Source organism: Sulfitobacter dubius (assembly GCF_900113435.1).
Classification (GTDB): Bacteria; Pseudomonadota; Alphaproteobacteria; order Rhodobacterales; family Rhodobacteraceae; genus Sulfitobacter; species Sulfitobacter dubius.
The window spans coordinates 1014615-1127577 of the sequence record NZ_FOPG01000001.1 but is presented as its reverse complement, the minus strand read 5'-3'; the positions used below and the strand labels follow the sequence as shown (position 1 = coordinate 1127577).

The window sequence follows — 112963 nt, the reverse complement described above, 5'->3', positions numbered from 1 at the left end:
CGCCGCCAGCCGCCGTCTTCATGGGCGACACGGGCTCATTGGCGCTCGGCGGCGCTTTGGGTGCGATTGCCGTGGCGACGAAACACGAGCTGGTGTTGGCGGTCGTCGGCGGGCTTTTCGTGGTCGAGGCGCTGTCGGTCATCGTGCAGGTGCTCTACTTCAAACGCACCGGCAAACGGGTCTTCCTGATGGCGCCGATCCACCACCACTATGAGAAGAAGGGCTGGGCCGAGCCGCAGATCGTGATCCGCTTCTGGATCATCTCGCTGATCCTCGCCCTGCTGGGGCTGGCGACGCTCAAGGTGCGCTAAGCGCCTAGAAGATCGACCAATCCATGTGACGTGCCAAAAGGGCCAGTGCTTCGGTGCCCTTTTGGCTGTTGCCATAACGGTTCAACCCCGGCGACCAGACCGCAATGCTGGCGCGGCCCGGCACGATGGCCAAGATCCCCCCACCCACACCGGATTTGCCCGGCAGGCCGACACGGTAGGCGAAATCGCCTGAGCCATCGTAGTGCCCGCAGGTCAGCATCAGCGCATTGAGCCGTCGGATGCGGCTGGGGGCCACCAGTCGCAGCACATCGGGGGCTTCGATCAGAAAACGGCCCGCCATCGCCAGTTGCTCCACCGTCATCTCCATCGCGCAGTGGTGGAAATAGGTGCCGAGCGTCCGCTCCGGCGCGTTGATGAGATTGCCATAGGATTTTAGGAAATGCGCCAGCGCGAAATTGCGGTGGCCAAAGTCGGTCTCTGACGCGGCGACGGTGTCGTTGATGTGAATGTCGTCCGTGCCCGCAGCCTCGCGCACGAAGCGCATGATCTCGGCCAGCGCCTCGCGCGGCTCGCGGTTGCCCAAGACTTCATCCGTGGTGACAATCGCGCCTGCGTTGATGAAGGGATTGCGCGGGCGGCCCTGTTCCTGCTCCAACTGCACGATGGAATTGAACGCCCGCCCCGAAGGTTCGCGCCCCACACGGTGCCACAGTTGGTCGCCCGACCGGCCAAGAGCGATGGCAAGTGTGAAGACCTTGGTGATCGACTGCACCGAGAACGGCACCTGCGTATCGCCGGCCACATGGCACTGGCCGTCTGCCGTCACCACCGCGATGCCGAACTGTGCCGGGTCCACCTTCGCCAGTTGCGGAATATAGGCCGCCACATCCCCCCAATGGTCGTCTTCGCGCATCATGTCATTGAGACGCGGCAACACATCGGAAAGGTCTGGTTTGGCGGGGCTGGACATCTATGGCGGCCTCTGGCTTGTGATAGGCGCATCATGCCCCCATTCTGGGGTCAACGGGTAGCAGGGGATTGCAGATGATTCCAGTACAGGGCTTGGAAGGCGCGCGCGTGGCGGTGCTGGGGTTGGGCCGCTCTGGCCTGAGCGCGGCACGCGCATTGCAGGCGGGCGGGGCCAAGGTTAGCTGTTGGGACGATGATCCGGCAGCACGCGCACGGGCCGAGCGGGAGGGGTTTTCCTGTGTTGACCTCAACAGCCCCGGCGCGCTCGACAAGATCACCCGGCTGATCGTCAGCCCCGGCATTCCGCACCTCTACCCCGCGCCGAACCCGGTGGTTGCCGCAGCTCTCGACGCAGGCGTGCCGGTGGACAATGACATCGGCCTGTTTTTCCAAAGCTTCGCCACGCTGGCATGGGATCACTACGATGTCGCGCCGCGCGTCGTGGCCGTGACCGGGTCGAACGGCAAATCCACCACTTCGGCGCTGATCCATCATATTCTGGAGCATGTCGGGCGGCCCTGCCAACTGGCAGGCAATATCGGGCGCGGGGTCTTGGACCTCGACCCTGCCGTGGACGGCGAGGTCGTGGTGCTGGAACTCAGCAGCTATCAGACCGAATTGGCGCGGGCGCTGACGCCCGATGTGGCGGTCTTTACCAATCTCAGCCCCGATCATCTGGACCGCCACGCGGGCATGGGGGGCTACTACGCGGCGAAACGTCGGCTGTTCTCCGAAGGCGGGCCAGACCGCGCAGTGATCGGTGTGGACGAAGCCGAGGGCCGTTTCCTTGCCGGGCAAATGAGCGAGGGACCAAGCGATGACCGGGTGATCCGCATCAGTGCGGAGACCAAACTCTCTGGCCCCGGCTGGCAGGTCTTTGCCAAAAAAGGGTTTTTGAGTGAATACCGCCGTGGCAAACAGGTCGGTTCAATTGACCTGCGCAGCATCCAAGGTTTGCCGGGTGCGCATAACCACCAGAATGCCTGTGCGGCCTATGCCGCCTGCCGCGCGCTTGGCCTCGCCCCGCGCGTGATTGAGGCGGCGTTTCACAGTTTCGGCGGCTTGCCGCACCGCAGCCAGACCGTGGCCGAAGCGCATGGCGTGCGCTACGTCAACGACAGCAAAGCCACCAATGTCGACAGCGCGGCCAAGGCGCTGGCGGCTTTCCGCAACATCCGCTGGATCTGCGGCGGGTTGGAGAAAGAGGGCGGGCTGAAAGGGCTGGCGGAGGCCCAAGGCGCGGTACGCAAGGCCTATGTCATTGGCCGCGAGGCCGCGCATTTCGCCATGCAATTGACGACCGAAGCCGAAGTCTGCGGCACGATGGAGAAAGCCGTGGCGCGGGCTGCGGCGGAGGCGGAAGAGGGCGATGTCGTCCTGCTGGCCCCGGCAGCGGCAAGTTTCGATCAATATGACAATTTCGAACGGCGCGGTGAGGATTTCGTGGCGCAGGTGCAGAAGGTTTTGGCGGAGTAGGGCGGGGCCTAGCTGCCAATCGCCCGCGCCGCTGCCATGCCCGACGACCACGCCCACTGGAAGTTATACCCGCCGAGCCAGCCGGTCACGTCCACCGCTTCGCCGATGAAATAGAGACCGGGCACGTCCTTCGCCGCCATGGTTTTGGACGAGAGCGCATCGGTGTCCACACCGCCTAGGGTCACTTCCGCCGTGCGGTAGCCTTCGGTACCGCCGGGGTGCAGTTGCCAGTTCTGCAGCGCCTCCACAAAGGCGATGAGCCGCGCGTCGGACCAATCCGCCAAGTTGCCCGAGAGGTCAAACTCTTGGCCTAAAAAGTCCACCAATCGCGAGGGCAGGTGCTGCGCGAGGATGGTGGTAAAGTTGCGCCGCCCCGCAAGTTGCCTCTGCTCGCGCAGGGCGTCCAACAGAGTGCCCTCGGGGGCAAGGTTGACCGTGATCGCTTCGCCCTCTTGCCAGTAGGACGACGCCTGCAAAACCGCGGGGCCAGAGAGGCCACGGTGAGTGAACAGCAGCGCCTCGTCAAAGCCATCGGTCCCAGCGGTGATACGGGCAGGGGTCGCCACACCGGCCAGCGGCGCAAAGCGGCCTTCGGCAAAGGTGAAAGGCACCAGACCGGCGCGCGTATCGGTCACCTTCAGGCCGAACAGACGCGCGATGTCATAGGCGATGCCGGTCGCGCCCATCTTGGGGATGGACTTCCCGCCGGTGGCGATCACAAGGTTACGTGCGGTAACTTTCGCTGTCTTATCCGGTGTTTGCAAATCAAAGGTAAAGTGCCCATCGACCTTCGCAAAATTGCTGGCGCTGCTCTGCAATTGCAGATCGACCCCGGCCTTTTGCATCAGCCCGCGCAGCATGGCGATGATCTCCTTCGCGCTGGTGTCGCAGAAGAGTTGGCCCAGCGTTTTCTCATGCCACGCGATGCCGTGGCGATCGACCAGTTCGATGAAATCCCATTGTGTGTAGCGTGCCAGCGCGGATTTTGCGAAATGCGGGTTCTGACTGAGAAACGCCTGCGGCTCGCAATACATATTGGTGAAATTGCACCGCCCGCCGCCCGAGATGCGGATTTTCTCGCCCGGCGCATTGGCATGGTCCACCACCAACACGCGCCCGCCCGCGTGGGCCGCGCACATCATGCCGGCGGCTCCGGCTCCGATGATGGCTGTATCAACTTGCATGGGCGCGCTCTGCCCGAATGCGCAGGCCCGGTCAAGAAGACGTGACAGCGGTTGCCCGATCACTGATGCGTCATAGTTGGGGAGCAGACGCAAATGTAACAGGAGCAGAGAATGACCAAATTGACCGCAGAACAAGATTTCCCGAAGATGGATGTGGCCAAACTCGGCGGCGGCACGCTGACTTTGGGCCAACCGCAAGAGGGGCGCGACTGGCAATTGGTGGTGGTCTATCGTGGCCTGCACTGCCCGATCTGCAAAAAGTACCTCGCCCAGTTGGAAAAGCTGCAAAGCCAGTTCCATGAGATCGGTGTGGATGTGATCGCCGTTTCGGGCGACCCCGAGGAAAAGGCAAAATCCATGGCCGAGGAAGACAACCTGACCCTGCCCATCGGCTATGATCTGAGCCTCGAACAAATGGCCGAACTTGGCCTTTACATCTCTGACCCGCGCAGCCCGCAGGAGACCGACCGGCCCTTCGCCGAACCAGCCACCTTTGTCATCAACGGCGAAGGAAAGCTGCAAATCATTGACATCTCGAACGCGCCCTTCGCCCGTCCCGAGTTGGAAGGCCTGCTAAACGGTCTCAAATTCGTTCGCGACAAAGGCTACCCGGTGCGCGGCACCCACAAGGCGGCCTGATGAGCAGCCTGATACGGTGATCTGATCGCCTAGCGGCGGGGCCCTGCACGGCCCCGCCGACCCCAGCCACTGCCATGGGGTGAAATGCACTAGCTTCATGTCGCAATTCGGGCTATTCTGCCCGGATGAGACCCCGCAAAGGGGCCGTTGAGGCAGTTAAGGCAGATACCCATGACAGAGATGGTCTATGGCGCGGTCCCGGTACGGGATGGTGAACCGATCCTTCCAAAATGGTGGCGTACGGTGGACCGCTGGGCATTGTCCTGCGTGTTGATCCTGTTTGCCGTTGGCATGTTGCTGGGGCTGGCTGCGTCGCCGCCCTTGGCCTCCAAAAACGGATTTGATGCCTTTCACTATGTGCAGCGACAGGCGTTCTTCGGCGGATTGGCCCTGGTGGCGATGCTGCTGACGTCGATGATGTCGCCCACGCTGGTGCGGCGTTTGGCTGTGCTGGGGTTTGTGCTTTCTTTCGTAGCGCTGGCGCTGTTGCCGTTCTTTGGCACCGATTTTGGCAAGGGCGCCACGCGTTGGTACTCGCTGGGGTTTGCATCGCTTCAGCCGTCGGAATTTCTGAAGCCGGGTTTCATGGTCGCCGCCGCGTGGATGATGGCCGCCGCGACCGAGATTAACGGACCTCCGGGGAAAACTTGGTCTTTTGCGCTGTGCATTTCCATTGTGCTGATGCTGGCGATGCAGCCTGACTTTGGCCAAGCCTGCCTTGTGCTCTTTGGTTGGGGCGTGATGTATTTCGTGGCCGGCGCGCCGATGGTGCTGCTGGTCGGCATGGCAGGGCTCGTTGTTCTGGCGGGCACCTTCGCCTACTCCAACTCCGAACACTTCGCGCGGCGTATCGACGGGTTTCTCAGCGTTGATGTCGATCCGACGACGCAGCTTGGCTATGCCACCAATGCCATCCGCGAGGGCGGATTGTTTGGCGTGGGCGTGGGTGAGGGCGAGGTGAAGTGGTCACTGCCCGATGCACATACCGACTTTATCATCGCCGTCGCCGCCGAGGAATATGGCCTTATTCTGGTCGTCTGCATCATTGCCCTATATACTGTTGTGGTCGTCCGTTCGCTGCTGCGTTTGGTGCGCGAGCGTGACCCCTTCATCCGGCTGGCCGGAACCGGGCTGGCCTGCACATTCGGAGTACAGGCGATGATTAACATGGGTGTGGCAGTGCGGCTTTTGCCTGCGAAAGGCATGACCTTGCCTTTCGTCAGCTACGGTGGGTCTTCAGTCATCGCCAGCGGCATTGCCGTGGGCATGCTCCTTGCCTTTACCCGCTCGCGCCCGCAGGGTGAGATCAGCGACATTCTGGGCCGGGGCCGCCGCTGATGGCCGCGCCATTGCTGATCATCGCCGCCGGGGGGACCGGCGGGCATATGTTTCCGGCGCAGGCCTTGGCCGAGGTGATGCTCAAGCGCGGCTGGCGGGTCAAGCTCAGCACCGATGCACGCGGTGCGCGCTATACCGGTGGCTTCCCCGAAGCAGTCGAGATCACCCAGATCAGCAGTGCTACCTTTGCGCGTGGTGGGGCCGCCGCCAAGGCGCTGGTGCCGTTTCGTATTGCTGCCGGTGTGCTGCGTGCGGGGCTGAACATGCTGCGAGACCGGCCTTCGGTCGTTGTCGGTTTTGGCGGCTATCCGTCGATCCCCGCCCTTGGGGCGGCTTGGGCGCTGCGGATGCCGCGCATGATCCACGAGCAGAACGGCATTCTAGGTCGCGTGAACGAGATTTTTGCCAAACGGGTACATGCAGTGGCCTGCGGCATCTGGCCCACCAAACTGCCCGAGGGCGTGCAGGGCTGGCATGTCGGTAATCCGGTGCGTTCGGCTGTGCTTGACCGCGCAGGGGCCGCCTATATCCCGCCCGGTGACTACCCGATGGAAGTGCTGGTGATGGGCGGCAGTCAAGGTGCGCGTATCCTTAGTGACGTGGTGCCCCCCGCGCTCGCCGCTTTGCCGATGAACATGATCCGCAATATCCGCGTCAGCCATCAGGCCCGCGACGAAGACGGCCAGCGGGTGGCGGATTACTATGCCGAGTCTGGCATCAGCGCCGATGTGCGCCCCTTCTTTGATGACGTGCCGCGCCGCATGTCCGAAGCGCAGCTGGTGATCAGCCGCTCTGGTGCGTCCAGCGTGGCGGACCTGTCGGTGATCGGGCGGCCTTCGATCCTGATCCCCTTTGCCGCTGCCGCAGGGGACCATCAAACCGCCAATGCCCGTGGTCTGGTTGAGGCCGGTGCCGCGATTATGGTGCCCGAAAGCAAGGCCAATCCTGAAATCATGACCGACCAAATTCTCGCGGTGTTGGAGATGCCCCAAGGGGCGTTGCAGATGGCGCGAGCCGCCCTTTCGGTCGGCAAACCCGACGCGGCTGAAACACTGGCTGATATGGTTGAACATCTTGGCGCCCAAGGCACGCTGACCCCCGCAGAAGAGGAACATCCCAAATGAACGCCGCCGCCACCAAATTGCCGACCGATGTCGGCCCGATCCATTTTGTCGGCATTGGCGGTATCGGCATGTCGGGCATCGCTGAAGTCTTGTTGAACCACGGCTACCGGGTGCAGGGGTCTGATCTCAAAGCGACCAAAATCACCGTGCGACTGGCCGAACTTGGGGCAAAGATTTTCGAAGGCCAAGCGGCCGAGAATATCGAGGGGGCCGCGGTGGTCGTGATCTCTTCGGCGATCAAACCGGGCAATGCAGAGCTTGACGCCGCGCGGCGCGCGGGTCTTCCAGTGGTACGTCGGGCCGAAATGCTGGCCGAGTTGATGCGTCTGAAGTCCAATATCGCCGTGGCAGGCACCCACGGCAAAACCACCACGACCACGCTGGTGGCCGAACTGCTGGTCGCGGGCGGCATCGACCCCACAGTGGTAAACGGCGGCATCATCCATGCCTATGGCTCCAACGCGCGAATGGGGCAGGGCGAATGGATGGTGGTTGAGGCCGACGAAAGCGACGGCACCTTCAACCGGCTGCCCGCAACCATCGCCATCGTCACCAATATCGACCCCGAGCATATGGAGCATTGGGGAGATTTTGACACGCTGCGGCAGGGTTTTTTGAACTTCGTCTCAAACATCCCCTTCTATGGTCTGGCGGTTTGTTGCACCGACCACCCGGAAGTGCAGGCTTTGGTGGGCAAGCTCACAGATCGCCGCGTTATGACCTATGGCTTTAACGCGCAGGCGGATGTGCGTGCTGTGGGTTTGCATTACAAAGACGGGGTCGCGCATTTTGATGTGCATCTGCAATCCGAAGACATGGTGATTGAGAACTGCGCCCTGCCAATGCCGGGGGATCACAACGTCTCTAACGCGCTGGCGGCGGTGACCGTGGCGCGACACCTTGGCATGAAGTTGGAATTAATCCGTACCGCTTTGGGCAGCTTTGGTGGGGTGAATCGTCGCTTTACCCGTGTGGGCGAGGTGGATGGCGTTACGATCATTGACGACTATGGCCACCACCCAGTTGAGATTAATGCCGTCCTCAAGGCCGCGCGGCAGGCCAGCGAGGGGCGCGTGATCGCGGTTCATCAGCCGCACCGCTACTCGCGCCTAAGCCATCACTTCGACGAATTCTGCGCCTGTTTCAACGATGCCGATGTGGTGGGCATCGCCGATGTCTATGCCGCCGGCGAAGAGCCCATTCCCGGTGCCGACCGCGACGGGCTGGTCGCCGGGCTGATCCAGCACGGGCATCGGCACGCCTATGCGGTCGAGGATGCCGAGGCACTGACGCGATTGGTTCTGCGCGAGGCGCGACCCGGTGATATGGTCGTCTGTCTTGGCGCAGGCACGATCAGCGCATGGGCCAATGATCTGCCGGAGGCGCTGCGCGCCGCCAAGGGGGCCGGGGCATGACTTTGGTTTGGCTGTCGATCCTTTGGGTCTTCGCCGCCGTGACCGTGGCTATGCTGCCTCTGCGCTCCCAGTACCTGCCGGGGGTGATCTTGCTGATCGCGGCCCCGGCTTTGATCATCGCCATCGGGGTAACTCATTCGTGGGCGTTTGCGCTGCTGGCGCTTTTGGCGTTCCTTTCAATGTTCCGTAATCCGCTACGCTACCTTTGGGCGCGTCTGCGCGGCCAAAAGTCGGAGCTGCCGAAATGAGCCTATCCCTTATCCTGGCCTGTTTGTGGTTTGTGGTTGCCAATGTGCTGGCCATGACACCCAGCAAAGATTTCCATTGGCGGAGCGCCTATTTACTGATCGTTGTGGGGATCCCCATCGTTGGCTTTGTTACCGCGCAACATGGCCCTTGGCTGGGCCTGTTGGTTTTGGCGGGAGGCTGTTCGGTTCTGCGATGGCCCGTGATCTATTTCGCGCGCTGGTTGCGCCGTGGGGCAGGGCGGGTCAAAGGGCCGGCAGAGTGACCCTGACGCCTACACTCGTGGCGTTGCTGGCTGTTTTTGCGCTGTGGCTGATCGCGTGCATCTGGGCTGGCTTTCGCGCTCGGGTGCTGTGGTTTGTTATCGTGCTGGTGATTGGTCTGTCGCTCAACGCCCTTTGGATGGTGTTTGGGCTGAATGCGCGGGTGTTTGAGCCGCATGCGCTATTGGCGCAGCTGTCGGTCGTGCTGTACGCAGTGGGCGGTTTCGGGCTGGGCTGGCTGCTGGGCCGCTTGGTAACGCGGTGGCGCGAAAGCCGCGTTGATCCCCCGCGCTCTTGATACTTTGCTCTGTCGTGCAAATGGGCTAAGTCCGGCGCCATGAATACGCTGAATATCCCCGACCTGCGCGGCAGGCTGACCCCCGACCGCGCCTTGAGCGAACTGACATGGCTGCGCGTTGGCGGGCCTGCAGATTATCTTTTTCAACCCGCTGACATAGAGGATCTGTGTACCTTTATGCGCCGACTGCCACAAAAGGTGGCGGTATTTCCGATGGGCGTGGGCAGTAACCTGATCGTACGCGATGGCGGGCTGCGGGCAGTGGTGATCCGTCTTGGGCGCGGCTTTAACGGGATCGAGATTGACGGCGACCAAGTGACCGCCGGGGCGGCAGCGCTGGATGCGCATGTGGCGCGCAAGGCGGCGGACGCGGGGCTGGATCTTACCTTTCTACGCACCATCCCCGGCAGCATCGGCGGAGCCTTGCGCATGAATGCAGGCTGCTATGGCACCTACACGGCAGACCACTTCGTCTCTGCCCAAGCTGTGACCCGCGCGGGGGAGGTGGTGACCCTCACCGCTGATGACCTCAACTTCCGCTACCGCCAGTCCGACCTTTCGCCCGGCTCGGTGCTGATCAGCGCGACCTTTGCGCCGCCCAAAGCGGAGCCGGAGGCGCTTCACGCGCGGATAGAGGAGCAGCTTGCCAAACGCGATGAAACGCAACCGACCAAGGACCGGAGCGCCGGATCGACCTTTCGCAACCCGGCGGGGTTTTCCTCAACGGGGAAGGCAGATGATGTGCATGACCTCAAGGCGTGGAAAGTGATTGATGATGCCGGGATGCGCGGTGCCACCATCGGCGGGGCGCAGATGAGCCCGAAACATTCAAACTTCCTGATTAATACCGGGGCGGCCACGGCAGATGATCTCGAAACCTTAGGCGAAGAGGTGCGAAAAAAGGTTTACGCTTCAAGCGGTATAAGGCTAGAATGGGAAATTATGCGCGTCGGTGAAAAATTGGGTGATCCGGTGTCGCAGGGCTGAGCCTTTGGGCGGTGGCTAAGTGACGGAAAAACAAAGATAACAACGATAGGGGCCGCAAACGGCCCGAGGCAAAGAGGCACTTTGGTGGGTAAGTCGAGCGGACAGACCCCGACAGTGGCGGTATTGATGGGCGGCCCCTCGGCTGAGCGTGAGGTGTCTTTGTCCAGCGGGCGTGCATGCGCCGCTGCCTTGCGGGAACATGGCGGATATAACGTGGTCGAGGTCGATGCAGGCCGCGATCTCGCTGCCGTACTTGCCGATCTGAAACCCTTTGCCGTATTGAATTGCCTGCATGGCCGTTGGGGCGAAGATGGCTGTGTGCAGGGCCTGCTTGAGTGGCTGCATATTCCTTATACGCATTCTGGCGTGCTGGCCTCGGCGCTGGCGATGGACAAGCAGCGGTCTAAAGACGTGTTCCGCCACGCGGGGCTGCCGGTGCTGGAAAGCGTCATCGCGCCCAAAGCCGATGTGATGGCCTCTCATGTCATGGCGCCGCCCTATGTGGTCAAACCCAACAACGAAGGCTCCTCTGTCGGCGTTTACCTCGTGGCCGAGGAAAACAACGGCCCGCCGCAACTGTCGGACGACATGCCCGCCGAGGTGATGGTCGAGACCTTTGCCCCGGGGCGTGAGCTGACCACTACCGTGATGGGCGACCGGGCGTTGGCGGTGACGGATATCATCACCACCGGCTGGTATGATTACGACGCGAAATACAAGCCCGGCGGCTCGCGCCATGTGGTGCCTGCCGATCTGCCGCAAGAGATTACCGATCTGTGTTTCGACTATGCCCGCCGCGCCCATGCGGCGCTTGGCTGCAAGGGCATCAGCCGTACCGATTTCCGTTGGGATGAGGCACGCGGAGTTGACGGGTTGATCTTGCTTGAGACCAACACCCAGCCCGGCATGACCGCCACTTCGCTCTCGCCCGAGCAGGCTGCGGCCTGCGGCATTTCATTCCCTGAGCTTTGCGCTTGGATGGTGGAGGACGCCTCATGCGATCGCTGATCCGCCGCCGCCCTGAAACAGGCAAGGCCGATCCCGCCCCCTCGCGGTGGTCATGGCGTATGCAGCGGTTGATGCTGACACCGGGCTTTCGCTTTGCCCTGCGCGTGGGGCTGCCTTTCACGTTAAGCCTGCTGGCCGGCACGATCTATATGGCGGATGACGAGCGGCGCGGCACCGTGGTGCAGGCCATCGCCGATGTCCGCGCTAGCATCGAAGAGCGGCCCGAGTTCATGGTCAAGCTCATGGCCATCGACGGGGCGAGTGACATGCTCTCGACCGAAATCCGCACTGCGCTGCCGCTGGAGTTTCCGCTGTCCTCCTTCGATCTCGATCTGCCGCAGATCCGCGAGAAAATCACCGATATTGACGGGGTCAAGCAGGCCAATGTTCGCATCCGCCCCGGTGGCGTGTTGCAAATTGACGTGACCCCGCGCGTGCCCATCGCCGTCTGGCGCAATGAAACTGGGCTGGCTCTGGTGGACAATACCGGCGCGCATGTGGCACGGATCGAGGCGCGGCGCGACCATGCCGATCTGCCCCTGATCGCCGGGGCAGGGGCTGCCAAGGCGGTGCCAGAGGCGCTCAAGCTAATCGCAGCGGCGAACGTACTGGGTGACCGTCTGCGCGGCTTGGTCCGCGTCGGAGGGCGCCGCTGGGACGTGGTGCTGGACCGCGATCAGACGATCATGTTGCCCGAAGAAAATGCGCTGCAAGCGCTGGAACGGGTGATCGCGCTGGAAGGCGCACAAGAAGTTCTCACGCGGGATGTGGCGCGTGTGGATATGCGGTTGGCGGCAAGACCAACCCTAAGAATGAACGAAGATGCCACCCGCGAATGGTGGCACATCAGGCAGCTTTCCGGCCAGTAAGATGGCCATTGGAATCGGGACAGTAACGAAATGATGGACCTATACGACAGTCAGCGTTCGATGCGGCACATGCGCAAATTGGCGATCCAACGCGGGGTGGTGGCCATTTTGGATGTGGGCAGTTCCAAGATCGCCTGTCTGGTGCTGCGGTTTGACGGCATTACCCATGACGGAGAGAATGGCGACATCGGCTCATTGGCCGGGCAATCGGGGTTCCGGGTCATCGGGGCTGCGACCACCCGCTCGCGCGGGGTACGCTTTGGTGAGATTTGCGCCATGGGCGAGACCGAGCGCGCGATCCGCACCGCACTTCAGGCCGCGCAGAAGATGGCCGGTATCCGGGTTGACCACGTTATTGCCTGTTTCTCGGGCGGGGAGCCGCGCAGCTATGGCCTCGACGCTTCGGTGGAACTGGAGGGGCAATCGGTCTCGGAGCAAGACGTGGCGCGCGTACTGGCGGGCTGTGACGTGCCGGAATACGGCGAGGGCCGCGAGGTGCTGCACGCCCAGCCGGTGAACTTTGCGCTGGATCACCGCAGCGGTCTGGCCGATCCGCGTGGACAGTTGGGCAATAGTCTGTCGGTGGATATGCATATGCTGACCGTCGATGCCGACACGGTTCAGCATCTCGCGCATTGTATCAAACGCTGTGATCTGGAACTGGCCGGGATCGCGTCGTCCTCCTATGCCTCGGGCATCTCGGCGCTGGTTGAGGACGAGCAGGAACTCGGCGCAGCCTGTATCGACTTCGGCGGCGGCACCACCGGCGTGTCGATCTTTATCAAGAAACACATGATCTATGCCGACACCGTGCGTATGGGCGGGGATCACGTTACCTCTGACATCTCCATGGGCCTGCAAGTGCCGATGGCCAATGCCGAACGGATCAAGACCTTCTATGGCGGCGTGCATGCCACCGGCATGGACGACCGTGACATGATCGAAATCGGCGGCGAAACGGGCGATTACGAACACGACCGCCGCACCGCCAGTCGGGCCGAATTGATCGGCATCATGCGTCCGCGCGTTGAAGAGATCCTCGAAGAGGTCCGCGTTCGGCTGGATGCTGCCGGTTTCGACCATCTGCCAAGCCAACAGATTGTACTTACCGGGGCAGGCAGCCAGATACCGGGCCTTGATGGGCTTGCCAGCAAGATCCTTGGCCAGCAGGTCCGTCTGGGGCGTCCGCTGCGTGTGCACGGCCTGCCACAGGCGGCAACCGGGCCGGGTTTTGCATCTGCCGTGGGCCTCGCGCTCTTTGCGGCGCATCCTCAGGACGAGTGGTGGGATTTCGACATCCCTGCCGATCGCTACCCGTCACGCTCGCTCAAGCGGGCGGTGAAATGGTTTAGAGACAACTGGTGACCCCAATATCGGGTGCCAAGCCCGAGATAAGGCGGAAACAGGCAAGATTTTGCCCATATTTAGCGTCAAAATGACGTTTTTTAGGTGACGATCCGGCCCTAGGCCGGTAGGGTCGGGTAAATTTGGTCGAAAAAACCCCCGCGGGATGCGGGCAACTGGACAGGCGGACAGCACATGACACTCAACCTTTCAATGCCAGGACAAGATGATCTGAAACCCCGTATCACCGTCTTTGGTGTTGGTGGGGCGGGCGGCAACGCGGTCAATAACATGATCGAAAAAGAGTTGGACGGCGTTGACTTCGTTGTGGCGAACACCGACGCACAGGCGCTCCAGCAGGCCCGGGCCGACAACCGCGTTCAGCTTGGCATCAAGGTCACCGAAGGTCTGGGCGCGGGCGCCCGTGCTAGCGTCGGCGCTGCCGCTGCCGAAGAGAGCATCGAGCAGATCGTTGACCACCTTGCCGGCGCGCATATGTGCTTCATCACCGCAGGCATGGGCGGCGGCACCGGGACAGGTGCGGCCCCGATCATCGCCCAAGCGGCCCGCGAGCTGGGTGTGCTGACCGTTGGTGTCGTGACCAAGCCCTTCCAGTTTGAGGGTGCCAAGCGCATGCGTCAGGCCGAAGACGGTGTTGAGACGCTGCAAAAGGTCGTCGACACGCTGATTATCATTCCCAACCAGAACCTGTTCCGTCTGGCCAACGAAAAGACCACCTTCACCGAAGCCTTCTCGCTCGCCGATGACGTGCTGTACCAAGGTGTGAAGGGCGTGACCGACCTGATGGTCCGTCCTGGCTTGATCAACCTCGACTTTGCCGACGTTCGCGCCGTGATGGACGAAATGGGCAAGGCGATGATGGGAACAGGCGAGGCCGAGGGCGAAGATCGCGCCATCCAAGCCGCCGAAAAGGCGATCGCCAACCCGCTGCTGGACGAAATCAGCCTGCGCGGTGCCAAGGGTGTTCTTATCAACATCACCGGCGGTCACGACCTTACCCTCTTCGAACTCGACGAAGCGGCGAACCGTATTCGCGAAGAAGTGGACCCCGAGGCGAACATCATCGTCGGCTCCACGCTGGACGAGAGCCTTGGTGGCCTGATGCGCGTCAGCGTTGTTGCCACCGGTATCGACGCCACCGATGTGAACACTGAAATGCCGGTCCCGCGCCGCTCCATGAGCCAGCCGCTGCGTCAGAACGTATCGGTTGACGATGTGGCGCAGGTTTCTGCCGCGCAGGCACCCGTTGCAGCACCTATCGCCGCAGAAACAACACAGGAAGTAGAGCAGGCCGCCCTGTTCCAAGACCTTCAGCCGACACAGCGCGACCAAGACCGCTATGAAGAAGAGAACGTCGTCGAAGATGACGATGGTCTGCCCGCACCAGCGTATCAGCCAGAGGTCGCCGCATTTGAGCCTCGTCAAGAAGAAGCGATTGAGGCCGAGCCCGAAGCATTCGTCGCGCCCCGCGCGCCGACGCCCGGCACGCCATCCCCCGAGGCACTGGCCCGGCTGCGCGCCGCTGCGCAAAAAGCAGCGCCCGAACAGCACCGTCAGGCCCAGCAGCAGCAGGGTGAGCAGGGCGACAAAGGTCGCTTTGGCATCAACTCTCTGATCAACCGGATGACCGGCCACGCCGAAGGCGAGGCGCAGCCACGCCCTGCACGTCAGCAGCCTCCGGTGCAGACTCGTGCCTCTGCTGCGGCACCGCAGCCGCAAGAAAGCAATGATCCCGATCAAGAACGCATCGAAATTCCCGCGTTCCTGCGCCGTCAGGCCAACTGAACCGATCACGATAGATGAAGAGAGGGTCGCCTTGGGGCGGCCCTTTTTCGTTTTAGATCAGGCTTTTGCAAACAGCTCGGCACGCTAGCGCCCAAATGTTGCAGTCATGTTTCAGACCGTTGCAAAGATTGAGTTGAGCAAAATGAACCAGCGCCTTAATCCAGAGTTCAACACACAAGAAGATGTTCGAAGCGTGAGGATTACCCGGTGCAGACAACAATTAAATCAGCATTAAGCTTTTCTGGCACAGGCCTGCACTCTGGTCTGCCTGCGACTGTAACACTGCGTCCGGCCTCTGCCCATCATGGTATCTGGTTCTCGCGCAGCGATGTCGCTGTTGGTGACCGTTTGATCCCCGCCCGTTGGGACGCGGTGAACCGTTCGCCCCTCTGCACCAAGCTGGAAAACCGCACCGGCCTGTCGATCTCTACAGTAGAGCATCTGATGGCCGCTGTTTCGGGCTGTGGCATCCATAACCTGCTGATCGAAATCGACGGCCCCGAAGTGCCGATCCTTGATGGGTCTTCCGTGCCTTTCGTGCGGGGCATCATGCAGCGGGGCTTGCGTCAGCTTGCCGCGCCTGTGATGGCGTTTGAAGTGCTTAAGACCGTAACCGTGCAGGATAGTGATGCGACCGCGAGTATTTCGCCAGCCGATACGCTGCGGATCGACTTTGAGATCGATTTCGCCGATGCCGCCATTGGCCATCAGCGCAAATCGCTGACTATGAACAACGGCTCATTTGCACGCGAACTTTGTGACAGCCGCACCTTCTGCCGTCAGGCGGATGTTGAGGCTATGCAGGCCAATGGGCTGGCACTCGGCGGCGAAGCCGGTGAAAACGCGGTGGTTTTCGATGGCGATGCAGTTGTCAGCCCCGGTGGGCTGCGCCATGCGGATGAGCCAGTGCGTCACAAAATGCTCGACGCACTTGGTGATTTGGCACTGGCCGGTGCACCGCTTTTGGGCCATTACGAAGGCAAGCGGGCAGGCCATTCTCTGACCAACACATTGCTGCGCGCGCTTTTCGCGACACCAGACGCCGTGCGTTTGATCACCTGTGATGCGGCTCAGGCGGCACGGCTTCCGGGCTTTGGGCTGGTCTGGGATGAAATCCCGCAGGTTGCCTGATCGAGGGGCGGGTTCACGCGCAGGTTAAGTGATGCCAAACCTCAGGTCGCCCGCACGCCGAAGTGCCATTGAACGCCTCGCCAATGCCTTGTATTCACTAAACTGAAGTGACAAGCCTGCCCCGGTAACACGCCGTTGCGTGACCGCCGATGGGTGGGGGTGGAATGGGCGTTTTGCAACGCAGATTATTGTGCTAGTCACATGCGCAAGAGGGTCAATGACCATGGGTTGGACGATGCAAGGGGTGCGGGCATGACGGTAGCAGGATCGCGCAAGCGGACGATCAGTGCGGTGCTTCTGGTCGCAACATTGGCGGCCTGCGGCGGTGGCGACGGACGATCAGACGGGAGTTTCCTCAACCCAAAGGAAATCCCGCTCGAAACCTACTCGGCCGAGCAGATTTTTGAGCGTGGCGAATATGAGATCACCAACAACAACCCCGGTGAGGCGGCGTTTTACTTCGCTGAGATCGAGCGCCTCTACCCCTATTCCGAATGGGCCAAACGCGCCCTGATCATGCAGGCTTTCGCCTATCACAAGGATCAGGACTACCCCAACAGCCGCTCGGCTGCGCAGCGGTTCATCGATTTCTATCCCGCCGAAGATGATGCCGCCTATGCGCAGTATCTCTTGGCGCTGAGCTATTATGACCAGATCGACGAAGTGGGCCGCGATCAGGGGCTGACTTTCCAAGCGCTGCAATCGCTGCGCGCTGTGATCGAAGATTATCCTGATAGCGAATATGCCCGTTCCGCGATCCTGAAATTTGACCTCGCCTTTGACCATTTGGCAGGCAAAGAAATGGAGATCGGCCGCTACTATCTGCGCCGCGATCACTATACTGCCGCGATTAACCGGTTCCGCGTGGTTGTAGAGGATTTCCAGACAACGACCCACACAGCCGAAGCGCTGCACCGTCTGGTGGAATCCTATCTCTCGCTGGGTCTGAACCAAGAGGCACAGACAGCGGCAGCGGTTCTGGGGCACAACTACCGTGGCTCGGAATGGTACGAAGACAGCTATAAACTGCTGACGGGACGGGGCCTTGCGCCGACCTTCTACAAAGACAATTGGCTGGGTGCCGCCTATCGTCAGACCATCAAAGGCGAGTGGCTATAAAGGGGGTGGGGCAAACCCACCCGACGGTTATTTCCGATGCTGCGCGGACTTGATATTTCGGACATGCTGATCATCGACCGGCTGGAGCTTGGCTTCCAACCGGGGCTGAATGTGTTGACGGGTGAAACCGGCGCGGGCAAGTCTATCTTGTTGGATTCCCTTGGTTTTGTTCTCGGCTGGCGGGGCCGTGCCGATCTGGTACGGCAAGGGGCCGAGCAGGGCGAGGTAACGGCGTGGTTTGATCTGCCGCCAGCCCATCCAGCCCATGCGCTGCTCGAAGAAGCCGGGTTGCCGGGCGGGGACGAATTGATTCTGCGCCGCATTAATACCTCTGACGGGCGCAAGACGGCTTGGGTGAATGACCGGCGCTGCTCGGGCGAGGTGCTGCGGCGACTTTCTGAGACATTGGTGGAATTGCATGGCCAGCACGATGACCGTGGCCTGCTCAACCCGCGCGGCCACCGTGCGATCCTTGATGACTATGCCGGAAATGCCCACGCAATCGCTGGGGTACGGGAGGCTTGGACCGCCCTCGGCGCAGCCCGTAAGGCCGCCGCCGCCGCAGCCGCCGAACGTGACGCCATCGCCGCCGAAGAGGAATTTCTACGCCACGCGGTAGCCGAACTCGACAAACTCGCCCCCGAAGAGGGAGAAGAAGCCACGCTCGACACCCGCCGCCGCCAAATGCAAGGTGCCGAAAAGATCCGCCGCGATGTGGTTAACGCCTATGAGTTAATGGGTCAGGGCGGCGCTGAAACGGCGATGGGCGATGCGCTGCGCTGGCTCGACGGTGTGGCCGACAAGGCCGAAGGCGCGTTAGAAGGCCCGCTTGCCGCGCTGAACCGCGCCATGGTGGAATTGGATGAGGCGATGTCCGGCGTGGCCGATGCGATCGACGGCATGTCATTCGACCCCTACGAATTGGAAGCCTGCGAAGAGCGGCTTTTCGCAATCCGGGGACTGGCGCGGAAACATGACGTGCAACCCGATGAATTGGCTGGGTTCGCCGACACACTGCGTACCAAACTCAACGTGCTTGACGCAGGCGAGGCCGCGCAGGCCGAATTGGAAAAGGCCGTGCACAATGCTCAGGCGCTGTATGACGAACGCGCCGCTGCCTTGACCGAAAAGCGGCGCAAGTCTGCGGCCAAGCTCGACAAAGCCGTGGCGGCCGAACTAGCGCCGCTCAAAATGGAACGCGCCGTTTTTGAAACACAGCTCACCCAAGACGCTCCGGGCCCCGAAGGCCGCGATGCGGTGTCGTTCACCGTGGCAACCAACCCCGGCGCGCCTGCTGGGCCATTGGGCAAGATCGCATCGGGCGGGGAGCTCAGCCGGTTTCTATTGGCGCTTAAGGTCTGTCTGACGCAAAGCCAAGCAGGCCTAACATTGATTTTCGATGAGATTGACCGTGGGGTGGGGGGCGCCACCGCAGACGCCGTAGGCCGCCGTCTGAAGGCGTTGGCGGCTGAGGGGCAGGTGCTGGTCGTCACCCACTCGCCTCAGGTCGCGGCATTGGGCGCGCATCACTGGCGCGTGGCCAAATCGGTTGCCAAGGGCATGACCACCTCAACGGTCACGGCACTCGCCCCCGAAGAACGGGTGGACGAAGTCGCGCGGATGCTCGCGGGCGATACGATCACCGATGCCGCCCGCGCGGCAGCGCAGGCATTGCTTAACGGGCAACAGGGCGCGACGACTTCTTAAATGGCGGTTTTACCCAAGGTCAGCTTGCCCTAGACAGAAAGGGTCCAACTGGTCCAAGTCCCATGCCTCCGCAAGATAACGCATTCTTTTCCCAACAACTGCATCAGGCGCTCGGCGGCTGCAAACAGGGCTGGACGGTGCTGCGCACCCGGGGGCCGGGCAAGATCACCTTTTGGTTCATCGCGTTGTTGGTGGGCATTGCGGCGGGCTTCGCGGCCTTGTTCTTTCGCAAAGGGATCAACTGGTTACAGGCCACGCTTTACGGTACGGACGACGTGCAATTCTTGCACAGCTTTCTCGCCGGGTTGCCGTGGTATTGGGTGGTGCTGATCCCGACGTTGGGCGGGCTGCTTGTTGGGTTGATCCTGCACCGCTTTACCCGCGACGGGCGTGCCCGCAGCGTCGGCGATGTGATCCTCGGGGCCGCCTTGCACGACGGTCGGGTCGAAACACGCGCCGGGGTGGCCTCGGCACTGGCCTCGCTCATCACCCTCTCGACGGGCGGCTCATCAGGCCGCGAAGGGCCGGTGGTGCATCTGGCCGCTGTAATCTCGACCAAGGTCAGCCGCTTTATCAAGGCCGATGGAATCACCGGTCGTGATCTGTTGGGCTGCGCGGTGGCGGCGGCGGTTTCCGCGAGCTTCAACGCCCCCATCGCCGGGGCGCTTTTTGCGCTTGAAGTCGTGCTGCGGCACTTCGCAGTCCATGCCTTCGCGCCCATCGTGATCGCTTCGGCGGCAGGCACGGTAATCAACCGGCTAGAGTTCGGCGGGCTGACCGAGTTCGTCTTGCCCAGCCTTGGGGATGTGCAATTCTACGTCGAACTGCCTGCTTTCCTGCTGCTGGGGCTGACCTGCGGCTTGGTCTCTGTCGTGCTCATGCGCTCGATCTTTTGGGCCGAAGATTTCGGCAACTATCTACAGGCCCGCACCGGTCTGGCGCGTTGGCTACGCCCAGCGGTGGCGGGCGCGATTCTTGGGATTATTGCGCTTTGGTTCCCGCATATTATCGGCGTCGGTTATGAGACGACGTCCCGTGCACTGGTGGGCGAATTGGTCCTGCATGAGGTGATTATCTTTGCTGTGCTCAAGGTCGCTGCCGTGGCGATCACGTTGGGCGGGCGCATGGGGGGCGGCGTCTTTTCGCCCTCGCTGATGGTGGGCGCGCTCACCGGGCTGGCCTTTGGCTTGATCGCGACTGGCGTGTTCCCCGAGATCTCCGGCTCTTCCTCGCTTTACGCGCTGGCGGGCATGGGGGCCGTTGCCGCCGCCGTGCTTGGCGCACCGATATCGACCACGCTCATCGTCTTTGAAATGACCGGAGACTGGCAGACCGGCCTCGCCGTGATGGTCGCCGTCAGCATGTCGACCGCACTGGCGTCAAAGCTGGTGGATCGCTCGTTTTTCCTTACCCAGATGGAACGTCGCGGCATCCATCTGGCGGCGGGGCCACAGGCCTATCTGCTGTCGATGTTTATGGTGGGTCGGATCATGCGCCGCCCGGATGACGAGGACGCCGCCTCAGAAGACGCCTGTTGGGATTTGATTGACAAGGGCACCTATATCGACGGCAGCGCCACGCTTGAGGCCGCTCTGCCGCTGTTCGACCAGACGCATTCCAATTTCATCCCGGTGGTTACCCTCAGCGCCGATGCGCCGCCCGAACTGCTGGGCGCTCTGTTCCACGTCGATGCGCTGAAGGCCTATAACCGCGCCCTCGCCGCCACCGCGGCAGAGGAGCATTCCTGAGCCGCGCTCAGATACGTTCGATGGCGATTTCTTCCATTGGGGTGAAAGCCAGATAGCCCTTGATCGCCGCCACATCCTCTTTGGGGTCTTCGTAAGACCAGACGGCATCTTCCAAGGTGCGGCTTTTAGTCACGACCGAGAAATAGCTGGCCTCGCCCTTATGGGGGCAATGGGTGGTCTTATCTGTACCATCAAGGAAGGCCATTGCGATATCACCACGCGGGAAATAGATCACCGGGGGATAGTCCCCCTCGCGCAGTTCCAGCGCGCCTGTGCTCTCACCCAGCACTGCCCCGCCAGCGCGGACAACCCATGTGCCTTGGGCCGGAGTGATCGTAATATGGTCGGACATGCCGTACCCCCCTTTTTACTGAAATCGGACGCTCATAGCGGCGCCGTTGCCGCATCCAACCACAGTTTTGTAACAGGTGATACCCGCGGCCCGATCTTTTCCGCAACGTCGCGGTGATAGGCGTTCAACCAATCGCGTGCCTCGGGGCTCAGCGCCTTGATATCGATTAAGCGCCGATCAATCGGCACAAGCGTCAACGTGCGCCAATCCAGCATTTTGCGATGCGCGTCACCGCCGGGCAGGGCGGGCGCCTCCTGCACCACCAGCAGGTTCTCGATGCGAATGCCAAAAGCTCCCTCCCGGTAATAGCCCGGTTCATTGCTAAGGATCATACCGGGCTCCAGCGGCACATGGCTCATCCGGCTCAGCCGCTGCGGCCCCTCATGCACCGACAGGTAAGCGCCAACGCCATGCCCCAGACCATGATCAAAATCCTGCCCCGCCATCCAAAGCGGCAGACGCCCGAGCATCTCGATATCCCGCCCGGCCAGCCCGCGCGGCCACCGCAGACGGCTCATGGCGATCATGCCCGACAGCACTCGCGTAAAGGCGCTGCGCGCGTCCTGATCGGGGCTGCCGATGGCAATGGTCCGGGTGATATCCGTGGTCCCGTCAAGGTACTGACCGCCACTGTCGAGCACCAAAAGATGTCCGTCCTGCAGCAGGCTGTCGGTTTCCTCATTCACCCGGTAATGGATGATCGCCCCGTTTGGCCCGGTGCCAGAGATCGTCTCAAAACTGATATCGCGCAAGGAAGGATCTCGGCGGCGCAGCTCTTCCAACTGGCGCACCACCTCGGTCTCCGTGACGGTTCCCGGTTCTTGCGCATCCAGCCACGCCAGCAACTCCACCACTGCTGCCCCGTCACGCAGATGCGCCTCAGCGGCTCCGGTAATCTCGGCCTCATTTTTGCAGGCCTTGGGCAAAGCGCATGGGTCTTCTCCTGCCTCAGCACGGCCCCCCAGCAGCTCGGCAAACAATACCGGAGCCGACTGTCGATCAAGCCGCACCGGGCCCTCCAGCTCGCGCAGATAATCGGACAAATCAGCAGGATCACGCTGCATTACGTGCGGCCCCAGATGATCGGTCAAGACGGTCAGTTTTTCCGCCGCCATAAACAGATCAACGCGCGCATCGTCATGCAGCACAGCAAACCCATGTGCCACCGGATTGCGCGGAATGTCCTGCCCGCGAATGTTAAGCAACCAGTTGTGGCTGTCGGGCAGCGTGATCAGTGCCGCTTTCTGCCCCGCTTCACGCAATTGCACCGCCAAGCGCTGACGCTTAGCCTCATGGCTCTCCCCGGCAAACTCCATAGGATGCGCCGCCGCTACTGCCATCGGTGCGTCGGGCTGATCGTCCCAAATGCGATCCACCATATTGTCCACGCGCCGCATCTCGATACCCGAGCCCGCCAGCGTCTCTTCCAGCCCAGCGATCTGGGCGGGCGTATGCAGCCACGGATCAAAACCAATCACACCGCCCTCAGGCAGCTGGTCCTTCAACCAATCGGCCAAAGACACCTCGGGCCAAGGCACAGGCGTAAAAACCTCCGCCACCTGCGCCTTGACCTGCGTGCGATAGCGCCCGTCGATAAAGACCCCCGCAACGTCCCGCAGTGCTGCACAAAACCCGGCAGAGCCCGTAAACCCCGTCAGCCACGCCAAACGGTCATCACGCGGGGCGACATATTCCCCTTGATGCGCGTCGGCACGCGGGACCAAGAACCCGTCCAAGCCTGCCCGGACCAATTCTGCACGCAGCGCCGCCAAACGCAGGGGACCCTGTTCCGGACGCGCGGTGACCTCGAAACTCTGGAACACACGCCCCTCCTTCATCCTTTTCAAATACCGTCCGACGGCTCAGCCCACGCGACGCATGCCCATGACACGCGCCCGTTTCCGCGGATCACTGTCAAAAAGCGCGGCAAGCTGCTCGGTCATCGCTCCGGCAAGCTGATCCACATCCGTAATCGTCACCGCGCGGTCGTAATATCGCGTCACATCATGGCCGATGCCAATCGCCAGCAGTTCCACCGCGCGGCGTTTTTCGACCATCGCGATCACGTCCCGCAGGTGCTTTTCCAGATAGTTGGCCGGGTTCACCGACAGCGTGCTGTCATCCACCGGCGCACCGTCTGAAATCACCATCAGGATCTTGCGCGCCTCATGCCGTGCCAACATGCGACGGTGCGCCCATTCCAGCGCCTCGCCGTCGATATTCTCTTTCAGCAGACCCTCTTTCATCATCAGACCAAGGTGGTCGCGGGTCCGCCGCCAAGGGGCATCGGCGGATTTATAGATAATGTGCCGCAGATCATTCAGTCGTCCGGGCTGCGCGGGGCGTCCGTCATTTAGCCACGCTTCGCGGGCCTGACCGCCCTTCCACGCACGGGTGGTAAAGCCGAGGATCTCGACCTTCACATTGCAGCGCTCCAAGGTCCGCGCCAAGACGTCGGCGCAGATCGCAGCGATGGAGATGGGCCGCCCGCGCATAGAGCCGGAGTTGTCCAGCAGCAGCGTCACCACGGTGTCGCGGAATTCGGTGTCCTTCTCAACCTTGAAGCTGAGCGGCGTGGTGGGGTTGGCCACGACCCGCGCCAGACGGCCCGCGTCCAGCGTGCCTTCTTCTAGGTCGAACTCCCACGAACGGTTCTGCTGCGCTTGCAGACGGCGTTGTAACTTGTTGGCCAGCCGGCCCACCGCACCCTTCAGCGGCTCCAACTGCTGATCCAGATAGGCACGCAGGCGTTCCAATTCGATCGGCTCGGCCAGTTCCTCGGCCCCGATCACCTCATCATGCTCGCCCAGATAGACGCGGTACTCCGGGTCGGCATCGGATACAGGCGGTGGGGGTGGCGGGTCCATGGGCGCGTCGCCCTCGGGCATATCGGCCTCGTCGCCCAATTCCTGATCCGCCTCGTCATCCATCGAGACCTGCGCCTGACTTTCGTCCTGCTGCTGCTCTTGGCTGTTTTCGGGCGTGCCTTCGGCCTCTTCCTCGTCCTGATCGTCTTGACCGGTGCTGTCGGGGTCTTGCTCCTCCTCTGCACCTTCCTCGGCTTGATCCTCTTGCTCATCGTCTTGGCTGTCCGGGTCGTCGCCCAATTGGTCGCCATAGCCAAGATCGGAAATCATTTTACGTGCCAGCCGTGCAAAATCGGCCTGATCGGCGAGGCTGCCGTCGAGCCCCTCCAAGGTGCCTCCGGCCTGATCCTCAATAAAGCCGCGCCAAAGCTCCATGGCATTCTCGGCCCCGGGGGGCAGCGGTCGCCCGGTGGCGAGATGGCGCACCATATAGCCCGCGGCGACCGAAAGCGGCACGTCGCTGGCTTGTTTGGCCTGATCGTAGCCCTTGCGCAGCGCGTCATGTTTGATCTTTACGTCGATATTGCCCGCTGTGCCGGGCATGTCGCGCGCGCCCATCGCCTCGCAACGCGCGGTTTCCATCGCCTCATACAGCTCGCGCGCCATGTCGCCTTGGGGCGCATAGCGGGCATGGGTTGCTTCATCATGATAGCGGCGGTTCAGCGCCAGCGCATCGGCGGTGCCGCGGGCCAGCAAAACCTCTTCGCGGGTCATCCGGCGGCTGACCTGTGGCAGGCGCATCGCGTCACCGGAAAGCCCTGACGGATCAACGGAATAGCTGACGTTCAGCTCGGCGTCATCGGCCATGACCTTGGTCGCCTCAGCGAGGGCCTTTTTGAACGCGTCAGCGGGGTTGTCGGATTTCTTCATGAGCCCATGCCTCTGTCAGCTATGGCATGAGGTTTGGCAGGTTTTCGCAGGAGGGTCAAAGGGGCAGGACGCCCTGTCCATGCGCCAATTCCCGCCCATAGTTCACGCTAGGCGGGAACCCCCATGCCTGTTTGGGCATTTCCCAATCACATCGACGCAATGATGCCTCTCTGAGATCGGGCACCGCCGCGTCTTGTTTATTAGGAGGAAGAACAATGACCAATCTTATGCAACATGCCAGCCGCCTCGCGCTGGTCACCGTTTTAAGTGCGACCCCGCTGGCCCTTGCCGCGCAGGACACGGCGACGGAGCCGATGACAGAGCCCGCGCAAGAAGAGAGCACCGAGCAAGCGCCGATGACTGATACCGATGCTGCAAGCGATACGGCAACGGATGACACAGCCGCAGAAGAGATGAACGATACGGCAGAGGCACCGGCGACTGATATGGCCCCAGAAGGCGATACCGAAGCCGCTGAAGGCTCTGACGCGACATCGATGACTGATACCGCAGAAACGCCGATGGCTGACGACACTGCGCCCGACGCGATGGCCGAAGCCCCCGCCGATGCAGCCCCTGCCGAAGAGCCGGTGAAGCCTGTCGAAGGCCAGATCACCATGCAGAGTGAGAACACTATCCTTGCCGATGATCTCATCGGCAGCAGTGTATACTCTGACGCGGGCGAGTCGATTGGTGATGTTGACGACCTGATTGTCAATCTTGATGGCACCGTCGAAGGTGTCGTGATCGGTGTCGGCGGATTCCTCGGCATGGGCGAGAAATGGGTCGCGGTTGAGATGGACAGCCTGTCCACCATGACTGACGAATCCGGCACTTTGCGACTTGTGTCCTCGGCCACGAAGGCTGATCTGGAAGCTGCCGAAGCCTTCGTGACAGCTCAGGATATGGAGGCCGCAAGCCAAGCGACTGAAGATCCCGCAGTGGTCCCAGAAGCTGGCACCGCCGAGCCGGTGAATTAAGCCAAGACTACAGTATAGATATGCAAAGGGGCGCTGAAATCAGCGCCCCTATTTATGTTGTAATGTAAGGTTACCTTAACCCAAGCTAAGGCTCGCCGCGCTTTCTGGCAGTTCTTCGTCAAACAGACGCTGGTAGAACTCCGCGACGGTCTGGCGCTCCAACTCATCACATTTGTTGAGGAAGGACAGGCGGAAGGCATAGCCGACGTTACGGAAGATTTCCGCGTTCTGCGCCCATGCGATGACAGTACGCGGGCTCATTACCGTCGACAGTTCACCATTCATAAAGGCGGTCCGGGTTAGATCGGCCACGGTGACCATCTGCTTGAGGGTCTTGCGGCCCTTCTCGGTATTGTAATGCGGGTTCTTGGACAACACGATCGCGGTTTCAGCGTCGATGCTGAGGTAGTTCAGTGTAGCGACAAGCGACCAACGGTCCATCTGCGCTTGGTTAATCTGTTGGGTGCCGTGGTAAAGGCCGGTGGTATCGCCCAAACCTACGGTGTTGGCCGTGGCGAAGAGGCGGAAATAGGGGTGCGGGGTGATGATCTCGTTCTGATCCATCAGCGTCAGCTTGCCGTCATGCTCCAGCACCCGCTGGATCACGAACATCACATCGGCGCGGCCCGCGTCATATTCGTCAAAGACAATCGCGGTCGGGTTGCGCAGCGCCCAAGGCAGGATGCCTTCGTGGAATTCAGTGACCTGTTTGCCGTCGCGCAGTTTGATCGCGTCTTTGCCGATCAGGTCGATCCGGCTGATGTGGCTGTCGAGGTTGACGCGCACAGTGGGCCAGTTCAGCAGGGCGGCGACCTGTTCAATATGGGTCGATTTGCCGGTGCCGTGGTAGCCTTGGATCATGACGCGTCGGTTGTGGGTGAAACCCGCAAGGATCGCCAGCGTGGTGTCAGGATCAAACTTATAGGTGCTGTCGATGTCCGGCACGCGGCTGGTGCGCTGCGGGAACCCTTTGACGACCATATCGGTGTCGATGCCAAAGACATCGCGCACCGAGAGTTCTTCGGTGGGTTTCATGTCATGTTCCAGTGCACCGTCGGCCATCGCTCGTCATCCTTTTCCTTAGGCGCGCGGTCGGGGCCGCGCGCGTATCTGGTGCAACATATCGTGCATATCCGCAAGGGGAAGGGGGCAACTGGTATTATCCGCACCCGGCCGCTGGTCCGGTGGCGGGATCAGTCCTTGAAGTTGCGGCTGCCTTTGATCTGGTCCCATGCCCAGACGACCAGTTGCAACTGCTCTTCCTGACTGCGGTCGCCGCCATTCATATCGGGGTGCAGCACTTTGATCAGCGCTTTGTAGGCTTTGCGCACCTCGGGTTTGGTCCAAGTGTCCTTGGCTTCGAGAATCTCGATCGCGCGGCGCTCGGTCGGGGGCAGGCGGCGGCCCGCTTGCTGGCCCTTGCCGGGGTTCTGGGTCGCGTTCTTGCCCAAAACCTGATGCGGGTCTTCGATGCCAAGGCGTGCCCATGCACGCTGCTCGGGATCACCCAGCGGTTTGGTGGCGCGTTCCCAGACCTTGTCCTTGGACATTTGCGCGTTCAACTCAGCCTCGGTGGTGCCGTCGAAAAAGCTCCACTTCGCGTTGTATTCGCGGACGTGTTGCTGGCAGAACCAGAAGTAATCATCGAGCACATCGGGGGCCTTGGGCGCGCGGAACTTGCCCGGCTCATCGCAGCCTTCATGGTCGCAGATGCGCGTCGATGTCTCTGACGCACCGGACATGCCGCGGCGGCCGCGGGGGTTTTTCTTTTTGGAGGACGACACGGACATGTCGAATCCGAAGGGATCAGCTTTTGGCATGTGGATAGACCTTTCCGACTCAGGCCGGTCACCATATACCCTGCGTCGCAGGATTGAAGGGGGCCGAGGTAAAAAACATGTCGACAACACAAGAGATTTCAGACCGGCTGGAAGCCGCTTTTGCGCCGCGAGAATTGGATGTGGTGGATGACAGCGAAAGCCATCGCGGTCATGCCGGGTTTCAAGAGGGGGGCGAAAGCCACTTTAACGTGCGCATCCGCTCAGAGCGTTTCAAGGGTCAGAACCGGCTGGCGCGGCACCGTGCGGTGCACAGTGCCTTGGGGCCGGATCTGATGGGGCGCATTCATGCGCTGGCGCTGGATCTGGACGAATAAGGCCCGCGTTTAGGGCTTTGATTTGTCCTCATCTTCGTCGGTTTTCTCCGGCGAAGATGCTTCCGACCCTTCCTTTGCCGGGGTGCCGGAAAGAAAGGCAGGAGGTGTCGCCACTTCGGCGGGTTCCTCTTTCACCGGTGCGCCATCCTCAGGCGTGATGGAGGCGGGTGCATCGGCCTGAAGCGCCGTGTCGTCGCCTTCAATCGTGGCGGCCAGTGCAGGTGTTGCAGCAACGGCGGGGGACGGCAGCGGATCAGTATCGTCCGGCTGGCTGGCCGCGTTTGCCAAGCGGCGGAACACCAGCACATTGCGCCATTCTGTCGTCGTTGAGGTCAGGCCAGACCGTTCTTGCGAGGGCAAAGTCTCAGCTCGTTGGTACTCCCAGCCCTCGGCGGCCTGTTCGTTCAGACACTCTTCCAACGTATTGGCAAAGCGCGCTTCGGGGGCTTTCAGACCTTTGGCTTTCTGCCCTTTGGTGGGGGCGGGAAGGATCTTGTATTCGTAGCGCATAGGGGCCTCGGCTGGGTTGGCGACATGAGCCGCGTCAGGTGAGTTTCAGACGGATTTGCGGCGGATGCCGATGCGGCGACCGGCCTGCGCCGGTCTGGGCAATTTGGCATGGCTGCGGCGCATCGCGTCAAGATGGGTCAAGATATGGTCCGGCATGGGGGCCACACGCGGGCCGGACTGGTCCACATGCAGCGTCAGCCCCTCGGCGGTGGCAGCGAGCCAACCGTCGACATGCCACAGCTCCTGAAAGCTGTGAAACCGCTTCTCGTCATGGTCGAGCAATTGGAAGGTGGTGTAGACGCGGTCAGCCTCATGCAACTCGCGCAGGTAGCAGACGTGGAATTCGGCCACATAGGTGGTGCAGCCCGTGCGCTGGTATTCTGGCCCCAGACCGATTTCGGCATAGGCTTGGTCAACGCCCTGATCGAACAGGACGTTGTAATAGGCCATGTTCAAATGACCATTGAAATCAATCCATTCGGGGAGAACCTTCATCTCGCTCGAACGGAAGGGGGCCGCGGTCTCGCTCATTGCTGGGCGAGCTTGCGCGACACGATTTCGTTGACCGCCTTGGGGTTGGCCTTGCCGCCCGTGGCTTTCATCACCTGACCGACGAACCAACCCGCGAGTTTTGGGTTCTGCTGCGCCTTGGCGACCTGATCGGGATTGGCGGCGATGATTTCATCCACTGCGGTCTCGATCGCGCCCGTGTCTGTGACCTGCTTAAGGCCTTCGGTCTCGACAATCTCAGCTGGGTCGCGGCCAGTTGTATAGGTGATCTCAAAGACTTCTTTGGCGATCTTGCCGGAAATTACTTCGGCTTTGATCAACGTTACAAGGCTAGCGAGGCTAGCGGGAGCGACAGGACTATCCTTGATGGCCGTCTCTTCTTTTTTCAATCGCCCAAATAATTCGTTGATGACCCAGTTTGCTGATAGCTTGCCCAAGTCCCTCGAGACGAGAACGTCAAACGGAATCGGCTCCTTAGAATTGGTTGTAAAGTTCTTGTGGCCATCATGTTTATCTAAGTTATTTGCAACTTCCGCCACAACCATCTCAAAATAGCCCGCGCTGTCGAGGTCAGCGGTCAGAACGGAAGCGTCATAGTCGCTCAGCCCGAAGTCACCGATAAACCGCGCTTTTTTCTGGTCCGGCAGTTCCGGCAGGTTGGCGGCGATCTCATCCACCCAGGCCTGCTCGATCTCCAGCGGCAGCAGATCGGGGTCGGGGAAGTAGCGGTAGTCATGCGCTTCTTCTTTGGAACGCATGGAGCGTGTCTCTTGCTTGTCGGGGTCGAAAAGGCGCGTTTCCTGCACCACTTCGCCGCCAGCTTCGACAATCGCAATCTGGCGCTTGGCTTCGACTTCGATGGCCTGCTGGATAAAGCGCATGGAGTTCATGTTCTTGATCTCGCAGCGGGTGCCCAGATGCGAGAAATCCTGTGTCTCTTGGTACTTCTCGTACTGGCCCACGCGGCAGATCGACACGTTCACATCTGCACGCATCGCGCCGGACTGCATGTCGCCGTTGCAGGTGCCCAGATAGCGCAGGATCTGCCGCAGTTTGCCAAGGTAGGCGGCGGCCTCTTCGGGGCCGCGAATGTCGGGGCGCGAGACGATCTCCATCAGGCAGACGCCGGTGCGGTTCAGGTCCACGAAGGACATATTCGGGTCCATGTCGTGGATCGATTTGCCCGCGTCCTGTTCCATATGGATGCGCTCGATCCGCACGAGCCGCGCGGTGCCGTCGCCCAGTTCCACCAGTACTTCGCCTTCGCCCACGATGGGCTCGTAAAGCTGGCTGATCTGGTAGCCCTGTGGCAGGTCGGGGTAAAAGTAGTTCTTGCGGTCGAAAGCGGACTTCAGGTTGATTTCGGCCTTGAGACCTAGCCCGGTGCGCACCGCCTGTTCGACGCAATATTCGTTGATCACCGGCAGCATGCCGGGCATCGCGGCATCGACGAAGGCGACATTGCTGTTCGGCTCGGCGCCGAATTGGGTCGACGCGCCCGAGAACAGCTTGGCGTTTGACGCGACCTGCGCGTGAACCTCCATCCCGATGACCAGTTCCCAGTCATGTTTGGCACCGGCAATCACGCGCGGTTTCGGGGTGTCGTAACTCAGATCAAGCATCGCGGCCGCCTTCGGTCAATTGGAACTTGGCCGGTCATACTGGAGCGCACCACGCGCTTCAAGAGGCAGGCTTAGCCCGGCAGGGCAATCTGGCGGCGACCTTCGGTGAAAATGACCCTTTTGCCTGCCTCAATCTCGCGCTGAAACAGGCCGGTAATGATGCGAATTGCCTCTTCACGGCCCGATGCGGCAAAGCGGCTGGGGGAGCGGACGCGGAGATTGTTGTCAAAGCCGCGTGCAGCATGGGCCCAGAGCAGCGGGTGCAGTTCCGTCATATGGTCCCGTACGATCCAGCGCGCGCAATCGGCGATCTCTGCGCGTACTTCACCGGCGGCATCCTCTGATGGGGCGGCTTGGCCAATGGCGCTGGCACAATAGGACGCCAGTAGATTGGCGGTGTGTGGGTCGGGTCGACGTTCAAGGATGTCGCGCAAGCCTTCGATAAAGAACGGCAGATCAAGGTTGGCACAGGCCCCCGCATCGCAGCTGATCGCGTCGAATTGCACCCAAGTATAGCCGCCCGCGCCCCATGTTTCTTCGGTCCGCGCAGCGGTGCGGCGGGCCTCGAGTTCCAATTGGTCATATGAGCCATGCCACCGCGGCAGGAGGTGGTTGCCCATGGCCCGCATAGGGCGCGGGTTTTCCGGGTTCAGGTCGATGAGCCGTTCATAGCGGTCAGCAACCATGCGGGCGTCAGCGCCTGATCCCCCAAGCAAGGCACAGCGCGTCGCCGCGAGCAGGGGCGAGCCCGCCGTGTCCTCTTCGAATGGCACGAGGATTTCCTCAGCGCGGTCAAAATGTGCCTCAAAGGCTGTGCGGTTGCGGGCGGGCACATCGCCGTCCCACCCCGTGCCGCGCCATGCCCAACCGATGTCCATATGCGCTTGGGCCACAATTGCGGCGATCACGTGGCTTTTGGAATGGTCGGCCAGTACATGTTCCAAGGCCTCGATCCCGGCCATCAGCGGCGCATCACTGGCGGGTTTGCCATCGAACAGCGCGTGTTCAGCGGCAAGAATCACATCCGCCCGCGCGCCAAAGGCCATGAGTTCGGCCACCGGCATCCCGCCGGGTGTCATTTCGCGGTTTTCGTCGGCGTCATGCAAGAGAGCGGCCATTTCCTCCCAACGTTCCTGACGCACCAGCCACTGCGCGCGGTACTGATGACGGTCGCGGTGCATCTCTTCGGTGGTGGGGTCAGGGCAGGCGATCCGAAGCAAGGCACCGCGCGGCGCACGGCGGCGTAACAGCGGCATTTCCAGCGGCTCAACTTCGGAATTGCAGGGGACGGGTTTCGCAAAGAACCCCTGCAAAGCGGACGGGATCATATTAGAGAGTTTCTTCATCTGGGGCCGGTCCTGCCTGATATTTGTCGATGGTTAATGTGTGGCGGGGCAATGGGGCGGAACCGTGTCCGGCATGCGGAGCTTTCGGGAAATTTCTGCAGCGGGTTGGGGCAGGGCGGACGCAGCCGAAGGCGACAATCGCAAAGCCGGGCGGGGCGTTGTTTCCTGATCAGAGGAAATCTGCCGAGTTGAACAGCCCGCTGCGCTTGCCAAGCGTCCTTTGGGGCGGTCTTATGCGCGGCATGAGACCTGCCATGATTGCCCTGCTGCTCTGCGCGAGCCCTTCGTCGCTTTTGGCCGAGCTTCCCAAACAGCCCGCCCCGGTGGTGGCGGTGGATGACGTGGTGCAGACCGCCGCGACATCGTTGTCCTTCCCCGACGCGGTGGAGTCTGAGGAAAAACCGACCGCGCTTGAGACCGCGCCCTTCACCACGTCCTTGCGCCCACCCGCGCGTCCGGGGGATCTGCCGCGCACCCGTTGGCAGCATATGCGGGGCCATTCGCTTTGGACCCGTGCGGCGATCTCGGCGCTCAAGTCTCATGGCAAGCCCTTGGTGGATATGGTGCCCGCCGATGTGGCGGAATGGTGCCCGGCCTATCCGACGGCACCCGAGAGCCAGCGGCGCGCCTTTTGGGTCGGCTTTATGTCGACGCTGGCGAAACATGAAAGCACCTATCGGTCTTGGGCCGTGGGTGGCGGCGGTCGGTGGTATGGGCTGCTGCAAATCCTGCCGGGCACGGCGCGCGGCTATAAGTGTAACGTCGGCAGCGGCGATGGGCTCAAGAATGGGGCCGCGAACCTCAGCTGTGCTGTGCGGATCATGGCGACGACCGTACCGCGCGATGGGGTGATTGCCGGAAACGGCAGACGCGGTGTTGGGGCGGATTGGGGGCCAATGCGCAGCGCCTCCAAACGCGAGGATATGGCCCGCTGGCTGCGGCAGCAGTCCTATTGCAAGCCATTGAACGCGACACGGCCCCGCAGCCGTCCATAGATCATTGGATCAGCGTGAAGTGATGCCGCTCTGTGGTGATGCCGCGCGCATGTAGCGCGGCTTCCAATGCGCGGTGCGGTGGGGTGGCCTCAAAAGGCAGTTTGATCTTGCGGCCCGTCTTTAGAATGACTGTGGCCCGGACCGACATATCAAGCCGCGTATCAAGCCGAACGTGGTCGATCTGCACCAGCGCAATTTTCGCGTCGCGCTTGCCGGTGACCCATGACAGATTGTCGTGGTCGAGCGTCAAGCCGCTGGTCGGATTGGTGAAAAGCTCCCAAAGCGCAGGCAGGGTGAAGAGCCCCAGCAGCCCCACAAGCCAGCCCGAAGCATCAAGCCAGAGCCACCCCGCGCCGAGGGCCGTCCAGATCGCGGGCAACACCAGCAATGCGGTTCGGCTGCGAGCATGGCGGCGGTAGGTATAGGCCGCCATGCTTTCTGTCTGGGGTGCCGCGTCAGGCACCGCGAATGCGGCTAAGCATCTCTGACGTGTCCCGGCTGAGGTCGGGGCTGGCGAGGATGCGGTCCAATTGCGTTTGGATCATCTCTTGCCGCGCCGCGTCATAGCGCCGCCATGTCTGGAAGGCCGAACACATCCGCGCCGTGGTCTGCGGGTTCACCGGGTCGAGTTTGATCAGCCAATCCGCTAGCAGCGCGTAGCCCTTGCCGCTTTCATGGTGGAAGCCCGCATGATGCATCGCAAGGCTGCCAAAGACCGCGCGGAAGCGGTTTGGGTTCTTCCAGTTGAAGTCCGCGTGCTGGGTAAGCTTTTGCGCGACCTCTGCGGCCTTCTCCGGCGCGGCCTGCGAAACCTGTAGCCCGAACCATTTGTCCATCACCAAACGGTCATCGCGCCACTGCTCTTCAAACTCGGCCAGCGCCTTGTCGCCATGGCCCGCACGCAGCAGGGCCGCCAGCGCGCTGAGTTGCTGGGTCATATTGTCGGCCTGATCGTATTGCGCCTGCGCATGCTCCGGGCCCTGCACACGGGTAAGCAGGGCGAGGGCCGCATTGGTCAGTGCGCGTTTGCCGGATTGCGCGGCATTTGGCTGGTAGGGGGCGTCGAAGATATGCCGATCGTAAAGCTCGCTCAGGGTTGAGACGAAAGCCTGCGCCATGGCGTCGCGTGTGGCCTCCACCGCCTCATGGATCGCCGCCGGATCCGGGGTTTTGCCCGTGTCATAGAGGGTGTTGGCCAAATCCGCATGGCTGGGCAGGCCCAGCATCAATGCACGGTAGGCGGGCTCTAGCGTCTCATCCCCGAGTACAGCCTGAAGTGCGGCAAGCCATTCAGCATCCGGTGCGCTGCCTTCGGTGATTGTCGCCAGCAAAGATTGCCGCGCCAAAGTGCGCCCGGCCTCCCAGCGGTTAAAGGGATCGCGATCATGCGCCAGCAGAAGCAGACGCTCTTCTTTCGAGAGGTCATGTGCAAGCACCACCGGGGCTGAGAAGCCACGTAATACGGAGGCCACGGGACGCGCATCAAGTCCGTCGAAGGTAAAGCTCTGCTCGGCTTCGGTCATCTCCAACACGCGGGAGGGGGCCACCTCGGCACCATCCGCGCCAATCAGACCTACTGTGATGGGCAAGACCTGTGGCTCAGGGTTCGGCGTGGCCGCGCTGGGGGGCGTGTGCTGTGTGAAGGTGAGGGTAAAGATGCCCTTGCCTGCGTCCCATGCCTCCGTCACCGCAAGGCGCGGTGTACCCGCCTGCGCATACCAGCGCTTGAACTGGGTCAGATCGCGGCCTGTGGTGTCTTCGAACACCTTCAGCCAATCTTCGATCGTCGCCGCGTCGCCGTCGTGACGTTCGAAATAGAGGTCCAGCGCCTTGGCATAGGCATCATCGCCCACCAAGGTCTTGAGCATCCCGATCACCTCGGCGCCCTTCTCATAGACGGTGGCGGTGTAGAAGTTGTTGATCTCTTGAAAGCTTTCGGGCCGCACCGGATGCGCCAACGGGCCTTGATCTTCGGCGAATTGACGGCCCCGCAGGTCGATGACATCGCCAATACGTTTTACCGCCGGAGAGCGCATGTCGGATGTGAATTGGCTATCGCGGTAGACGGTCAGCCCTTCCTTCAGACAAAGCTGGAACCAATCGCGGCAGGTGATGCGGTTGCCGGTCCAGTTGTGGAAATACTCATGGGCGATGATCGCCTCGATCCGCTCAAAATTATCATCCGTGGAGGTTTCGGGGGAGGCGAGAACGGCAGCGGAGTTGAAGATGTTCAGCCCCTTGTTCTCCATCGCGCCCATGTTGAAATCATCCACCGCCACGATGTTGAAGATGTCGAGATCGTATTCCCGGCCATAGACCTCTTCATCCCATTTCATCGACGCCGTCAGCGCCTCCATCCCAAAGGCGCATTTGCCCTCATCGCCGGGGCGCACATAGAGGTTCAGGTCGACTTCCCGGCCCGACATGGTGGTAAAGCGGTCGGAATGGGCGACCAAATCGCCCGCCACCAGCGCGAAAAGATACGCAGGTTTGGGCCATGGGTCGTGCCATTCGGCGTGGTTTTGCCCCTGCGCCACCGGGTTGCCGTTGGACAGCAAGACAGGATGCGGTCCGTTGATGGTGACGGTAAAGATGCTCATCACATCGGGGCGGTCGGGGTAATAGGTGATCTTGCGAAAGCCTTCGGCCTCGCATTGGGTGCAATACATGCCACCCGACATATAAAGCCCTTCGAGGGCGGTGTTGCCTTTAGGGTCAATCTCAACCTCAGCCTCCCAGATAAAGGGCGCGTCGGGTACAGCGCAGGTCAGGCCACGGTCCGTCACCTCTGGGGTAACCGGTTTGCCGTCAATCTGCGCGGATATGAGCTTTAGTTGCTCACCATGAAGGAAAAATTCCGCATCCTTGGCCGCCGGATTGCGGCGAAAGGCGATGCGGCTTTTGACCCGCGTCTTATGGGGATCGAGGTCAAAGGTCAGGGCCACCTCATCCACAAGAAAGCCGAACGGCTGATAGTCGCTGAGATAGATTGTTTGGGGGGTGGCGTCGCGCATTGGGCCTCCAGTAGCGGGAACGTAATCGGTCTGGGAAAGGTTATGTCTCTAGAAGGCGGCCTGCAAGGCGAGCTGCCCAACTTCGAGCAATGAGGTATATCCATGTCCGCCCCCGACACCGATACCGAAACGCAGAAGAAACGTCACCGCCACGCTCTGATTGGTATTAAAACCGCCATTATTGCGGGGGCGCTTTTGATGATTGCTGGCATCGTCTACGCGGTGCTGCAAGCGACTGATCCTTCGCCCGAAGGCGACGCGCAGCCCGTGGATGGCCCGGCGCAGGCTGAGCCCGTGATCGCCAAACCGCAACCACCTGAGGGCCAGCGCTAGATCCTGCTATTGTTCCCGCGCTTGCGCCGCTTTGCCTTTCTGCTAGACATCTTCGAATGATATTCAGCGCGGGAGAGGGCGGAGAATGACGGGCAAGATTGATAAGAACGGTTTGCAGGTAGACCCCGCACTGGTTGAATTCATTGAAGCATCGGCGCTGCCGGGGACGGGCGTGACTGCAGAAGCCTTTTGGGTTGGTTTCTCTGATCTGGTACATAATCTTGGACCCAAGAACCGCGCTTTGCTGGAAAAGCGTGCGGCCCTACAGGCGCAGATTGACGAATGGCATCGGGACCGCGCAGGTCAACCGCATGATGCAGAAAGCTATACAGCTTTCTTGCGCGAGATTGGCTATCTCCTCCCCGAAGGCGAGGAATTTGAGATTGAAACCCAAAATGTAGACCCTGAGATTGCTCACGTGCCGGGGCCGCAGCTTGTGGTGCCCATCACCAACGCACGCTTTGCGCTGAACGCTGCCAACGCGCGCTGGGGCAGTCTTTATGATGCATTCTATGGTACCGACGCGCTGGGCGATCTGCCACGCGGCAGGGGGTATGACGCCGAGCGCGGTGCGCGGGTGGTGGAGCGTGCCAAAGCGTTTTTGGATGATGCAGCGCCGCTTTCTGCTGGCAGTCATGCAGATTTGGCCGGCTACCGCGTGGTGGACGGGCATCTCGAAGGTGTGATGTCGCATGACGCCGCGCCGTGCGGCTTGGCTGATCCAGCGCAATTTACGGGTTACCGGGGTGCCGCCGAAGCGCCCGATGCGATCCTTTTGCGCAACAACGGGCTGCATATTGAGATCAAGATCGACCCGGACCACGCGATTGGCAAAGACGATCCCGCCAGCGTCGCCGATGTGATCATCGAATCCGCGCTTTCAACCATTATGGACTGCGAAGACAGTGTCGCGGCGGTGGATGCCGAGGACAAAGTGCTGGCCTATGGCAACTGGTTGGGCCTGATGAAAGGCGACCTGTCGGAAACATTTGAAAAGGGCGGCGAGACCGTTACTCGGCGTATGGCCGAAGACCGTCGCTACACCGCGCCCGATGGTTCAGGTGAGGTCACGCTGAAAGGCCGCTCGCTTATGTTGGTGCGCAATGTGGGCCACCTGATGACGAACCCTGCCGTGCATGACCGTGAGGGCCGTGAGGTCGGCGAAGGGCTGATGGACGCGATAGTGACGACGTTGATCGCGATCCACGACCTCAAACGCGCGGGCGGCAACTCTGTCACCGGCAGCGTTTATGTGGTGAAGCCCAAGATGCACGGGCCGGAAGAGGTCGCCTTTGCCGATGAGATTTTCACCCATGTGGAGAAGACGCTCGGCCTGCCGCAATATACCGTGAAGCTCGGCATTATGGATGAGGAGCGCCGGACCAGTGCCAACCTCGCGGAATGTATCCGCGCCGCGAAACATCGCGTGGCTTTCATCAACACCGGTTTCCTTGACCGCACAGGCGATGAGATTCACACCAGCATGGAGGCCGGGCCGATGGTGCCCAAGGGCGAGATGAAGAACAGCGCTTGGATCGGCGCATATGAGGATCGCAACGTTGATATTGGCCTGGCCTGTGGCCTTCAGGGGCGCGCGCAGATCGGCAAGGGCATGTGGGCCATGCCCGACCGGATGGCCGAGATGTTGGAGGCCAAGATAGGCCATCCGCAGTCGGGCGCAAACTGCGCTTGGGTGCCATCGCCGACTGCTGCTACGTTGCACGCCACGCATTACCACAAGGTTAATGTTCTCGCGCGGCAGGAAGAAATCAAAAAGGGCGGCGCGCGTGGGACACTCGACGCGCTGTTAACCATCCCTATGATAGAAGGCCGCAACCTCAGCACCGAAGAAATCACCCGCGAGATTGAGAACAATGCGCAGGGCATTCTGGGCTATGTGGTTCGGTGGATCGATCATGGGGTTGGCTGTTCTAAAGTGCCTGACATCAACGATGTAGGGCTAATGGAGGACCGCGCAACTTGCCGTATCTCCGCCCAAGCCTTGGCCAACTGGTTGCATCACGGTGTCATCAGTCGCGAGGAAGTCGAGGCAGCGCTTAAAAAAATGGCAGCCGTGGTGGATCGGCAAAATGCCGATGATCCAAGCTACCGTCCCATGGCGCCGGGCTTTGACGGGGTGGCCTTTCAGGCGGCTTGCGATCTGGTCCTCAAGGGCCGCGAACAGCCCTCTGGCTATACCGAACCGGTGCTTCATGCGCGGCGTTTGCAGCTTAAGGCGCAGGGCTGAGGTTGAGGCCGCCGTGCGAAGCGCCTATGTTCGGGCCATGGTGAATAAGAGGTAACTCATGGCCCGACCCGTCGTTGGTATTATTGGCAATTCCTACCTGCTGAACGATCAATACCCCGTCCACGCGGGCGGGCAGATGAACACCGAAGCGATTGCCGAGGTCTCGGGCTGTCTGCCGCTCATCGTGCCGAGCGATCCGCGCTTTGTCTCGGTCGAAGAACTGCTTGAGGTTTGCGATGGCTTCCTGCTGACCGGCGGGCGGCCCAATGTACACCCCGAAGAATACGGTGAGCCTGAAACAGAGGCACATGGTGCCTTTGACCGCGCCCGCGATGCCGTGGCGCTTGCGCTGGTCCGGGCCTGTGTGGCGCGGGGTCAGCCGTTTCTTGGCCTGTGCCGCGGTTTTCAAGAGGTCAACGTGGCCATGGGGGGCTCACTCTACCCCGAAATACGCGATTTGCCCGGGCGGATGAACCACCGGATGCCCCCCGACGGCACCATCGAAGAGAAGTTCGAGCTGCGCCATGACGTGAGCTTTACCGAAGGCGGCGTATTCCACCGTGTGATGGGCGCATCCAAAGTGTTGACCAACACCCTACACGGGCAGGGGATCAAGGCCCCCGGCCCCCGTGTGGTGGTGGACGGCCATGCCGATGATGGCACGCCAGAGGCGATTTACATCAAAGATGCCCCCGGCTTTACGCTTGCCGTGCAATGGCATCCTGAATGGAACGCCGCGAATGACCCTGTGTCGCGCCCCTTGTTCGAGCATTTTGGCGCGGCATTGCGGGCATGGGCAGCGGATGGTTCGGCTTTGCCGGTGATGACCGCTGCGCAGTAAGACGCGGTGCTTGATCTGTGATGAGACCTGCTCTGGCTGCGATGCTGGCCGGGGCCGGTTCGCACGGTGGGAAAACGGTCAAGTGGACGGCTCTAGCTGTGTAGGCGAGCCAGTGGCCCCGTTAACAAATCCATAGGGACTAGCGGCGTTGCGTTGTCCTCCAGCACATCGTCTGCCTCTCGTTGGTCTACGACTTCAAATTTTGGGGCCGCTTGGCGCGGCCTGTTGCGGTTGTAGGAACTGAACGGCCAATCCTCTGGGCGGTCACACAAGCCTGCGTGCATCGGACTGAGATGCACCAAATCACAGTGCCGCCGAAAATCGGCTTGGTCCCTTATCCGATGTTCCCAAAAGCGCCGCTGCCATATCCCTTTCTCGCCGCGTTTGATCTGTTGCAAGCTGCGGTGCGGGGCAGGGGGAAGGTGTTTTGAAAATCGCGCTTTCCACATGCCAATGCGGTTGGGGTAGTCGTGATCATCCTTCGGCAATGTCCAAACCGTATGGATGACATCCGGCAACACCGTGATCGCGTTGATCTGGAATGGCTTGCGGGCCAAGGTCTCTCGCATGGATTGCCGCAGAATCGAGATATGGCGCAACAGCGCATCGTCGCCCCGCCGCGCCAGTCGCAAGGTGAAAAAGTATCTGTCGGGACCATGGGATGAATTGCGTTTCATGGTCCCAAACGTTGCGCAGCTTGGTTAAGTTTGCCTTAACGCTGCTACATTTGCCCGCCTGCAATCTCAATGGATTGTCCGTTAATGCTTTCCGAGCCTTCTGCGATCAGCCATGTAGCAGCGGCGGCGACCTCCGAAGGGCCAATCAGTCGCTTGTGGCGGTTGGCGTTGACCATGACATCGCGCGCTTTGTCTTCGGAAAGCCCGGCGCGTTGCGAAATCGCTCGGGTGTTTCGTGCAATAATATCGGTGTCGACATAACCGGGGCAGAGTGCGTTGAAGGTAAAGGGTTGGCCCATGTAATCTTCGCTCAGGGATCGGATCAGCCCGATCATCCCGTGTTTGGATGCTGAATAGCAGGCCGCTCCCGGCAAGCCGCGCAATCCTGCGATGGATGATACGGCAATGACGCGGCCCCAATCGGTCTGGCGCATCGATTTAAGGCTTTCGCGGATCGTCAGGAAGGCCCCGTCGAGGTTGGTCGCCATCATGTCGCGCCAAAAGTCGAGGTCAGTCTTATGCAGCGAGCGCCCCTCGGCCACACCTGCGTTGGCGATACAGATTTGCACCGGGCCGCTGGCCTCTACCGCGCGGGCGATCGTGTCGACGACCTGTCCCTCATCACGCACATCCATGGCCATGCCGGTGATGCCATCGCCCGATACAGCGTCGAGCACCTTTTGCCGCCGCCCGGTGATCGTGACGCGGGCACCTTTGGCGGCCAAATCCTGCGCGATGGCCAATCCGATGCCCGTACCGCCGCCCGTGATGAATGCGTGTTTGTCCTGCAATGTCATAATGCCTCCCTTTTCAGGAGTAGGGTGACGTGGCTGAGGGGGCGGCACAATAGGGGTACACGGATGACGGGGCGTTATTTCCCTACGGCTAGCGCTATGCGTGTGTCTTGGTTAAGTACTCGCGGTAATCCGCTCACATTCGCGCCATCCATTTGGCTTAGGTCTTGAAGCTTTGGTGTCCTTCACGCACTGGTTGCGAAGGGTAACCTGATTACAGGGCCTGACTATGTGTATTGGAGCAGTATCATGAAACTCACAAATCTTTCCGTGCTGACGCTTGCCGCGACCTTCGCGCTTGGCGCGAGCACTGCGCAGGCAGTCGAAGTGACCGGTGGCTCTGTCGGCCTGTCCTATTCGGCCTTTGCCGATGACACCGATTTCAATCGCCTTGGGCTTGATGGCTCGGTCGAACTTGGGTTTAGCCGCAATCTCGGTCTGCAAGCCGATGCGGGCTACAACGATTTCGATGCTTCCGGCGCTGATGGCCACACATTGGGCCTGCACGGCATCTACCACATGGATCAGGCGACCTCATTCGGCGCGTTCTACACCCGCGAAGACATTGAAGGCGAAGATGCGGATATCCTCGGCGTCGAAGCTGGCTATGAAATGCTGAACTGGGAATTCGAAGGTTATATCGCCAATGTTGACACTGATCTAGGTGACGGCACGCTGGGTGGCCTTAAGGCCCGTTACGAGATGGCACAGGGCTTTGGCCTGACGGGGTCTTATGACCATTTCGGCAGCGACGGCGACGATCTGTCCCGTTTTGCCGTGCGTCTGGATCGTGACGTTTCGCCGACGACAAACCTGTTCTTGGAAGTCGGCTCTGCCAAAGCGGATGTCGGTGGTATCAGCGACTCTGAGCCCTTCGTCGGTCTGGGCGGCGAGATTGCATTTGGTGCCGGTCGCGGCACGACCTTTGACCAGCGTGGCATCGCCCGTCTGATCCCCGGTCTCTAAGCATTCTGACGGCTCTCGTTGAGAGAGTGTTGCACCACGGCATGGCCTTCAGGCCATGCCCTCGGCAGCGGGTGGAACAGATGTTCTAGCACTGCGTCGAAATCGGCAAACCGTTCCCCCAATGTGGCAGTGCAGCATATTCGCATCGTTTCTCCTGCCGGTTTGCTTGTACTATTGCTGCGCCCGCGCTATCGGTCTGACTAACAAAGTTGCGCCAAAGCGGCGGAACGGGCCAGCAAAGGGGGAATCTTGGTTTGAAGATCGGGACACCAAAGGAAATATTTGAGGGCGAAAACCGGGTCGCGATGACGCCGGAAAGCGCGCTGCAACTGCAGAAACTCGGGCATACCTGCGTCATCGAAACGGGCGCCGGTGCGGCTGCGGGGTTTGATGATGCTGCCTATGAAGCCGCAGGCGTTGAAGTGGCGAAAACCGCTGCCGCCCTGTGGAAGGCCGCCGATGTGGTCGCCAAGGTGCGCCCCCCGTCTGACGCCGAGGTAAAACGCCTCCGTGCAAGCCAGACGCTGATCTCCATGTTCAATCCCGCCGGCAACACCGACCTGATGGAGGCCGCCGCCAAAAAGGGCGCGACCGTCATGGCGATGGATATGGTGCCGCGCATCAGCCGTGCCCAGAAGATGGACGCGCTGTCGTCCATGGCGAATATCGCGGGCTACCGCGCGGTGATCGAAGCGGGCAACAACTTTGGCCGTTTCTTCACCGGGCAGATCACCGCGGCGGGCAAGGTGCCCCCGGCGAAGGTTCTGGTCGTCGGCGCGGGCGTTGCGGGCCTTGCGGCCATCGGCACATCGACCTCTTTGGGTGCCATCACGCTTGCCTTCGACGTGCGCCCCGAAGTGGCCGAACAGGTTGAGTCGATGGGCGCTGAGTTCGTCTATCTCGACTTTGAGGAAGAGCAAGCCGATGGCTCCGCCTCCGGCGGCTACGCCTCTGTTTCTTCGCCGGAATTCCGCGAAGCGCAATTGGCTAAGTTCCGCGAGCTTGCGCCCGATGTGGACATCGTCATCACCACGGCGCTGATCCCCAACCGCGAAGCGCCAGAGCTTTGGACCGAAGACATGGTCGCGGCGATGAAGCCGGGCTCTGTCATCGTTGACCTTGCGGCGGAAAAGGGCGGCAACTGTAAGCTGACCAAGATGGACGAGAAGATCGTCACCGACAACGGTGTGACCATCATCGGCTATACTGACTTCCCCTCGCGCATGGCGACTCAGGCTTCGACGCTCTATTCGACCAACATCCGACACTTGATGACGGATCTGACGCCCGAAAAAGACGGCGTTATCAACCACGATATGGAAGATGACGTGATCCGTGGGGCAACCATTACCCACGAGAAAGCGGTCACCTTCCCACCACCTCCGCCCAAGGTTGCGGCCATCGCGGCAGCGCCGAAGAAGGAAAAGGTCAAGGAGAAGACCCCCGAAGAGAAGCGCGCTGACGAATTGGCGGCCTTCAAAGCGCAGACGAAGAACCAAGTCACGCTTTTGGCCGTGGGTGCGGCAGTGTTGTTGGGTGTGGGCCTTGTGGCGCCAGCCAGCTTCATGCAGCACTTCATCGTTTTTGTATTGGCGGTCTTCGTCGGTTTCCAAGTGATCTGGGGCGTGGCGCACAGCCTGCACACGCCGCTGATGGCGGTGACCAACGCGATCTCTTCGATCATCATTCTGGGCGCGCTGATGCAGATCGGCTCGAACTCGGCATTGGTCATTATTCTTGCTGCTCTGTCGGTCTTCATGTGTGGGATCAACATCTTCGGCGGCTTCCTCGTGACACGGCGCATGCTCGCCATGTTCCAGAAATCCTGAAGGAGCACGCATCATGGAATACGGATTTACGACAGCAGCCTATGTGGTTGCAGCGGTTCTCTTCATCCTTAGCTTGGGCGGTCTGTCAGGTCAGGAAAGCGCCAAACGCGCCGTCTGGTATGGCATCGCAGGCATGGCGCTGGCGGTTGTTGCCACGTTGATCGGGCCGGGGGCGGGGTTCTGGCTCCTCTCGCTGATCCTGATCGCTGCGGGCGGGGCCATCGGCTATCAACTGGCCACCCGCGTGCAGATGACGCAGATGCCCGAACTGGTTGCGGCGATGCACAGCCTCGTTGGCCTTGCCGCCGTTTTTGTCGGCTACAACGCCCATATCGAACTGGGTAACGTGCTGGCGATGGACGAGGTGGCGCGCGCGTCGACCGAAGGCTTCGCGGCGCTGCTGGCCAAGAAGGACGGTGTTGAAATCGCAATCCTGCGGGTTGAACTGGTCCTTGGCATCTTCATCGGTGCCGTGACCTTCACCGGCTCGGTCATCGCCTACGGCAAGCTGGCAGGGCGGGTTAGCTCTGCTGCGACGAAACTGCCGGGCGGTCACATGCTGAACGCTGCTGCGGCAGCACTCTCGCTGCTCTGTCTGATCTGGTACTTCAACACCGGGGGCTTCCTGCCGCTGTTCGTGCTGACGCTGGCCGCCCTCTTCATCGGCTATCACCTGATCATGGGCATCGGCGGTGCTGACATGCCGGTGGTTGTGTCGATGCTCAACAGCTACTCCGGCTGGGCCGCGGCGGCGATTGGCTTCTCGCTTGGCAACGATCTGTTGATCGTGGTCGGTGCGCTGGTCGGCTCTTCGGGGGCGATCCTGAGCTACATCATGTGCAAAGCGATGAACCGTTCGTTCGTCAGCGTGATCCTCGGCGGCTTTGGCGGGACATCTGGCCCGGCGATGGAAGTCGAGGGCGAGCAGGTGGCGATTGAGGCCGACGGTGTCGCGCAGGCGCTCAACGAGGCCGACAGCGTCATCATCATCCCCGGCTACGGCATGGCGGTGGCTCAGGCCCAAGGCGCGGTCAGCGAGTTGGTCAAGAAACTGCGGGCCCGCGGCAAGAACGTCCGTTTCGCCATCCACCCAGTGGCGGGCCGTTTGCCCGGGCACATGAACGTGCTGCTGGCCGAGGCCAAGGTGCCCTATGACATCGTGATGGAGATGGATGAGATCAACGATGATTTCCCCAACACCGACGTGGCGATTGTCATTGGTTCCAACGACATCGTGAACCCTGCCGCTCAGGAAGACCCCAACAGCCCCATCGCTGGCATGCCGGTGCTGGAATGCTGGAAGGCCAAGACGGTCTTCGTCTCCAAGCGCGGGCAGGGTACTGGGTATTCGGGCATCGAGAACCCGCTGTTCTTTAAGGAAAACACGCGGATGTTCTACGGTGATGCGAAAGCCAGCCTTGATAAACTGCTGCCATTGATCGACTAATCGTTTTCTTTAAAAGAAAACGTCCGGGAATTTTTGAAAAATTCCCGGTCCCCAACCCATCATACGCCCCGCCGGAAACGGTGGGGCGTTTGTTGTTTCTATTGGCGGTATACGTCGGTACACATTAAGTGTATGAAAACATGTCATTTTTTATCTGTTCATTGGCGCCATTGGCGCTATTCTCTCCGGAACATGACATCTTAAGCAGCGGATCCCGCCATGGCCCCGATCAAAGACCACCCCCAGCGGCTTGCCCTCACCGGTGAAATGCATGCGCGCCCCTTTCCGCAGCTTTCAGCCCCTTCGCGGGTTGCGTTTCTGGCGGTGAAGCTGGCCCCGGGCGCAGTTGCACAGGGGGAGTTGAACGCTCTCTTGGCCCACTACGGCGCGCCGCGGGCGGATGCAGAGGCGACGCATTACTATGGCGAGATGGGACGTTTCACCCTGAAATGGGAGCAGCATACGGAATTCGTTACCTATACGGTGATCGCCCCTGCTGGCCGCTCTGCGCCTTTTGCCGCGTCGGATTTCGATGCCTTTCCCGATGATTGGTTGTCAGAGATACAGGGCGAACGGATCACATCGGCGCTGCTGGCAGTTTTGCCGAAATCCACGGTGGATGAAGAGATTGCAGACCACCTGCAAGACTGGTTCGTGCCGGAAAGTCTCGCCGTGGCCGAGGTGCTGGATGGCGCGGCGGTGGTGGCCAGCGACTTTCGGATTGATCCCGCGGGGCATCTGCGGCTGGCGCTCTTTACCGATGCCGCGACCGGGCAACGGCGGATCGGGCGGATCGTGCAACGGCTGTGCGAGATCGAGACCTATAAGGCCATGTCGATGCTGGGCTTCATGCAGGCGCGAGAAATGGCAACGGCGCTGAATGATCTGGATGGGCAGCTCTCGACCCTCATGGAGGCCATGCGCAGCGGGGCGGGCACGGCAGCGGAAGAGACTTTGCACGCGCTCTTGGACGTATCGGTGGCGCTTGAGGCGCTGACCGCCGAGACAGCCTATCGCTTTGCCGCAACAGGCGCGTATGAGGCGATTGTCTATGAGCGTATCTCAGCCCTGCGCGAGGCGCGCTTCATGGGGCGGCAGGGGTTCGGGGAATTTATGATGCGCCGCTATGCGCCCGCCATGCGCACGGTTAAATCGACCGAAACGCGGCTTCAAACCATCGCCGCCCGCGCATTAAGGGCTGCGGAGCTTTTGCGCACGCGGGTGGATGTGGAACGCTCGGCCCAGAACCAAGCGATCCTTGCCAGCATGGACCGGCGCGCTGACCTGCAACTCAGGCTGCAGCATACGGTCGAGGGGCTGTCAGTGGTGGCAATCAGCTACTACGCAGTGTCGCTGGTAGGCTACCTGCTATACCCGCTGGCCGAGCCTTTGGCGGTCAGCAAAGGGCTGCTGACCGCCCTTGTCACTCTGCCGGTTGTACTTGGCGTGTGGTGGACCCTGCGCCGTTTGCGGCGGAAGATCGGCTGAGCAAGGCCTGCATGGCCAGCGCGCCCAGTGCGATCATCACGATGGCCTCAATGGCTGCGACGGAAAGCGTGGGGACACCCGAAAGGCCCGCGCCTAAGGTGCAGCCACCGGCCAGCACACCGCCTACGCCCATCATGGCCGCGCCGGTTAGGTAGCGGCCGGTCTGACGCGGGGCGTCAAAACTCTGCCACTGAAACTCACGCGCGATTAGGCTGGCGATCAGCGCGCCGACAAAGACGCCGCCCAGAAGCCCGGTGCCAAAGCCTGCGGGGATTGAACTGCTGGCGATGATCCAGAACAGGGTGTCGGCGGAAGGTGAGGTAAAGCTGAGGCTCTCCATGGCAATCGGGTCGAATTCATCCAGCAGGATAAACCCGGTACCGACCCAAGCGGCAGGGACCAAAAGTCCGATCAAAGCGGCCATCACCAACTGCCCCGGACGGTTGCCCGAACGCAGCGCATAGGCCAGCGCCGCCACAGCAATCAAACCGCCCCAAACCAGCGCGCCGCCGGGTAGGGTGGCAAGGCTCACGCTCTCCCCCATATCGACAGTCACCGAGCCGAGAGCCACGCGCAGCGGTGCCAGAACCCCTTTGAGTGTGGCATGGGCCACCACGGCAAAGACCAGCACCACCAGCGCCCCGCGCAGGTTGCCGCCGCCTGTCAGCACCGTGAGGCGAGAGATGCAGCCGCGCGTAAGCACCATGCCCGCGCCGAACAGCAGCCCGCCGATGCCAATCGCCAGAAACGGCACTTCAGAGGCCATAAAGCGATGCGCGTCGAAACTGATCCAACCCGCGGCCACGGCGGCTTGGGTGCCAATCACCGCCAGCGCGAGCGCGGTGAGCCAGACACCGAGCGCTTGACGCCGGTCTTCGCCCACGAGGCTGCGGCGAAAGCAAAAGCGCGTGCGCTGTGCCAAGACGCCAAACGCCAGCCCGATGAGCGCGGCCAACAGAACGGACGCCTCTTTTGCTGTCGTCTCTTCAAAGCCGAAAGACTCAAACATCGCGAAAACCCTCAAAAACGGAATTATTTCCCATTTGGAGGGGCTGGGGGTCACAATCAAGTGAAAGCTGACGTTGGGGCCACCGGCGTCAGCGAAATTTTTTCTGTTTCGATGGAAAAATAGGCGACGCTGTTCACCCTGCGTCAGGGGCCGCGAAACAACCGGTCCCCATCGCGATGGGCAGGGGCCGGTCGGTCCTTATTTGGCTCAGCGTCCGCGAATGCGCGGATCAAGCGCGTCGCGCAGACCGTCGCCAAGGTAGTTCACCGCCAGCACGGTCAGCGAGATGGCGATGCCAGGCAGCATCACGCGCTCGGGGAACTCCTGCATCCGGTCCACTGCGTCGGCCAGTTGCTTGCCCCATGTCGGGAAGTCCGAGGGGAAGCCGACGCCCAAAAAGCTTAGCGCGCTTTCGGTGATGATCGCCGTGGCCAGACCCAGCGTGGCCGAAACCATGATCGGCGAGATCACGTTGGGCAGCAGGTGCCGGCGGATAATCTTGCCCGGTGTGGTGCCGATGGAGCGGGCGGCAAGGATGAACTCACGCTCTTTCAGCGCCAGAATGTCGCCGCGCACGATCCGCGCCGTCTGCATCCATGAGGTCAGGCTGATGACCGAAACAATGAGGATGAACATGCCGCCCTCAGGGCCGAACTGAGATCGCAGCGGTTGCCCGAAGAGTGTCACGGCTAAGAGCACCAATGGCAGAATTGGCAGGCTCAGGATCAGGTCGGTGAAGCGCATGAGCCAGAAGTCCATCCGCTTGAAGAAGCCCGAAAGCACGCCGATTGCTGTACCGATAATCAGCGCCAGCGCCATGGCCATCCAGCCCACGGCCATCGACACGCGCCCGCCAAAGAGCATCTGCGCAAGGATGTCGCGGCCCAATTGGTCGGTGCCGAAGGGGTGAATCCAGCCTGCCTTGGCGTCACCGTCCCACAAGAGCGTATAGATCGGCCGCCAATCCTTGTTGCGAATGTCCAGTTTCTTGGCGTCAATGTCCCAGATATAGGGGCCAAAGATCACCGCAAGCGTGATGAAGATCAGGAAGGAGCCGCCAAAGAGCGCACCCTTGTGCTTGCGGAACTGGTCCCAAACATCGCGCCACTGGCTGCGCGGCGGCTTCTGCGGGCCCTTGTCTTGCAGGGCTTTCATGAATTCGAGGTCGGCTTCGACCGGGCTGGCGGGAATGGGTTGCTCAGTCATAACGGATCCTTGGGTCAAGCAGGCCGTAGAGGATATCTGCGATCAGGTTGAACAGAACGATCAACACCGCAAAGATAAAGGTTAGGGTCATCACCATGGGCAGATCGTTGGCACGCAGCGCGGTCAACAGAAGCTGGCCGATGCCATTCACCTTGAAGACGTTCTCGGTGATGATGGCGCCGCCAAAGATGGCGGGCATCCCAAGCGCGATGATAGTGACCACCGGGATCATCGAGTTGCGCAGCACATGGACCATGACGACGACGCTCTCCTTCAGCCCTTTGGCGCGAGCAGTGCGCACGTAGTCTTGGTTGAGGTTGTCGAGCATGGCACCGCGCATGTAGCGGCTGATCTGCGCCGTGGTTTGCAGCGCCAGCACCATGACGGGCATAATCATCTGCATGAACTGCACCTTAAAGCTGGCCCAGTCGTTCACGACATGGGTGGTGTCATAGATCGACGGCAGCCAGCCAAGCGTAACCGAGAAGATCACGATCAACAGCGGGCCGGTGAAAAAGGGCGGGATCGAAAAGCCGACCATGGTGATGAATGTCCCGGCCTGATCGAAGACCGAGTAATGGCGGTAGGCGGAATAGATGCCAATCGGGATGGCGATAACGATGCCCACAATATAGGCCAGCCCCACGACCCAGAGGGTCTGCGGCATCCGCTGGATCACGATGTCCATCACCGGGGAGCGGGTCTGCCAAGAGATCACGCGCAGCTTGCCCTCTGATAGGGCGGTGTCAGGCAGCCAGCCGAACAGCGTGGAACGGTTGGTCAGATAGTCGATGAAGACCTGCGGCTCGATCCAGAAGACCTGAACCAGCCATTTCCAGTATTGGATATGGATCGGCTGTCCGAGGCCGAGCGCCTCGCGCATCTTTTCTTTCACCTCTGGCGGGACCGTCAGCGGCACTTGGGCCATCGGGTCGCCGGGGGCGAGTTGTAGCAGCAGGAAAATCACCAGGCTGATAAACAAAAGCGTCGGGATCGACAAAAGAAGTCGTCGGATGGTGAAGGTCAACATGGGCGTCGCCTTTGTAAGTCAGTCTGTGGGGGTGGGGGCGATAGGGGGCGTGCGGATGTCGCACACCCCCGAAGGTCGGTGAAGAGAGGCGCAGTATGCCGCGCCTCCGTCCTAGATCACTCTTCCATGCGGTACCAATCGGCGGCATTCCACAGCTCGGAGTCCCATGTGTTCAGCACAACGCCACCAAGGGTGTTGGAGGCAGCCGAGACGCGACCACGGTCAACCAGCGGCAGGATCGAGTAGCTGTCCTTGGTCAGCATGTCGTTCAGCTTTTTGGCCAGTTCGCCACGCTTTTCCATTTCGCCGGTGCGGCCCAGTTCGGCCACCATCGCATCATACTCTTCGTTACAGAAGCGGTTGATGTTCTCACCTTGCCACTGTGTTTCCGGGCTTGGGAACTTGGCGCAGGTCCGCTGAGCAAGGTAGCTTTGCGGGTCGGTGCCATCGAAGTTGTTGGCGTACATTTCAACGTCTGCATAGAAACGCTGGAACGTGTCGGTCGAACCGGGGTCGCCACCGAAGAAGACTGAAGAATCGATGTTGCGCAATTCGGTTTCAACACCGATCTGGCTCCACCAATCCTTGATCAGCGCTTGGAAGTCCTGACGAACGGCGTTGGTGGAAGTTTGGTAGAGCAGGGCCAGCTTTTCGCCGTCCTTGTCACGTACACCGTCGCCATCTGTGTCGGTCCAGCCCGCTTCGTCCAAGAGCGCCTTGGCGCCTTCGATGTCTTGGGTCAGGCAGTCGGTATTGTCCGACGCGTAAAGCTCAGGCGCAGGCACCATGTTGCAGGTGGCGCGGCCTGCTTGGCCGTAGCCGACCTCGACCAGCAGTTCGCGGTCGATCGCCATGGAGAGCGCCCGGCGGACTTTCTCATCGCTCAGGATCGGGTGCGGATGTTTAGCTGTGGCGCGTTCACCTTCTGGAAGGTCTGGCGAGGCATCGGTCATGTTCAGCTCAAGACGCTCAACCAACGTGCCGAATGCCGACATGGGCTTGCCCTTGCCGCCTTCGGCCATCTTGGCGATGACATCGGGGGCCAATTGCAGGTTCCATGCGTAGTCAAACTCACCCGTTTCCATCACGGCACGACCCGCGGCAGTCGCGTCACCGCCGCCTTTGAAAGTCAGCGTCGCGAAGGCGGGTTTGCCTGCGTCGCGGAAGTTTTCGTTGGCGGCCATGGTGATTACGTCATTGGGACGGAATTCTGTTACGGTGAAAGGGCCGGTGCCGATGGGGTTAAAGTTGGCTTCGGTACACTCGGGCGCCTTGGCGCCGGTACAATCAGCAAACTGTGCCGCCTGAATGATGGGGGATTGGCCGCCCATGAAGGGGCCATAGGGGTTTGGCATCGGCTCAGAGAAGGTCACCTTGACCGTCTGGTCGTCGATCACCTCAACCGAAGAAACGCCTTCGAATTTCGCCAACTGCGCGCAGCCGCCTTCGGGATTCATGCAGTAATCAGCGGTGAATTTGACGTCATTCGCGGTGAAGGGCGTGCCGTCAGACCATAGCAGCCCGTCTTTCAGCTTCCATGTGATGGTCTTGAGGTCTTCGCTCACGCCGCCGTTTTCAAGCGTCGGGATTTCGGTGGCCAAATAGGGCACCAGCGCGCCGGTTTCGTCATAACGGCCAAGCGGTTCAAGAACCAACGAGGAGGCCTCAACATCTTTGGTGCCCGAGGACAGATAGGGGTTCAGGATCGACGGTGCCTGCCAATAAATAACTTTGACTTCACCATCGCGGCCGCGCTCGCCCTCATGGGCTTCGGCAAAGGCCATGGGGGCAAACGCAGTCGATGCGACAGCCCCCATCAATAGGGTTTTCAATTTCATATCTTACTCCATGTTGGACACGTGGACGTGCCACTTATTGTCGACGGGATTGCCCCCGCCTTGTTGTTGTCGCCCCGGAAAGAACATGAGCTTCACCAGCTAAACATAACAAAACAAGTAATATTCAACCTGTGATCGAAGCGCTCTTTCCAAACCGCATGGGGCATATCGAAACAGGTTTGCCGAAAATTGCAAGGCCGGACATGGCGCATTTATGACAAAGACCAACGCCCGCGCGTCAGGTTTGACAGTCTTATCAAATCCGCCGTAGCGTCAGGCGAAATCTGAGCCAATAAAAACAACAGGGAAACAGATGCTGGATCACACAAACGAGGCGCCAATCGCCCAAATTCAGGGCCTGCGCGTCGAATTTCAGACCAAAGACGGCCCGGTTGTGGGCGTTGAGGACGTCAGTTTTGACATCAATCCCGGAGAGACGGTTTGCGTGGTCGGGGAATCAGGGTCGGGCAAATCGGTGTCTTCGCTGTCCCTGATGCGGCTTGTTGAATATGGCGGCGGTGAAATAGCAGGCGGTCGCCTGCTTTTTGAGCGCGGTGAAAAGGGCCAGATCGATCTGGCAGCCAGCAGCGGCAGTCTGATGCGCAAGATTCGCGGCAATGAGATCGGTATGATCTTCCAAGAGCCGATGACCGCGCTGAACCCGGTGTTCACAATCGGCAAGCAGATGACAGAAGGTCTGCGCCTGCATTTGAACATGACCCGCCAAGAAGCGGAGGCGCGCGCGCTGGAATTGATGCGGCAGGTTCGTATCCCCGAGCCTGAGCGGCGGCTAAAACAATACCCGCATGAGCTGTCGGGTGGTATGCGTCAACGTGTTGTCATCGCCATGGCACTGGCCTGCGAGCCGCGCCTACTAATCGCGGATGAGCCGACAACCGCACTCGACGTTACCATTCAGGCCGAGATCCTTGCGCTGATGGACCGACTGAAGCGCGAAACTGGCACGGCGGTGATGTTCATTACCCATGACATGGCCGTGGTGGCGCAGATGGCTGACCGTGTGGTCGTCATGTTCCGCGGCAAAAAGGTCGAAGAGGGCACGGTCGAGGAAATCTTTGAGAACCCGCAGCACCCCTATACCAAAGCCCTGCTCGCGGCTGTTCCGAAATTGGGCGAAATGACGGGCAAGCCCTATCCTGAACCGATGAAGCTTCTGGGGTCCGAAGACAAAGAAATCCTGCCGATCAAAGGCCGCGACGAAGTGCTGCTGTCGGTCAAAAACCTGACCACGCGCTTCCCGGTTCAGGGTGGTTTCCTGCGTCGTACCGTGGCCAATGTTCATGCCGTCGAAGACCTGTCCTTTAGCATCAATAAGGGCCAAACCTTGAGCCTTGTCGGCGAATCCGGTTGTGGTAAATCCACCGCTGGTCGGTCGATCTTGCGGTTGGTTGAGCCGATGTCGGGGGAGGTGAACCTCGACGGTGTCGACGTTATGGCGCTTGATCAAAAAGCCCTGCGCACCGCGCGGCTGGATATGCAGATGATCTTCCAAGATCCCTTTGCGTCTTTGAATCCGCAGATGCAGTTGGCCGATCAGGTGGCCGAACCGATCCACAACTTCGCCACGCTCAAAGGGGCGGAGATCACCAAACGGATCGAGATGCTTTTTGACCGGGTTGAATTGCCGCGCAGCTTTATGCGGCGCTTCCCGCATGAACTCTCGGGCGGTCAGCGCCAGCGCGTCGCCATCGCCCGCGCGCTTGCGTTGAACCCCAAGCTGATCATCGCGGATGAGGCCGTCTCGGCCCTTGATGTGTCTGTACAGGCGCAGGTGCTGAACTTGATGATGGAGCTTCAAGCCGAGATGGAACTGTCCTTCCTCTTCATCAGCCATGACATGGCGGTGGTTGAGCGGGTGAGCCATTATGTCGGCGTCATGTATCTGGGCCGCATCGTCGAGTTGGGCTCGCGTCAACGTGTCTTTGAAAACCCGCAGCACCCCTATACCCAAGCTCTGATGAAGGCGGTTCCCATCGCCGACCCGCGGCGGCGGAAGTCGGAGAAGGATTTGAATTTCAAACCTATTCCATCGCCGATCCATCCTGCCAGCTATGTGGCAGAGCCGTCGACGTATAGAGAGGTGGAGCCGGGCCACCATGTGCTGACCACAGACAGCGGATACTAAAGGAAGACCCCAATGACCGAACGCATGACGCCGTTTGAACTGATGGAAAAACTCATCAGTTTTCCCACCGTGTCGCGGGAAACCAACATCCCGCTGATCGACTGGGTGGCTGATTACCTCTCTAGCCACGGCATCGAAAGCCACCGCTACATCGATCCCGACCAGCCCAAACATGCGCTTTTTGCCCATGTCGGCCCATGGGAAGAAGGTGCGTTGGTGCTGTCGGGCCATACGGATGTTGTGCCGATCGACGGCCAACCGTGGGAGACTGACCCCTTCACTGTGACCGAGCGCGATGGTTGCTATTATGGACGCGGCACCTGCGACATGAAGGGGTTCGATGCGCTGGCGATCTGGACACTGGTTGAGGCGCATTACGCCGAAGTGAAGCGCCCGCTGCAAATCGCACTCAGCTTTGACGAAGAGATCGGCTGCACCGGGGCGCCGCCGATGATCCAAGCGATGCAAGGTGTGGTGCCAAAGGGCTCTGCCGTGATCGTAGGTGAGCCGTCGACCATGCAAGCTGTAACCGGGCACAAAGGCGGCATTGGCTTTAACACGCATTTGGTTGGATTTGAGGTCCATTCCTCACTGCTGCACACTGGGGTCAACGCGATCATGGCCGGGGCCAAACTGATTGAATGGGCCAACGACGTGAACAGCGACAATATGGCCGCCCGCCCGTCAGAGACAGCGGCGATGTTCGATCCGCCTTTCACCACTGCCCACGTTGGTGTGATCGAAGGCGGCACAGCGCATAATATCACCGCCAAAGACTGTAAGTTTGCGATGGATTTCCGCGTGGTGCCGGGCGAGGACAAAGACAAATGGGGCACGGCATACCTCAAAGCGGTGCGCGAGGTCGAAAAACAGATGCAGGCCGTGGTGCCAGAGACCTACATTGAGACATCGACGCGATTTGATGTACCTGCATTGCAGCCTGAAAAAGACGGCGAGGCCGAACAGATCGTGCGCCAGATCACCGGCGACAACGCGAGCCACAAGGTCAGCTATGGCACCGAGGCCGGACAGTTTCAGGAAGCGGGTTATTCCGCTGTGATCTGCGGCCCCGGCGACATCGCGCAGGCCCATCAGCCCAATGAATACATCGAGGTGGCGCAATTTGAGGCAGGCCATGCCTTCATGCGCAAATTGCTGACCCGTCTGCAAGGCTAAGCCGGGGGCGGGGGCCTGCTGCCCCCGCTACCCGGCAAGACGATCTGCAATTTCCTCCGGCCGCTTGATGCTGCTCGCGCGGCCAAAGCTTAAAGGCCGCGCCATGTCCTCCTTTCCTATCACGCTCTCCAGCCCCGCCAGCTATCCCCGCACCCCTCCGCGCGAGAGCGAGGTCGTGGTGATTGGTGGCGGGGTGATCGGCGTTTGCACGGCGCTGTTTCTGGCGCGGGCAGGCAAACAGGTCACGCTTTTGGAGAAGGGCCGCATTGCCGCCGAACAATCCAGCCGCAATTGGGGCTGGATCCGCCAGCAAGGGCGTGATCCGGCGGAACTGCCGATCATGGTCGAGGCGGCAAAACTCTGGCGCGAACTGGCCCCGCAATTGGACCGCGATATTGGTCTGAAACAGACCGGGGTGACCTATTTGGCAAGCTCGGACGCTAAGATGCAGGGCTATGCCGACTGGCTGCCCCATGCGGGCGCGCATGGCATTGACAGCCGATTGATGGACGCGAATGAGGTTGCCGGTGCTTTTCCGGGGCTGAACAAAACCTATGCCGGAGCGTTGGTCACCCCGTCTGATATGCGTGCTGAGCCTTGGGCGGCGGTGCCCGCCCTTGCGGCCTTGGCGGTAAAGGAGGGCGTTCGCATCATCGAAAACTGCGCGGTGCGCAAGCTCGACCTCGCCGCTGGCCGCATCGCGGGTGTGGTGACCGAAGCCGGCGCGATCCGCACAGCATCGGTTGTGCTGGCGGGCGGGGCATGGTCGGCGCTGTTCCTGCGCGCCCATGGGATCAGCCTGCCACAGCTTTCGGTGCGCGAATCCGTGGTCGCGACCAATGTGCTGCCAGACGTTCATGCAGGTGCGGTGGCCGAGGCTGGTCTTGCCTTTCGCCGCCGTGCCGATGGGGGCTATACGCTGGCACCGGGGGCGGCGCCGGACCTTTACATCGGCCCTGATGCCTTCCGCTCATTCCGCCATTATCTGCCGCAACTGCGCGACAACCCGTTCGGCCAGCGGTTCCGCGCGTCGGCACCAAAGGGGTTTCCCGACGCGTGGACCACCCCGCGCCGTTGGGCCGCTGACAGTTTCAGCCCGTTTGAAGCGATGCGCATTCTTGATCCCGCGCCCGATCACCGCCGACTGCGCAAAGTGCTAAAACAATTTGCAGCGCTTTATCCTGAACTGCCGCCGATCACGGCGCGCAACTCTTGGGCTGGGATGATCGACACAATGCCCGATATCGTGCCGGTGGTGGATAATTGCGCTCAAATTCCGGGCCTCGTCATTGGCATGGGCATGTCGGGGCACGGCTTTGGCATCGGGCCGGGGATGGGACGTGTGCTGGCCGCACTGGTCATGGGCGATGCGCCGGGGCATGATCTGAGCAGATTTCGCGCCGACCGGTTCAGTGATGGCACGCCCATCCGCCCCGGACCGGCGCTCTAATTTCATTCTATCAAAGGACAGGTTATGCCGATCAAGAACCGTTTCGCCGAAACCCATGCCGAGATTACCGCATGGCGGCGACATCTGCATGAGCATCCAGAACTGTTGTTCGACCTGCCTGAAACCTCAAAATTCGTGGAAGAGAAGTTGCGCAGCTTTGGCATCACCGACATCACCACCGGCATCGCGCAGACCGGCGTGGTGGCGGTGATTGAGGGGCAGAGAAACACCTCTGGCCGCACCATCGGGCTGCGCGCTGACATGGACGCGCTCCCGATTATGGAAGCGACGGGGCTGCCCTATGCCTCCAAAACTCCCGGCAAGATGCATGCCTGTGGCCACGATGGTCATACCGCCATGCTGCTGGGTGCGGCGCAATATCTGGCTGAGACGCGCAATTTCGATGGGCGTGTCGTGCTCATCTTCCAACCCGCCGAAGAGGGCGGTGGTGGCGGTGAAGTCATGGTGCAGGAAGGGTTGATGGACCGTTGGGGCATCAATGAGGTTTACGGCATGCACAACATGCCGGGCTACCCCACAGGCCATTTCGCCATCCGTGAGGGCGCGCTTCTCGCGGCGGCGGATGAGTTCAATATCACGCTGACCGGGCAGGGCGGCCATGCTGCAGCCCCGCATGAGGCGATCGATACCAACCTCGCCGCCGCCCATGTGTTGATTGCGCTGCAATCCATCGCCAGCCGCAACACCGATCCGCTAAAGCAGGTCGTCGTTTCGGTCTGCACCCTGCGCAGCGATACCGAAAGCCACAATGTGCTGCCGCATCAGGTGCTTTTGGGCGGCACGGTACGGACGCTGGATCCCGAGGTGCAGGATCTGGCCGAACAACGCTTGTACGACATCACCCGCCTGACGGCAGAGGCGCATCAGTGCAAGGCCGAGATCGACTATCAGCGTGGCTATCCCGTGACCCGCAACCACGCCGAGCACACCCGCTTTGCCGCCGTGGCCGCGGATCAGATCACCCCCGGCACCGATCGTAACACACCGCCCATCATGGCGGGCGAAGATTTCTCTTACATGCTCAATGCGCGACCGGGGGCTTATATTATGATCGGCAACGGCGACGGGGCGACGGTCCACCACCCGGAATATGATTTCGATGATGCTGCGATCCCGGCGGGCTGCTCATGGTTCGCGCAGGTGGTTGAGGACCGGCTGGCAAGGGCGTAAGCATGGGGCAGATAAATGCGACTGCATGAAAATCAGCGCCAACCCAACTCCGGAGGAAACTTCCCAAATGGCCGTTAAGAACCGATTTGCCGAACTGCATGATGACATCACCGCATGGCGTCGCGACCTGCACGAGAACCCCGAGATCTTGTTCGAGACGCATCGCACTTCGGGCATCGTGGCCGAGAAACTGCGTGCTTTCGGCTGCGATGAGGTCGTCGAAGGCATTGGCCGCACGGGTGTTGTCGGTGTCATCAAGGGCAAGGAAACCGGATCGGGCAAAGTAATGGGCCTGCGCGCCGATATGGACGCGTTGCCAATAAATGAGCAGACAGGGCTGGAGTACGCCTCTAAGACGCCCGACGCGATGCACGCCTGCGGCCATGACGGCCACACCGCGATGCTGCTAGGTGCCGCGCAATATCTGGCGGAAACCCGCAACTTTGACGGCACGGTTGTTGTGATCTTTCAGCCAGCCGAAGAAGGCGGCGGCGGTGGTCGTGAAATGTGCGAGGACGGCATGATGGACCGTTGGGGTATTCAGGAAGTCTATGGCATGCACAACTGGCCGGGCATGCCCACAGGATCCTTCGGCATCCGCCCCGGATCGTTCTTTGCAGCGACGGACCAGTTCGACATCACCTTTGAGGGGCGCGGGGGCCATGCCGCCAAGCCGCATGAGACCATCGACACCACAGTCATGGCTGCTCAGGCGGTTCTGGCGCTGCAAACCATCGCCGCACGCAACGCCGACCCGGTAGAGCAGATCGTGGTTTCGGTCACCGCGTTTGAGACGTCCTCTAAGGCGTTCAACGTGATCCCGCAGCGGGTGCAGATGAAAGGCACCGTACGCACGATGTCGGCAGACGTGCGCAGCCTTGCGGAAAAACGTATCAATGAGATTTGTAACGGTATCGCCGCAACTTTTGGTGGCAAGGCCGATGTGACCTATCACCGGGGCTATCCGGTCATGGTGAACCACGAAGAGCAGACCGAATTCGCAGCCGACGTGGCGCGCTCCATCTCTGGCGATTGTAGCGAAGCGCCTTTGGTCATGGGCGGCGAGGATTTTGCCTTTATGCTCGAAGAACGCCCCGGTGCTTATATTTTGGTGGGCAACGGCGATACCGCAGCGGTGCATCACCCCGAATACAACTTCAACGACGAAGCTATCCCGGCGGGTTGCAGCTGGTGGGCGGGGATCGTCGAGCAACGGATGCCAGCGGCGTAATTCCTTGACCCATGAACTGAACGCGCCTCCTTCTGGGGGCGCGTTTTTCGTTGTGGGTCAGCCGCGTTCCCAAAGCGCGTTATAGACGGCTTCGATCCCGTCCGCCTCCGACCGGGCGCTAAAGCGGCCCTCGGCCCAACGTCGCGCGGCATCAGAAAGGGCGGCTTGATCTTCCCGCCGGAGCAGTGACAGCGCGGCATGAGAGGCCGCCTCTGCCGCGCCCAGAGGTACAACCTTGCCCACACGGCCTGCGTTTGAGAAGGCCCCGTAATAGCCCGCGTCACTGCCTACGAACGGCACGCCAGACGCCAGTGCTTCTAGTGGGACCATGCCGTATCCTTCGTAGCGTGGCAGTTGCACCACGAGTGACAGGGCACGCATTAGTTTCGGAAGATCGGCGGCGGGATATTCCCCGATAAAAAGCAGCCGGTCCGCCAGCCCTGCGGCTTCGACCTGTGCCTTGAGCTTGGTCAGAAACGCCTCATGCTTGCCTCCCGCCCGGCCAATGACCAGCGCCACCGCGCCGGGGCGTTCAGGCAGCAGGCGCAGCATCGCCTCTACGAAAAGGTCGGTGCCTTTTTCAGGCCGGATGCGCCCCACGGTGGCAATGCCATGGGTGCCGCCAAAGCCCATCTGCTCCCAAGCGTTCGCCCGGTTCGTGGCGGGCGAGAAGACATCGGTGTCCACCCCATGGGGCACCACGGCGCGCACATGGGGCACGAACTCTGCCGCGCGTTCGGTCGTGGCGATCACCGCGTCCATCTGACGGATCAGCCAGCGCGGATAGGCAGAATGCAAGCGCTGCGCGGCTGAGGTAAAAACAATTTTGATATTGGCGCGGCGCACATTACGCAGCCAAACCGCGCTGCGCATCTCCGTATTGCGGCGCACATGCCAGATGGCAAAGGGAAGGTCTGCGGGTTCATGGCTTCGGGTGATCCGCGCCGCCGCCGCGCGGGTCAGCGGGACCGGACAGCCGGGCAGGGGCTGGCCCACCAGCGCTAGATCATGCCGGGCGACCTGCTGGCGGATGACATTGGCCGCCGTCGCAGAAACCCCGGTGAAATTGCGGTTGTAGTTGGTTACGTAGAGTTCAGGCATCGGGCGGCCCCTTACGCAAACCCAAGGCGGTGATCAGCCGCTCGGCGATACTATCAAGCTTGTCGGTTTGCGCCGCGGCATAGTCTTCGGCCGCCGCCACACAATTGGTCCGCGCGACATCATCCGTCAGCAGGTCGGCGACGCGATCCGCCAAGTCCTGCGTGCCTGCAATCAGACGTGCAGCGCCTGCGGTTTCCATCTCGGCATAGGTTTCGGCAAAATTGGTGACATGGGTGCCTGACAGCACCATCGCCCCGGCCTGCGCGACCTCATAGGGGTTATGCCCGCCGATGGGGTGGAGCGACCCGCCCAGAAAGACAATCTCAGACAGCGCGTACCATGTGCCCAACTCGCCCAACGTGTCGGCGAGAAACACCTGCTCTTGCGGCATGTCGCCCCGCGTGCGGCGGCCATGGGTCAGGCCGATGCTGGCGATAAGACCGGCCACCTCATCCCCGCGTTCCGGGTGGCGGGGGACAAGGATCAGGCAAAGGTTTGGAAAACGTTCCAACAACTGCCGATGCGCCTCAAGTACCGATTTTTCCTCTCCGGGGTGAGTAGAAGAGGCGATCCAGACGGGGCGCCCGCCCAGAGCCGTCCGGGCCCGCGCAACCGTTTCATCGTCCTGCGGCAGGGGGCCTGCCATGGATTTAAGATTGATCCCGGGCGCAACCCGGTCGGTGGGCGCGTTGATCGTAGCCATGGCCCGCGCCATCGCGTCATTCTGCGTCAGGATCAGATCAAAGACGCCGAACAAGAACCCCGCCATCGCCGGTTGCTTTTGCCACCGCGCGATCGAGCGTTGCGAAAGCCGTGCGTTGATCAGCGCCATCGCCGTGCCGCGCGCATGGGTCCGATGCAGCATCTGAGGCCAGAGTTCACTCTCAACGAAAAGTGCGGCATCAGGACGCCAGTGGATTAGAAAACGCTTTAACGGGCCGGGGGCATCCAGCGGCGCGAACTGATGCCGCGTGCGCGGGGGTAGGCGACTGCCCACCAGTCGGGCCGATGTCGCGGTACCAGAGGTGATTAAAAAATGCGCCTGCGGCAGGGCGCGGCCCATCCGGTCAATCAGGGCCAAGACCGACAGGCTTTCGCCGACCGAAGCCGCGTGGAACCAGATCAGCGTACCGTCGGGGCGCGGCTGGCTGGCATGGCCGAGTTTCTCGCGGGCCCGCGATGGTTCAACCCCCGCGCGGCGCAGTTTGGCCATGGATTGCCGTCCAGCGATGGGCAGTATTGCGGTGCTCGCCGCGACCCATGCCTTGTAAAGGAAGGGCGTGCCCATTGGCTCAGCCGCCCGTATGGCTCATGTGACGCGGCATTTGACCGTCGACGCGCTGGCGCGAATAGTCGAAATCATGCCCCTTCGGCTTGCGGTCAATCGCAGCGCGGATCGCCTCTTGAAGCGGCAGATCCGTATCGGGGTGTTCGCGCAGCGGCGCGCGCAGATCGGTTACGTCTTCTTGCCCCAGACACATGAAAATCTCACCTGTACAGGTGACGCGCACGCGGTTGCAGCTTTCGCAGAAGTTATGGCTCAACGGGGTGATGAAGCCGATTTTCTGGCCTGTCTCTTCCAACCGCACATAGCGCGCCGGGCCACCCGTGCGCTCGGCCAGATCGGTGACGGTGTAATGCTCCGCATAGCGCGCGCGCACGTCCTTGAGGGACCAGAACTGACCAAAGCGGTCTTCGTTGCCCAGATCACCCATCGGCATGACTTCGATCCATGTCAGGTCAATCCCACGCTCGGCGCACCATTCGGTGATGCGCGGCAATTCGGGTTCGTTGAAGCCCTTGAGCGCCACGGCGTTGATCTTGATCTTCAGCCCTGCACGTTGCGCGGCATCAATCCCGCGCAGCACCTGCGGCAGACGGCCCCAGCGGGTGATATCCGCGAACTTCTGCTCGTCTAGCGTGTCGAGCGAGACATTTACCCGGCGCACCCCGGCGGCATAGAGGTCATCGGCGAAGCGTTCCAGTTGGCTGCCGTTGGTGGTCAACGTCAGTTCTTTCAGCGCGCCACTGTCAAGATGCCGTTTCATCCCTTCAAAGAAGGTCATGATACCCCGGCGCACCAAAGGCTCCCCGCCGGTGATGCGCAGTTTCTCAACGCCCAGATCGACGAAGTTGCTGCACAAACGGTCCAACTCCTCCAGCGTGAGGAGTTCCTTCTTGGGCAGAAAGGTCATGTTCTCCGACATGCAATAGACGCAGCGAAAATCGCAGCGGTCGGTGACGGAGACGCGCAAGTAGGTGATTGCGCGCATGAATGGGTCAATAAGGGGTGCTGTCATGCCTTATAGGTAATGCTCCGCCCACTGCGGGGCAAGCGGCATTTGGGCGATTGATAAGGGGGTAGGGCGCAGATAGTCTGGCGGCATGACACGTATTATTATCCCGCTTTTCATCGTGGCCGCCTCCGCTGGCTGTAGTAATCTGGCTGACCGGTTTGGGATAGAACGCGCCCAACCCGAAACGGCATCCGCATCGGCAGAGGTCGCGGCGCCCACTGCGGCGCCAATCGCGGCGTCCGGCAGCAGTGCAGAGGCGCTGGATACAACAACAGCGGCAGAGCGCGAAGCCGCCACTCGCGCCCCGACCAGCGCAGGTTCTGCTTTGGGAACGACTGTGGTCAGCCTTGGCAGCGCGGCAGAGCCGGGGCTGTGGTTAAAAACGCCCCTCGTGAAATCCGAGCAGCCCGGCCGCGTGACGAACCCCGCCACGGGTAAATCGGCCGCGGTGACGCTGATCCCGCTTGAGGGGCCATCGACGGCAGGCAGCCGTATGTCGCTGCCCGCCTTGCGTTTGATCGGTGCCTCGCTGACGGACCTTACTATGGTCGAAGTGTCGGCCGAAGGTTAGGGGATCAGCCTGTGGCTTCTGACTTTTTCAGCAGGCGCAGCGCTTCTTTTACCGCGAAAGGTTTCATCGCTTCCCCATGGGTGGCGACAAAGGCGCGGGTCCGCTCGGGGTCGTGTTTCGACAGGTCGCGCAGCCACCAGCCGATCGCTTTCTGAATAAACCAGCGGTGATCCGGAACCATGGTTGCCGCCCAGCCAAGGATTCGGCCGCGCGCGTCGAGTTCCTCGGGCTTTGGGTTGTTCTGCTTGGTCCACGGCAGGGTCGACACCAGAACCGCGCGTCGCGTCCAAAGGTGGTCGGAGGCGACCCAGCTTTCCAATTCATCAAGGCGGGAGGGCTCAGCCATCAGACGTTTCTGCGCCGCCATGCTGGCATGATCGGCAATCGCCCAACTGTCGAAATCCGCGGTCCAACTGGCGATCAACGCCCAGGCGGCTTGATCGTCGGGCCGCAGCCGCGCTTGGGTCAGCAGTTTGGCGGCAGCAACGCGCGCCTCAAAGATGTCCGACTGCCAAAGACCGTCGGCAAGGGCGACACGGCCCTCAACATCGAGCGCCTCGCGCCATGCCTGTGCGAGTTCAGCGATTTGCGGGTTTGTCAGGCCAAGGTAACGACGGTCGGCCTTGTGATAGGCGCGCATCTCTTCGGCGCGGGCCGGGTTGGCCCGCGCTTCAAGCTCTTCCAGAGCGGTTTCCAAATTCATTCTACCGTCACCGATTTTGCCAGATTGCGCGGCTGATCCACATCCGTGCCCTTGGCAACAGCAGTGTGATAGGCCAGCAACTGGGCCGGAATGGCATAGAGAATTGGGGCCAGCTCATCGGGGACCGGGGGCATTTCGATGCTGAACCAGACGCCATCATTGGCTTCGGCCTGACCTTTGGAATCCGAGATCAAGATCACCTTGCCCTTGCGGGCCATGACCTCTTGCATATTGCTGACGGTCTTGTCGAAGAGCGCATCGCGGGGGGCCATGACGACCACCGGAACATGCTCATCCACCAGTGCGATGGGGCCGTGCTTCAGTTCACCCGATGCATAAGCTTCGGCGTGTATGTAGCTAATTTCCTTCAGCTTTAGCGCCCCTTCTAGAGCGAGAGGGTACATCTGACCCCGACCCAAGAACAGCACATCGCGCGCGTGTGAAAGTTTAAGTGCGGCTTCTTGCATCGTGTTGTTCTGCTCAAGTGCTGTGCTGACGATCGCGGGCAACCCTCGCAGGCCTGAGATGTGATCTGCAAAGGCCTCGGCGGTGATCGCTTCGCGGTCACGCGCGGCTTTGAGTACCAGCGCAAACAGGACGACCAACTGGCAAGTGAAGGCCTTGGTCGAGGCAACCCCAACTTCGACACCGGCATGGATCGGCAGGGCATAGTCACTTTCACGAGCGATGGAGCTTTCGGGCACGTTGACGACTGACAGGATACGCGCGGCTTTGCCCTCGCAATAGCGCAGGGCGGCCAGCGTGTCGGCGGTCTCACCCGATTGGCTGACAAAGACTGCCAGTGTGCGCGGCGGGATTGGTGGCTCGCGGTAGCGGAATTCAGATGCCACATCGACTTCAACGGGCAGGCGGGCGATCTGCTCAAACCAGTATTTCGCCGTAAGGCACGCATAAGACGCGGTGCCGCAAGCCACCATGATGATCCGGTCGAACTGCGAAAAATCAATGTTTTGTGTGCTGATGTTGATCTCGCCTTCGGGCGTCAGATAATGGCCGATCGCTGCACCGATGACGCCGGGCTGTTCAGCGATCTCCTTGGCCATGAAATGCTTGTGCCCAGCCTTGTCGATCCGGGTGCTATCAACTTGCACAGTTTTAATCGCGCGATTGGCAATTGTACCGTTTCGGTCGGTGATTTCGACCGAGGTGCGGGTGATCACGGCGCAGTCACCCTCTTCGAGATAGGCAATGCGGTTGGTCAACGGGGCGAGCGCAATGGCGTCGCTGCCGACGTACATTTCGCCTTCACCGTAGCCGATGGCGAGGGGCGAGCCCTTGCGCGCGGCGATAAGCAGGTCTTCATGCCCATCGAAAAGGAAGGCCAGCGCGAAGGCACCCTCAAGCCGGGCAAGGGTCTGCTTGGCCGCTTCAATGGGGCCTGCACCCTGAGCCATGTGGTATTGGGTCAGTAGGGCGACGGTTTCGGTGTCGGTCTCTGTGACCGCCTGTACGCCATGCTCAGCTAATTCGGCCCGCAGTTCGCGGAAGTTTTCAATGATCCCGTTGTGTACCACGGCCACGGGTCCGGCTTGATGCGGGTGCGCATTGGTCACGCTGGGTGCGCCATGGGTGGCCCAGCGGGTGTGACCGATACCGGACTTCCCCGCCAGTGGGTCATGCACCAGCGCATCAGAGAGGTTCACCAGTTTGCCCAGAGCGCGGCGGCGGTCGAGTTTGCCGTCGTTCAGCGTGGCAATGCCCGCGCTGTCGTAGCCGCGATATTCAAGGCGTTTGAGCGATTCAACGAGGATAGGCGCAACTTCGTGGTTGCCGAGCACCCCTACAATTCCACACATTTTTAGCTGCCCCTCTGCATTTTCGCCTTTTTGGCCTTTAGAATTTCGAACATTTTGCGCGCCATACCGGGTTTTTCGACCTGGGGGGCGCGAGACAGGGCCAGCGCCTCTGGTTCCACGTCCGATGTGATGACTGACCCGCTGCCTGTCATGGCCCCGTCACCGATGGTGACAGGCGCGACCAGCATCGTGTTGGAGCCGATGAAAGCCCCCGCGCCGATGGTGGTGTGATGTTTCATCACCCCGTCATAATTGCAGGTGATTGTGCCCGCGCCGATGTTGCTGCGCGCGCCAACGGTTGCATCGCCAATGTAACTCAGATGGTTCACTTTGGCCCCTTCGGCGATCTGAGCGTTCTTTATCTCAACGAAGTTGCCGATGCGCACGTCTTCGGCCAGTTCCGCGCCGGGACGCAGGCGGGCGTAGGGGCCGACCACGCCGCCGCGCGAGACATGGCAACCCTCGAGGTGCGAGAAGGCGCGGATCGTGGTGCCGGATTCAACGGTGACATTCGGGCCGAAGACGACATTCGGCTCCACCACCGTGTCGCGGCCGATGTAGGTATCGCGGGCGAGAAAGACGGTTTCCGGCGCTATCAGCGTCACACCGTCCTCCATCAAAAGCGCACGGGCGCGGGATTGGAACGCAGCCTCGGCCCGAGCGAGATCCGCGCGAGAGTTCACGCCCATCGTCTCGGCCTCGGCACAGGTAACAACGGTCGCACTGCGCCCCTCGGCGTGGGCGAGGCCGATGATATCGGTGAGGTAGTATTCTTCGGAAGCGTTGTCGTTGCCAACTTTGTCGATCAGATCGAACAGCAGCTCGGATTTACAGGCCACGACGCCGGAGTTGCACAGGGTGATGGCGCGTTCCTCCGGAGAGGCGTCCTTGAATTCGACGATCCGCTCCAGCGCGTCGCCCTGCATCACCAGCCGGCCATAGCGGGCGGGATCTGCGGCCTCGAACCCCAGAACCACCACATCATGGTTCGCAAGCGCCTCTTGCATCTTTTCGAGTGTTTCAGGTTGGACGAATGGGGTATCGCCATAGAGCACCAGCGCCATGCCGTCGAACCCGTCCAGCGCCGGGCGGGCCTGTGCCACCGCATGGGCTGTGCCTAGCTGTTCGGTCTGCTCGACCACCTGCGCATCCTCGTCAAAGAGGGTGGCGGCCGCACGCACCTGATCAGCACCATGGCCCGCCACCACCACCGTATGACGCGGAGCGAGCATAGCGCCCGCAGCCATAGCGTGTTCCAGCAACGGGGCAGAGGCGACCCGGTGCAGCACCTTCGGCAGATCCGAGTTCATCCGTGTCCCCTTGCCTGCGGCAAGGATGATCAGTGCAGTATCCATGTAAATCTCTTTGTCCTTCAGCTTGCATTCTCTTTACGCGCTTCGCACAAAGGCGCAAGGCCACCGCCCATCAAACTAGGTTGCGGTCTGCAACACGAAGCCATTTTGCAAGGCGGGGTTCCGCCCAAGGAGTACCCAGTGAAGACAGTCGTTTTCGATCTCGACGGCACGTTGGCGGATACATCGGGCGATCTGATCGCCGCCGCCAATGCTTGTTTCCGCGACATGGGTGAGGGCGATGTGCTGGTCCATGCCGAGGATGCGGGCACCGCGCTGCGCGGCGGGCGGGCAATGCTCACGTTGGGCATGGAAAAACTTGGCCGCGCTAATGATGCGGCAACGATTGACCGCTACTATCCGATGTTGCTTGACGCCTATAAGCGTGAAATTGACACCCATACGATCCTCTACCCCGGCGCGATGGAGGCGGTGGCCGCGCTCAAGGCCGCAGGCTACCGTGTGGCGATTTGCACCAATAAACCCGAAGCATTGGCGGAGTTGCTGCTCACCCGGCTTGGCGTGCGCGATGCATTCGGCGCGATGTTGGGGGCCGACAGTCTGGCCGTGCGCAAACCCGACCCCGAACACCTGTTCGAAACCGCCCGCCGGGCAGGCGGCGATCCGGCGCAGTGCATTTTGATCGGCGACAGTGATACTGACCGTAACACCGCCCGCGCGGCGGGGGTGCCCTGTGTGCTTGTCACCTTTGGCCCTTCGGGGGAGGATATGGCGGCGCTGGAGCCTGAGGCGTTGCTGAATGATTTCGCCGACCTGCCAGAGGTCATTGAACGTTTGATCGGCAAAGCCGCCTGATGGCCGAGCGCTTCACCGGTAGTTTCACCCAGCAAGAGCCGATCCCCGAAGACGCGATCGAAGCGGCAGTTGCGGTGATGCGCAATGGACGTTTGCACCGTTACAACACCGTGCCGGGGGAGGTGGCCGAGGTGGCGCTGCTAGAGCAAGAATTCGCCGCCATGATGGGCGCCAAATATTGCCTTGCTGTGGCGTCGGGGGGCTATGCGATGTCCACCGCTTTGCGCGCGGTGGGGGTGAAACCGGGCGACCGGGTGCTGACCAATGCCTTCACGCTCGCCCCGGTGCCGGGGGCGATTGCCTCGCTCGGCGCGGTTCCGGTTTTCGTTGGCGTGACGGAGCAGTTGGTGATCGACCTTGATGATCTGGTCGCCAAAGCGGATCAGGCCGATGTACTGCTTCTAAGCCATATGCGCGGGCATCTGGTGGATATGGACGCGCTGACGGCGCTTTGTGATCAGCATGGCATCTTGGTGATTGAGGATTGCGCCCATACGATGGGGGCGGCATGGAACGGCAAGCCATCGGGCACGCAAGGAAAGATCGGTTGTTTTTCCTGCCAGACCTATAAACACGTGAACGCGGGCGAGGGCGGGATGTTGATCACCGATGATGCCGAGGTCGCGGCGCGGGCGATCATGCTGTCGGGGTCCTATATGCTCTATGACCGCCACGCCGCCGCGCCGGGGCCGGAGGCGTTCGAGACGATCCGCTATGAGATGCCCAATATCTCGGGCCGGATGGATAACCTGCGCGCCGCGATCCTGCGCCCGCAGTTGCGGCGCTTGCCGGAACAGGTGGCGCGCTGGAATGAGCGGTATTTGATGGTTGAGGCCGGTCTGCACGACACGCCGGGATTGACGGTGATTAAGCGGCCAGAGGCGGAAAGTATCGTCGGCTCTTCAATCCAATTTCTTCTCAAGGGCTGGTCTGCGCCGCAAGTGGAAGAGGTGATCGCCCGCTGCGCCTTGCGGGGTGTCGAGTTGAAATGGTTCGGCAGGGCCGAGCCTATGGGTTTCACCAGTCGTTACGACACATGGCGCTACGCTCGGGCAGAAAAAATGCCCGCCAGCGATGCGGTGCTGGCGGGGTTGATCGACATGCGCGTGCCGCTGACCTTCTCGCTGGAGGATTGCGCTTTGATCGCGCGGATCATCCGAGCCGAGGTCAGCGCCGTCTTTCAGAGCAGATAGGCTCAGAAACGGATGGTGCCGTGTTTGCCCATGTCGGGCTTTTGGCCGGTCATCTGCGCCTTGCCGATCTCATAGAGGAACTTGAACCCGCCTTCGGTGGCCCAGACTTCGGCCTCCGTCAGATCAAAGCGGATCAGTTGCACATCGGGGTCTTGCTTGCCGTCCTCAAACCATGCGCCCGCGATGGCGTTCCAGATCTTGTCCAACTCCGTCGGGTTGGTCACGGCAGAGACATGGCCGTCGATCCGTGCCCATAGGGATTCGTCCTTGTTGGCGATCAGATATTCCGCAGCGGCACGGCCTTCGGCGGATTTCGCCAGATCGGTGCCCTTTGCGGTGATAAACCACAGCACGGCGGAACGGTCGTCTTCGTCGATGTAATGGGTCATCGGCACCGCGCGGGCGGTCTTGGTCATCAGCATCCCGGCGCGGGTGTCGTCCATGCGGTCCCAGAACTCTTTTTTCAGATCATCGCTCATTTGCATCTCGCTTTGTTGTAGTGTTCGCTTGGTCGCAGGGCCAACCCGCCGCGGGGCGGGGCGGTTCCACATCGCGCCGCTTGACGCAAAGCGGGCGGGACGGTAGGTAATGAACAAGCGTTCAATAAATCGGGGGGAGAAGCCGTGTTCAACGCAAGTATGCAGTTTGATCTGGGAGAAGACGTTGCGGCCATGCGGGAGATGGTGCACCGCTGGGCGCAGGAGCGCGTCAAGCCGATGGCCGCCGAGATCGACACGAAGAACGAATTCCCGCCCGAACTTTGGACCGAGATGGGCGAGTTGGGCCTCTTGGGCATGACCGTCGAGGAAGAGTTCGGCGGCTCCGGTCTTGGCTACGTCGCCCACACGGTCGCGGTCGAAGAGATCGCCCGCGCCTCCGCTTCGGTCTCGCTTTCCTACGGGGCGCATTCCAACCTCTGCGTGAACCAGATTAAGCTGAACGGCACGCCAGAGCAAAAGGCGCAGTTCTTGCCGAAACTCTGCTCGGGCGAGCATGTCGGCGCGTTGGCCATGTCCGAAGTGGGCGCGGGCAGTGACGTGGTGAGCATGAAGCTGAATGCCGAAAAGCGGAACGATCACTTCCGGCTGAATGGTAACAAATACTGGATCACCAACGGTCCCGACGCGGAGACCTTGGTTGTCTATGCCAAGACCGACCCCGAAGCCGGCTCCAAAGGCATCACCGCCTTCCTGATCGAGAAGTCGATGAAGGGCTTTTCCACTTCCATGCATTTCGACAAGCTCGGCATGCGCGGTTCCAACACTGCGGAACTGATCTTCGAAGACTGCGAAGTGCCCTTCGAGAACATCCTCGGCGAAGAGGGCAAGGGCGTGCGCGTGCTGATGTCGGGCCTCGACTACGAGCGCGTCGTGCTGGCAGGCATCGGCCTTGGCATCATGGCCGCCTGTCTGGATGAGATCATGCCCTACATGGCCGAGCGCAAGCAATTCGGCCAGCGCATCGGAGATTTCCAACTGATGCAGGGCAAGATGGCGGATATGTATACCGCGATGAACTCGGCCCGGGCTTATGTCTATAGTGTCGCGCAGGCCTGTGACCGCGGCGACGTGACCCGTCAAGACGCGGCGGCTTGCTGCCTCTATGCCTCGGAACAGGCGATGGTGCAGGCGCATCAGGCCGTGCAGGCAATGGGCGGGGCAGGCTATCTCAGCGACAACCCGGTGGGCCGCATCTTCCGCGATGCCAAGCTGATGGAGATCGGCGCAGGCACCTCGGAAATCCGCCGCATGTTGGTGGGCCGCGAGATGATGGGGGCGATGTGATGCGCACCGTCCTGCTGGCCTGTGCGTTTCTCGCGGGGCCGGTGGCCGCGCAAGACATTACCTATTCCGATGCCGCCACGGCGGACTGTCTGGCCGGAGCCGAAGAGTTCACCGGCCAGCGCGTCTGTATCGGGCTTTCGGCCAACCTATGCATGGAAGGGCCGGGCGGGTATTCGACCGTTGGCATGGGCGGGTGCCTTGATAGGGAACTGTCTTTCTGGGACGGGTTGCTGAACGAGAACTACCGCGCGCGGATGGTGCAGTCCAAATCCGCCGATGAGGATGCCGCGCTCTACCAGCCGGAATTGCCCTCTCAGGCCGAGGCGCTGCGTGACATGCAGCGTGCGTGGATTACCTTTCGCGATGCCGCCTGTGACTATGAACGCAGCCAATGGGGCGGTGGCACCGGCGGCGGGCCTGCGACTTTGGCCTGCCTGATGCGGATGACTGGCGAACAGGCTCTGCGTTTGGGGGCGGCCTATTAACCGCGTCACGGTGTGTCGGCCAAACGGGACGGAAGGATCGGGATGGAGAACCTGATTGAACTAAAGACGGAAGGCGGTGTTCTACACAATTTTCTGCCTTGGCTGATCGAAGGTTTCGAGATCATGGCGGCGGTCATCGACATCGCCGCGATAATTCTGCTGCTGATCGGCGCGGCGCGTTTCCTGACCGGGGTGGCGATCGCCGAAATCGCCAAGAAAGGCGCGGAGCGGGTGCGCCGCACCAACCGCGAGCGCATCGAACTGGGGCGCTACATCCTTGCGGGGCTGGAACTCTTTATCGTGTCGGATGTGATCCACACTGCGATCAGCCTGCGGTTTGCGGACCTGCTCTTCCTGCTGATGCTGGTCATCATCCGCTCCATCACCTCTTTCTTCCTCGACCGGGAGTTGGAGCAACTAAAGAAGGAACTTGGCGATGACTGACTTTTCCGACCTCAAGGCGCTCTATGTGAACTGCTCGCTCAAGAAGACACCGGGCGACAGCCATACGCAGCTTCTGATGAACGCGAGCGCGAGCATTATGGAGGCGCAGGGGGTGAGCGTCGAGCACCTCTACTTGCTCGACCATCAGGTGCCACCGGGCGTCTACCCGGACATGACAGAGCACGGCTGGGACCGTGACGATTGGCCCGCGATCTGGGAGAAGGTGCTGGCCGCCGACATCCTGATCATCGGCACGCCGCTCTGGCTGGGTGAGGAAAGCAGCACCTGCCGGGTACTGATCGAACGGCTCTACGCCATGAGCGGCAAGTTGAACGATAAGGGCCAGTCGGTCTTTTACGGCAAGGTCGGCGGGACCGTCGTCACCGGCAACGAGGACGGCATCAAGCACGTCGCCATGACCACCGGGTTTGCGATGAACCACCTTGGCTACACGATCCCGCCACAGGCCGATTGCGGCTGGATCGGCGAGGCCGGGCCGGGGCCGTCTTATGGCGATGATGTGGACGGCAAGCGCGCAGGTTTTGACAACGAGTTTACGCAGCGCAACACCACCATCATGACATGGAACGCCATGCATCTGGCGCGGATGCTGAAAGCAGCGGGCGGCTATCCGCAAGAGGGCAACGATCGCAACGCCTGGGATGCGGGCGCGCGGTTTGATTTTGAAAACCCGGAGTACCGAAGCTGATATGACACAGGACGATTGGCCCATCTGGCAGGGCAACATGGCCGCGCAATGTTTGGCGCAGCCCGATGACGCCACTGCGATCATTGATCTGACCGGCGCGGCCCGCCGCGACGTGAGCTATGGCGCGCTGCATGAGATGGTCGATGGGCTGGCCCGCGCGCTGAAGGCCGAAGTGGCCCCCGGTGACCGCGTGGGTGTCTTGCTCAGTCAATCGCCGTGGTGCGCGGCGGCGCATCTGGCGATCTGGAAAATCGGCGCGATCTCTGTGCCGCTGTTCAAGCTTTTCAAACGTGACGCACTGGCCAGCCGGATTGGCGATGCGGGCTGTGCGATTGTGCTGACCGATGCCGAAGGCGCGGACCTGCTGGGCGATCTGGCGACCCCGTGGATCGCGGCTGATGTAGGCACGGCAGGCGACCCGGTCGACTTTGCCGATGTCGGCCCCGAAGACCCCGCCGTGCTGATCTACACCTCCGGCACCACCGGCACGCCCAAGGGCGCGCTGCACGGCCACCGGGTGCTCTCGGGCCATCTGCCCGGGGTCTCGGTCAGCCATGACCATCTGGGGCAGGCGGGCGATTGCCTTTGGACCCCGGCAGACTGGGCATGGATCGGCGGGCTCTTCGATGTGGCGATGCCTGCGCTGGCACTTGGCGTGCCGGTGGTGGCCGCACGGATGCCCAAGTTCACCGTCGAAGGCTGCGCCGATGTGATTGCCCGCGGTGAGGTGAAGAATGTCTTTTTCCCGCCCACGGCGCTTCGGATGCTGAAAGCCGCGGATGTATCCTTGCCCGGCCTGCGTTCAGTCGCCAGCGGTGGCGAGCCTTTGGGGGCCGAGATGCTGGCATGGGGTCGCAAAGCCTTCGGGTTGGACATCAACGAATTCTACGGCCAGACCGAATGCAACATGGTGGCCTCAAGCTGCGGGGGTGATTTCCCCGCGCAGCCCGGTTGCATCGGCAAGCCGGTGCCGGGCTTTGACTTGGCGGTGCTGGACGGGGACGGCCAGCCAACTAACGAAGAAGGCCACGTGGCTGTGCGCAAAGGCGCGCCCTCGATGATGCTGCGCTACTGGAACCGGCCCGAGGAGACGACAGCCAAATTCCACGGCGACTGGCTGCTGACCGGCGACCGGGGCATCTGGGAGGGCGACTACCTGCGCTTCGTGGGCCGCGAGGATGATGTGATCACCTCCGCTGGCTACCGCATCGGCCCGGCGGAGATCGAGGATTGCCTGCTGACCCATAGCGCGGTTGCGACCTGCGGCGTGGTCGGCAAGCCCGATGCGCTCAGGACCGAGATCGTGAAGGCCTATGTGGTGCTGAAACCCGGTGCTGAGGTGGACGCGAAAGAGTTGCAAGACTGGGTCAAGAACCGGCTCGCAAGCTATTCCTACCCGCGCGAGATTGCATTCGTGGAGGATCTGCCGATGACCGTCACCGGCAAGGTAATCCGCAAGGAACTAAAGCGTCTGGCGGCGCGAGAGAATGAGGACGTAACATGAAACTGACATCCCAAGCCCTGCCATCCTCGGATGCCTATAAGGCCAATGAAATGGCGCATCTCAAGGCGCTGAGCGAAGTGCGCGACGCGGCAGAGGCTGCGGCCCTCGGCGGTGGCGAGAAATCCCGTGCACGGCATGAGAGCCGGGGCAAGATGCTCCCCAGAGAGCGGGTGGCGAACCTGCTCGACCCCGGCAGCCCGTTTCTGGAAATCGGGGCCACGGCGGCACATGGGCTTTACGATGGGGCCGCACCTGCCGCGGGTGTGATCGCGGGCATCGGTCGGGTGCAGGGCCACGAGGTCATGGTAGTCTGCAACGACGCCACCGTGAAGGGCGGCACCTACTACCCGATGACCGTGAAGAAACACCTCCGCGCGCAGGAGATTGCCGAGGCGAACCATCTGCCCTGCATCTACCTCGTGGACTCTGGCGGGGCCAACTTGCCGAACCAAGATGAAGTCTTTCCCGACCGCGACCATTTTGGCGCGATTTTCTACAATCAGGCGCGGATGAGCGCCAAGGGCATCGCCCAGATCGCCGTGGTGATGGGCTCTTGCACCGCCGGCGGCGCCTACGTGCCTGCGATGTCGGATGTGACGATCATCGTGAAGGAACAGGGCACGATCTTCCTCGCTGGTCCGCCGCTGGTGAAGGCGGCGACGGGGGAAGTGGTGAGCGCCGAAGACCTCGGCGGTGGCGACGTGCACACGCGGTTGTCGGGCGTGGCCGATTACCTTGCCGAAGACGATGCCCATGCGCTGGCACTAGCGCGCCGCGCGGTGGGGCAGCTCAACAAGACCAAACCGACCACTGTCGATTGGGCCAACCCCGAAGAGCCCGCCTATGACCCCGCCGAGATGCTGGGCGTCGTGCCAGCCGACCTGCGCACGCCCTATGACATCCGCGAGGTGATCATGCGGCTGGTCGACGGCAGCCGCTTTGACGAGTTCAAGTCCCGCTTTGGCGAAACGCTGGTCTGCGGCTTTGCTCACGTGAAGGGCTGCCCGATCGGCATCATCGCCAACAACGGCGTGCTATTTTCCGAAGCCGCCCAGAAGGGCGCGCATTTCGTGGAGCTTTGCAGCCAGCGTAACATCCCGCTGGTGTTCTTGCAGAACATCACCGGTTTCATGGTCGGCCGCAAATACGAGAACGAGGGTATTGCCCGCCACGGTGCCAAGATGGTGACTGCCGTGGCCACGACCAATGTGCCTAAAATCACCATGCTGGTCGGCGGCTCCTTCGGCGCGGGCAATTACGGCATGTCGGGCCGGGCTTACAGACCGCGCTTCCTGTGGTCTTGGCCCAACAGCCGGATTTCCGTTATGGGTGGCGCTCAGGCGGCGGGCGTGCTGGCCACCGTCAAACGCGACGCGATTGAGCGGGCGGGCGTCACCTGGACCGAGGAGGAAGAGACCGCCTTCAAACGGCCGACGATTGATATGTTCGAGGAACAGAGCCATCCGCTCTATGCCTCCGCGAGGCTGTGGGATGACGGGATTATCGACCCGCGCAAGAGCCGGGATGTGCTGTATCTCAGCCTCTCGGCAAGCCTGAACGCGCCGATCGAGCCGACTAAATTTGGGTTGTTCCGCATGTGATCTTGCCGGGGTTCGTACCTGCGGACCCCCAAGACCAGTTGGAGCCAGTAAGAGATGAAAAGGGTAGAGCATGTTTGACACGATCCTGATTGCGAACCGGGGTGAGATTGCTTGCCGGGTAATGGAAACGGCGCAGGCCATGGGGGTGCGCTGTGTTGCGGTGTATTCCGATGCGGACGCGGCGGCGAAACATGTGCAGATGGCCGATGCGGCTGTGCATATTGGCGGCTCGGCACCGTCGGAGAGTTACCTCAAGGGCGATGTGATCATTCAGGCGGCACTCGACAGTGGCGCGCAGGCGATCCATCCGGGCTACGGGTTTCTGAGCGAGAACCCCGATTTCGTGGAGGCGGTTGAGGCCGCGGGACTGACCTTCATCGGGCCCTCGGCCAAGGCGATCCGGGCCATGGGGCTGAAAGATGCTGCCAAGGAACTGATGGTCGAGGCGGGCGTGCCCGTCGTACCGGGCTATCACGGGGCGGATCAGGATGACGCATTGCTGGCCGAAGAAGCCGGAAAGATTGGTTATCCGGTGCTGGTCAAGGCCGTCGCAGGCGGTGGCGGCAAGGGGATGCGGCTGGTCGAAGAGGCGAAGGAATTTCAAGCGGCGCTCAATTCGGCCCGGTCTGAGGCCAAGACGGCCTTTGGCAACTCTGATGTGCTGGTCGAGAAATTTGTCACCAAACCGCGCCATATCGAAGTGCAGGTCTTCGGCGATGGCACGAACGCGGTGCATTTGTTTGAGCGTGATTGCTCGCTGCAGCGACGCCATCAAAAGGTAATCGAAGAGGCCCCCGCGCCGGGCATGACCGAAGAGATGCGCACAGCGATGGGCGATGCTGCGGTACGCGCGGCCGAGGCGATTGGCTATGCCGGAGCGGGGACGGTGGAATTTATCGTCGATGGATCAGGCGGTCTGTCGGCGGACGGGTTCTTTTTCATGGAGATGAACACGCGTTTGCAGGTAGAGCACCCAGTCACTGAACTCATCACGGGCGTTGATCTGGTCGAATGGCAGTTGCGTGTCGCCGCGGGTGAGGCACTGCCCAAGGCGCAGGACGCGCTGACGATCAACGGTCATGCTTTTGAGGCGCGGCTCTATGCAGAGGATGTGCCGAAAGGGTTCTTGCCTGCTACCGGCACGCTGACGCATCTACACTTCACCCCCCATACCCGCGCCGACAGCGGCGTGCGGGCGGGCGATACGATCAGCCCTTTCTATGACCCGATGATTGCCAAGGTCATTGTCCATGGACCGACCCGCGATGTGGCGCTCTCTCGTCTCCGGGCGGCGTTGGCGGGTTGCGAAGTTGGCGGCACGGTGACGAACCTTGCGTTCCTCGGTGCGCTGGCGGGCCACGAAGGGTTTGCGCAGGGTGATGTCGATACCGGGTTGATTGCGCGCGACATTGATGCGCTCACCGCTCAGCCTGAAGTGCCGGCGCGGCATTTCGCGCGGGCGGGAATGGCGGCGCTTGGGTTGGATCAACCGCAGGCCGAAGCGGGGTTTAACCTTTGGCGGCCCTTGCGACGGCAAGTCACCTTGGCGCGTGACGGTGAGGAACATCTGCTGAAGGTCAGGGTACTGTCGGAAGACGTGCAACTTTGGAATGTCGGTGACAGCGAGGTACGCGCTGAGCGGATTGGCGGGCGTTGGAAGGTTGACGGCCATGTCGCGCCGACAGTCTCGGTCGCGGATAATGTGGTCACGGTGTTTGATGCCTACGGCATTGTCATTGACGTGGTCGACCCGCTGGCACGGGCTGCTGGTGCGCACGGCGATGGCAATATCGTCGAGGCACCGATGCCCGGTCTGGTGCGCGCGATTGATGCCGAAGTCGGCCAAAGCGTGACAAAAGGCGATCGGCTTGCGGTGCTGGAAGCAATGAAGATGGAGCATTTGCTGCTGGCCGCGCGAGATGGCGTGGTGGCCGAAGTGCTGGCCCAACCCGGCGATCAGGTTGAGGCGGGAGCCGCTCTTGTCCGGTTGGAAGCCGAAGCAGAGGACGCTGCATGATTACACTTCATCACTGCCCACAGACCCGTTCCATGCGCACACTCTGGCTGCTGCATGAGTTGGATGACATTGAGTTTCAGGTCAAAATCCATGCCTTTGACCGCAGCCTGCGCGACCCGGAATATCTGATCCTCTCCCCCGCAGGTCGCGTGCCCGCGCTAGAGATTGACGGCGAGCGAATGTTTGAGACGGTGGCGATCACGCAGTATCTGTGCGAACGCTACTCCCCTGATCGGATGGGCCGCTCGGTCGGCAGCCCGGACCGGATGGCGTGGCTTGTTTGGGTGAATTTCGCTGAAACGATCAGCCAGCACGCAGCAGCATTAACCCAGCAGCACATCGCCCTGCGCGAGGATGCGATGCGCAGCCCCATCATAATGAAGCTTGAGGCCGCGCGCATTGCCAAATGCTATGATGCGCTTGAGGCCCGTCTATCGACGCCGCTGGAGAACCGCGATTACCTGCTCACCTCTGGTTTCTCAGCCGCTGACATCTCGGTGGGCCAAGCGGTCTATATGGCGCGGCATTTCGTGAAATTGGATGACCACCCCTCGGTCGCGGCGTGGTATGAACGGATCACCGAGCGTGACAGCTTTGAACAAGCACTGCCCGAGGAGGGGCGGTTGTACGCGCAGGATTTTTATGCGCCATGGCCGGTCGAGTAAGGCCGGGCAGGCGGGCAATACAGCGGAGGAGAGCGGCCAATGAGCCTTGGACCATGTGAAATTTTCGAGGTCGGCCCGCGGGACGGCCTGCAAAACGAGAAGCGTGAGATACCGGTGGCCGAGAAGGTAGCACTGGTGAACAAGCTCAGCGAAGCGGGCTTTCGGCGGATCGAGTGTGCGAGTTTCGTCAGTCCCAAATGGGTGCCGCAAATGGCAGGCTCGGGCGAGGTGCTGGGCGGCATTAGCCGCACTGAGGGTGTTCGCTATGCCGCGCTGACCCCCAACATGCGCGGCTACGAGGACGCAGTGGCGGCCAAGGCAGACGAGATCGCGATTTTTGCCTCGGCCTCCGAAGGGTTCAGTCAGAAGAACATCAATGCCAGCATCGAGGAGGCATTTGAGCGTTTCGCGCCGATCCTTGAAGAAGCACGTCATATCGACATGCCGGTGCGGGGCTATGTCTCTTGCGTGGTTGAATGCCCTTATGACGGCAAAGTTGCCCCGGCTGACGTGGCGCGGGTGGCGGATAAGCTGTTCGCGATGGGTTGCTACGAAGTGTCCCTTGGCGACACCATCGGCGCGGGCACCCCCGACAGCATCGCGCGGATGCTGCTAGCGGTGCGTGACGTGGTGCCGGTGGGGCGCTTGGCAGGGCATTATCATGACACCCACGGTCGGGCGATGGCGAACATCGACGCGTCCCTGTCGATGGGCGTGCGTGTCTTCGATGCGGCGGTGGGCGGCTTGGGCGGTTGCCCCTATGCGCCGGGGGCTGCGGGCAATGTCGCCACTGAGGCGGTGAACGAACACCTGACGGCGCTTGGCTATGACACCGGTGTCGATCAGGCGGTGGTGCTGGATGCCGCCGAAATGGCGCGGGCAATGCGAGGCTGACATGTACGAGACTTTGACGATCGAAACCGACTCGCGCGGGGTGGCGACGCTGACCCTGAACCGTCCTGAAAAGCACAACGCGATGTCTGCGCAGATGCTGGCGGACTTGACGGATGCGGCGGGCAAACTGGCCGCCGACGATGCGGTGCGTGTGGTGGTGCTGACCGGGGCGGGCAAATCCTTTTGCGCGGGCGGTGATCTGGGCTGGATGCGCGATCAGGCGGATATGGATGCTGAGACACGCTCGGCTGAGGCAGGCAAACTTGCGACGATGCTGGGCGCGCTCAACGCGTTGCCAAAGCCGGTTATTGGCAAACTGCAAGGCAATGCCTTTGGTGGCGGGGTTGGTATGGCGGCGGTCTGTGACGTGGCCGTTGGGATCGATACCTTAAAGATGGGTTTCACCGAAACCCGGCTCGGCATCATCCCGGCGACCATCGGGCCATACGTTCTGGCGCGGATGGGCGAGGGGCGGGCGCGGCGGGTCTTTATGTCTGCGCGGCTATTTGGCGCGGCAGAGGCCGTTGATCTGGGGCTGCTCGCGCGCGCCGTTCCGGCCGACGAACTCGACGCGGCGATTGAGGCCGAAGTCGTGCCATATCTCTCTTGCGCACCGGGTGCCGTTGCGGCAGCCAAGAAGCTCGCGCAGGACTTGGGCGGAATCGCCACACCCGAGGCGGTAAAGCTGTCCATCAATGCGCTGGCCGCACGTTGGGAAACCGAAGAAGCAGCCGAAGGAATCGGTGCATTTTTCGACAAGCGCAAGGCAGCTTGGGTGATCTAACGCGCAATACAGAAGATTTGACGGTATTGAAGCGGGGCGGGCAGCAATATGCGGGCTTGGCCCGTTGACCCTACCCACCGGCAGAGTTAAACCCAATCCAAGTTTGTCTGCGCGGGGCTCGGACCCCTTTCGATTGCCGCGCACCGCGAAAGGAGCATCCCCTTGGACGACATGCTGCGGGAATACCTGCCCATCCTCGTTTTTCTGGCCGTGGCGATTGGCCTTGGCCTTGTGCTGATCCTCGCCGCTGTGGTGGTGGCTGTGCGCAACCCTGACCCGGAAAAGGTCTCGGCCTATGAATGCGGGTTCAACGCTTTTGACGACGCGCGGATGAAATTCGACGTGCGTTTCTATCTGGTGTCGATCCTCTTCATTATCTTCGACCTCGAAATCGCCTTCCTCTTCCCTTGGGCAGTGGCTTTCAAAGAGGTGAGCATGGTGGGCTTTTGGTCGATGATGGTGTTCTTGGGCGTGCTGACGGCGGGCTTCGCCTATGAATGGAAGAAGGGAGCGCTCGAATGGCAGTAAAGGATGATGGATTGGTCACCCCAGTGATGGGCGACGGCCACCAAAGCCCGCGGGTGAAATCCGGGGCGTCTGCGCCAGCAGCCTACGGTCAATACGGTGCGGGGCCTGACCCGGAATTCGCGACCCAGAGCCTGAATGCCGAATTGCAGGACAAGGGTTTCCTGCTGACCTCGACCGAAGACATCATCAACTGGGCGCGTACCGGCAGCCTGCACTGGATGACTTTTGGTCTGGCATGCTGCGCGGTTGAGATGATGCATAGCTCCATGCCGCGCTATGACCTTGAGCGTTTCGGCACGGCACCGCGTGCAAGCCCGCGCCAGTCGGATCTGATGATCGTTGCGGGCACGCTGACCAACAAGATGGCCCCGGCGCTGCGCAAAGTCTACGACCAGATGCCAGAGCCGCGCTATGTGATCTCGATGGGCTCCTGCGCGAATGGTGGCGGTTACTATCACTACAGCTACTCGGTCGTGCGCGGCTGTGACCGCATTGTGCCGGTTGACGTCTATGTGCCCGGTTGCCCGCCCACGGCAGAGGCGCTGCTGTATGGTATCCTCCAGTTGCAGCGTAAAATCCGCCGCACCGGGACTATCGTGCGCTAAGACAAGGGCCTGCGCCGGGTGAGGGGCAGGCAGAAGGACAGCGCGCCAAAGGCGCGGGACAGTGAGATGGCGTTGATCGGCGCGTGGAAGGAAGATTTGCGATGAGCGAACAACTGCAGGAACTTGGGGCCTATATCGAAGCCAAGCGGCCCGATTGTGTGCTGGGATGGGATGTCACCAAGGGTGAGTTGAACATGTCCGTGGCGCTGGCAAATATCGCGGGCCTTGTTGAGTTCCTCAAGGGCGATCCGACCTGCCGTTTCTCGACTTTGGTCGACATCACGGCGGTGGACTATCCCGGCCGTGCGAAACGGTTCGACGTGGTTTACCACTTCCTGTCGATGTACCAAAACCACCGCATCCGCCTGCGCGCTACCGCGCGGGAAAAGGACATGGTGCCGTCGATCACCAGCGTACACCCCAGTGCCGATTGGTTCGAGCGTGAAGTCTTTGACATGTTCGGCATCCTGTTCTCCGGCCACCCGGACCTGCGCCGCATCCTGACCGACTATGGCTTTCGCGGGCACCCGCTCCGCAAGGATTTCCCGACGACGGGCTATACCGAAGTGCGCTATGACGAAGCCGCCAAGCGCGTGGTCTATGAACCGGTTAGCCTAGTGCAGGAATACCGCCAGTTCGACTTTATGTCGCCCTGGGAGGGGGCCGATTACATTCTGCCCGGCGATGACAAATCTGCGCCCGATGGCAATGTGAGCAAGGACGCGAAGTAATGGGCGGGTTTGGCTGGCTGATCCTTTCGGCACTGACGGCCATTCCAATGGTCAAACTGCTGCCGTTCTTTGGCATCAATAAATACTGGGCGGCGGCCTGTCTGATCCCGCTAGGCACGATCGCCTTGCTGTGGTGGATGGGCATGAAGCTGCAAGAACTGGAGAAACGGTAATGGACGGCGACATTCGCACAAAAGCCTTTGACGACGGGTCGACCGACTTTGAGTCCGGCGAGCAGAAGATCCGCAACTTCAACATCAACTTCGGCCCGCAACACCCTGCCGCGCACGGTGTTTTGCGTCTGGTGCTTGAGCTTGACGGCGAGGTTGTAGAGCGGTGCGATCCGCATATCGGCCTGCTGCACCGTGGCACCGAAAAGCTGATGGAAAGCCGCACCTATCTGCAAAACCTACCGTATTTCGACCGGTTGGATTACGTGGCCCCGATGAACCAAGAGCACGCTTGGTGTCTGGCGATTGAAAAGCTGACCGGCACCGTTGTGCCGCGCCGCGCCTCGCTGATCCGTGTGCTGTTCTGCGAAATTGGCCGCATCCTGAACCACCTTCTGAACATCACCACGCAGGCGCTGGACGTGGGCGCGCTCACGCCGCCGCTTTGGGGTTTTGAAGAGCGTGAAAGCCTGATGATCTTTTACGAGCGGGCCTGCGGCGCACGCCTGCACGCGGCCTATTTCCGCCCCGGCGGCGTCCACCAAGACCTGCCGCCCGCGCTGCTGGACGATATCGAAGCTTGGTGCGATCAATTCCTGACCAAATTTATGGTCGATATCGATGAGTTGCTGACCGAGAACCGGATCTTTAAACAGCGGAACGTCGACATCGGCATCGTCTCCGAGCAAGAAATTCTCGATTACGGCTTCAGCGGCGTTATGGTGCGCGGCTCGGGGCTGGCCTGGGATCTGCGGCGCTCGCAACCCTATGAATGCTACGATGAATTTGACTTCCAGATCCCTGTAGGCAAGAACGGCGACTGCTTTGACCGTTACCTCTGCCGCATGGAAGAAATGCGCCAGTCGACCTACATTATTCAGCAGGCGATCGAAAAACTGCGCGCCCCCGAGGGGCAGGGCGATATCCTCGCCCGTGGCAAGATCACCCCGCCATCGCGCACCGCGATGAAGACCGACATGGAAAGCCTGATCCACCACTTCAAGCTCTACACCGAAGGTTTCCACGTGCCCGAGGGCGAAGTGTACTGCGCGGTCGAAGCGCCGAAGGGCGAGTTCGGCGTCTACCTTGTGGCCGATGGCTCGAACAAACCCTACCGCGCTAAGATCCGCGCACCGGGCTTCTTGCACCTGCAGGCGATGGATCATGTGGCCAGCGGTCACCAGCTTGCCGATGTGGCCGCGATCATCGGTACGATGGACGTCGTCTTTGGAGAGATTGACCGGTGATGCCGGTCGCATCGCTCCGTTTTGAAGAAATTTACGCCGGAGGCATCATTGGCCTCCGCCTGACCATAGGTTCGAACTAATGCTCCGCCGTCTACACCCTGACCAGCCCGACAGTTTTGCCTTCACGCCCGCCAACCAAGAATGGGCCGAAGCGCAGATCACCAAATACCCCGAAGGCCGTCAGGCCAGCGCGATCATCCCGCTTTTGTGGCGCGCGCAAGAGCAAGAGGGCTGGTTGACCCGTCCGGCGATCGAGCATGTCTCGGAAATGCTGGGCATGGCCTATATCCGCGGTCTGGAAGTCGCTACATTCTACTTCATGTTCCAACTGCAACCTGTTGGTTCCGTTGCGCATATCCAAGTTTGTGGCACCACGTCCTGCATGATCTGCGGGGCCGAAGATTTGGTCGCCGTCTGCAAAGAGCGCATCGCCAATAAACCCCATGAGTTGTCAGCGGATGGGCGCTTTTCTTGGGAAGAGGTCGAATGCCTTGGCGCTTGTTCCAATGCGCCCATGGCACAGATCGGCAAGGACTATTACGAAGACCTGACTACCGCGCGGCTGAACGAAATCCTTGATGAGTTGAGCGATGGGCGCGTGCCGGTGCCTGGCCCGCAGAACGGGCGCTATGCCTCCGAGCCTCTGGGCGGGTTGACCAGCTTAACCGACCACGAAAGCGGCCGCACCCAGTATAACGCCAGCGCGCAGGCTGCGGTGGACATCGGTGATACCGTCAAACGCATCGACGGCACCGAAGTGCCGCTGCTGACCCCGTGGCAAAACCAGCCCAAGGCGCCGGAGCCTGAAACGGTGGAAGAAGTCGAAGCCGAAGAGCCGCGTCCCGCCGAGGGCGAGGCCACCGACAAAACCGGCGTGACCGAGCAAGAAGCCGAAGCCACGTCAAAGAGCAAACCGCGCTCCAAACGTGACCCCAAGGGCGAGAGTGCCGATGCGGCGAAGGCCGAGACCAGCGCCCCCGCTGCGCCCGGCCAAAAGCCTGCCCAGTTGGACGGCCCGCGTGAGGGCGGTGCTGATGATCTGAAAAAGATCAAAGGCGTCGGTCCGAAGCTGGAGCAGATGCTCAACGGCATGGGCTTTTACCACTTTGACCAGATCGCCCAATGGGGCCCGGAGGAGGTCGCTTGGGTCGACCAGAACCTCGAAGGGTTCAAAGGCCGCGTCAGCCGTGACACTTGGGTAGAGCAGGCCGCGCGCCTCGCAGAAGAATAGGACGGAGATTAACAACGGGCCAAGGACGGCACCCACACCACCCCGCAGAGCCATAAGCCGCATCGCCCGCATCAAGGGAGAGAAGGACAGTCATGACGGATATTTCGGAACGAGAAGCCTGCACCAAGCGCTGCTGGTGGCTGGGTGCTGGTGTCGGTTTGCTGGCGGCATTCTTGTTGTTGGCCTTCGGCATCTGGGGGCTGTTGATGTGCATTCTGGCCGGTGTGCTGGTGGCGGTGATCGTGGGCTATCTGGCGATGACTCTGCTGTGCAAAGATGTGCCTGCGGCAGCCCCTCAGGATACCACGCGCAGTGCGGCAGCGGCATCGGTCGCAGGCGCGTCCACCGCTTCGGGCAGCATTTCATCGGCTGTGGGCAACGTGCCAGCGGGCGACGCCGGCATCGGAGCGGCACGCAAGGCCAGTGCGCCGGTAGAATCCGCCGAGGAAACACCGGAGCAGGAGCCGACAGCACCTGTTGCCGATACCGCCGCGGTTGAGGCCGCGCCCGAAGAGGTCGTCGAAGCGGAGGAAGCTCCTGTCGCCGTAAAGAGCCCGACACAGGTCGTCGAAGCGCCAGCCGAGCCCTCAGAGGCCGAACCCGCACCAGTGCCCGCCACCGATAGCCATTCTACCGACGGCAAACCGGCACTGCTCGACGCGCCGCGTGCGGGCGGGGCGGATGACCTTAAGCGTATTGGTGGCATCGGGCCGAAGTTGGAACAGACCCTGAATGAGTTGGGCATCTACCATTTCGATCAGATCGCAGCCCTTCAGGGCGATGAAATTGAATGGGTCGATTCCCGTTTGCGGTTCAAGGGCCGCATTCAACGTGACGATTGGATCGGTCAGGCCAAAGCCCTTGCCAATGACGGCAAGGCCGGAGTCTGACGGAGCGACGAGAGACATGAGCGAAGCCGAAGACAGAGCGCTTGCCCGCAAGGGCCGCACCGCAGGGCTGGTCATTGCCGTGACCATGTGCTTGTGGCTGGCCATGCAATGGGCTGGCCCCGCGCTCGGCCTGCCGGGGCGCTATGCGCTGCTCTTCGACTTTGCTGCACTGGCCGCGCTTTTCTGGGCGATGGTCGTGATATATCAAATGTGGCAGGCCCGCCGGGCCAGCCGTGAGAACCAAAGGTAGGCATCATGCTTCAGGACAAAGACCGCATTTTTACCAACATTTACGGCATGCATGACCGCACCCTGAAAGGCGCGCAGTCGCGCGGTCATTGGGATGGCACCGCCGGGATCATTCAAAAGGGCCGCGATTGGATCGTCGACCAGATGAAAGCCTCTGGCCTGCGGGGCCGGGGCGGGGCGGGCTTCCCGACGGGGCTGAAATGGTCCTTCATGCCCAAGGAAAGCGACGGCCGCCCGGCCTATCTGGTGGTCAACGCCGACGAATCCGAGCCGGGCACCTGCAAAGACCGCGAGATTATGCGTCATGATCCGCATACGCTGATCGAAGGCTGCTTGATCGCCTCTTTCGCGATGAACGCCCACGCCTGCTATATCTACTTGCGCGGCGAATACATCCGTGAGCGCGAAGCACTTCAGACCGCGATTGATGAAGCCTATGAAGCCGGGCTGGTGGGCAAGAACGCCTCCAAATCCGGTTGGGACTTTGACATCTACCTGCACCACGGGGCAGGGGCTTACATTTGCGGCGAAGAAACAGCACTTCTGGAAAGCCTCGAAGGCAAGAAGGGCATGCCGCGCATGAAGCCGCCGTTCCCGGCAGGCGCGGGTCTTTATGGCTGCCCGACGACCGTGAACAACGTCGAATCCATCGCCGTGGTGCCGACCATCCTGCGGCGCGGGCCGGAGTGGTTCGCAGGCTTTGGCCGCGCCAACAACGCGGGCACCAAGCTGTTCGCGATCTCGGGTCACGTCAACAACCCTTGCGTGGTCGAAGAGGCCATGTCGATTTCCTTCGAAGAGCTGATTGAAACTCATTGCGGCGGCATTCGCGGCGGCTGGGACAACCTCAAGGCCGTGATCCCCGGAGGCTCCTCGGTGCCATTGATCCCGGGCAAAGACATGCGCGGCGCGATCATGGATTTCGACTATCTGCGCGAGCAACGTTCGGGCCTTGGCACCGCGGCGGTGATAGTAATGGACAACTCGACCGACGTGATCAAAGCGATCTGGCGTCTGTCGAAGTTCTACAAACACGAAAGCTGCGGCCAGTGTACGCCCTGCCGCGAAGGCACCGGTTGGATGATGCGGGTGATGGATCGTCTGGTCTGGGGCGATGCAGAGCCCGAAGAGATCGACATGCTGCTCGACGTGACCAAACAGGTCGAAGGCCACACGATCTGCGCGCTTGGCGATGCGGCGGCTTGGCCGATCCAAGGTTTGATCCGTCACTTCCGGGACGAAATCGAAGACCGGATCAAACACAAGCGCACAGGCAGTGTCAGCGCGGTTGCGGCGGAGTAAAACTGTGCAATGCGTCGGGCCGGTGGCTTGACGCTTGGCGCAGTAGGGGCGATAGCGGGCGCGCGTTTGACGCGTCCGTTCCATAACAGGCGCGAAGCGTTCGGCAATGCCGGGCGCGGGGCGCAGCGGAGTAGGTCTATGAAATATGCTTTGACGCTTTTGACGGTGAGCGCCCTGCTGGCGGGCTGTGCCAATGATGGTGAGCGTGTGGCTTTTGATGGTCACTATTTTAGCACCAAACTGCGCAAGGTCGATGGCCAGCGCGATGTGTTTCAAGTGACCGTCAAAGATGCCGGCAAGTCGATTGACGGTGCCCGCGCGGCGGCACGTTATGAAGCGGTGAAATACTGCGTCGGCAACTACGGCAACTCGGACATCGAATGGACCTTTGGCCCCGACGCGCCGACAGGCACGTTGCGGCTTGATGGTGGTGCGGTAACCTTTCAGGGCCGCTGCCCACAGTGATCTCATCGGCGACATATCGCGGGGCCACGGCCTGTGCGGGCGGTGATATTGAATATCACGCACCCCGAACTCCATCTGTCAGACGGGCCGTTCCGGCCCGCTGCATGAAGGAGAATTGATATGCGCACCCTGATGATCGCCGTGATGGGCCTGAGCCTGACCGCCGCCACCGTGACACCCGCGATGGCCAAACCGCCATTGCGTGACGTGGCCGCGATTGATGACGCGCTGTTGGATATTGGCATGGCCGACATCATCCGGAAAAACTGCCCCGACATCAGCGCGCGGATGCTGCGCGCGATCAAGATGGCATGGGACTTGAAGGGCAAGGCTGGCGATCTGGGCTACTCCGACGCCGAGATCGACGCCTATATCGATAGTGACGCCGAAAAAGCACGGATGAAAGCGCGCGGGGCCGCGTTTTTCAAGGCGAAGGGGGTCGATACTTCGGACCCGCAAAGCTATTGTGCGCTTGGACGCGAAGAGATTCAAAAATCGAGCCGGATCGGTTCGTTACTGAAGGCAAAGTGAGCTTATGAGCGATATCCGCAAGATCATCATCGACGGTAAAGAAGTTGAAGTCGAAGGGGCGATGACGCTCATTCAGGCCTGCGAGCAGGTTGGCATCGAGGTGCCGCGCTTCTGTTACCACGAGCGTCTGTCGATCGCCGGTAACTGCCGGATGTGTCTTGTGGAAGTCGTCGGCGGGCCGCCCAAGCCTGCCGCCTCCTGCGCCATGCAGGTGCGTGACCTGCGGCCCGGGCCGGAAGGCCAGCCGCCGGTCGTGAAAACCAACTCGCCGATGGTCAAAAAGGCTCGCGAGGGCGTGATGGAGTTCCTGCTCATCAACCACCCGCTGGATTGCCCGATCTGCGATCAGGGCGGTGAGTGCGATCTTCAGGATCAGGCGATGGCCTACGGCGTCGATTTCTCGCGCTACCGCGAGCCGAAGCGCGCCACCGAAGACCTCGATCTCGGCCCGCTGGTCGAGACTCACATGACCCGCTGCATTTCCTGCACCCGCTGCGTGCGCTTCACGACCGAGGTCGCGGGACAGCACGTCATGGGGCAGACAGGCCGGGGCGAGGATGCCGAGATCACGACCTATCTAGGCTCACTGATCGACAGCAATCTTTCGGGCAACATTATTGACCTTTGCCCCGTCGGTGCGTTGGTCAGTAAACCCTACGCCTTCACCGCGCGTCCGTGGGAACTCAGCAAGACCGAGAGCATCGACGTGATGGATGCGCTAGGCTCCAACATCCGGGTCGATACCAAAGGCCGCGAAGTCATGCGCTTCCTGCCGCGCAACCATGACGGCGTGAACGAAGAGTGGATTTCCGACAAGACGCGCTTTGTCTGGGACGGTCTGCGCCGCCAGCGTCTGGATACGCCCTATATCCGCGAGAATGGTAAACTGCGCAAAGCCAGCTGGCCCGAGGCGCTGAATGCCGCCGCTGCCGCGATGAAGGGCAAGAAACTGGCCGGTCTCATCGGCGATCTGTCTTCGGTTGAGGCCGCCTTTGCGCTGAAGCAGTTGATCGAAGGGCAGGGCGGTGTCGTCGAATGCCGCACCGATGGGGCGAAGCTGCCTGCGGGCAATCGTTTCGGCTATGTCGGCAACGCCCGGATCGAAGACCTTGATAACGCCAAGATGATCCAGCTGATCGGCACCAACCCCGCGGTTGAAGCGCCAGTGCTGAACGCGCGCATCCGCAAAGCGTGGAGCAATGGCGCAGAGGTTGGCTTGATCGGCGAAGCCGCGGATCTGACGTACCCGCATCACCATCTGGGCAATGACCGCGCGACCCTCGACAAACTGATGGGTAGCGACTTCGACGAGGTGCTGGAGCAGCCTTCGGTGGTTGTGGTCGGCCAAGGCGCGCTGCGCGAAGCGGATGGCGCTGCGGTTCTGGCGAAAGCGATGGAGCTGGCCGAGAAAACCAAGAGCAAGCTGATGGTCCTGCACACCGCAGCGTCGCGCGTCGGCGCGATGGACATCGGTGCCACGGCTGAAAACGGCATGGACGACGTGAACGCGGCGGAGGTGATCTATAACCTCGGCGCGGATGAGGTCGAAATCGGTGCCGGCCCTTTCGTGATCTACCAAGGCAGCCATGGGGATCGCGGCGCACATCGCGCCGACATCATCCTGCCGGGTGCCGCCTATACCGAAGAGCCGGGTCTGTTCGTCAACACCGAAGGCCGTCCGCAATTGGCGCAACGTGCTGGGTTCGCGCCGGGTCAGGCCAAGGAAAACTGGGCGATTCTGCGGGCGCTCTCGGCTGAGTTGGGCGCGCAGTTGGGCTATGATTCCATCGCCCAGCTGCGCCGCAAGTTGACCGAGGCCGTGCCGCATCTGGCGAATGTGGATGAGGTGCCGGAAAACGAATGGGCCGCGCTGCCCGCCGGTAAGCTGGGTGATGCCTCTTTCGCGCCCGCGGTACGTGACTTCTATCTCTCCAACCCGATCGCGCGGGCCAGCCAGTTGATGGCGGAACTATCGGCCTTGGCCGCCGCGCGCCGGGCCGAGCCGATGGCGGCGGAGTGAGAGCCATGATGCTGGCCCCCTTGATGCTGCTGGCCGCCTGCGAAGCGCAGGTGCCGGTGGCCGAGGATTTTATCCCCGATTACAAGGGGGTCGAAACCCAGCTTTTGGACGGTGATTTGGTGCAGTTTAACGTGGCCATGACTAAGGCGTTGTCGAACCAAGACGTGTCGGATTACGCCGAATGTGCTGCAGCGCAGTATACGTTGATCCGGGGCTACGGTTTTGCGCGACATGTGCGGACAAATGTGACCGAAGAGGGTGGCATATGGCGGGCAGATGCTGTTTACACAATCTCGCCGAGCCTGCCCAAAGGCTTGAAGACAATTGATGCCGAAGTGACCGCGTTTCAATGCGCGGAACGCGGCATTCCGACGGTGTGAGGACTTATGGCTGATTTCTTTTACAACACCTATCTGGGCATCGGCCTGCTGACGGTTGGGCAGGTGTTGCTGCTGGTGGTGCCGTTGCTGCTGGCGCTTGCCTTCCTCATGTATGCCGACCGCAAGATCTGGGCCGCCGTGATGATGCGCCGTGGCCCCAACGTTGTGGGCGTCTTCGGCCTGCTTCAAAGTTTTGCCGACTTCCTCAAATATATCGTTAAAGAAGTGGTGGTTCCGGCGGGCGCGGACAAGGGGGTCTTCTTCCTCGCGCCAATGATTTCCTTTGTCATGGCGATGATCGCTTGGGCGGTGATCCCTTTCAACGAAGGCTGGATCCTGTCGGACATCAACGTGGCCATCCTCTATGTCTTCGCCGTCTCCTCGCTTGAGGTTTACGGCGTAATCATGGGCGGTTGGGCGTCGAACTCGAAATACCCGTTCCTAGGGAGCCTGCGCTCCGCCGCGCAGATGATTTCTTACGAAGTCTCGATCGGTCTGATCATCATCGGCGTGATCCTCTCGACCGGGTCAATGAACTTCTCGTCCATCGTGGCGGCACAGGATGGCGACTGGGGTCTGTTCAACTGGTACTTCCTGCCGCACTTCCCAATGTTGATCCTGTTCTTCATCTCGGCGCTGGCGGAAACCAACCGCCCGCCGTTCGATCTGCCGGAAGCGGAATCAGAACTGGTGGCGGGCTATCAGGTGGAATATTCCTCGACCCCCTTCCTGCTCTTTATGATCGGCGAATTGGTGGCCGTGGTGCTGATGTGCGCGCTGGTGTCGCTGATGTTCTTCGGCGGCTGGCTGTCGCCGGTGCCGTTCCTGCCCGATGGCTTCTTCTGGATGTTCATCAAAATGCTGATGGTCTTCTTCATGTTCGCCATGGTGAAGGCAATCACGCCGCGCTACCGCTATGACCAGCTGATGCGGCTGGGTTGGAAAGTCTTCCTGCCGTTCTCGCTGTTCTGGGTGGTCTTCGTGGCATTCGCTGCAAAATTCGATTGGTTCTGGGGCATCTACGCCCGCTGGACCGTAGGGGGCTGATATGGCGACGACTGACTACACCCGCGCCGCGAAATATTTCCTGCTGGCAGACTACGCTAAGGCGTTCATGCTGGGGATGCGCTATTTCTTTGCGCCGAAAACCACGCTGAACTACCCGCATGAGAAGGGGCCTCTGTCGCCCCGTTTCCGTGGGGAGCATGCGTTGCGCCGATATCCCAATGGTGAAGAGCGCTGCATCGCGTGCAAACTGTGCGAAGCGATCTGCCCCGCGCAGGCCATCACAATCGACGCCGAAGCCCGCGAAGACGGCAGCCGCCGCACCACGCGCTATGACATCGACATGACCAAATGCATCTACTGCGGTTTCTGCCAGGAAGCCTGCCCAGTGGATGCCATTGTTGAAGGCCCGAACTTCGAATTCTCGACCGAGACCCGCGAAGAGCTTTACTACGACAAGGCGAAACTGCTGGACAACGGCGAACGCTGGGAAGCCGAGATTGCCCGCAACCTCGAAATGGACGCACCCTACAGATGAGTGATCCCAAAAACCCTTTTGATGCGATGATGAAGCAGGCGCAGGAAATGGCGAAAGCCTTTCCGGCGATGGATGCTTTTTCGCCAAAAGGGTTCGAGGCGATGATGGGCACCATGCCGAAGGAAATGATGGATTTCTGGTTCGGCGACACGGTGAATAAGGGCGGGCTGGACGCGCGGACGCGGCTGCTTCTGACCCTGGCGGGGCTGACCATGCAGGGCGCGCAGAATGATATGGCCCTCCGCCAAACCGTGCGCCACGCGCGCGAGGCCGGGGCCACAAAGCAACATATCGTCGAGACGATCAGCCAGATGTCGGTCTTTGCCGGGCTTCCCGCGATGACCCGGGCGTTGGAACTGGCGCAATCGGTTCTCGACGAAGAAAAAGATACCAAGAAGGAAGACGGCGCATGACGGTCTTTTCATTTTACCTCTTCGCGATCAGCGTCATCACCGGCGGACTGTTCACGGTCATCAGCCGCAACCCGGTGCATTCGGTGCTTTGGCTGATCCTGTCCTTCCTCTCGGCGGCGGGGCTCTTCGTTCTGCTCGGCGCGGAGTTCGTGGCGATGCTGCTGGTCATCGTCTATGTCGGCGCGGTGGCGGTGCTTTTCCTCTTCGTGGTCATGATGCTCGACGTAGATTTCGCCGAGCTTAAGGCCGAGATGGCGCGGTATATGCCGCTGGCGCTGTTGATCGCTCTGGTGATCTTGATGCAATTCGTCATGGCCTTTGGCGCATGGGAGCAGAGCGAAGCGGCCGAGAGCCTGCGCGCCAATGCCATTGATCCCACCCGTTTCAACACCGAAGCGCTCGGCTTGTTGCTCTATGATCGCTACTTCCTGCTCTTCCAACTGGCGGGTCTGATCCTGTTGGTGGCGATGATCGGGGCGATCGTGCTGACATTGCGTCACCGCAAGGACGTGAAGCGCCAAGACGTGGTGGCCCAGATGATGCGCGACCCGGCTAAAGCGATGGAGCTGCGCGACGTGAAGTCGGGGCAGGGCCTGTAACAAGCGGAATTTTTTAAAAATTCCGTAGCCGTTCTCTTTGAAAGAGAACGGCTGAACCAAGAGAGAAAAGGGACGTCGAAATGTCGAGAACAACAATCGTGGTACTGGTCGTGGTGTTGATCGTCGTGTTTTTCGGCGGCTACAGCTTTATCGGCTAAAGCTTCGGCAATCCCGGTGGCAGCCGGGGCAAAGTGATACTAAAAGCCCCATCAAATGGGGCGCGACCAAAGCCCATCAAGGGGCGGGAACGTAAGGGACGACATGATCGGACTTGAGCATTACCTGACAGTGGCGGCTACGCTGTTTGTCATCGGCATCTTCGGGCTATTCCTGAACCGCAAGAACGTGATCATTCTGCTGATGAGCATCGAATTGATGCTGCTCGCGGTGAACATCAACCTCGTTGCTTTCTCCAGTTTCCTTGGTGATTTGACGGGGCAGGTCTTCACGCTCTTCGTGCTCACCGTCGCTGCGGCGGAGGCTGCCATCGGCCTCGCCATTCTGGTCTGTTTCTTCCGCAACCGTGGCTCGATCGCGGTGGAAGATGTCAACGTGATGAAGGGCTGAGGCAATGGAAACCACGATCCTATTCGCCCCGCTGGTGGGTGCCATCCTCTGCGGTTTCGGCTGGAAGATCATCGGTGAGAAGGCCGCCCAGTGGGTCGCCACGGGGCTGCTATTTCTTGCCGCCTTCCTGTCTTGGGTGGTTTTCCTAACGCTGGACGGCCCGACCGAGCAGATTCAGATTTTGCGCTTTATCGAAAGCGGCACGCTGAGCACGGATTGGGCGATCCGCCTGGACCGTCTGACCGCGATCATGCTGATCGTCATCACCACGGTGTCGAGCCTCGTACACCTCTATTCCTTCGGCTACATGGCCCATGACGAGAACTTCCGCGATAACGAAAGCTATCGCCCCCGGTTCTTCGCCTACCTGTCCTTCTTTACCTTCGCGATGTTGATGCTGGTGACAGCCGACAACCTCGTGCAGATGTTCTTTGGTTGGGAGGGCGTCGGTGTCGCTTCCTACCTGCTGATCGGTTTCTACTTCCGCAAGCCTTCTGCCAATGCCGCGGCGATGAAAGCCTTTGTCGTCAACCGGGTGGGGGACTTTGCCTTCCTGCTGGGCATCTTCGGCCTCTATATGCTGACGGATTCGATCCGCTTTGACGATATCTTTGCCGCAGCACCCGATTTGGCTGAGCAGACGGTGACTTTCCTGTGGAACGATTGGAACGCGGCGAACCTGATCGCCTTCCTGCTCTTCCTCGGCGCGATGGGTAAATCGGCGCAATTGTTCCTGCACACTTGGCTGCCCGACGCGATGGAAGGTCCGACACCTGTGTCGGCTCTGATCCACGCGGCGACCATGGTGACCGCGGGTGTCTTCCTCGTCTGCCGCATGTCGCCGGTGATGGAATTCGCGCCCGAGGCGATGGGTTTCGTCACCGTGATCGGCGCCACCACCGCCTTTGTCGCGGCGACCATTGGCTTGGTGCAAACCGACATCAAACGCGTCATCGCCTATTCGACCATGTCGCAGCTTGGCTATATGTTCGTGGCCGCAGGTGTGGGCATGTATTCGGCGGCGATGTTCCACCTCTTCACACACGCCTTCTTTAAGGCGATGCTCTTCTTGGGCGCGGGCTCGGTCATTCACGCGATGCACCATGAGCAAGACATGACCAACTACGGCGGTCTGCGTAAAAAGATTCCCTATACCTTCTGGGCGATGATGATCGGCACGTTGGCGATCACCGGTGTTGGCATCCCGCTGACGCATATCGGTTTCGCGGGCTTCCTGTCGAAAGACGCGATCATCGAAAGCGCTTGGGGCGGTGGATCCATGTATGGCTTCTGGATGCTAGTGATCGCCGCGGCGATGACCAGCTTCTACAGCTGGCGTTTGATTTTCCTCACCTTCTTCGGCGCGCCGCGGGGCGACAAGCACACGCATGAACACGCGCACGAAAGCCCAATGGTCATGTTGATCCCGCTTGGTGTTCTGGCGCTCGGATCGGTCTTTGCCGGGATGGTCTGGTACGGCAGCTTCTTTGGCCATGCCGATCAAGTTGGCAAATTCTACGGCATCCCGATGGCCGAGATGGCCGAGGGCGGCGACGCTCATGTCGAAGGGGCGGAGGATAACCACGGAGCCACGGGTCCGGTCGATGGCGACCACGGAGCCGAGGCGCTGGTCGAAGGTCATCAGGACGCGGGCGCGCATCACGAAGCCTTTGGCGGTGCGCCGGGCGAGGGGGCGCTTTATTTTGCACCCGATAACCATGTGTTGGATGACGCGCACGCCGCCCCGACTTGGGTTAAGGTCTCGCCCTTCATCGCGATGCTGGCCGGTCTGGTCATGGCCCTGTGGTTCTATATCTGGAGCCCAACCGTCCCGGGACGTTTGGCGGCAAACCAACGCCCGCTTTACCTGTTCCTGAAAAACAAATGGTACTTTGATGAGGTTTACGACGTGATTTTCGTGCGTCCTGCCAAAACGATCGGCCGGTTCCTGTGGAAACGTGGCGATGGCACTGTGATCGACGGCACGCTCAATGGCGTCGCCATGGGGATCATCCCCTTCTTCACCCGCCTCGCGGGTAAGGCTCAGACGGGTTATATCTTCACCTATGCCTTCGCCATGGTGATCGGCATCGCCGTTCTGGTGACATGGATGACGATGAGCGGAGGAGCGAACTGATGGATACGCATCTGCTTTCAATCATCACATTCATTCCGGCATTCGCAGCGCTGATCCTCGCGGTGTTTTTGCGGGGCGACGATGCCGCCGCCGGGCGCAATGCGAAATGGCTGGCCTTCATCACGACGACGGTCACCTTCCTGATCTCGCTTTTTGTCCTCTTCGATTTTGACCCGTCCAACACCGATTTCCAGTTCGTGGATGAGGCCGACTGGCTTCTGGGTCTGAAGTACCGCCTTGGCGTCGACGGGATTTCGATCCTTTTCGTGATGCTCACGACCTTCATGATGCCGCTCGTCATCGCGGCAAGCTGGAACGTCGAGCATCGCGTCAAGGAATACATGATCGCTTTCCTGCTCTTGGAAACGCTGATGCTCGGCGTCTTCATGGCGCTGGATCTGGTGCTCTTTTACCTGTTCTTTGAGGCCGGTCTGATCCCGATGTTCCTGATCATCGGCATCTGGGGCGGGAAAGAGCGTATCTACGCGAGCTTCAAGTTCTTCCTCTACACCTTCCTCGGCTCGGTGCTGATGTTGGTCGCGATGGTGGCGATGTTTACCGAAGCGGGCACCACCTGCATCGGCGGCTGCGAAATCAGCCTGCTCACGCATAACTTCGGCTCCGAAAACTTTGAGCTTCTGGGGATTCAGATCGTCGGCGGCATGCAGACATTGATGTTCCTTGCCTTCTTTGCCAGCTTTGCGGTCAAGATGCCGATGTGGCCCGTCCACACATGGCTGCCCGACGCGCACGTTCAGGCGCCTACAGCCGGTTCCGTGGTTCTGGCGGCAATCTTGCTCAAGATGGGCGGCTACGGCTTCCTGCGGTTTAGCCTGCCGATGTTCCCCGTGGGGGCCGAGGTGATGACGCCGCTGATCCTGTGGATGTCGGCCATCGCCATCGTCTATACCTCGCTGGTGGCACTGGTGCAGCAGGACATGAAAAAGCTGATCGCCTATTCCTCGGTCGCGCATATGGGTTTTGTGACCATGGGCATCTTTGCTGCAAACCAGCAGGGTGTCGATGGGGCGATCTTCCAGATGATCAGCCACGGCTTCATCTCAGGCGCGCTCTTCCTCAGCGTCGGCGTGATCTATGACCGGATGCACACTCGTGACATCGACGCCTATGGCGGTCTGGTGAACCGGATGCCCGCCTATGCGCTGGTCTTCATGTTCTTCACCATGGCCAACGTGGGCCTGCCGGGCACATCGGGCTTCGTGGGTGAATTCCTGACGCTGATGGCGACCTTCCAAGTCAACACTTGGGTGGCGGCTGTGGCGACCACCGGGGTGATCTTCTCGGCGGCCTATGCACTCTGGCTCTATCGCCGCGTTGTGATGGGCGACCTGATTAAGGAAAGCCTCAAGGCGATCACCGACATGACCGCGCGTGAGAAATGGATCATTGCACCGCTGGTGGCGATGACCCTGATACTGGGCGTCTACCCGGCACTGGTGCTGGATATGATCGGGCCGTCGGTGGCTGCTCTCGTTGACAATTACGACATGGCGCTGGAGGCGGCTGAGGCCGCTGTGCAGACCGCCGATGCCTCGCATTAAGAAGGACTTGGCGCATGATTTCCGCTGATCTGAACATCATTCTGCCCGAGATTGTGCTTGCGGGGTTTGCCCTGCTTGGCCTTCTTGGCGCGGTCTATACGTCGAAAGACAAGGCCGCCGGGGTGCTCGTCTGGGTGACCGCGGTGGTGATGGTACTGCTGGCAGGTTGGGTGGCCATGTCGGGTGACGGCTCCACCAACATCGCCTTCCACGGCATGTTCATCGACGACAGTTTCGCGCGCTTTGCCAAAGTGGCGATCCTGCTGTCGGCGGCGGCTGTGTTGGTTATGTCGGAAAGCTATATGAAACTGCGCGGTTTGCTGCGGTTTGAGTATCCCATTCTGGTCTCGCTGGCGGTTGTCGGCATGATGGTGATGGTCAGCGCGGGCGACTTGATGGCGCTGTACATGGGGTTGGAATTGCAATCCCTTGCGCTTTACGTTGTCGCCTCTCTCCGCCGCGACTCGGTCAAATCGACCGAAGCGGGCCTGAAGTATTTTGTGCTTGGCGCACTCAGCTCGGGTCTGCTGCTTTACGGTGCATCGCTTGTCTATGGCTACGCTGGGACCACGGCTTTCGCTGGAATCATCACCACGGCGCAAACCGGGGAAACCTCGCTGGGGCTGCTCTTTGGTCTGGTCTTCTTGATTTCGGGCCTCGCCTTCAAGGTTTCTGCCGTGCCCTTCCACATGTGGACACCGGACGTCTATGAGGGCGCGCCGACCCCGATTGCGGCCTTCTTTGCCACCGCGCCCAAGGTCGCCGCTATGGGTCTGTTCGCACGGGTGATGCATGACGCCTTCGGCCAGATCGTCAGCGACTGGAGCCAGATCGTGGCGCTGCTGTCGGTGCTGTCGATGTTCTTTGGCTCTGTCGCCGCGATCGGCCAGACCAACATCAAACGTCTGATGGCATTTTCGTCGATCGCTCACATGGGCTATGCCCTGATGGGGCTGGCGGCGGGAACGGCCTTTGGCGTTCAGGCGATGCTGGTCTATATGGCGATCTATGTGACGATGAACCTCGGGACCTTCGCCTTTATTCTGCTGATGCAGAAAGACGGCGCGCCGGTGACCGATATCACCCTGCTGAACATGTATGCCAAGACCAATCCGGGCCGGGCGCTGGCGATGCTGGTGCTGCTGTTCAGCCTTGCCGGTGTGCCGCCGATGCTGGGTTTCTTCGGCAAGTTCTATGTCCTGCGTGCGGCCTATGACGCCAATATGGCATGGCTTGCTGTGGCCGGTGTGATCGCCAGTGTGATCGGCGCTTATTACTACCTGCGGATCGTCTTCTACATGTACTTTGGCGAAGAGCGTTCTGACACACTGGATCACCAGAACGGTGGCGTGCTGACCGTGGTGCTGATGGCCTCTGCCGTCATCATGATCGTCGGTATCGCGAATATGTTCGGTGTCGAAGGCATGGCCGCCTCGGCCGCGGCGTCACTGGTGAACTGAGCGGTGCGGCGCAAGACGGGCCGGACCACCGCATGACTCCTTGGCCGGAAGGCTATGGGCGGCGCGTCTATGACACGCTTGATTCCACCCTCTCCGAGGCGGCGCGGTTACAGCAAGAGCTGACCGCGCCGACTTGGATTCTGGCGTTGGAGCAGACCGCCGCCCGGGGCCGCCGGGGCCGCAGCTGGACCACCCCGCGCGGCAATTTCGCGGCCACTTTGATGATGCCCCGCAAAGAGCCACCGGGCGTTGCCGCGCTGCGGTCCTTCGTGACATCACTGGCACTCTACCGCGCCTTTGTTGCGGTGACCGGGCGCGAGGATTCTTTTGCGCTAAAATGGCCGAACGATGTACTGCTGCGCGGTGGCAAGGTGGCTGGGATCCTTCTGGAAAGCGTCGGCGATCATCTGGCGATTGGAATTGGCGTGAACCTTGCCCATGCACCGGAGGCGAGTACGCTTGAGGCACGCGCTCTGCCTGCCGTGACGCTGCGCGAGGCGGGAGCCAATGTGGCCGCCGAAGACTTCCTCGACATCCTTGCGCAAGAATATGCCGGTCTGGAAGATCAATTCACCACCTATGGTTTCGCCACGATCCGCAGCGCATGGCTCGCCCATGCCGCGCGGCTCGGAGAGGTCATCACCGCCCGCACCATGCGCGATGAGATCACCGGCGTTTTCGAAGATGTAGACGGCGCAGGCAATCTGATCCTGCGCACCCGCGACGGCGCGGTGCCCATCACCGCAGCGGATGTGTTTTTCTAAATTCGGGGGAGGGAGGCACCATGCTTCTGGCAATTGATTGCGGCAACACCAACACGGTTTTCTCGATCTGGGACGGGAAAGAGTTCATCGCCACGTGGCGCACCTCGACCGAATGGAAGCGTACGGCGGATCAATATTACGTCTGGCTTAACACGCTGATGCGGCTTCAGAATATCGATGCTGACATCACCGATATGATTATCAGCTCAACCGTGCCGCGGGTGGTGTTTAACCTGCGCGTTTTGGCGGACCGCTACTTTCACACGCGCCCTCTAGTGGTGGGCAAACCGGGCTGCGATCTGCCAATTGACGTGCGCGTAGATGGGGGCACGCAGGTGGGGCCGGACCGGCTGGTGAACACCGTAGCGGGCTTTGATCTTTACGGCGGCGACTTGATCGTGGTGGATTTTGGCACCGCCACGACCTTTGACGTAGTGGCCGACGATGGGGCCTATATCGGAGGGGTCATTGCGCCGGGGGTGAACCTCAGCCTAGAGGCGCTGCACAACGCCGCGGCTGCCCTCCCGCATGTCGATATTTCCAAACCTCAGAACGTCATTGGCACCAATACCGTCGCCTGTATGCAGTCCGGTGTCTTTTGGGGTTATGTCGGGTTGGTTCGTGAGATATGTGAGCGCATAAGGGCGGAACGTGCAAGACCCATGCGGGTTATCGCCACGGGGGGTCTGGCACCGCTGTTTCAGCAGGCAGTCGACCTGTTCGATGATTATCAAGATGAACTCACGATGCACGGGCTGACCGTGATCCACGATTATAATAAGGACAAAGCTGAATAATATGAGCAGCGAACGATTTATCTATCTGCCCCTCGGTGGGGCGGGTGAAATTGGCATGAACGCCTATGTCTACGGCTACGGCAAACCCGGCAAAGAGCGGCTGATCGTCGTCGACCTTGGCGTCGCTTTTCCGGATATGGACAGCACCCCGGGCGTGGACCTGATCCTGCCAGACATCACATGGCTGAAGAAACGGCGCGATCAGATCGAAGCGATCTTCATCACCCACGCGCATGAGGACCACATCGGTGCTGTCGCCCATTCCTATGAGGCGCTCAAGGCACCGATCTATGCGCGTGCCTTTACCGCGAATATCGCGCGTCGCAAGATGTCAGAGCATGGCCATCCAGAGGATGCGATCACCACGGTGGGCAAGTGGCCCGAGCAGATCACTGCGGGTCCGTTCCAGATTGGCTTCTTGCCAATCTCGCATTCGATCCCTGAATCTTCGGCCATGGTCATCGACACGCCCGAGGGGCGCACGATCCACTCGGGCGACTTTAAAATCGACCGCACGCCCGGCGTTGGCGAAGCCTTTGACGACGCCCTTTGGGCCGAGGTCTGCAAGGATGGGGTCAACGCGCTGGTTTGCGACAGTACCAATGTCTTCGCCAGCCACGCCGGCCGTTCGGAAGCCACCGTTGGCCCCGAGATCGAAAAGCTGGTAAGCGGCGCCGAAGGCATGGTCATCGCGACGACATTCGCTTCCAACGTGGCGCGGGTCAAGACGCTGGCAGAAGCGGGCGCGCGGGCGGGGCGGTCGATCGTTCTGCTGGGCCGTGCAATGAACCGCATGGTCGAAGCCTCGATCCAGACCGGCGTGATGAAGGATTTCCCGCCGGTGATCTCACCCGAGAACGCCCGCGCGATCCCGCGTGAGAACCTGATGTTGCTGGTTACGGGCAGCCAAGGCGAACGCCGCGCCGCTTCGGCGCAGCTTGCACGGGGTAAATATCAGGGGATCGAGTTGAAAGAGGGCGATCTGTTCCTCTTCTCGTCGAAAACCATCCCGGGCAATGAGCGCGGCGTCATCAGCATTATCAACCAGTTCTCTGAAAAGGGTGTGGATGTGGTGGATGATTCCTCGGGCCTCTACCACGTCTCGGGCCACGCCAACCGCCCCGATCTGGAAACGCTGCATGATATCGTGAAGCCACAGGTTCTGATCCCCATGCACGGTGAGCACCGTCACCTGCGCGAGCATGTGAAGATTGCCAATGCCAAGGGCATCACAGGCGTTCTGGCGGTGAACGGGATGATGATTGACCTGTCAGGCAACAAACCCAAAGTGGTTGAGCATGTCGACACGGGCCGGATGTACCTTGACGGATCGGTTCAGGTCGGTGCGCTGGATGGTGTGGTGCGGGATCGTATCCGCATGGCATTGAACGGTCATGCGACTGTGACGATGATTTTGGATGCCGACGATGAGCCGCTTGGCGAGCCATGGGTTGATCTGATGGGGCTGCCGGAAACAGGCCGTTCCAACGCGCCACTGGTGGATGTGCTGGAGCAGGACCTAAGCCAATGGCTCAACCGTCAGAAAGCCGCCACCCTGCGGGATGACGACAAGCTGAACGACGGCCTGAAAAAGGTTGCTCGACAGTCGGCGCAGAACGAAATTGGCAAGAAACCCGAAGTTACGGTGGTGGTCAGTCGTCTGAACTGATCACTTGGCCACCGCTACACATATAGACCGCGCCGCCCACCGCGACCACGCTTACTCCCGTGGCCGCAAGGGCGGCGGGGGTCGATAGCGCGGTGGCCAGCGTCGTGCCTGTGGTCGCCAAATTGGCGCTTAGGGCCGACGCCCCTCCGGTTAGAATGAACGCACCCGACTTATGCGCTACAGCGCGTAGGTTTTCTGGCTGGCTAAGTGTGTCCACCGCAGAGCGTGCAATGCTTTTGCTAATGTCCACGGTCTCTTCTTTGGTCGTGTTCACCCGTTCGCAAAACGTCTTTTTACAATAGCCACGATAGTTCCGCTCTCCCGGGATTAGAAAATGCCCGTCCTCTGCTGTGGCGGTCAGGCAATAGCCGTTGATCTGGTCCAGCGGCACTGTGGTTGCAAGATAGTCGAACAACACCCCGCTGTTGCAAGCGGGCGGCGCGCCCCAAAGGCTGCTCCATTTCCGTGCGGGCCAATTCATCAGCCGCTCACGGGTGCCGACCTCATCCGCGAAATTAGCGAAATTCTCGGCTTCGACGACGACTTCGGCCCCGTTAACCACGGCGCGGCATCGCTCGGCGCTGGCGGGGGTGGCCAGAAGGGCGGTCAGAATAAGGGCAAGGGGGGCAAGGGCAGGGCGCAGCATGATGGTCCTATCAGAGACGGTCTAAGTCTCACATAGCACAGACGAAAAAGCCGCCAATCCCGGCTGGGATCGGCGGCGAATTCATGCCAGCGAATGGGCTGGTTCAGATCCGTTCGCGAAAGCTCAGACCGATGAAATCAGGCGTGTGATCGCCCAGACCGACAACGCGGTTGTCATTGCCGCCGCGCTTGTCGTTCCGGCCCCGCCCACGCGGGGTTCTGTCATTACTGCCGCCGCCACGCTGTGCTTTGCGTTCGTCCTGCTGTGGCGCAGGCTGCGCCTCGGGCCTAGGCGGGTCTTTGGGCGCTTCGGCTTGGGGCTGCTTGTCCTCGGCTGGTTTCTCGACGGCGGTCTTCTCGGCACGCGGTGCGTCGGACTTGCGGCTGCGCGACCGGGTGCGCTTGGGCTTGTCGTCGGTCTTGGCCGGTGCTTCGGCGGTGGCCTCTTCAGCGACAGCCACGTCGGCTTGCAGCGGATTCTCCAGCCGTGGGATCTCTTTTTGCACCAGACGCTCAACATCTTCGAAATTCTTCTCGTCGCGTGGCACGCAGATCATGATTGCTTTGCCATCGCGGCCGGCACGGCCTGTCCGACCAATCCGGTGCACGTAATCCTCGGCGTGGCTGGGCACGTCGAAGTTGAACACATGGCTCACGCTTGGCACATCAAGCCCGCGCGCCGCCACGTCAGAGGCAATAAGGAAGCGCAGCTCACCGTTGCGGAAGCCTTCCAACGTTTTGGTCCGCTGGCTTTGATCCAGATCGCCGTGAATAGGAGCCGCGTCATAGCCGTATTTTTTCAATGACTTGGCGACGGTATCCACATCCATCTTGCGATTGCAAAAGATGATCGCGTTGGTGCATTTCTCGCCTTCGGCGTCGATCAGCAACCGCAGCAGCTTGCGCTTTTCGGTGGCTTCACGATCCTTGCGGGAGGCTTTGAACATCACCACACATTGGGTGATGTTCTCGCTCGTTGTGGCCTGACGGGCCACTTCGATCCGCTCGGGATTGCTGAGGAATGTATTGGTGATCCGCTCAATCTCGGGCGCCATGGTGGCCGAGAAGAATAGCGTCTGGCGGGTGAAGGGTGTGAGGCCGAAGATACGTTCGATATCGGGGATGAACCCCATGTCGAGCATCCGGTCGGCTTCGTCCACGACCATGACTTTCACATCCGAGAGGATCAGCTTGCCACGCTCGAAATGGTCCAAAAGGCGGCCCGGCGTGGCGATCAGCACGTCGACGCCTTTGTCAATCAGCTTGTCTTGCTCCTTAAAGCTCACGCCGCCGATCAGCAGCGCTTTGGTTAGCTTAAGGTGCTTGGAGTAGGTATCGAAGTTTTCAGCAACCTGTGCTGCCAATTCCCGCGTGGGGCAGAGCACGAGGCTCCGCGGCATCCGCGCGCGCGCCCGGCCACGGGCGAGCAGCGAAAGCATCGGCAGCGTAAAGCTGGCGGTCTTGCCGGTGCCGGTCTGGGCGATGCCCAAAACGTCGCGGCCTTCGAGAGCGGGGGGGATGGCGCCCGCCTGAATAGGTGTGGGCGATTCGTAGCCAGCCTCTTCAATAGCTTTGAGGACCTTGGCATTCAGGTTTAGATCGGTAAATTTTGTCATGTGCGTCCGGGTTGAGCGGACACTGACTTGGCCCGCGGCAGCAATACAAGCCGGCCCGAATGGCCCAAGGGGCGGCATTTGCCGCGGCATGTTGCGAAAGCGCATAACAAGTTGCGGCCCAGCCGTCAAACAATTGACCTCTCAGGCGCTTAACTTGCGAATTGGCGCGACACCTTTGCATCAAGGTTTAAATTGATGAGGCGCAGCAGACCTTTGGCATTAAGAGCCGCCCGCAGCTCGGGGGTGTCGGCGCAGACCTCATCAAAAAAGGCACGCAGCCCCGGCTCGCCCCCTTCGGCTTCGATCATGGAAAAAAGCTCATGCATCGACAGCCCACCGCGATCACGGGGCCGGTTGGGGGCAAGATCGGAGCGGTAAGAGCCTTTTTCAAGGCGGTAGCGATAGGCGGCCAGCCAGTCGGGCCAGCTTTTTGCGTGCAGATGCGCCAGATCAATGCCGGGCTGCTGCTCTGGTCCCTCAATCATAGCGTCATTCAGAAAAACGTTGTGTATTTGTAGGCGAACGTCGGCCATCCCGGTGCGGACAAAGACCTTTCCGGCCAAATGGCTCAGGAATCCCCCTCTGACGTATTCGCCATAGGTTGGATAAAGCGCCGACACGATCTGCGCCCGCTGCGGGCCGTTTGGAATGAAGGCTTTGAAGGCTGTCGCATCGCCTGCCAAAGCCTCCATCGGGCGGATGCGGGCGATCTTTTGCGCTGCGGGCAGGGCGGCGAGTACCTCTCCCACAGGGCGCTCGGCAACAAGGAATTCGTCCACATCCATATGGATCAGCCAATCCACGTCATCCGCGCGGTTATAGGCGCGGGTGGCGTTCTGGCTTTGGCGGACCTGATGCTTGTGCGGGCGTTTGCCACAGAGCTTTTGCCAATAGGCATCATCGCAGGTGACGACGCGGATCTTGGGATGGGCTTTCAAACTGTCGAGAGCCTCTGGGTTCTTAGCGTCGAGAAATAGATAGAGCCGATGCGCACCTGCCTCAAGATGGTAGGCGGCAAAGCGTCTAATCTCGTCAGCGGGGGCCAAAATTGTGGCAACCAGCCCCCATTTCGTCGTCGTCGTCATCGCGTCTCCCCGGTTGGGTCCAGAATGCCATGATTGCGCACGAAATCAAGGCTTACGACCCACACCGAAGAGGCTAATTCAGACCATCATTTCCTTGGTCGCGGTAAGTTTCACATCCGGGTAATCGCGCTCAACCCGGTCGATGTCCCATTGCAGGCGGGTCAGGTAAACGATGTCGCCGTCGTGGTCATGCGCGATGTGCTGTTTGTTGCTTTCGGTAAACTTATCAACGGCTTGTTTCGTGCCATTCACCCAGCGTGCCGAGGTGAATTGCGACGGCTCAAACCGCACCGGCAGCCCGTATTCCAACTCGATCCGGCTGGCGAGCACTTCAAACTGCAACTGGCCCACAACGCCCACGACAAAGCCCGAGCCGATGGAGGGTTTAAAGACCTTCGCGGCACCTTCTTCGGCAAATTGCATCAGCGCTTTCTCAAGATGTTTCGCTTTCAGCGGATCGCCCGCACGGACGCTTTGCAGCAGTTCCGGCGCAAAGGAGGGGATGCCGCTGACGCGCAGCGCTTCACCTTGGGTCAGCGTGTCGCCGATGCGCAGCTGCCCGTGGTTGGGGATGCCGATGATGTCACCGGCCCAGGCCTCTTCAGCCAATTCGCGGTCGGAGGCGAGGAACATGACAGGGTTGGAGATTGTCATCGGTTTTTTCGTGCGCACATGGGTCATTTTCATGCCGCGCTCGAAATGACCCGAGGCGAGGCGGACAAAGGCCACACGGTCGCGGTGTTTCGGGTCCATGTTCGCCTGCACCTTGAAGACAAAGCCGGAAACCTTTGTTTCTTCTGGCAAAATCTGGCGCGGCGTGGCGGCTTGGATCTGTGGCTCCGGCCCGTATTTGGCGATGCCCTCCATCAACTCGCGCACGCCGAAGGAGTTGATGGCAGAGCCGAACCAAATCGGCGTCAGCGTCCCTTCGTGCATCGCTTTGAGGTCCAGAGGCGGCAGCAGTTCACGCGCCATTTCCAAATCTTCGCGCAGCTTTTCCAGCAGGGCGGCGGGGACGTGCTGTTCAAGTTTGGGATCGTCCAAACCTTCGATCTTGATGCTGTCAGCCACACGGTTCCGGTCGGCGCGGTCCATCAGTTCCAGACGGTCGCGCAGCATGTCATAACAACCGACGAAATCGCGGCCCACGCCGATGGGCCAGCTTGCCGGTGTCACGTCAATGGCGAGGTTCTCTTGGATTTCGTCAATAATTTCAAAAGTGTCGCGGCTCTCGCGGTCCATCTTGTTACAGAAGGTCAGGATCGGCAGATCGCGCATCCGGCAGACTTCAAAGAGTTTCTGCGTCTGGCTTTCCACACCCTTTGCGCCGTCGATCACCATCACGGCGGCATCCACGGCTGTCAGCGTTCGGTAGGTGTCTTCGGAAAAGTCCGAGTGGCCAGGTGTGTCGACGAGGTTGAACCGGTAGTTGGTGTCGCCACTGTGGAAATCGAACGACATGGCCGAGGCCGAGACCGAAATCCCCCGGTCCTTTTCCATCGCCATAAAGTCCGAGCGCGTGCGCCGTGCCTCGCCCTTGGCGCGCACTTGGCCAGCCATCTGAATGGCCCCGCCGAACAGCAGGAACTTTTCAGTTAGCGTGGTCTTGCCCGCGTCAGGGTGGCTGATGATCGCAAAGGTGCGACGGCGCGCGATCTCGGCGGGCAGGGCGGGGCGGTTTTGCGGCGTGTCCAACATCCGCCCCATATAGGCTGCGCCGCGACCGGGCGCAATCTGGGCATTGCTGCGAATCGACAGCGGGCCTAGCATGAGAACATAAGTGGTACATGGAGGGATTTGCGATGGAACTGAAAGAGATTGCTCAAGAGTTGGTTAACGGCTGCCGTGCCGGTGCCGCTAAGGTGCGCGAGAACCTAGATAAATTGTATGCCGAGGATGCCGTTTCGGTAGAGGCCGCCGATATGGGCGGGCAGGGGCGCGAGACGCATGGCATCAAGGCGATCCACGGCAAACACGACTGGTGGGAAAACGCGATGGAGGAACATGCAACCGAAGTCTCTGGCCCGTTTTATTTCGGCGATGAGCAGTTCAGCGCGTTCTTCAAGGTCGACGCCACCGACAAGCAGAGCGGTGACCGCTTTCAGATGGAAGAGATCGGCGTTTACCACGTGAAGAACGGCAAAATCGTGCGAGAAGAGTTTCACTACGCCGTTGAGACCCCCTAACGGGTTGAGGCTTTTCTCAGCAGCGCCGCCGCATCGGGGCGGTTGAGCAGCGCCTCGGCCAGATCGAGCCCGGCATGGGGCAGGTCAGAATGGCCGGGGATCACCTCGCCCAAGGCCGCGGCCATTTCCGGCGGTAGGACAGAGCGGGTGCGGCTGTCGACCAACATGGATTCGGCGGCGATCCCCTCGGCATAGATGATCTGATGGCTGTCAAAGAGCAGTTGGAAGTAGTCGACAAAGCCGCCGTCCTGCACCATCACGCTGTCACCATTGACCAGATGCCGCGCTTTCACGAGCAGTTCCGACCGGCCCGCGCCCATCTCATCACTGCGTTGATAGATGAAAAGCCGGTGGTCGGGGCTGACGATCAGATCATGTTCGTTGTTCAGCGTGCCTGCGCGGATGCAGATCGGAGCGAAATCGCCAACCGCGCGCAGGGTGCTCTGGCCGATCCAGCGTAGGGTCTGAACGCCATCGTCGCGGGTTAGGATACGGTCACCGACACAGAGGTCTTCGATGCGCCGCAGCTCTCCGGTGCTGAGCGAGATATGGGTGCCGCGTGTGAAGGACACGCAGGCTAGTTGGCCGAATTTCTGCTGCGCAGTTTGGGTATCAATTCCAACAATGCGGTAGCCCGTTTGCGGGGTCAGCGGCCCCAGTGGCAAGAGGTAAACCTCAGCGGCGCGCCCTTGGCCATCGACCTCGACCAGCAAGAGCGCCTCTTGGGTCTGGCCGTCGGGAGACATCAGTGTGAGCAGGCTGTCGAGATGCAGGTTTGCACCGGGGCTGCCCACGCCGGTATCCTCGGCAAGCTGCAATTGATCCCCCGGCAGGGTCAGCAGAGACAGGCGCAAAGGCTCAGCTGCGCGGTCCAGCTCATAGACATCATCCAACACCAATTCGGCGGCAAAACTCAGCGTATCGCCCATATTCGCCCCGTCGCTCGCGCGTAGTTGTTCGGCGCGGTAGACGGCAATGCTCTGGGCAGGGGCGGTGCGGGTGCGGGACATGATGGGCCTTTGGTTCAGGGGCTTTCGCCAGCGGGATAAGGTAGAATTGTGGCCCACATGGGTCAAGGCTCGGGTGATTTGCTGGCATTGGCCGCAAGGCGTGGTAGGCATATGCAAATGCATAGGAGGAATCGCATAATGGATTTGGGAATTAAGGGTAAGAAGGCGCTGGTATGTGCCTCGTCCAAAGGGCTTGGCCTTGGCTGCGCCGAAGCGCTTGCGGCGGCAGGGGTCAACCTTGTGATGAACGCACGCGGCGCCGAGGCGCTTGAGGCGTCGGCAGAACGTATCCGTCAGGACTATGGCGTCGAGGTCGTCACCGTGGCGGCGGATGTGGCCACCGAAGAGGGGCAGGCGCTGGTCATCAAGGCCGCCGAGGGCTGTGACATCCTCGTCAACAACGCGGGCGGCCCCCCTCCGGGCATGTGGCATGACTGGGACCGCGAAGATTTCATCAAGGCGCTCGACGCGAATATGCTGGCCCCCATCGCGCTGATCAAAGCGCTGGTGCCGGGCATGATGGACCGTGGCTGGGGCCGGGTGGTTAATATCACCAGCCAATCCGTGCGCGCGCCGATTGGCGTGCTGGGTCTCAGCAATTCCGCCCGGACCGGGCTTACCGGCTATGTCGCGGGCACTTCGCGTCAGGTGGCGGGCAAAGGGGTCACGATCAACAACCTTTTGCCGGGCATTCACGCGACCGACCGCGCGGATTCGCTGGATGCGGGTGTGGTCAAGGCCAAGGGCATCACACTGGATGAGGCCCGCGGCGAACGGCAGGCTGGCATTCCCGCAGGCCGCTATGGCACGCGCGAAGAGTTCGGCGCGGCTTGCGCTTTCCTCTGTTCGCAACACGCGGGCTTTATCGTGGGCCAAAACCTGCTGCTGGACGGCGGCGCTACAAACATGACGATGTAAGCGGGGGAGAGGCCGAAATGGGAATGAAAACCGCAGCGCTGCTGTTCGGCCTCTTTACCACCTCGGCCAGCGCCCAAGACCTGCTGCCGCGCTATGAGGCGGCGCAGGTCGCGCTGGACGGGCGGATGCTGAGCGTGATGGGACGTGATCCTGCCAAGGCCCGTTGGAGCCCCGAGCGGCGCGGCAAATCTGCCTGTGCGCTGGCCGAACTTGAACGACTGCGCGGCCGCCCCGTGGCCGAGGCCTATGTGCGCGAGGTTGAATATGCCATCGGTGAAGCACACAGACTGACCCGCCCGGCGGACTTCGGCGGACTGGCGGCGCGCATTCATCGTAATGTGGGGATTCGCTTTCAGCGTGATCTGGTGCCAATCACCCGCAAATGCGGGATCGGGCTTTAACGACGATTGATCCGGCGGCGTGGCGGAGGCAGGCCCTTGCCACGCTGCCGGGCCATCACATTTCTGACAGCGGGTGTTTCGGGACTAGCCCGCTTCAAGCCGCGCGGCTAACGCTAAAGGGGTTGTCTCACCGAAAGGGCCTGCCCCATGCAAAGCACCGTTTTAATTGTTCTCTTCGCGGCTGTCATTCTTGCCAGCCTGCTTGTCGCGCCGCGCCGTGCCACAATCGAGGGGTTCTTTGGCGGGGCCAATGCGGCGGGCCGCGCGCCGGGGCTTTGGGTGCTGGTGCTGAGCCAAGTTACCACGTGGATTTTCGCCCGCAGCCTGATGAACGCGGCGATCTTGGGCTATTTCTACGGCATCGCAGGCACACTGGCCTATGCGGCCTACTACGGATCGTTCCTGACCGGCGGCTATATCGTTGGCCACCTGCGCCGCGGCAGTGCGCGCTCGGTGCAGGACTGGCTGGGCGGGCATTTCGGCGGGGCGGGCACTGCGGCCTATAACCTCGTGATCGGGCTGCGGCTGCTGTCCGAGGTTTTTGCCAATCTGCTGGTCGTCGCGCTGATCTTCGAGGCTGTCTGGCCGGGGTCGGGCACGCTGGCGGTGCTGATCGTTGCGGCTTTGGGCTTTGGCTATTCGGCATGGGGCGGGCTTTCCGCCGCGCTGCGCACAGATGTGGTGCAGATGATGGTTTTTCTTGTCGTTTTCGGTCTCGCACTTGGCGCGCTGCTGCTGAGCCCAGGGTTCGAGCTTGGCGCAGTGCTGAGCGCGCCGGGCGTGTCGGGGCCGTATAACGGCTGGGTGCTTTTGGCGGTGGCGCTGCTGCAGGTGTTTTCTTACCCCGCCCATGATCCGGTGATGATGGACCGCGGCTTTCTAGCGGATGAAGCCACGACGCGGGCCTCCTTCCTCCATGCCTTTTGGATATCCACGCTTTGCATCATCGGCTTCGGTTTCTTCGGCATCCAGGCCAGCCTCACCGGTGCGGCCTATGAGGGCGAGTTGATCGGCACATGGGGGCTGATGTTCCCGGGCTGGATTTTCGTGGCGCTGATGCTGTCGCTGCTGGTCTCCGCCCTCTCGACGCTCGATTCTGCGCTGGCCTCTGCCGCGCGGCTGATGGTTGAGGAGTGGCGCATTGCGCCGCGCAGCCTGATGGGTGGGCGGCTGGTGATGGCGGGGTTTATGATGCTCGGCGCGCTGCTGACGCTTTGGGGCAATGCCACGCTGTTTGACGCGGTGGCGGTCAGCGGCACCGCTTCGATGTTTTTAACCCCGGTGCTGCTGGTGGGGCTGGTGGCCAAGCGCGCGATCCCGGTCTGGAGCTACCTTACTGCCTTCGCCGCCGCGATGCTGGGGGCGGCTGCCTATTTCGCGCGGGGCTGGGAACCTGTGGCGGCCCTTCTGCCGGAAGGGCATAAATACGAGCAATTGCTGGCGATCTGCGTGCTCGTCCTGATCGCTGGTTTCTCGGCGGTGCTTGCGGGGGCGCGACGGGGCTGATAGCTGGGTTTCCTAGCGATTTGATCGGATACTGCATCTTCTTATGACAGACCCCACCCCCCGACTGGAAATCAAAAACCTGCGCCGCAGCTATGGCGGGCGGCAGGTGGTCGACGACGTGTCTTTGCAGATCATGCCGGGGCAGGTGACCTGTCTGCTCGGCCCCTCTGGCTGCGGCAAGTCCACGACCCTGCGGATGATCGCGGGGGTTGAGATGCAAGACAGCGGCACGATCCACGTCGATGGCAAGCTGATCTGCGACACGGTGTTTCGTGTCCCGCCCGAGCGGCGCGAGATTGGCTTGATGTTCCAAGACTTCGCGCTGTTTCCGCATCTGAGCGTGGCCGATAACGTGGGCTTCGGGCTCAAGACCGGGACCAAGGCCGAGAAACGCAATCGCATCGAAGATTTGCTCAAGCGGGTGGACCTGCTGCGCTACATCGACGGCTACCCGCATCAGCTTTCAGGCGGTGAACAACAGCGCGTGGCGCTGGCCCGTGCGTTGGCCCCGCAACCACGGATCATGCTGATGGACGAGCCGTTCTCGGGCCTCGACAACCGTCTGCGTGATGGCATCCGCGATGAGACCTTAAGCATCCTGAAAGAGGAAGACACCGCCGTTCTGCTCGTCACCCATGAACCGGATGAGGCGATGCGCATGGCTGATGAAATCGCGCTGATGCGCGACGGCAAGATCGTCCAGCAGGGCGCGCCCTATAACGTCTATACGCGGCCCGTCGATCGCGCCTCTGTCGCGTTTTTCAGTGATGCGAATGTGTTGGAAGCCACGGTGAACGGTGCATTGGCCGATACGGTTTTTGGCCAGTTTCTTGCCCCCGGAGTGCCCGATGGTACGCCGGTCAATATCGTCTTTCGCCCCCAACACCTGCGCATCGACTTTGACCGGGCGGGGAAAGGCCCACGCCCCACGGCGACCGATGGCACACCGGCCCGCGCCGTGGTGGAACGCGCGCGCTTTATGGGGAACGAAAGCCTTGTCGAATTCGTGCTTGAGCAGGACGGCTCGCGGCTGAGGGCAACGGTGCCCAATGTCTTTCTTCCGCAACCCGGCGCTGTCATGTGGCTGACCGTCCGCCGCGACCGCTGCTTTGTCTTTCCGGTGACGCGATGACCCCGCTGATGGTAGAATTTGGCATGGGGTCGTCCCTGCGCCGCGCCGATTATACGCAGGCCGCGACACGCGCGGTGCAGGATGCGCTGTGGCATAATTCGATCAATCTGGCCGAACTTTTCGGTTTCGACAAATCCGCCATGCGCATCATCCTCGATGTGGGTGTGCAACGGCCCGATCTGGTTGATGCCGAAGCACTGTGTGCGGTCTTTCCCTATGGCGAGGTGACGGTCAATCTGCACCTCGGCGGGCTTGACGTGCCCCGCCCCGAAGGAGAGGGAAACCCGACCGTCATGGCCAATGTGGCACTGTCCGTGGGGTTCGACATGGAGCGTGCGGATGACTGAGCAACGGATCATCATCGAAATGGGCATGGGCAATGATCTGCACGGGATGGATTATACCAAAGCCTGCGCCCGCGCGATCGAAGACGCTCTGCGCCACTCGTCTTTGCCGCTATTTGGCGCGTTGGACGTGACACCGGACCAAATGCGCGTGCAGGTCACCGTCGCGGTGCAGGAACCTGACAAGGTGGATATCGACGTGCTGGTGCCCAAGCTACCGCGTGGTCGGGCCGAGGTGCGTGCCGTCATGGGCGGGCTCAACGTGCCCACGGGACAGGATACGATCGTCGTGGCACAGGCGAGTGTCGAGGCGTTCTTGCCATCGCAAACTGGCTGGCGGTTGAAGGGTTAAGACTAGGCGTGGGCGTCAGCCAAGCTCTTTCCCGGCTCATCTACGAATAGTTCTGGTAGCGCCTCTGCACGATCAATCTGATTTAACGGGTAGGTCGCGAATCCTTC

Annotated in this window: 109 protein-coding genes (2 of these 109 only partly in view); 77 read left to right on the top strand and 32 right to left on the bottom strand. The window is 61.0% G+C overall.

Annotated elements, in window-relative coordinates; genetic code table 11:
* Nucleotides 1-311: the 3' portion of a phospho-N-acetylmuramoyl-pentapeptide-transferase gene (gene mraY, locus BM229_RS05530; protein ID WP_093926633.1), read on the top strand. The gene continues 772 nt to the left of window position 1, outside the view; the window shows 311 of its 1083 coding nt (coding positions 773-1083); the start codon falls outside the window, past its left edge; it ends in the stop codon at nucleotides 309-311.
* A 4-nt stretch (nucleotides 312-315) separates the two neighbouring features.
* Here the strand turns inward: mraY and BM229_RS05525 are convergent, their stop codons facing one another.
* Nucleotides 316-1242: a glutaminase gene (locus tag BM229_RS05525; protein WP_093926632.1), complete on the bottom strand. Its 927-nt coding sequence runs from the start codon at nucleotides 1240-1242 to the stop codon at nucleotides 316-318.
* Nucleotides 1243-1316: 74 nt separating this feature from the next.
* On the opposite strand from BM229_RS05525, the gene murD reads away from it, so the two are divergent.
* Complete coding sequence (gene murD, locus BM229_RS05520; protein ID WP_093926631.1) at nucleotides 1317-2717, top strand: UDP-N-acetylmuramoyl-L-alanine--D-glutamate ligase; 1401 nt, start codon at nucleotides 1317-1319, stop codon at nucleotides 2715-2717.
* A gap of 8 nt (nucleotides 2718-2725) precedes the next feature.
* On the opposite strand, the gene BM229_RS05515 is transcribed toward murD, so the two are convergent.
* A complete protein-coding gene (locus tag BM229_RS05515; RefSeq protein WP_093927228.1) occupies nucleotides 2726-3901 on the bottom strand; it encodes a BaiN/RdsA family NAD(P)/FAD-dependent oxidoreductase in 1176 nt (391 codons plus the stop codon).
* A 111-nt stretch (nucleotides 3902-4012) separates the two neighbouring features.
* Between BM229_RS05515 and BM229_RS05510 the strand changes: the two genes are divergently transcribed.
* The 16 genes from BM229_RS05510 (at nucleotide 4013) to BM229_RS05435 (ending at nucleotide 20943) form a co-directional block, all read left to right on the top strand.
* On the top strand, nucleotides 4013-4540 hold the full coding sequence (locus BM229_RS05510; protein WP_093926630.1) for a peroxiredoxin-like family protein: 528 nt from the start codon (nucleotides 4013-4015) through the stop codon (nucleotides 4538-4540).
* Between the two features lie 171 nt (nucleotides 4541-4711).
* Nucleotides 4712-5878, top strand: a complete 1167-nt coding sequence (gene ftsW, locus BM229_RS05505; RefSeq protein ID WP_093926629.1) for a putative lipid II flippase FtsW — start codon at nucleotides 4712-4714, stop codon at nucleotides 5876-5878.
* Entirely contained in the window at nucleotides 5878-7002 is a 1125-nt protein-coding gene (locus BM229_RS05500) for a UDP-N-acetylglucosamine--N-acetylmuramyl-(pentapeptide) pyrophosphoryl-undecaprenol N-acetylglucosamine transferase (protein ID WP_093926628.1), read from the top strand. Before ftsW ends, BM229_RS05500 begins: the two co-directional genes overlap by 1 nt.
* Nucleotides 6999-8417 (top strand): UDP-N-acetylmuramate--L-alanine ligase, encoded by a 1419-nt coding sequence (murC, locus tag BM229_RS05495; protein ID WP_093926627.1) that lies wholly within the window; start codon nucleotides 6999-7001, stop codon nucleotides 8415-8417. The genes BM229_RS05500 and murC overlap by 4 nt, the downstream gene beginning before the upstream one ends.
* The gene (locus BM229_RS05490) at nucleotides 8414-8665 is read left to right on the top strand and encodes a DUF2484 family protein (RefSeq protein WP_093926626.1); all 252 of its coding nucleotides are present in this window, start codon (nucleotides 8414-8416) and stop codon (nucleotides 8663-8665) included. Before murC ends, BM229_RS05490 begins: the two co-directional genes overlap by 4 nt.
* A complete protein-coding gene (locus tag BM229_RS05485) occupies nucleotides 8662-8928 on the top strand; it encodes a DUF2484 family protein (protein WP_093926625.1) in 267 nt (88 codons plus the stop codon). Before BM229_RS05490 ends, BM229_RS05485 begins: the two co-directional genes overlap by 4 nt.
* Nucleotides 8925-9224 (top strand): hypothetical protein, encoded by a 300-nt coding sequence (locus tag BM229_RS05480; protein WP_093926624.1) that lies wholly within the window; start codon nucleotides 8925-8927, stop codon nucleotides 9222-9224. Before BM229_RS05485 ends, BM229_RS05480 begins: the two co-directional genes overlap by 4 nt.
* Nucleotides 9225-9263: 39 nt before the next feature.
* Nucleotides 9264-10211, top strand: a complete 948-nt coding sequence (gene murB / locus BM229_RS05475; RefSeq protein WP_093926623.1) for a UDP-N-acetylmuramate dehydrogenase — start codon at nucleotides 9264-9266, stop codon at nucleotides 10209-10211.
* A gap of 84 nt (nucleotides 10212-10295) precedes the next feature.
* Nucleotides 10296-11219, top strand: a complete 924-nt coding sequence (locus BM229_RS05470) for a D-alanine--D-alanine ligase (RefSeq protein WP_093927227.1) — start codon at nucleotides 10296-10298, stop codon at nucleotides 11217-11219.
* Complete coding sequence (locus BM229_RS05465) at nucleotides 11207-12088, top strand: cell division protein FtsQ/DivIB (protein WP_093926622.1); 882 nt, start codon at nucleotides 11207-11209, stop codon at nucleotides 12086-12088. The genes BM229_RS05470 and BM229_RS05465 overlap by 13 nt, the downstream gene beginning before the upstream one ends.
* A 30-nt stretch (nucleotides 12089-12118) precedes the next feature.
* Nucleotides 12119-13453: a cell division protein FtsA gene (gene ftsA / locus BM229_RS05460; RefSeq protein WP_093926621.1), complete on the top strand. Its 1335-nt coding sequence runs from the start codon at nucleotides 12119-12121 to the stop codon at nucleotides 13451-13453.
* Nucleotides 13454-13627: 174 nt separating this feature from the next.
* Nucleotides 13628-15238 carry a cell division protein FtsZ gene (gene ftsZ / locus BM229_RS05455; protein ID WP_093926620.1) on the top strand — a complete coding sequence of 537 codons (1611 nt, stop codon included), beginning with the start codon at nucleotides 13628-13630 and terminating at the stop codon, nucleotides 15236-15238.
* 207 nt (nucleotides 15239-15445) lie between these two features.
* A complete protein-coding gene (gene lpxC / locus BM229_RS05450) occupies nucleotides 15446-16369 on the top strand; it encodes a UDP-3-O-acyl-N-acetylglucosamine deacetylase (RefSeq protein ID WP_093926619.1) in 924 nt (307 codons plus the stop codon).
* Between the two features lie 252 nt (nucleotides 16370-16621).
* On the top strand, nucleotides 16622-17488 hold the full coding sequence (locus tag BM229_RS05445) for an outer membrane protein assembly factor BamD (protein ID WP_093926618.1): 867 nt from the start codon (nucleotides 16622-16624) through the stop codon (nucleotides 17486-17488).
* A gap of 36 nt (nucleotides 17489-17524) precedes the next feature.
* Nucleotides 17525-19195 carry a DNA repair protein RecN gene (gene recN / locus BM229_RS05440; RefSeq protein WP_093926617.1) on the top strand — a complete coding sequence of 557 codons (1671 nt, stop codon included), beginning with the start codon at nucleotides 17525-17527 and terminating at the stop codon, nucleotides 19193-19195.
* Nucleotides 19196-19257: 62 nt separating this feature from the next.
* Nucleotides 19258-20943, top strand: coding sequence for a chloride channel protein (locus BM229_RS05435; RefSeq protein ID WP_093926616.1), 1686 nt, complete (start codon nucleotides 19258-19260; stop codon nucleotides 20941-20943).
* Nucleotides 20944-20950: 7 nt separating this feature from the next.
* On the opposite strand, the gene BM229_RS05430 is transcribed toward BM229_RS05435, so the two are convergent.
* From BM229_RS05430 to cobT, 3 genes are read right to left on the bottom strand one after another with little or no spacing between them, the layout of a single operon-like run.
* Complete coding sequence (locus BM229_RS05430) at nucleotides 20951-21295, bottom strand: DUF427 domain-containing protein (protein WP_093926615.1); 345 nt, start codon at nucleotides 21293-21295, stop codon at nucleotides 20951-20953.
* A gap of 32 nt (nucleotides 21296-21327) precedes the next feature.
* Entirely contained in the window at nucleotides 21328-23118 is a 1791-nt protein-coding gene (locus tag BM229_RS05425; protein WP_093926614.1) for an aminopeptidase P family protein, read from the bottom strand.
* A 39-nt stretch (nucleotides 23119-23157) separates the two neighbouring features.
* Nucleotides 23158-25032: a cobaltochelatase subunit CobT gene (gene cobT, locus BM229_RS05420; RefSeq protein WP_093926613.1), complete on the bottom strand. Its 1875-nt coding sequence runs from the start codon at nucleotides 25030-25032 to the stop codon at nucleotides 23158-23160.
* Between the two features lie 215 nt (nucleotides 25033-25247).
* Between cobT and BM229_RS05415 the strand changes: the two genes are divergently transcribed.
* Entirely contained in the window at nucleotides 25248-26012 is a 765-nt protein-coding gene (locus BM229_RS05415) for a PRC-barrel domain-containing protein (protein ID WP_093926612.1), read from the top strand.
* Nucleotides 26013-26087: 75 nt separating this feature from the next.
* Here BM229_RS05415 and cobS read toward each other — a convergent pair whose 3' ends face one another.
* Entirely contained in the window at nucleotides 26088-27074 is a 987-nt protein-coding gene (gene cobS, locus BM229_RS05410) for a cobaltochelatase subunit CobS (RefSeq protein ID WP_093926611.1), read from the bottom strand.
* Nucleotides 27075-27205: 131 nt separating this feature from the next.
* Nucleotides 27206-27832, bottom strand: coding sequence for a J domain-containing protein (locus BM229_RS05405; RefSeq protein WP_067625492.1), 627 nt, complete (start codon nucleotides 27830-27832; stop codon nucleotides 27206-27208).
* A 77-nt stretch (nucleotides 27833-27909) separates the two neighbouring features.
* Here BM229_RS05405 and BM229_RS05400 point away from each other — a divergent pair, with 77 nt between their 5' ends.
* On the top strand, nucleotides 27910-28167 hold the full coding sequence (locus BM229_RS05400) for a BolA family protein (RefSeq protein ID WP_067625489.1): 258 nt from the start codon (nucleotides 27910-27912) through the stop codon (nucleotides 28165-28167).
* Between the two features lie 9 nt (nucleotides 28168-28176).
* On the opposite strand, the gene BM229_RS05395 is transcribed toward BM229_RS05400, so the two are convergent.
* From BM229_RS05395 to BM229_RS05380, 4 genes are all read right to left on the bottom strand, one after another.
* Nucleotides 28177-28677, bottom strand: a complete 501-nt coding sequence (locus tag BM229_RS05395; protein ID WP_093926610.1) for a DUF4177 domain-containing protein — start codon at nucleotides 28675-28677, stop codon at nucleotides 28177-28179.
* 45 nt (nucleotides 28678-28722) lie between these two features.
* Entirely contained in the window at nucleotides 28723-29208 is a 486-nt protein-coding gene (locus BM229_RS05390; RefSeq protein ID WP_093926609.1) for a thioesterase family protein, read from the bottom strand.
* Nucleotides 29205-30809 carry an Asp-tRNA(Asn)/Glu-tRNA(Gln) amidotransferase subunit GatB gene (gene gatB / locus BM229_RS05385; protein ID WP_093926608.1) on the bottom strand — a complete coding sequence of 535 codons (1605 nt, stop codon included), beginning with the start codon at nucleotides 30807-30809 and terminating at the stop codon, nucleotides 29205-29207. Before gatB ends, BM229_RS05390 begins: the two co-directional genes overlap by 4 nt.
* Before the next feature lie 71 nt (nucleotides 30810-30880).
* The gene (locus tag BM229_RS05380) at nucleotides 30881-32155 is read right to left on the bottom strand and encodes a hypothetical protein (protein WP_244152116.1); all 1275 of its coding nucleotides are present in this window, start codon (nucleotides 32153-32155) and stop codon (nucleotides 30881-30883) included.
* Between the two features lie 242 nt (nucleotides 32156-32397).
* Between BM229_RS05380 and BM229_RS05375 the strand changes: the two genes are divergently transcribed.
* Nucleotides 32398-33150: a lysozyme family protein gene (locus BM229_RS05375; RefSeq protein WP_244152115.1), complete on the top strand. Its 753-nt coding sequence runs from the start codon at nucleotides 32398-32400 to the stop codon at nucleotides 33148-33150.
* A gap of 1 nt (nucleotide 33151) precedes the next feature.
* On the opposite strand, the gene BM229_RS05370 is transcribed toward BM229_RS05375, so the two are convergent.
* Both BM229_RS05370 and pepN read right to left on the bottom strand, forming a co-directional pair.
* On the bottom strand, nucleotides 33152-33583 hold the full coding sequence (locus BM229_RS05370) for a hypothetical protein (RefSeq protein ID WP_244152114.1): 432 nt from the start codon (nucleotides 33581-33583) through the stop codon (nucleotides 33152-33154).
* Between the two features lie 22 nt (nucleotides 33584-33605).
* Nucleotides 33606-36164 (bottom strand): aminopeptidase N, encoded by a 2559-nt coding sequence (gene pepN / locus BM229_RS05365; RefSeq protein ID WP_093926605.1) that lies wholly within the window; start codon nucleotides 36162-36164, stop codon nucleotides 33606-33608.
* Nucleotides 36165-36266: 102 nt separating this feature from the next.
* Between pepN and BM229_RS05360 the strand changes: the two genes are divergently transcribed.
* The 3 genes from BM229_RS05360 to BM229_RS05350 all read left to right on the top strand — a co-directional run bounded on the left by BM229_RS05360 (nucleotide 36267) and on the right by BM229_RS05350 (nucleotide 39586).
* A complete protein-coding gene (locus BM229_RS05360) occupies nucleotides 36267-36497 on the top strand; it encodes a hypothetical protein (RefSeq protein ID WP_093926604.1) in 231 nt (76 codons plus the stop codon).
* An 85-nt stretch (nucleotides 36498-36582) separates the two neighbouring features.
* Nucleotides 36583-38745, top strand: coding sequence for a malate synthase G (locus BM229_RS05355; protein ID WP_093926603.1), 2163 nt, complete (start codon nucleotides 36583-36585; stop codon nucleotides 38743-38745).
* Between the two features lie 58 nt (nucleotides 38746-38803).
* Entirely contained in the window at nucleotides 38804-39586 is a 783-nt protein-coding gene (locus tag BM229_RS05350; protein WP_093926602.1) for a gamma-glutamyl-gamma-aminobutyrate hydrolase family protein, read from the top strand.
* Nucleotides 39587-39678: 92 nt separating this feature from the next.
* On the opposite strand, the gene BM229_RS05345 is transcribed toward BM229_RS05350, so the two are convergent.
* Nucleotides 39679-40263, bottom strand: a complete 585-nt coding sequence (locus BM229_RS05345; RefSeq protein WP_208604025.1) for an REP-associated tyrosine transposase — start codon at nucleotides 40261-40263, stop codon at nucleotides 39679-39681.
* A 44-nt stretch (nucleotides 40264-40307) separates the two neighbouring features.
* Nucleotides 40308-41060 (bottom strand): SDR family NAD(P)-dependent oxidoreductase, encoded by a 753-nt coding sequence (locus BM229_RS05340; protein ID WP_093926601.1) that lies wholly within the window; start codon nucleotides 41058-41060, stop codon nucleotides 40308-40310.
* Between the two features lie 246 nt (nucleotides 41061-41306).
* Between BM229_RS05340 and BM229_RS05335 the strand changes: the two genes are divergently transcribed.
* The 4 genes from BM229_RS05335 (at nucleotide 41307) to BM229_RS05320 (ending at nucleotide 46787) form a co-directional block, all read left to right on the top strand.
* The gene (locus BM229_RS05335) at nucleotides 41307-42023 is read left to right on the top strand and encodes a porin (protein ID WP_093926600.1); all 717 of its coding nucleotides are present in this window, start codon (nucleotides 41307-41309) and stop codon (nucleotides 42021-42023) included.
* A 254-nt stretch (nucleotides 42024-42277) separates the two neighbouring features.
* Nucleotides 42278-43852, top strand: coding sequence for a Re/Si-specific NAD(P)(+) transhydrogenase subunit alpha (locus BM229_RS05330; RefSeq protein ID WP_093926599.1), 1575 nt, complete (start codon nucleotides 42278-42280; stop codon nucleotides 43850-43852).
* Between the two features lie 13 nt (nucleotides 43853-43865).
* Nucleotides 43866-45299 carry an NAD(P)(+) transhydrogenase (Re/Si-specific) subunit beta gene (locus BM229_RS05325; RefSeq protein ID WP_093926598.1) on the top strand — a complete coding sequence of 478 codons (1434 nt, stop codon included), beginning with the start codon at nucleotides 43866-43868 and terminating at the stop codon, nucleotides 45297-45299.
* 219 nt (nucleotides 45300-45518) lie between these two features.
* Nucleotides 45519-46787, top strand: a complete 1269-nt coding sequence (locus BM229_RS05320; protein ID WP_093926597.1) for a DUF3422 family protein — start codon at nucleotides 45519-45521, stop codon at nucleotides 46785-46787.
* Here BM229_RS05320 and BM229_RS05315 read toward each other — a convergent pair.
* The 4 genes from BM229_RS05315 to BM229_RS05300 form a co-directional block, all read right to left on the bottom strand.
* Nucleotides 46723-47796, bottom strand: a complete 1074-nt coding sequence (locus BM229_RS05315; protein WP_093926596.1) for a YeeE/YedE family protein — start codon at nucleotides 47794-47796, stop codon at nucleotides 46723-46725. The genes BM229_RS05320 and BM229_RS05315 overlap by 65 nt on opposite strands.
* A 207-nt stretch (nucleotides 47797-48003) precedes the next feature.
* Nucleotides 48004-49002, bottom strand: coding sequence for an ABC transporter permease (locus BM229_RS05310; RefSeq protein WP_093926595.1), 999 nt, complete (start codon nucleotides 49000-49002; stop codon nucleotides 48004-48006).
* Complete coding sequence (locus BM229_RS05305) at nucleotides 48995-50032, bottom strand: ABC transporter permease (protein ID WP_093926594.1); 1038 nt, start codon at nucleotides 50030-50032, stop codon at nucleotides 48995-48997. Before BM229_RS05305 ends, BM229_RS05310 begins: the two co-directional genes overlap by 8 nt.
* Nucleotides 50033-50148: 116 nt before the next feature.
* The gene (locus BM229_RS05300) at nucleotides 50149-51870 is read right to left on the bottom strand and encodes a peptide ABC transporter substrate-binding protein (protein ID WP_093926593.1); all 1722 of its coding nucleotides are present in this window, start codon (nucleotides 51868-51870) and stop codon (nucleotides 50149-50151) included.
* Nucleotides 51871-52183: 313 nt separating this feature from the next.
* Between BM229_RS05300 and BM229_RS05295 the strand changes: the two genes are divergently transcribed.
* The 5 genes from BM229_RS05295 (at nucleotide 52184) to BM229_RS05275 (ending at nucleotide 59064) form a co-directional block, all read left to right on the top strand.
* The gene (locus BM229_RS05295; protein ID WP_093926592.1) at nucleotides 52184-54016 is read left to right on the top strand and encodes an ABC transporter ATP-binding protein; all 1833 of its coding nucleotides are present in this window, start codon (nucleotides 52184-52186) and stop codon (nucleotides 54014-54016) included.
* A gap of 12 nt (nucleotides 54017-54028) precedes the next feature.
* Nucleotides 54029-55192 carry an acetylornithine deacetylase gene (argE, locus tag BM229_RS05290; protein ID WP_093926591.1) on the top strand — a complete coding sequence of 388 codons (1164 nt, stop codon included), beginning with the start codon at nucleotides 54029-54031 and terminating at the stop codon, nucleotides 55190-55192.
* 103 nt (nucleotides 55193-55295) lie between these two features.
* The gene (locus BM229_RS05285) at nucleotides 55296-56642 is read left to right on the top strand and encodes an NAD(P)/FAD-dependent oxidoreductase (protein ID WP_167360196.1); all 1347 of its coding nucleotides are present in this window, start codon (nucleotides 55296-55298) and stop codon (nucleotides 56640-56642) included.
* Nucleotides 56643-56666: 24 nt separating this feature from the next.
* Nucleotides 56667-57833 (top strand): M20 aminoacylase family protein, encoded by a 1167-nt coding sequence (locus BM229_RS05280; RefSeq protein ID WP_093926589.1) that lies wholly within the window; start codon nucleotides 56667-56669, stop codon nucleotides 57831-57833.
* A gap of 67 nt (nucleotides 57834-57900) precedes the next feature.
* The gene (locus tag BM229_RS05275) at nucleotides 57901-59064 is read left to right on the top strand and encodes a M20 aminoacylase family protein (protein ID WP_093926588.1); all 1164 of its coding nucleotides are present in this window, start codon (nucleotides 57901-57903) and stop codon (nucleotides 59062-59064) included.
* A gap of 57 nt (nucleotides 59065-59121) precedes the next feature.
* On the opposite strand, the gene BM229_RS05270 is transcribed toward BM229_RS05275, so the two are convergent.
* From BM229_RS05270 to moaA, 3 genes are read right to left on the bottom strand one after another with little or no spacing between them, the layout of a single operon-like run.
* The gene (locus tag BM229_RS05270) at nucleotides 59122-60165 is read right to left on the bottom strand and encodes a glycosyltransferase family 4 protein (protein WP_093926587.1); all 1044 of its coding nucleotides are present in this window, start codon (nucleotides 60163-60165) and stop codon (nucleotides 59122-59124) included.
* Nucleotides 60158-61453 (bottom strand): 3-deoxy-D-manno-octulosonic acid transferase, encoded by a 1296-nt coding sequence (locus tag BM229_RS05265; protein WP_093926586.1) that lies wholly within the window; start codon nucleotides 61451-61453, stop codon nucleotides 60158-60160. Before BM229_RS05265 ends, BM229_RS05270 begins: the two co-directional genes overlap by 8 nt.
* A gap of 4 nt (nucleotides 61454-61457) precedes the next feature.
* Nucleotides 61458-62465, bottom strand: coding sequence for a GTP 3',8-cyclase MoaA (gene moaA / locus BM229_RS05260; RefSeq protein WP_093926585.1), 1008 nt, complete (start codon nucleotides 62463-62465; stop codon nucleotides 61458-61460).
* An 85-nt stretch (nucleotides 62466-62550) separates the two neighbouring features.
* Here moaA and BM229_RS05255 point away from each other — a divergent pair, with 85 nt between their 5' ends.
* Nucleotides 62551-63033: a hypothetical protein gene (locus tag BM229_RS05255; protein ID WP_093926584.1), complete on the top strand. Its 483-nt coding sequence runs from the start codon at nucleotides 62551-62553 to the stop codon at nucleotides 63031-63033.
* 4 nt (nucleotides 63034-63037) lie between these two features.
* On the opposite strand, the gene BM229_RS05250 is transcribed toward BM229_RS05255, so the two are convergent.
* From BM229_RS05250 to glmU, 3 genes are read right to left on the bottom strand one after another with little or no spacing between them, the layout of a single operon-like run.
* Nucleotides 63038-63736 carry a DNA alkylation repair protein gene (locus BM229_RS05250; protein WP_093926583.1) on the bottom strand — a complete coding sequence of 233 codons (699 nt, stop codon included), beginning with the start codon at nucleotides 63734-63736 and terminating at the stop codon, nucleotides 63038-63040.
* Complete coding sequence (gene glmS / locus BM229_RS05245) at nucleotides 63733-65553, bottom strand: glutamine--fructose-6-phosphate transaminase (isomerizing) (protein WP_093926582.1); 1821 nt, start codon at nucleotides 65551-65553, stop codon at nucleotides 63733-63735. Before glmS ends, BM229_RS05250 begins: the two co-directional genes overlap by 4 nt.
* Before the next feature lie 2 nt (nucleotides 65554-65555).
* The gene (gene glmU / locus BM229_RS05240; RefSeq protein ID WP_093926581.1) at nucleotides 65556-66908 is read right to left on the bottom strand and encodes a bifunctional UDP-N-acetylglucosamine diphosphorylase/glucosamine-1-phosphate N-acetyltransferase GlmU; all 1353 of its coding nucleotides are present in this window, start codon (nucleotides 66906-66908) and stop codon (nucleotides 65556-65558) included.
* Between the two features lie 138 nt (nucleotides 66909-67046).
* Between glmU and BM229_RS05235 the strand changes: the two genes are divergently transcribed.
* Together BM229_RS05235 and BM229_RS05230 are read left to right on the top strand one after the other, a co-directional pair.
* Nucleotides 67047-67721: an HAD-IIIA family hydrolase gene (locus BM229_RS05235; RefSeq protein ID WP_093926580.1), complete on the top strand. Its 675-nt coding sequence runs from the start codon at nucleotides 67047-67049 to the stop codon at nucleotides 67719-67721.
* Nucleotides 67721-68914: a DegT/DnrJ/EryC1/StrS family aminotransferase gene (locus tag BM229_RS05230; RefSeq protein ID WP_093926579.1), complete on the top strand. Its 1194-nt coding sequence runs from the start codon at nucleotides 67721-67723 to the stop codon at nucleotides 68912-68914. The genes BM229_RS05235 and BM229_RS05230 overlap by 1 nt, the downstream gene beginning before the upstream one ends.
* A 2-nt stretch (nucleotides 68915-68916) precedes the next feature.
* Here BM229_RS05230 and BM229_RS05225 read toward each other — a convergent pair whose 3' ends face one another.
* On the bottom strand, nucleotides 68917-69393 hold the full coding sequence (locus BM229_RS05225; RefSeq protein ID WP_093926578.1) for a pyridoxamine 5'-phosphate oxidase family protein: 477 nt from the start codon (nucleotides 69391-69393) through the stop codon (nucleotides 68917-68919).
* Between the two features lie 144 nt (nucleotides 69394-69537).
* Between BM229_RS05225 and BM229_RS05220 the strand changes: the two genes are divergently transcribed.
* The 34 genes from BM229_RS05220 to BM229_RS05060 all read left to right on the top strand — a co-directional run bounded on the left by BM229_RS05220 (nucleotide 69538) and on the right by BM229_RS05060 (nucleotide 101661).
* Nucleotides 69538-70698 carry an isovaleryl-CoA dehydrogenase gene (locus BM229_RS05220; protein WP_093926577.1) on the top strand — a complete coding sequence of 387 codons (1161 nt, stop codon included), beginning with the start codon at nucleotides 69538-69540 and terminating at the stop codon, nucleotides 70696-70698.
* Nucleotides 70698-71183, top strand: a complete 486-nt coding sequence (locus BM229_RS05215) for a lysozyme inhibitor LprI family protein (protein ID WP_093926576.1) — start codon at nucleotides 70698-70700, stop codon at nucleotides 71181-71183. Before BM229_RS05220 ends, BM229_RS05215 begins: the two co-directional genes overlap by 1 nt.
* A 42-nt stretch (nucleotides 71184-71225) precedes the next feature.
* A complete protein-coding gene (locus BM229_RS05210; protein ID WP_093926575.1) occupies nucleotides 71226-71627 on the top strand; it encodes a DUF1622 domain-containing protein in 402 nt (133 codons plus the stop codon).
* Nucleotides 71620-72336 carry a flavodoxin family protein gene (locus tag BM229_RS05205; RefSeq protein ID WP_093926574.1) on the top strand — a complete coding sequence of 239 codons (717 nt, stop codon included), beginning with the start codon at nucleotides 71620-71622 and terminating at the stop codon, nucleotides 72334-72336. The genes BM229_RS05210 and BM229_RS05205 overlap by 8 nt, the downstream gene beginning before the upstream one ends.
* A gap of 1 nt (nucleotide 72337) precedes the next feature.
* Nucleotides 72338-73840 carry an AMP-binding protein gene (locus tag BM229_RS05200; protein WP_093927225.1) on the top strand — a complete coding sequence of 501 codons (1503 nt, stop codon included), beginning with the start codon at nucleotides 72338-72340 and terminating at the stop codon, nucleotides 73838-73840.
* Entirely contained in the window at nucleotides 73837-75441 is a 1605-nt protein-coding gene (locus BM229_RS05195; RefSeq protein ID WP_093926573.1) for a carboxyl transferase domain-containing protein, read from the top strand. The genes BM229_RS05200 and BM229_RS05195 overlap by 4 nt, the downstream gene beginning before the upstream one ends.
* Nucleotides 75442-75511: 70 nt before the next feature.
* The gene (locus tag BM229_RS05190; RefSeq protein WP_093926572.1) at nucleotides 75512-77458 is read left to right on the top strand and encodes an acetyl/propionyl/methylcrotonyl-CoA carboxylase subunit alpha; all 1947 of its coding nucleotides are present in this window, start codon (nucleotides 75512-75514) and stop codon (nucleotides 77456-77458) included.
* Complete coding sequence (locus tag BM229_RS05185; RefSeq protein WP_093926571.1) at nucleotides 77455-78123, top strand: glutathione S-transferase family protein; 669 nt, start codon at nucleotides 77455-77457, stop codon at nucleotides 78121-78123. The genes BM229_RS05190 and BM229_RS05185 overlap by 4 nt, the downstream gene beginning before the upstream one ends.
* A 39-nt stretch (nucleotides 78124-78162) precedes the next feature.
* The gene (locus BM229_RS05180) at nucleotides 78163-79017 is read left to right on the top strand and encodes a hydroxymethylglutaryl-CoA lyase (protein ID WP_093926570.1); all 855 of its coding nucleotides are present in this window, start codon (nucleotides 78163-78165) and stop codon (nucleotides 79015-79017) included.
* Nucleotide 79018: 1 nt separating this feature from the next.
* Nucleotides 79019-79801: a crotonase/enoyl-CoA hydratase family protein gene (locus BM229_RS05175; protein ID WP_093926569.1), complete on the top strand. Its 783-nt coding sequence runs from the start codon at nucleotides 79019-79021 to the stop codon at nucleotides 79799-79801.
* Nucleotides 79802-79963: 162 nt separating this feature from the next.
* The gene (locus BM229_RS05170; RefSeq protein WP_067263411.1) at nucleotides 79964-80329 is read left to right on the top strand and encodes an NADH-quinone oxidoreductase subunit A; all 366 of its coding nucleotides are present in this window, start codon (nucleotides 79964-79966) and stop codon (nucleotides 80327-80329) included.
* Nucleotides 80320-80934: a NuoB/complex I 20 kDa subunit family protein gene (locus BM229_RS05165; protein WP_244152113.1), complete on the top strand. Its 615-nt coding sequence runs from the start codon at nucleotides 80320-80322 to the stop codon at nucleotides 80932-80934. The genes BM229_RS05170 and BM229_RS05165 overlap by 10 nt, the downstream gene beginning before the upstream one ends.
* A gap of 101 nt (nucleotides 80935-81035) precedes the next feature.
* A complete protein-coding gene (locus BM229_RS05160) occupies nucleotides 81036-81665 on the top strand; it encodes an NADH-quinone oxidoreductase subunit C (protein WP_093926568.1) in 630 nt (209 codons plus the stop codon).
* Nucleotides 81665-81838 carry a hypothetical protein gene (locus BM229_RS18190; protein WP_167360195.1) on the top strand — a complete coding sequence of 58 codons (174 nt, stop codon included), beginning with the start codon at nucleotides 81665-81667 and terminating at the stop codon, nucleotides 81836-81838. Before BM229_RS05160 ends, BM229_RS18190 begins: the two co-directional genes overlap by 1 nt.
* Nucleotides 81838-83082 (top strand): NADH-quinone oxidoreductase subunit D, encoded by a 1245-nt coding sequence (locus BM229_RS05155; RefSeq protein WP_093926567.1) that lies wholly within the window; start codon nucleotides 81838-81840, stop codon nucleotides 83080-83082. The genes BM229_RS18190 and BM229_RS05155 overlap by 1 nt, the downstream gene beginning before the upstream one ends.
* Before the next feature lie 79 nt (nucleotides 83083-83161).
* Nucleotides 83162-84313, top strand: coding sequence for an NADH-quinone oxidoreductase subunit E (locus BM229_RS05150; protein WP_093926566.1), 1152 nt, complete (start codon nucleotides 83162-83164; stop codon nucleotides 84311-84313).
* 92 nt (nucleotides 84314-84405) lie between these two features.
* Entirely contained in the window at nucleotides 84406-85203 is a 798-nt protein-coding gene (locus tag BM229_RS05145; protein ID WP_093926565.1) for a hypothetical protein, read from the top strand.
* A gap of 16 nt (nucleotides 85204-85219) precedes the next feature.
* Nucleotides 85220-85453, top strand: a complete 234-nt coding sequence (locus BM229_RS05140) for a DUF5337 domain-containing protein (protein WP_067263425.1) — start codon at nucleotides 85220-85222, stop codon at nucleotides 85451-85453.
* Nucleotides 85454-85458: 5 nt separating this feature from the next.
* Nucleotides 85459-86754: an NADH-quinone oxidoreductase subunit NuoF gene (gene nuoF, locus BM229_RS05135; RefSeq protein WP_093926564.1), complete on the top strand. Its 1296-nt coding sequence runs from the start codon at nucleotides 85459-85461 to the stop codon at nucleotides 86752-86754.
* A 138-nt stretch (nucleotides 86755-86892) separates the two neighbouring features.
* Nucleotides 86893-87219: a hypothetical protein gene (locus BM229_RS05130; RefSeq protein ID WP_093926563.1), complete on the top strand. Its 327-nt coding sequence runs from the start codon at nucleotides 86893-86895 to the stop codon at nucleotides 87217-87219.
* 120 nt (nucleotides 87220-87339) lie between these two features.
* Complete coding sequence (locus tag BM229_RS05125) at nucleotides 87340-87750, top strand: DUF5333 domain-containing protein (RefSeq protein ID WP_093926562.1); 411 nt, start codon at nucleotides 87340-87342, stop codon at nucleotides 87748-87750.
* Nucleotides 87751-87754: 4 nt separating this feature from the next.
* The gene (nuoG, locus tag BM229_RS05120) at nucleotides 87755-89770 is read left to right on the top strand and encodes an NADH-quinone oxidoreductase subunit NuoG (protein WP_093926561.1); all 2016 of its coding nucleotides are present in this window, start codon (nucleotides 87755-87757) and stop codon (nucleotides 89768-89770) included.
* An 8-nt stretch (nucleotides 89771-89778) separates the two neighbouring features.
* Entirely contained in the window at nucleotides 89779-90150 is a 372-nt protein-coding gene (locus tag BM229_RS05115) for a hypothetical protein (protein WP_093927224.1), read from the top strand.
* Between the two features lie 6 nt (nucleotides 90151-90156).
* Nucleotides 90157-91197: an NADH-quinone oxidoreductase subunit NuoH gene (gene nuoH, locus BM229_RS05110; protein ID WP_093926560.1), complete on the top strand. Its 1041-nt coding sequence runs from the start codon at nucleotides 90157-90159 to the stop codon at nucleotides 91195-91197.
* Nucleotide 91198: 1 nt separating this feature from the next.
* Nucleotides 91199-91693 carry an NADH-quinone oxidoreductase subunit NuoI gene (gene nuoI / locus BM229_RS05105; RefSeq protein WP_067630640.1) on the top strand — a complete coding sequence of 165 codons (495 nt, stop codon included), beginning with the start codon at nucleotides 91199-91201 and terminating at the stop codon, nucleotides 91691-91693.
* On the top strand, nucleotides 91690-92106 hold the full coding sequence (locus tag BM229_RS05100; protein ID WP_093926559.1) for a carboxymuconolactone decarboxylase family protein: 417 nt from the start codon (nucleotides 91690-91692) through the stop codon (nucleotides 92104-92106). The genes nuoI and BM229_RS05100 overlap by 4 nt, the downstream gene beginning before the upstream one ends.
* A complete protein-coding gene (locus BM229_RS05095; RefSeq protein ID WP_093926558.1) occupies nucleotides 92103-92705 on the top strand; it encodes an NADH-quinone oxidoreductase subunit J in 603 nt (200 codons plus the stop codon). The genes BM229_RS05100 and BM229_RS05095 overlap by 4 nt, the downstream gene beginning before the upstream one ends.
* A 261-nt stretch (nucleotides 92706-92966) precedes the next feature.
* Nucleotides 92967-93272, top strand: a complete 306-nt coding sequence (gene nuoK, locus BM229_RS05090) for an NADH-quinone oxidoreductase subunit NuoK (protein ID WP_007119508.1) — start codon at nucleotides 92967-92969, stop codon at nucleotides 93270-93272.
* Between the two features lie 4 nt (nucleotides 93273-93276).
* Complete coding sequence (gene nuoL / locus BM229_RS05085) at nucleotides 93277-95409, top strand: NADH-quinone oxidoreductase subunit L (RefSeq protein WP_093926557.1); 2133 nt, start codon at nucleotides 93277-93279, stop codon at nucleotides 95407-95409.
* Complete coding sequence (locus BM229_RS05080) at nucleotides 95409-96971, top strand: NADH-quinone oxidoreductase subunit M (protein WP_208604024.1); 1563 nt, start codon at nucleotides 95409-95411, stop codon at nucleotides 96969-96971. Before nuoL ends, BM229_RS05080 begins: the two co-directional genes overlap by 1 nt.
* A 14-nt stretch (nucleotides 96972-96985) precedes the next feature.
* Entirely contained in the window at nucleotides 96986-98431 is a 1446-nt protein-coding gene (gene nuoN, locus BM229_RS05075) for an NADH-quinone oxidoreductase subunit NuoN (protein WP_093926555.1), read from the top strand.
* A gap of 32 nt (nucleotides 98432-98463) precedes the next feature.
* Nucleotides 98464-99195, top strand: coding sequence for a biotin--[acetyl-CoA-carboxylase] ligase (locus tag BM229_RS05070; protein ID WP_093926554.1), 732 nt, complete (start codon nucleotides 98464-98466; stop codon nucleotides 99193-99195).
* Between the two features lie 20 nt (nucleotides 99196-99215).
* On the top strand, nucleotides 99216-99992 hold the full coding sequence (locus BM229_RS05065) for a type III pantothenate kinase (RefSeq protein WP_093926553.1): 777 nt from the start codon (nucleotides 99216-99218) through the stop codon (nucleotides 99990-99992).
* A gap of 1 nt (nucleotide 99993) precedes the next feature.
* Nucleotides 99994-101661 carry a ribonuclease J gene (locus BM229_RS05060; protein ID WP_093926552.1) on the top strand — a complete coding sequence of 556 codons (1668 nt, stop codon included), beginning with the start codon at nucleotides 99994-99996 and terminating at the stop codon, nucleotides 101659-101661.
* Here BM229_RS05060 and BM229_RS05055 read toward each other — a convergent pair.
* From BM229_RS05055 to BM229_RS05040, 4 genes are all read right to left on the bottom strand, one after another.
* Nucleotides 101645-102307 (bottom strand): hypothetical protein, encoded by a 663-nt coding sequence (locus tag BM229_RS05055; protein WP_093926551.1) that lies wholly within the window; start codon nucleotides 102305-102307, stop codon nucleotides 101645-101647. The genes BM229_RS05060 and BM229_RS05055 overlap by 17 nt on opposite strands.
* Before the next feature lie 103 nt (nucleotides 102308-102410).
* A complete protein-coding gene (locus BM229_RS05050; protein ID WP_093926550.1) occupies nucleotides 102411-103922 on the bottom strand; it encodes a DEAD/DEAH box helicase in 1512 nt (503 codons plus the stop codon).
* 149 nt (nucleotides 103923-104071) lie between these two features.
* Complete coding sequence (locus BM229_RS05045; RefSeq protein WP_093926549.1) at nucleotides 104072-105007, bottom strand: glycosyltransferase family 2 protein; 936 nt, start codon at nucleotides 105005-105007, stop codon at nucleotides 104072-104074.
* Between the two features lie 78 nt (nucleotides 105008-105085).
* Nucleotides 105086-106705 (bottom strand): peptide chain release factor 3, encoded by a 1620-nt coding sequence (locus BM229_RS05040; RefSeq protein WP_093927223.1) that lies wholly within the window; start codon nucleotides 106703-106705, stop codon nucleotides 105086-105088.
* Between the two features lie 104 nt (nucleotides 106706-106809).
* Between BM229_RS05040 and BM229_RS05035 the strand changes: the two genes are divergently transcribed.
* Nucleotides 106810-107193 carry a SnoaL-like domain-containing protein gene (locus BM229_RS05035; protein WP_093927222.1) on the top strand — a complete coding sequence of 128 codons (384 nt, stop codon included), beginning with the start codon at nucleotides 106810-106812 and terminating at the stop codon, nucleotides 107191-107193.
* Here the strand turns inward: BM229_RS05035 and BM229_RS05030 are convergent.
* Nucleotides 107190-108203, bottom strand: coding sequence for a Hint domain-containing protein (locus tag BM229_RS05030; RefSeq protein ID WP_093926548.1), 1014 nt, complete (start codon nucleotides 108201-108203; stop codon nucleotides 107190-107192). The two genes, BM229_RS05035 and BM229_RS05030, sit on opposite strands and share 4 nt — an antisense overlap.
* Nucleotides 108204-108341: 138 nt before the next feature.
* Between BM229_RS05030 and BM229_RS05025 the strand changes: the two genes are divergently transcribed.
* The 6 genes from BM229_RS05025 to BM229_RS05000 all read left to right on the top strand — a co-directional run bounded on the left by BM229_RS05025 (nucleotide 108342) and on the right by BM229_RS05000 (nucleotide 112856).
* Nucleotides 108342-109121, top strand: coding sequence for an SDR family oxidoreductase (locus BM229_RS05025; protein ID WP_093926547.1), 780 nt, complete (start codon nucleotides 108342-108344; stop codon nucleotides 109119-109121).
* Between the two features lie 23 nt (nucleotides 109122-109144).
* Nucleotides 109145-109522: a hypothetical protein gene (locus tag BM229_RS05020; protein ID WP_093926546.1), complete on the top strand. Its 378-nt coding sequence runs from the start codon at nucleotides 109145-109147 to the stop codon at nucleotides 109520-109522.
* Nucleotides 109523-109669: 147 nt separating this feature from the next.
* Entirely contained in the window at nucleotides 109670-111028 is a 1359-nt protein-coding gene (locus BM229_RS05015) for an SLC5/6 family protein (RefSeq protein ID WP_093926545.1), read from the top strand.
* Nucleotides 111029-111071: 43 nt separating this feature from the next.
* On the top strand, nucleotides 111072-112160 hold the full coding sequence (locus BM229_RS05010; protein WP_093926544.1) for an ABC transporter ATP-binding protein: 1089 nt from the start codon (nucleotides 111072-111074) through the stop codon (nucleotides 112158-112160).
* The gene (locus BM229_RS05005) at nucleotides 112157-112507 is read left to right on the top strand and encodes a Lin0512 family protein (RefSeq protein ID WP_093926543.1); all 351 of its coding nucleotides are present in this window, start codon (nucleotides 112157-112159) and stop codon (nucleotides 112505-112507) included. Before BM229_RS05010 ends, BM229_RS05005 begins: the two co-directional genes overlap by 4 nt.
* Nucleotides 112500-112856 carry a Lin0512 family protein gene (locus BM229_RS05000; RefSeq protein ID WP_093926542.1) on the top strand — a complete coding sequence of 119 codons (357 nt, stop codon included), beginning with the start codon at nucleotides 112500-112502 and terminating at the stop codon, nucleotides 112854-112856. Before BM229_RS05005 ends, BM229_RS05000 begins: the two co-directional genes overlap by 8 nt.
* A gap of 2 nt (nucleotides 112857-112858) precedes the next feature.
* On the opposite strand, the gene BM229_RS04995 is transcribed toward BM229_RS05000, so the two are convergent.
* Nucleotides 112859-112963, bottom strand: partial view of a helix-turn-helix transcriptional regulator gene (locus BM229_RS04995; RefSeq protein ID WP_093926541.1) — the end only. Its footprint extends 552 nt past the window's final position; the window shows 105 of its 657 coding nt (coding positions 553-657); its start codon lies beyond the right edge, outside the window; it ends in the stop codon at nucleotides 112859-112861.

What these genes read in the sequence shown, in the direction of transcription:
- BM229_RS05525 (WP_093926632.1), bottom strand. Translation starts at nt 1,242, where the DNA reads ATGTCCAGCCCCGCCAAACCAGACCTTTCCGATGTGTTGCCGCGTCTC.
- murD (WP_093926631.1), top strand. Translation starts at nt 1,317, where the DNA reads ATGATTCCAGTACAGGGCTTGGAAGGCGCGCGCGTGGCGGTGCTGGGG.
- BM229_RS05515 (WP_093927228.1), bottom strand. Translation starts at nt 3,901, where the DNA reads ATGCAAGTTGATACAGCCATCATCGGAGCCGGAGCCGCCGGCATGATG.
- BM229_RS05510 (WP_093926630.1), top strand. Translation starts at nt 4,013, where the DNA reads ATGACCAAATTGACCGCAGAACAAGATTTCCCGAAGATGGATGTGGCC.
- ftsW (WP_093926629.1), top strand. Translation starts at nt 4,712, where the DNA reads ATGACAGAGATGGTCTATGGCGCGGTCCCGGTACGGGATGGTGAACCG.
- BM229_RS05500 (WP_093926628.1), top strand. Translation starts at nt 5,878, where the DNA reads ATGGCCGCGCCATTGCTGATCATCGCCGCCGGGGGGACCGGCGGGCAT.
- murC (WP_093926627.1), top strand. Translation starts at nt 6,999, where the DNA reads ATGAACGCCGCCGCCACCAAATTGCCGACCGATGTCGGCCCGATCCAT.
- BM229_RS05490 (WP_093926626.1), top strand. Translation starts at nt 8,414, where the DNA reads ATGACTTTGGTTTGGCTGTCGATCCTTTGGGTCTTCGCCGCCGTGACC.
- BM229_RS05485 (WP_093926625.1), top strand. Translation starts at nt 8,662, where the DNA reads ATGAGCCTATCCCTTATCCTGGCCTGTTTGTGGTTTGTGGTTGCCAAT.
- murB (WP_093926623.1), top strand. Translation starts at nt 9,264, where the DNA reads ATGAATACGCTGAATATCCCCGACCTGCGCGGCAGGCTGACCCCCGAC.
- BM229_RS05465 (WP_093926622.1), top strand. Translation starts at nt 11,207, where the DNA reads ATGCGATCGCTGATCCGCCGCCGCCCTGAAACAGGCAAGGCCGATCCC.
- ftsA (WP_093926621.1), top strand. Translation starts at nt 12,119, where the DNA reads ATGATGGACCTATACGACAGTCAGCGTTCGATGCGGCACATGCGCAAA.
- ftsZ (WP_093926620.1), top strand. Translation starts at nt 13,628, where the DNA reads ATGACACTCAACCTTTCAATGCCAGGACAAGATGATCTGAAACCCCGT.
- BM229_RS05445 (WP_093926618.1), top strand. Translation starts at nt 16,622, where the DNA reads ATGACGGTAGCAGGATCGCGCAAGCGGACGATCAGTGCGGTGCTTCTG.
- recN (WP_093926617.1), top strand. Translation starts at nt 17,525, where the DNA reads ATGCTGCGCGGACTTGATATTTCGGACATGCTGATCATCGACCGGCTG.
- BM229_RS05435 (WP_093926616.1), top strand. Translation starts at nt 19,258, where the DNA reads ATGCCTCCGCAAGATAACGCATTCTTTTCCCAACAACTGCATCAGGCG.
- BM229_RS05430 (WP_093926615.1), bottom strand. Translation starts at nt 21,295, where the DNA reads ATGTCCGACCATATTACGATCACTCCGGCCCAAGGCACATGGGTTGTC.
- cobT (WP_093926613.1), bottom strand. Translation starts at nt 25,032, where the DNA reads ATGAAGAAATCCGACAACCCCGCTGACGCGTTCAAAAAGGCCCTCGCT.
- BM229_RS05415 (WP_093926612.1), top strand. Translation starts at nt 25,248, where the DNA reads ATGACCAATCTTATGCAACATGCCAGCCGCCTCGCGCTGGTCACCGTT.
- cobS (WP_093926611.1), bottom strand. Translation starts at nt 27,074, where the DNA reads ATGGCCGACGGTGCACTGGAACATGACATGAAACCCACCGAAGAACTC.
- BM229_RS05405 (WP_067625492.1), bottom strand. Translation starts at nt 27,832, where the DNA reads ATGCCAAAAGCTGATCCCTTCGGATTCGACATGTCCGTGTCGTCCTCC.
- BM229_RS05400 (WP_067625489.1), top strand. Translation starts at nt 27,910, where the DNA reads ATGTCGACAACACAAGAGATTTCAGACCGGCTGGAAGCCGCTTTTGCG.
- BM229_RS05395 (WP_093926610.1), bottom strand. Translation starts at nt 28,677, where the DNA reads ATGCGCTACGAATACAAGATCCTTCCCGCCCCCACCAAAGGGCAGAAA.
- BM229_RS05390 (WP_093926609.1), bottom strand. Translation starts at nt 29,208, where the DNA reads ATGAGCGAGACCGCGGCCCCCTTCCGTTCGAGCGAGATGAAGGTTCTC.
- gatB (WP_093926608.1), bottom strand. Translation starts at nt 30,809, where the DNA reads ATGCTTGATCTGAGTTACGACACCCCGAAACCGCGCGTGATTGCCGGT.
- BM229_RS05380 (WP_244152116.1), bottom strand. Translation starts at nt 32,155, where the DNA reads ATGAAGAAACTCTCTAATATGATCCCGTCCGCTTTGCAGGGGTTCTTT.
- BM229_RS05375 (WP_244152115.1), top strand. Translation starts at nt 32,398, where the DNA reads ATGAGACCTGCCATGATTGCCCTGCTGCTCTGCGCGAGCCCTTCGTCG.
- BM229_RS05370 (WP_244152114.1), bottom strand. Translation starts at nt 33,583, where the DNA reads ATGGCGGCCTATACCTACCGCCGCCATGCTCGCAGCCGAACCGCATTG.
- pepN (WP_093926605.1), bottom strand. Translation starts at nt 36,164, where the DNA reads ATGCGCGACGCCACCCCCCAAACAATCTATCTCAGCGACTATCAGCCG.
- BM229_RS05360 (WP_093926604.1), top strand. Translation starts at nt 36,267, where the DNA reads ATGTCCGCCCCCGACACCGATACCGAAACGCAGAAGAAACGTCACCGC.
- BM229_RS05355 (WP_093926603.1), top strand. Translation starts at nt 36,583, where the DNA reads ATGACGGGCAAGATTGATAAGAACGGTTTGCAGGTAGACCCCGCACTG.
- BM229_RS05350 (WP_093926602.1), top strand. Translation starts at nt 38,804, where the DNA reads ATGGCCCGACCCGTCGTTGGTATTATTGGCAATTCCTACCTGCTGAAC.
- BM229_RS05345 (WP_208604025.1), bottom strand. Translation starts at nt 40,263, where the DNA reads ATGAAACGCAATTCATCCCATGGTCCCGACAGATACTTTTTCACCTTG.
- BM229_RS05340 (WP_093926601.1), bottom strand. Translation starts at nt 41,060, where the DNA reads ATGACATTGCAGGACAAACACGCATTCATCACGGGCGGCGGTACGGGC.
- BM229_RS05335 (WP_093926600.1), top strand. Translation starts at nt 41,307, where the DNA reads ATGAAACTCACAAATCTTTCCGTGCTGACGCTTGCCGCGACCTTCGCG.
- BM229_RS05325 (WP_093926598.1), top strand. Translation starts at nt 43,866, where the DNA reads ATGGAATACGGATTTACGACAGCAGCCTATGTGGTTGCAGCGGTTCTC.
- BM229_RS05320 (WP_093926597.1), top strand. Translation starts at nt 45,519, where the DNA reads ATGGCCCCGATCAAAGACCACCCCCAGCGGCTTGCCCTCACCGGTGAA.
- BM229_RS05315 (WP_093926596.1), bottom strand. Translation starts at nt 47,796, where the DNA reads ATGTTTGAGTCTTTCGGCTTTGAAGAGACGACAGCAAAAGAGGCGTCC.
- BM229_RS05310 (WP_093926595.1), bottom strand. Translation starts at nt 49,002, where the DNA reads ATGACTGAGCAACCCATTCCCGCCAGCCCGGTCGAAGCCGACCTCGAA.
- BM229_RS05305 (WP_093926594.1), bottom strand. Translation starts at nt 50,032, where the DNA reads ATGTTGACCTTCACCATCCGACGACTTCTTTTGTCGATCCCGACGCTT.
- BM229_RS05300 (WP_093926593.1), bottom strand. Translation starts at nt 51,870, where the DNA reads ATGAAATTGAAAACCCTATTGATGGGGGCTGTCGCATCGACTGCGTTT.
- BM229_RS05295 (WP_093926592.1), top strand. Translation starts at nt 52,184, where the DNA reads ATGCTGGATCACACAAACGAGGCGCCAATCGCCCAAATTCAGGGCCTG.
- argE (WP_093926591.1), top strand. Translation starts at nt 54,029, where the DNA reads ATGACCGAACGCATGACGCCGTTTGAACTGATGGAAAAACTCATCAGT.
- BM229_RS05285 (WP_167360196.1), top strand. Translation starts at nt 55,296, where the DNA reads ATGTCCTCCTTTCCTATCACGCTCTCCAGCCCCGCCAGCTATCCCCGC.
- BM229_RS05280 (WP_093926589.1), top strand. Translation starts at nt 56,667, where the DNA reads ATGCCGATCAAGAACCGTTTCGCCGAAACCCATGCCGAGATTACCGCA.
- BM229_RS05275 (WP_093926588.1), top strand. Translation starts at nt 57,901, where the DNA reads ATGGCCGTTAAGAACCGATTTGCCGAACTGCATGATGACATCACCGCA.
- BM229_RS05270 (WP_093926587.1), bottom strand. Translation starts at nt 60,165, where the DNA reads ATGCCTGAACTCTACGTAACCAACTACAACCGCAATTTCACCGGGGTT.
- BM229_RS05265 (WP_093926586.1), bottom strand. Translation starts at nt 61,453, where the DNA reads ATGGGCACGCCCTTCCTTTACAAGGCATGGGTCGCGGCGAGCACCGCA.
- moaA (WP_093926585.1), bottom strand. Translation starts at nt 62,465, where the DNA reads ATGACAGCACCCCTTATTGACCCATTCATGCGCGCAATCACCTACTTG.
- BM229_RS05255 (WP_093926584.1), top strand. Translation starts at nt 62,551, where the DNA reads ATGACACGTATTATTATCCCGCTTTTCATCGTGGCCGCCTCCGCTGGC.
- BM229_RS05250 (WP_093926583.1), bottom strand. Translation starts at nt 63,736, where the DNA reads ATGAATTTGGAAACCGCTCTGGAAGAGCTTGAAGCGCGGGCCAACCCG.
- glmS (WP_093926582.1), bottom strand. Translation starts at nt 65,553, where the DNA reads ATGTGTGGAATTGTAGGGGTGCTCGGCAACCACGAAGTTGCGCCTATC.
- glmU (WP_093926581.1), bottom strand. Translation starts at nt 66,908, where the DNA reads ATGGATACTGCACTGATCATCCTTGCCGCAGGCAAGGGGACACGGATG.
- BM229_RS05230 (WP_093926579.1), top strand. Translation starts at nt 67,721, where the DNA reads ATGGCCGAGCGCTTCACCGGTAGTTTCACCCAGCAAGAGCCGATCCCC.
- BM229_RS05225 (WP_093926578.1), bottom strand. Translation starts at nt 69,393, where the DNA reads ATGAGCGATGATCTGAAAAAAGAGTTCTGGGACCGCATGGACGACACC.
- BM229_RS05215 (WP_093926576.1), top strand. Translation starts at nt 70,698, where the DNA reads ATGCGCACCGTCCTGCTGGCCTGTGCGTTTCTCGCGGGGCCGGTGGCC.
- BM229_RS05210 (WP_093926575.1), top strand. Translation starts at nt 71,226, where the DNA reads ATGGAGAACCTGATTGAACTAAAGACGGAAGGCGGTGTTCTACACAAT.
- BM229_RS05205 (WP_093926574.1), top strand. Translation starts at nt 71,620, where the DNA reads ATGACTGACTTTTCCGACCTCAAGGCGCTCTATGTGAACTGCTCGCTC.
- BM229_RS05200 (WP_093927225.1), top strand. Translation starts at nt 72,338, where the DNA reads ATGACACAGGACGATTGGCCCATCTGGCAGGGCAACATGGCCGCGCAA.
- BM229_RS05195 (WP_093926573.1), top strand. Translation starts at nt 73,837, where the DNA reads ATGAAACTGACATCCCAAGCCCTGCCATCCTCGGATGCCTATAAGGCC.
- BM229_RS05190 (WP_093926572.1), top strand. Translation starts at nt 75,512, where the DNA reads ATGTTTGACACGATCCTGATTGCGAACCGGGGTGAGATTGCTTGCCGG.
- BM229_RS05185 (WP_093926571.1), top strand. Translation starts at nt 77,455, where the DNA reads ATGATTACACTTCATCACTGCCCACAGACCCGTTCCATGCGCACACTC.
- BM229_RS05180 (WP_093926570.1), top strand. Translation starts at nt 78,163, where the DNA reads ATGAGCCTTGGACCATGTGAAATTTTCGAGGTCGGCCCGCGGGACGGC.
- BM229_RS05175 (WP_093926569.1), top strand. Translation starts at nt 79,019, where the DNA reads ATGTACGAGACTTTGACGATCGAAACCGACTCGCGCGGGGTGGCGACG.
- BM229_RS05165 (WP_244152113.1), top strand. Translation starts at nt 80,320, where the DNA reads ATGGCAGTAAAGGATGATGGATTGGTCACCCCAGTGATGGGCGACGGC.
- BM229_RS05160 (WP_093926568.1), top strand. Translation starts at nt 81,036, where the DNA reads ATGAGCGAACAACTGCAGGAACTTGGGGCCTATATCGAAGCCAAGCGG.
- BM229_RS18190 (WP_167360195.1), top strand. Translation starts at nt 81,665, where the DNA reads ATGGGCGGGTTTGGCTGGCTGATCCTTTCGGCACTGACGGCCATTCCA.
- BM229_RS05155 (WP_093926567.1), top strand. Translation starts at nt 81,838, where the DNA reads ATGGACGGCGACATTCGCACAAAAGCCTTTGACGACGGGTCGACCGAC.
- BM229_RS05150 (WP_093926566.1), top strand. Translation starts at nt 83,162, where the DNA reads ATGCTCCGCCGTCTACACCCTGACCAGCCCGACAGTTTTGCCTTCACG.
- BM229_RS05145 (WP_093926565.1), top strand. Translation starts at nt 84,406, where the DNA reads ATGACGGATATTTCGGAACGAGAAGCCTGCACCAAGCGCTGCTGGTGG.
- BM229_RS05140 (WP_067263425.1), top strand. Translation starts at nt 85,220, where the DNA reads ATGAGCGAAGCCGAAGACAGAGCGCTTGCCCGCAAGGGCCGCACCGCA.
- nuoF (WP_093926564.1), top strand. Translation starts at nt 85,459, where the DNA reads ATGCTTCAGGACAAAGACCGCATTTTTACCAACATTTACGGCATGCAT.
- BM229_RS05130 (WP_093926563.1), top strand. Translation starts at nt 86,893, where the DNA reads ATGAAATATGCTTTGACGCTTTTGACGGTGAGCGCCCTGCTGGCGGGC.
- BM229_RS05125 (WP_093926562.1), top strand. Translation starts at nt 87,340, where the DNA reads ATGCGCACCCTGATGATCGCCGTGATGGGCCTGAGCCTGACCGCCGCC.
- nuoG (WP_093926561.1), top strand. Translation starts at nt 87,755, where the DNA reads ATGAGCGATATCCGCAAGATCATCATCGACGGTAAAGAAGTTGAAGTC.
- BM229_RS05115 (WP_093927224.1), top strand. Translation starts at nt 89,779, where the DNA reads ATGCTGGCCCCCTTGATGCTGCTGGCCGCCTGCGAAGCGCAGGTGCCG.
- nuoH (WP_093926560.1), top strand. Translation starts at nt 90,157, where the DNA reads ATGGCTGATTTCTTTTACAACACCTATCTGGGCATCGGCCTGCTGACG.
- nuoI (WP_067630640.1), top strand. Translation starts at nt 91,199, where the DNA reads ATGGCGACGACTGACTACACCCGCGCCGCGAAATATTTCCTGCTGGCA.
- BM229_RS05100 (WP_093926559.1), top strand. Translation starts at nt 91,690, where the DNA reads ATGAGTGATCCCAAAAACCCTTTTGATGCGATGATGAAGCAGGCGCAG.
- BM229_RS05095 (WP_093926558.1), top strand. Translation starts at nt 92,103, where the DNA reads ATGACGGTCTTTTCATTTTACCTCTTCGCGATCAGCGTCATCACCGGC.
- nuoK (WP_007119508.1), top strand. Translation starts at nt 92,967, where the DNA reads ATGATCGGACTTGAGCATTACCTGACAGTGGCGGCTACGCTGTTTGTC.
- nuoL (WP_093926557.1), top strand. Translation starts at nt 93,277, where the DNA reads ATGGAAACCACGATCCTATTCGCCCCGCTGGTGGGTGCCATCCTCTGC.
- BM229_RS05080 (WP_208604024.1), top strand. Translation starts at nt 95,409, where the DNA reads ATGGATACGCATCTGCTTTCAATCATCACATTCATTCCGGCATTCGCA.
- nuoN (WP_093926555.1), top strand. Translation starts at nt 96,986, where the DNA reads ATGATTTCCGCTGATCTGAACATCATTCTGCCCGAGATTGTGCTTGCG.
- BM229_RS05070 (WP_093926554.1), top strand. Translation starts at nt 98,464, where the DNA reads ATGACTCCTTGGCCGGAAGGCTATGGGCGGCGCGTCTATGACACGCTT.
- BM229_RS05065 (WP_093926553.1), top strand. Translation starts at nt 99,216, where the DNA reads ATGCTTCTGGCAATTGATTGCGGCAACACCAACACGGTTTTCTCGATC.
- BM229_RS05060 (WP_093926552.1), top strand. Translation starts at nt 99,994, where the DNA reads ATGAGCAGCGAACGATTTATCTATCTGCCCCTCGGTGGGGCGGGTGAA.
- BM229_RS05055 (WP_093926551.1), bottom strand. Translation starts at nt 102,307, where the DNA reads ATGCTGCGCCCTGCCCTTGCCCCCCTTGCCCTTATTCTGACCGCCCTT.
- BM229_RS05050 (WP_093926550.1), bottom strand. Translation starts at nt 103,922, where the DNA reads ATGACAAAATTTACCGATCTAAACCTGAATGCCAAGGTCCTCAAAGCT.
- BM229_RS05045 (WP_093926549.1), bottom strand. Translation starts at nt 105,007, where the DNA reads ATGACGACGACGACGAAATGGGGGCTGGTTGCCACAATTTTGGCCCCC.
- BM229_RS05040 (WP_093927223.1), bottom strand. Translation starts at nt 106,705, where the DNA reads ATGTTGGACACGCCGCAAAACCGCCCCGCCCTGCCCGCCGAGATCGCG.
- BM229_RS05035 (WP_093927222.1), top strand. Translation starts at nt 106,810, where the DNA reads ATGGAACTGAAAGAGATTGCTCAAGAGTTGGTTAACGGCTGCCGTGCC.
- BM229_RS05030 (WP_093926548.1), bottom strand. Translation starts at nt 108,203, where the DNA reads ATGTCCCGCACCCGCACCGCCCCTGCCCAGAGCATTGCCGTCTACCGC.
- BM229_RS05025 (WP_093926547.1), top strand. Translation starts at nt 108,342, where the DNA reads ATGGATTTGGGAATTAAGGGTAAGAAGGCGCTGGTATGTGCCTCGTCC.
- BM229_RS05020 (WP_093926546.1), top strand. Translation starts at nt 109,145, where the DNA reads ATGAAAACCGCAGCGCTGCTGTTCGGCCTCTTTACCACCTCGGCCAGC.
- BM229_RS05015 (WP_093926545.1), top strand. Translation starts at nt 109,670, where the DNA reads ATGCAAAGCACCGTTTTAATTGTTCTCTTCGCGGCTGTCATTCTTGCC.
- BM229_RS05010 (WP_093926544.1), top strand. Translation starts at nt 111,072, where the DNA reads ATGACAGACCCCACCCCCCGACTGGAAATCAAAAACCTGCGCCGCAGC.
- BM229_RS05005 (WP_093926543.1), top strand. Translation starts at nt 112,157, where the DNA reads ATGACCCCGCTGATGGTAGAATTTGGCATGGGGTCGTCCCTGCGCCGC.
- BM229_RS05000 (WP_093926542.1), top strand. Translation starts at nt 112,500, where the DNA reads ATGACTGAGCAACGGATCATCATCGAAATGGGCATGGGCAATGATCTG.